General features: G+C 50.2%; 99 protein-coding genes (2 of these 99 only partly in view). 37 read left to right on the top strand and 62 right to left on the bottom strand.

What is annotated here, in order from left to right:
* From ACXX82_RS19960 to ACXX82_RS19935, 6 genes are all read right to left on the bottom strand, one after another.
* Nucleotides 1-300, bottom strand: partial view of a D-amino acid dehydrogenase gene (locus ACXX82_RS19960; protein ID WP_458563566.1) — the 5' end (the start) only. The gene continues 1014 nt to the left of window position 1, outside the view; only the first 300 of its 1314 coding nucleotides appear in the window; it begins with the start codon at nucleotides 298-300; its stop codon lies off the left edge, out of view.
* Nucleotides 301-367: 67 nt separating this feature from the next.
* Nucleotides 368-2101, bottom strand: coding sequence for a cobaltochelatase CobT-related protein (locus tag ACXX82_RS19955; RefSeq protein ID WP_458563565.1), 1734 nt, complete (start codon nucleotides 2099-2101; stop codon nucleotides 368-370).
* The gene (locus ACXX82_RS19950; RefSeq protein WP_458564031.1) at nucleotides 2098-3048 is read right to left on the bottom strand and encodes an AAA family ATPase; all 951 of its coding nucleotides are present in this window, start codon (nucleotides 3046-3048) and stop codon (nucleotides 2098-2100) included. The genes ACXX82_RS19955 and ACXX82_RS19950 overlap by 4 nt, the downstream gene beginning before the upstream one ends.
* A gap of 77 nt (nucleotides 3049-3125) precedes the next feature.
* Nucleotides 3126-3944 carry an IclR family transcriptional regulator gene (locus ACXX82_RS19945; protein WP_458563564.1) on the bottom strand — a complete coding sequence of 273 codons (819 nt, stop codon included), beginning with the start codon at nucleotides 3942-3944 and terminating at the stop codon, nucleotides 3126-3128.
* A gap of 342 nt (nucleotides 3945-4286) precedes the next feature.
* Nucleotides 4287-5099 carry a thiazole synthase gene (locus tag ACXX82_RS19940; RefSeq protein WP_458563563.1) on the bottom strand — a complete coding sequence of 271 codons (813 nt, stop codon included), beginning with the start codon at nucleotides 5097-5099 and terminating at the stop codon, nucleotides 4287-4289.
* 89 nt (nucleotides 5100-5188) lie between these two features.
* On the bottom strand, nucleotides 5189-6205 hold the full coding sequence (locus tag ACXX82_RS19935; protein ID WP_458563562.1) for a YeiH family protein: 1017 nt from the start codon (nucleotides 6203-6205) through the stop codon (nucleotides 5189-5191).
* Between the two features lie 140 nt (nucleotides 6206-6345).
* Between ACXX82_RS19935 and ACXX82_RS19930 the strand changes: the two genes are divergently transcribed.
* Both ACXX82_RS19930 and ACXX82_RS19925 read left to right on the top strand, forming a co-directional pair.
* A complete protein-coding gene (locus ACXX82_RS19930; RefSeq protein ID WP_458563561.1) occupies nucleotides 6346-7239 on the top strand; it encodes a LysR family transcriptional regulator in 894 nt (297 codons plus the stop codon).
* Between the two features lie 252 nt (nucleotides 7240-7491).
* Nucleotides 7492-8373, top strand: coding sequence for an NAD(P)-dependent oxidoreductase (locus ACXX82_RS19925; protein ID WP_458563560.1), 882 nt, complete (start codon nucleotides 7492-7494; stop codon nucleotides 8371-8373).
* Nucleotides 8374-8508: 135 nt separating this feature from the next.
* Here ACXX82_RS19925 and ACXX82_RS19920 read toward each other — a convergent pair whose 3' ends face one another.
* The 3 genes from ACXX82_RS19920 to ACXX82_RS19910 all read right to left on the bottom strand — a co-directional run bounded on the left by ACXX82_RS19920 (nucleotide 8509) and on the right by ACXX82_RS19910 (nucleotide 10135).
* Nucleotides 8509-8859: a type II toxin-antitoxin system ChpB family toxin gene (locus ACXX82_RS19920; protein WP_458563559.1), complete on the bottom strand. Its 351-nt coding sequence runs from the start codon at nucleotides 8857-8859 to the stop codon at nucleotides 8509-8511.
* On the bottom strand, nucleotides 8853-9104 hold the full coding sequence (locus tag ACXX82_RS19915) for an AbrB/MazE/SpoVT family DNA-binding domain-containing protein (RefSeq protein ID WP_323507485.1): 252 nt from the start codon (nucleotides 9102-9104) through the stop codon (nucleotides 8853-8855). Before ACXX82_RS19915 ends, ACXX82_RS19920 begins: the two co-directional genes overlap by 7 nt.
* A gap of 122 nt (nucleotides 9105-9226) precedes the next feature.
* The gene (locus ACXX82_RS19910; protein ID WP_458563558.1) at nucleotides 9227-10135 is read right to left on the bottom strand and encodes a LysR family transcriptional regulator; all 909 of its coding nucleotides are present in this window, start codon (nucleotides 10133-10135) and stop codon (nucleotides 9227-9229) included.
* Between the two features lie 390 nt (nucleotides 10136-10525).
* On the opposite strand from ACXX82_RS19910, the gene xsc (ACXX82_RS19905) reads away from it, so the two are divergent.
* From xsc (ACXX82_RS19905) to ACXX82_RS19880, 6 genes are all read left to right on the top strand, one after another.
* Nucleotides 10526-12346: a sulfoacetaldehyde acetyltransferase gene (xsc, locus tag ACXX82_RS19905; protein WP_458563557.1), complete on the top strand. Its 1821-nt coding sequence runs from the start codon at nucleotides 10526-10528 to the stop codon at nucleotides 12344-12346.
* A gap of 331 nt (nucleotides 12347-12677) precedes the next feature.
* Nucleotides 12678-13100 (top strand): nuclear transport factor 2 family protein, encoded by a 423-nt coding sequence (locus tag ACXX82_RS19900; RefSeq protein WP_323507647.1) that lies wholly within the window; start codon nucleotides 12678-12680, stop codon nucleotides 13098-13100.
* 51 nt (nucleotides 13101-13151) lie between these two features.
* On the top strand, nucleotides 13152-14588 hold the full coding sequence (locus ACXX82_RS19895; RefSeq protein ID WP_322237740.1) for an NAD(P)/FAD-dependent oxidoreductase: 1437 nt from the start codon (nucleotides 13152-13154) through the stop codon (nucleotides 14586-14588).
* Between the two features lie 436 nt (nucleotides 14589-15024).
* Entirely contained in the window at nucleotides 15025-16509 is a 1485-nt protein-coding gene (locus ACXX82_RS19890) for an amino acid permease (protein ID WP_323507649.1), read from the top strand.
* An 895-nt stretch (nucleotides 16510-17404) separates the two neighbouring features.
* Nucleotides 17405-18727, top strand: a complete 1323-nt coding sequence (locus tag ACXX82_RS19885; RefSeq protein WP_458563556.1) for a diguanylate cyclase — start codon at nucleotides 17405-17407, stop codon at nucleotides 18725-18727.
* A gap of 1415 nt (nucleotides 18728-20142) precedes the next feature.
* The gene (locus ACXX82_RS19880; RefSeq protein WP_458563555.1) at nucleotides 20143-21912 is read left to right on the top strand and encodes a PAS domain-containing sensor histidine kinase; all 1770 of its coding nucleotides are present in this window, start codon (nucleotides 20143-20145) and stop codon (nucleotides 21910-21912) included.
* Between the two features lie 272 nt (nucleotides 21913-22184).
* Here ACXX82_RS19880 and pta read toward each other — a convergent pair whose 3' ends face one another.
* The 3 genes from pta to ACXX82_RS19865 form a co-directional block, all read right to left on the bottom strand.
* Nucleotides 22185-23198, bottom strand: a complete 1014-nt coding sequence (gene pta, locus ACXX82_RS19875) for a phosphate acetyltransferase (protein WP_322237730.1) — start codon at nucleotides 23196-23198, stop codon at nucleotides 22185-22187.
* A 257-nt stretch (nucleotides 23199-23455) separates the two neighbouring features.
* Entirely contained in the window at nucleotides 23456-25276 is a 1821-nt protein-coding gene (gene xsc, locus ACXX82_RS19870; RefSeq protein ID WP_458563554.1) for a sulfoacetaldehyde acetyltransferase, read from the bottom strand.
* A gap of 385 nt (nucleotides 25277-25661) precedes the next feature.
* On the bottom strand, nucleotides 25662-25952 hold the full coding sequence (locus tag ACXX82_RS19865) for a hypothetical protein (protein WP_323507672.1): 291 nt from the start codon (nucleotides 25950-25952) through the stop codon (nucleotides 25662-25664).
* Between the two features lie 567 nt (nucleotides 25953-26519).
* Here ACXX82_RS19865 and ACXX82_RS19860 point away from each other — a divergent pair.
* The 7 genes from ACXX82_RS19860 (at nucleotide 26520) to ACXX82_RS19830 (ending at nucleotide 34805) form a co-directional block, all read left to right on the top strand.
* Entirely contained in the window at nucleotides 26520-28640 is a 2121-nt protein-coding gene (locus ACXX82_RS19860) for a 3-hydroxyacyl-CoA dehydrogenase NAD-binding domain-containing protein (protein ID WP_458563553.1), read from the top strand.
* 30 nt (nucleotides 28641-28670) lie between these two features.
* On the top strand, nucleotides 28671-29852 hold the full coding sequence (locus ACXX82_RS19855) for an acetyl-CoA C-acyltransferase (RefSeq protein ID WP_323507673.1): 1182 nt from the start codon (nucleotides 28671-28673) through the stop codon (nucleotides 29850-29852).
* 13 nt (nucleotides 29853-29865) lie between these two features.
* Nucleotides 29866-31062, top strand: a complete 1197-nt coding sequence (locus ACXX82_RS19850; RefSeq protein ID WP_323507671.1) for an acyl-CoA dehydrogenase family protein — start codon at nucleotides 29866-29868, stop codon at nucleotides 31060-31062.
* A gap of 8 nt (nucleotides 31063-31070) precedes the next feature.
* A complete protein-coding gene (locus ACXX82_RS19845) occupies nucleotides 31071-32213 on the top strand; it encodes an acyl-CoA dehydrogenase family protein (protein WP_322237712.1) in 1143 nt (380 codons plus the stop codon).
* A complete protein-coding gene (locus tag ACXX82_RS19840) occupies nucleotides 32210-33028 on the top strand; it encodes an oxepin-CoA hydrolase, alternative type (protein ID WP_458563552.1) in 819 nt (272 codons plus the stop codon). Before ACXX82_RS19845 ends, ACXX82_RS19840 begins: the two co-directional genes overlap by 4 nt.
* Before the next feature lie 151 nt (nucleotides 33029-33179).
* Complete coding sequence (locus tag ACXX82_RS19835; RefSeq protein ID WP_458563551.1) at nucleotides 33180-34058, top strand: acyl-CoA thioesterase; 879 nt, start codon at nucleotides 33180-33182, stop codon at nucleotides 34056-34058.
* Nucleotides 34059-34175: 117 nt separating this feature from the next.
* Nucleotides 34176-34805: a TetR/AcrR family transcriptional regulator gene (locus ACXX82_RS19830; protein WP_458563550.1), complete on the top strand. Its 630-nt coding sequence runs from the start codon at nucleotides 34176-34178 to the stop codon at nucleotides 34803-34805.
* Between the two features lie 305 nt (nucleotides 34806-35110).
* On the opposite strand, the gene ACXX82_RS19825 is transcribed toward ACXX82_RS19830, so the two are convergent.
* The 11 genes from ACXX82_RS19825 to ACXX82_RS19775 all read right to left on the bottom strand — a co-directional run bounded on the left by ACXX82_RS19825 (nucleotide 35111) and on the right by ACXX82_RS19775 (nucleotide 45168).
* Nucleotides 35111-35842, bottom strand: coding sequence for a hypothetical protein (locus ACXX82_RS19825; RefSeq protein ID WP_458563549.1), 732 nt, complete (start codon nucleotides 35840-35842; stop codon nucleotides 35111-35113).
* A 59-nt stretch (nucleotides 35843-35901) separates the two neighbouring features.
* Nucleotides 35902-36585: an SDR family oxidoreductase gene (locus tag ACXX82_RS19820; RefSeq protein ID WP_322237698.1), complete on the bottom strand. Its 684-nt coding sequence runs from the start codon at nucleotides 36583-36585 to the stop codon at nucleotides 35902-35904.
* A 71-nt stretch (nucleotides 36586-36656) separates the two neighbouring features.
* The gene (locus tag ACXX82_RS19815) at nucleotides 36657-37424 is read right to left on the bottom strand and encodes an SDR family NAD(P)-dependent oxidoreductase (RefSeq protein ID WP_322237696.1); all 768 of its coding nucleotides are present in this window, start codon (nucleotides 37422-37424) and stop codon (nucleotides 36657-36659) included.
* Between the two features lie 13 nt (nucleotides 37425-37437).
* Nucleotides 37438-39084, bottom strand: a complete 1647-nt coding sequence (locus ACXX82_RS19810) for an AMP-binding protein (protein ID WP_458563548.1) — start codon at nucleotides 39082-39084, stop codon at nucleotides 37438-37440.
* Between the two features lie 145 nt (nucleotides 39085-39229).
* Nucleotides 39230-40222, bottom strand: a complete 993-nt coding sequence (locus tag ACXX82_RS19805) for a branched-chain amino acid ABC transporter permease (RefSeq protein WP_458563547.1) — start codon at nucleotides 40220-40222, stop codon at nucleotides 39230-39232.
* Nucleotide 40223: 1 nt separating this feature from the next.
* Entirely contained in the window at nucleotides 40224-41111 is an 888-nt protein-coding gene (locus ACXX82_RS19800; RefSeq protein ID WP_458563546.1) for a branched-chain amino acid ABC transporter permease, read from the bottom strand.
* 21 nt (nucleotides 41112-41132) lie between these two features.
* Nucleotides 41133-41840, bottom strand: a complete 708-nt coding sequence (locus tag ACXX82_RS19795; RefSeq protein WP_322237684.1) for an ABC transporter ATP-binding protein — start codon at nucleotides 41838-41840, stop codon at nucleotides 41133-41135.
* Entirely contained in the window at nucleotides 41833-42585 is a 753-nt protein-coding gene (locus ACXX82_RS19790) for an ABC transporter ATP-binding protein (RefSeq protein ID WP_322237681.1), read from the bottom strand. Before ACXX82_RS19790 ends, ACXX82_RS19795 begins: the two co-directional genes overlap by 8 nt.
* A 1-nt stretch (nucleotide 42586) precedes the next feature.
* Nucleotides 42587-43369 (bottom strand): alpha/beta fold hydrolase, encoded by a 783-nt coding sequence (locus tag ACXX82_RS19785; protein ID WP_322237679.1) that lies wholly within the window; start codon nucleotides 43367-43369, stop codon nucleotides 42587-42589.
* A complete protein-coding gene (locus ACXX82_RS19780; protein ID WP_322237675.1) occupies nucleotides 43366-44622 on the bottom strand; it encodes an LLM class flavin-dependent oxidoreductase in 1257 nt (418 codons plus the stop codon). The genes ACXX82_RS19785 and ACXX82_RS19780 overlap by 4 nt, the downstream gene beginning before the upstream one ends.
* A 177-nt stretch (nucleotides 44623-44799) precedes the next feature.
* On the bottom strand, nucleotides 44800-45168 hold the full coding sequence (locus tag ACXX82_RS19775; RefSeq protein ID WP_458563545.1) for a hypothetical protein: 369 nt from the start codon (nucleotides 45166-45168) through the stop codon (nucleotides 44800-44802).
* 355 nt (nucleotides 45169-45523) lie between these two features.
* On the opposite strand from ACXX82_RS19775, the gene ACXX82_RS19770 reads away from it, so the two are divergent.
* Nucleotides 45524-46135 (top strand): NADPH-dependent FMN reductase, encoded by a 612-nt coding sequence (locus ACXX82_RS19770; protein ID WP_322237670.1) that lies wholly within the window; start codon nucleotides 45524-45526, stop codon nucleotides 46133-46135.
* A gap of 158 nt (nucleotides 46136-46293) precedes the next feature.
* On the opposite strand, the gene ACXX82_RS19765 is transcribed toward ACXX82_RS19770, so the two are convergent.
* Nucleotides 46294-46998 carry an SDR family NAD(P)-dependent oxidoreductase gene (locus ACXX82_RS19765; RefSeq protein WP_322237667.1) on the bottom strand — a complete coding sequence of 235 codons (705 nt, stop codon included), beginning with the start codon at nucleotides 46996-46998 and terminating at the stop codon, nucleotides 46294-46296.
* 147 nt (nucleotides 46999-47145) lie between these two features.
* Here ACXX82_RS19765 and ACXX82_RS19760 point away from each other — a divergent pair, with 147 nt between their 5' ends.
* Entirely contained in the window at nucleotides 47146-48075 is a 930-nt protein-coding gene (locus tag ACXX82_RS19760) for a LysR family transcriptional regulator (protein ID WP_322237664.1), read from the top strand.
* 100 nt (nucleotides 48076-48175) lie between these two features.
* On the opposite strand, the gene ACXX82_RS19755 is transcribed toward ACXX82_RS19760, so the two are convergent.
* Nucleotides 48176-49054 (bottom strand): LysR family transcriptional regulator, encoded by an 879-nt coding sequence (locus ACXX82_RS19755; protein WP_322237661.1) that lies wholly within the window; start codon nucleotides 49052-49054, stop codon nucleotides 48176-48178.
* Between the two features lie 207 nt (nucleotides 49055-49261).
* Between ACXX82_RS19755 and ACXX82_RS19750 the strand changes: the two genes are divergently transcribed.
* Together ACXX82_RS19750 and ACXX82_RS19745 are read left to right on the top strand one after the other, a co-directional pair.
* The gene (locus ACXX82_RS19750) at nucleotides 49262-50251 is read left to right on the top strand and encodes a quinone oxidoreductase family protein (RefSeq protein WP_322237659.1); all 990 of its coding nucleotides are present in this window, start codon (nucleotides 49262-49264) and stop codon (nucleotides 50249-50251) included.
* Nucleotides 50252-50357: 106 nt separating this feature from the next.
* Nucleotides 50358-51659: an MFS transporter gene (locus tag ACXX82_RS19745; protein WP_323506786.1), complete on the top strand. Its 1302-nt coding sequence runs from the start codon at nucleotides 50358-50360 to the stop codon at nucleotides 51657-51659.
* 274 nt (nucleotides 51660-51933) lie between these two features.
* Here ACXX82_RS19745 and ACXX82_RS19740 read toward each other — a convergent pair whose 3' ends face one another.
* From ACXX82_RS19740 to ACXX82_RS19725, 4 genes are all read right to left on the bottom strand, one after another.
* Nucleotides 51934-52827 (bottom strand): haloacid dehalogenase type II, encoded by an 894-nt coding sequence (locus ACXX82_RS19740; RefSeq protein WP_458563544.1) that lies wholly within the window; start codon nucleotides 52825-52827, stop codon nucleotides 51934-51936.
* A 173-nt stretch (nucleotides 52828-53000) separates the two neighbouring features.
* On the bottom strand, nucleotides 53001-54311 hold the full coding sequence (locus ACXX82_RS19735) for an MFS transporter (protein ID WP_322237650.1): 1311 nt from the start codon (nucleotides 54309-54311) through the stop codon (nucleotides 53001-53003).
* Between the two features lie 272 nt (nucleotides 54312-54583).
* Complete coding sequence (locus ACXX82_RS19730) at nucleotides 54584-54964, bottom strand: hypothetical protein (RefSeq protein WP_322237647.1); 381 nt, start codon at nucleotides 54962-54964, stop codon at nucleotides 54584-54586.
* A 162-nt stretch (nucleotides 54965-55126) separates the two neighbouring features.
* Nucleotides 55127-56224 (bottom strand): tartrate dehydrogenase, encoded by a 1098-nt coding sequence (locus ACXX82_RS19725; RefSeq protein WP_458563543.1) that lies wholly within the window; start codon nucleotides 56222-56224, stop codon nucleotides 55127-55129.
* A 110-nt stretch (nucleotides 56225-56334) separates the two neighbouring features.
* Between ACXX82_RS19725 and ACXX82_RS19720 the strand changes: the two genes are divergently transcribed.
* From ACXX82_RS19720 to ACXX82_RS19700, 5 genes are all read left to right on the top strand, one after another.
* Nucleotides 56335-57252 carry a LysR family transcriptional regulator gene (locus ACXX82_RS19720; protein WP_322237643.1) on the top strand — a complete coding sequence of 306 codons (918 nt, stop codon included), beginning with the start codon at nucleotides 56335-56337 and terminating at the stop codon, nucleotides 57250-57252.
* A 664-nt stretch (nucleotides 57253-57916) separates the two neighbouring features.
* A complete protein-coding gene (locus ACXX82_RS19715; RefSeq protein ID WP_458563542.1) occupies nucleotides 57917-59254 on the top strand; it encodes an MFS transporter in 1338 nt (445 codons plus the stop codon).
* A gap of 32 nt (nucleotides 59255-59286) precedes the next feature.
* The gene (locus tag ACXX82_RS19710) at nucleotides 59287-59991 is read left to right on the top strand and encodes a VOC family protein (RefSeq protein WP_322237636.1); all 705 of its coding nucleotides are present in this window, start codon (nucleotides 59287-59289) and stop codon (nucleotides 59989-59991) included.
* Nucleotides 59992-60101: 110 nt separating this feature from the next.
* The gene (locus ACXX82_RS19705) at nucleotides 60102-61283 is read left to right on the top strand and encodes a porin (protein ID WP_323506789.1); all 1182 of its coding nucleotides are present in this window, start codon (nucleotides 60102-60104) and stop codon (nucleotides 61281-61283) included.
* A 346-nt stretch (nucleotides 61284-61629) separates the two neighbouring features.
* Nucleotides 61630-62370: a TetR/AcrR family transcriptional regulator gene (locus tag ACXX82_RS19700; RefSeq protein WP_458563541.1), complete on the top strand. Its 741-nt coding sequence runs from the start codon at nucleotides 61630-61632 to the stop codon at nucleotides 62368-62370.
* A 161-nt stretch (nucleotides 62371-62531) separates the two neighbouring features.
* Here the strand turns inward: ACXX82_RS19700 and ACXX82_RS19695 are convergent, their stop codons facing one another.
* Nucleotides 62532-63683: an amidohydrolase family protein gene (locus tag ACXX82_RS19695; protein ID WP_323506790.1), complete on the bottom strand. Its 1152-nt coding sequence runs from the start codon at nucleotides 63681-63683 to the stop codon at nucleotides 62532-62534.
* A 745-nt stretch (nucleotides 63684-64428) separates the two neighbouring features.
* Between ACXX82_RS19695 and ACXX82_RS19690 the strand changes: the two genes are divergently transcribed.
* The 5 genes from ACXX82_RS19690 (at nucleotide 64429) to ACXX82_RS19670 (ending at nucleotide 69567) form a co-directional block, all read left to right on the top strand.
* On the top strand, nucleotides 64429-64581 hold the full coding sequence (locus ACXX82_RS19690; protein ID WP_322237626.1) for a hypothetical protein: 153 nt from the start codon (nucleotides 64429-64431) through the stop codon (nucleotides 64579-64581).
* A gap of 241 nt (nucleotides 64582-64822) precedes the next feature.
* Nucleotides 64823-65746 carry a 3,5-dioxohexanoate:acetyl-CoA acetone transferase gene (gene kce / locus ACXX82_RS19685; protein ID WP_322237623.1) on the top strand — a complete coding sequence of 308 codons (924 nt, stop codon included), beginning with the start codon at nucleotides 64823-64825 and terminating at the stop codon, nucleotides 65744-65746.
* A gap of 154 nt (nucleotides 65747-65900) precedes the next feature.
* Nucleotides 65901-66716 carry a cyclase family protein gene (locus tag ACXX82_RS19680; RefSeq protein WP_322237621.1) on the top strand — a complete coding sequence of 272 codons (816 nt, stop codon included), beginning with the start codon at nucleotides 65901-65903 and terminating at the stop codon, nucleotides 66714-66716.
* A gap of 215 nt (nucleotides 66717-66931) precedes the next feature.
* The gene (locus ACXX82_RS19675; RefSeq protein WP_458563540.1) at nucleotides 66932-67891 is read left to right on the top strand and encodes an amidohydrolase family protein; all 960 of its coding nucleotides are present in this window, start codon (nucleotides 66932-66934) and stop codon (nucleotides 67889-67891) included.
* Entirely contained in the window at nucleotides 67888-69567 is a 1680-nt protein-coding gene (locus ACXX82_RS19670; protein ID WP_458563539.1) for a carboxylesterase/lipase family protein, read from the top strand. Before ACXX82_RS19675 ends, ACXX82_RS19670 begins: the two co-directional genes overlap by 4 nt.
* Nucleotides 69568-69870: 303 nt before the next feature.
* Here ACXX82_RS19670 and ACXX82_RS19665 read toward each other — a convergent pair whose 3' ends face one another.
* Both ACXX82_RS19665 and ACXX82_RS19660 read right to left on the bottom strand, forming a co-directional pair.
* Entirely contained in the window at nucleotides 69871-70755 is an 885-nt protein-coding gene (locus ACXX82_RS19665; protein ID WP_458563538.1) for an IclR family transcriptional regulator, read from the bottom strand.
* Between the two features lie 259 nt (nucleotides 70756-71014).
* The gene (locus ACXX82_RS19660; protein WP_458563537.1) at nucleotides 71015-71782 is read right to left on the bottom strand and encodes an SDR family NAD(P)-dependent oxidoreductase; all 768 of its coding nucleotides are present in this window, start codon (nucleotides 71780-71782) and stop codon (nucleotides 71015-71017) included.
* A gap of 493 nt (nucleotides 71783-72275) precedes the next feature.
* On the opposite strand from ACXX82_RS19660, the gene ACXX82_RS19655 reads away from it, so the two are divergent.
* The gene (locus ACXX82_RS19655) at nucleotides 72276-73343 is read left to right on the top strand and encodes a porin (RefSeq protein WP_323506796.1); all 1068 of its coding nucleotides are present in this window, start codon (nucleotides 72276-72278) and stop codon (nucleotides 73341-73343) included.
* 531 nt (nucleotides 73344-73874) lie between these two features.
* Here the strand turns inward: ACXX82_RS19655 and ACXX82_RS19650 are convergent.
* The 4 genes from ACXX82_RS19650 to ACXX82_RS19635 all read right to left on the bottom strand — a co-directional run bounded on the left by ACXX82_RS19650 (nucleotide 73875) and on the right by ACXX82_RS19635 (nucleotide 78602).
* Nucleotides 73875-74642: an SDR family NAD(P)-dependent oxidoreductase gene (locus ACXX82_RS19650; RefSeq protein WP_458563536.1), complete on the bottom strand. Its 768-nt coding sequence runs from the start codon at nucleotides 74640-74642 to the stop codon at nucleotides 73875-73877.
* Nucleotides 74639-75538: an SMP-30/gluconolactonase/LRE family protein gene (locus ACXX82_RS19645; RefSeq protein WP_323506798.1), complete on the bottom strand. Its 900-nt coding sequence runs from the start codon at nucleotides 75536-75538 to the stop codon at nucleotides 74639-74641. The genes ACXX82_RS19650 and ACXX82_RS19645 overlap by 4 nt, the downstream gene beginning before the upstream one ends.
* A 67-nt stretch (nucleotides 75539-75605) precedes the next feature.
* Nucleotides 75606-76859 (bottom strand): ABC transporter substrate-binding protein, encoded by a 1254-nt coding sequence (locus ACXX82_RS19640; RefSeq protein ID WP_458563535.1) that lies wholly within the window; start codon nucleotides 76857-76859, stop codon nucleotides 75606-75608.
* A 93-nt stretch (nucleotides 76860-76952) separates the two neighbouring features.
* Nucleotides 76953-78602, bottom strand: a complete 1650-nt coding sequence (locus ACXX82_RS19635) for a long-chain-fatty-acid--CoA ligase (RefSeq protein WP_458563534.1) — start codon at nucleotides 78600-78602, stop codon at nucleotides 76953-76955.
* A gap of 801 nt (nucleotides 78603-79403) precedes the next feature.
* On the opposite strand from ACXX82_RS19635, the gene ACXX82_RS19630 reads away from it, so the two are divergent.
* On the top strand, nucleotides 79404-79877 hold the full coding sequence (locus ACXX82_RS19630) for a DUF3237 domain-containing protein (protein WP_322237613.1): 474 nt from the start codon (nucleotides 79404-79406) through the stop codon (nucleotides 79875-79877).
* 209 nt (nucleotides 79878-80086) lie between these two features.
* Here the strand turns inward: ACXX82_RS19630 and ACXX82_RS19625 are convergent, their stop codons facing one another.
* From ACXX82_RS19625 to ACXX82_RS19610, 4 genes are all read right to left on the bottom strand, one after another.
* Nucleotides 80087-80854, bottom strand: a complete 768-nt coding sequence (locus ACXX82_RS19625; RefSeq protein ID WP_322237610.1) for an enoyl-CoA hydratase/isomerase family protein — start codon at nucleotides 80852-80854, stop codon at nucleotides 80087-80089.
* An 87-nt stretch (nucleotides 80855-80941) separates the two neighbouring features.
* Nucleotides 80942-82561 (bottom strand): AMP-binding protein, encoded by a 1620-nt coding sequence (locus tag ACXX82_RS19620; protein WP_323506802.1) that lies wholly within the window; start codon nucleotides 82559-82561, stop codon nucleotides 80942-80944.
* 53 nt (nucleotides 82562-82614) lie between these two features.
* Nucleotides 82615-83763 (bottom strand): acyl-CoA dehydrogenase family protein, encoded by a 1149-nt coding sequence (locus ACXX82_RS19615; protein ID WP_458563533.1) that lies wholly within the window; start codon nucleotides 83761-83763, stop codon nucleotides 82615-82617.
* 10 nt (nucleotides 83764-83773) lie between these two features.
* Nucleotides 83774-84958: an acyl-CoA dehydrogenase family protein gene (locus ACXX82_RS19610; protein ID WP_458563532.1), complete on the bottom strand. Its 1185-nt coding sequence runs from the start codon at nucleotides 84956-84958 to the stop codon at nucleotides 83774-83776.
* Between the two features lie 389 nt (nucleotides 84959-85347).
* Between ACXX82_RS19610 and ACXX82_RS19605 the strand changes: the two genes are divergently transcribed.
* Nucleotides 85348-85917, top strand: a complete 570-nt coding sequence (locus ACXX82_RS19605; protein ID WP_458563531.1) for a nuclear transport factor 2 family protein — start codon at nucleotides 85348-85350, stop codon at nucleotides 85915-85917.
* 285 nt (nucleotides 85918-86202) lie between these two features.
* On the opposite strand, the gene ACXX82_RS19600 is transcribed toward ACXX82_RS19605, so the two are convergent.
* A complete protein-coding gene (locus tag ACXX82_RS19600; protein ID WP_322237597.1) occupies nucleotides 86203-86430 on the bottom strand; it encodes a DUF4148 domain-containing protein in 228 nt (75 codons plus the stop codon).
* A gap of 1214 nt (nucleotides 86431-87644) precedes the next feature.
* Nucleotides 87645-88724, bottom strand: a complete 1080-nt coding sequence (locus ACXX82_RS19595) for a S1 family peptidase (protein WP_458563530.1) — start codon at nucleotides 88722-88724, stop codon at nucleotides 87645-87647.
* Nucleotides 88725-89145: 421 nt separating this feature from the next.
* Between ACXX82_RS19595 and ACXX82_RS19590 the strand changes: the two genes are divergently transcribed.
* Entirely contained in the window at nucleotides 89146-90024 is an 879-nt protein-coding gene (locus ACXX82_RS19590) for an SHOCT domain-containing protein (protein ID WP_458563529.1), read from the top strand.
* Nucleotides 90025-90051: 27 nt separating this feature from the next.
* Here the strand turns inward: ACXX82_RS19590 and ACXX82_RS19585 are convergent, their stop codons facing one another.
* The 17 genes from ACXX82_RS19585 to ACXX82_RS19505 all read right to left on the bottom strand — a co-directional run bounded on the left by ACXX82_RS19585 (nucleotide 90052) and on the right by ACXX82_RS19505 (nucleotide 107325).
* The gene (locus ACXX82_RS19585) at nucleotides 90052-92025 is read right to left on the bottom strand and encodes a hypothetical protein (protein ID WP_458563528.1); all 1974 of its coding nucleotides are present in this window, start codon (nucleotides 92023-92025) and stop codon (nucleotides 90052-90054) included.
* A 57-nt stretch (nucleotides 92026-92082) separates the two neighbouring features.
* Nucleotides 92083-92325, bottom strand: coding sequence for a hypothetical protein (locus ACXX82_RS19580; RefSeq protein WP_458563527.1), 243 nt, complete (start codon nucleotides 92323-92325; stop codon nucleotides 92083-92085).
* Nucleotides 92326-92375: 50 nt separating this feature from the next.
* The gene (locus ACXX82_RS19575) at nucleotides 92376-93005 is read right to left on the bottom strand and encodes a helix-turn-helix domain-containing protein (RefSeq protein ID WP_458563526.1); all 630 of its coding nucleotides are present in this window, start codon (nucleotides 93003-93005) and stop codon (nucleotides 92376-92378) included.
* 76 nt (nucleotides 93006-93081) lie between these two features.
* Nucleotides 93082-93879, bottom strand: a complete 798-nt coding sequence (locus tag ACXX82_RS19570; protein ID WP_458563525.1) for a hypothetical protein — start codon at nucleotides 93877-93879, stop codon at nucleotides 93082-93084.
* Between the two features lie 5 nt (nucleotides 93880-93884).
* Complete coding sequence (locus ACXX82_RS19565; RefSeq protein WP_458563524.1) at nucleotides 93885-94598, bottom strand: hypothetical protein; 714 nt, start codon at nucleotides 94596-94598, stop codon at nucleotides 93885-93887.
* Nucleotides 94599-95506: 908 nt separating this feature from the next.
* Nucleotides 95507-96550, bottom strand: coding sequence for a terminase small subunit (locus tag ACXX82_RS19560; protein WP_458563523.1), 1044 nt, complete (start codon nucleotides 96548-96550; stop codon nucleotides 95507-95509).
* 351 nt (nucleotides 96551-96901) lie between these two features.
* A complete protein-coding gene (locus tag ACXX82_RS19555; protein WP_458563522.1) occupies nucleotides 96902-98110 on the bottom strand; it encodes a tyrosine-type recombinase/integrase in 1209 nt (402 codons plus the stop codon).
* Between the two features lie 393 nt (nucleotides 98111-98503).
* On the bottom strand, nucleotides 98504-99400 hold the full coding sequence (locus tag ACXX82_RS19550) for a hypothetical protein (RefSeq protein WP_458563521.1): 897 nt from the start codon (nucleotides 99398-99400) through the stop codon (nucleotides 98504-98506).
* Between the two features lie 295 nt (nucleotides 99401-99695).
* Nucleotides 99696-100199: a hypothetical protein gene (locus ACXX82_RS19545; RefSeq protein ID WP_458563520.1), complete on the bottom strand. Its 504-nt coding sequence runs from the start codon at nucleotides 100197-100199 to the stop codon at nucleotides 99696-99698.
* A 79-nt stretch (nucleotides 100200-100278) separates the two neighbouring features.
* Nucleotides 100279-100569, bottom strand: coding sequence for a hypothetical protein (locus ACXX82_RS19540; RefSeq protein WP_458563519.1), 291 nt, complete (start codon nucleotides 100567-100569; stop codon nucleotides 100279-100281).
* The gene (locus ACXX82_RS19535; protein ID WP_458563518.1) at nucleotides 100566-100766 is read right to left on the bottom strand and encodes a hypothetical protein; all 201 of its coding nucleotides are present in this window, start codon (nucleotides 100764-100766) and stop codon (nucleotides 100566-100568) included. The genes ACXX82_RS19540 and ACXX82_RS19535 overlap by 4 nt, the downstream gene beginning before the upstream one ends.
* A gap of 248 nt (nucleotides 100767-101014) precedes the next feature.
* A complete protein-coding gene (locus tag ACXX82_RS19530; protein WP_458563517.1) occupies nucleotides 101015-101305 on the bottom strand; it encodes a helix-turn-helix domain-containing protein in 291 nt (96 codons plus the stop codon).
* Nucleotides 101302-102030 (bottom strand): Rha family transcriptional regulator, encoded by a 729-nt coding sequence (locus ACXX82_RS19525; RefSeq protein WP_458563516.1) that lies wholly within the window; start codon nucleotides 102028-102030, stop codon nucleotides 101302-101304. Before ACXX82_RS19525 ends, ACXX82_RS19530 begins: the two co-directional genes overlap by 4 nt.
* A 511-nt stretch (nucleotides 102031-102541) precedes the next feature.
* Nucleotides 102542-103090, bottom strand: a complete 549-nt coding sequence (locus tag ACXX82_RS19520; protein WP_458563515.1) for a hypothetical protein — start codon at nucleotides 103088-103090, stop codon at nucleotides 102542-102544.
* An 80-nt stretch (nucleotides 103091-103170) separates the two neighbouring features.
* Nucleotides 103171-104403: a tyrosine-type recombinase/integrase gene (locus tag ACXX82_RS19515; RefSeq protein WP_458564030.1), complete on the bottom strand. Its 1233-nt coding sequence runs from the start codon at nucleotides 104401-104403 to the stop codon at nucleotides 103171-103173.
* A gap of 1375 nt (nucleotides 104404-105778) precedes the next feature.
* Nucleotides 105779-106930, bottom strand: a complete 1152-nt coding sequence (locus ACXX82_RS19510; RefSeq protein WP_458563514.1) for an ABC transporter substrate-binding protein — start codon at nucleotides 106928-106930, stop codon at nucleotides 105779-105781.
* A gap of 164 nt (nucleotides 106931-107094) precedes the next feature.
* Nucleotides 107095-107325, bottom strand: a complete 231-nt coding sequence (locus ACXX82_RS19505) for a hypothetical protein (protein WP_458563513.1) — start codon at nucleotides 107323-107325, stop codon at nucleotides 107095-107097.
* 694 nt (nucleotides 107326-108019) lie between these two features.
* On the opposite strand from ACXX82_RS19505, the gene ACXX82_RS19500 reads away from it, so the two are divergent.
* The 4 genes from ACXX82_RS19500 (at nucleotide 108020) to ACXX82_RS19485 (ending at nucleotide 111937) form a co-directional block, all read left to right on the top strand.
* Nucleotides 108020-109084, top strand: a complete 1065-nt coding sequence (locus ACXX82_RS19500; protein ID WP_458563512.1) for a sensor histidine kinase — start codon at nucleotides 108020-108022, stop codon at nucleotides 109082-109084.
* Entirely contained in the window at nucleotides 109081-110487 is a 1407-nt protein-coding gene (locus tag ACXX82_RS19495) for a sigma-54-dependent transcriptional regulator (RefSeq protein WP_322237589.1), read from the top strand. Before ACXX82_RS19500 ends, ACXX82_RS19495 begins: the two co-directional genes overlap by 4 nt.
* Nucleotides 110488-110710: 223 nt before the next feature.
* Entirely contained in the window at nucleotides 110711-111169 is a 459-nt protein-coding gene (locus tag ACXX82_RS19490) for a cyclic nucleotide-binding domain-containing protein (RefSeq protein ID WP_322237587.1), read from the top strand.
* Between the two features lie 15 nt (nucleotides 111170-111184).
* Complete coding sequence (locus ACXX82_RS19485; protein ID WP_322237585.1) at nucleotides 111185-111937, top strand: sulfite exporter TauE/SafE family protein; 753 nt, start codon at nucleotides 111185-111187, stop codon at nucleotides 111935-111937.
* Between the two features lie 5 nt (nucleotides 111938-111942).
* On the opposite strand, the gene ACXX82_RS19480 is transcribed toward ACXX82_RS19485, so the two are convergent.
* The 3 genes from ACXX82_RS19480 to ACXX82_RS19470 form a co-directional block, all read right to left on the bottom strand.
* Nucleotides 111943-112884, bottom strand: a complete 942-nt coding sequence (locus ACXX82_RS19480; RefSeq protein WP_322237583.1) for a dimethyl sulfoxide reductase anchor subunit family protein — start codon at nucleotides 112882-112884, stop codon at nucleotides 111943-111945.
* Between the two features lie 164 nt (nucleotides 112885-113048).
* Entirely contained in the window at nucleotides 113049-113780 is a 732-nt protein-coding gene (locus ACXX82_RS19475; protein ID WP_322237580.1) for a 4Fe-4S dicluster domain-containing protein, read from the bottom strand.
* Nucleotides 113781-113854: 74 nt separating this feature from the next.
* Nucleotides 113855-115343: the 3' portion of a molybdopterin oxidoreductase family protein gene (locus ACXX82_RS19470; protein ID WP_458563511.1), read on the bottom strand. 1421 nt of this gene lie beyond the right edge of the window; the window shows 1489 of its 2910 coding nt (coding positions 1422-2910); the start codon falls outside the window, past its right edge; the stop codon is at nucleotides 113855-113857.

The following is a 115343-nucleotide window of genomic DNA, read 5'->3' as shown; positions in this document are numbered from 1 at the left end:
GCGACCGGGCAAGCATTCACGCAAAAACTGTACACACCATTGCCATTGCAACAGCTCGGGACGCAGCCGAAACAATAACGGTGCGTCCTCTTTACCCAGCCACTTTATGACCTTGAGCAAGGTATGCGGATTTGCCCAAGGCTGCGCATGCGATACCGAAATTTGACAACCATTAGCAAAACTTGTCTCTTGCGCCGGACCGGGCCGACGATCAATGACGGTTACCTCATGCCCGGCCTTGTGCAGGAACCAGGCAGATGCCGTGCCTGCAATACCAGCGCCTAAGACAATGACTTTCATATTAATTCAACTTTCTGTTGGTCAAGCAATTTACTCTTTGTCACGCAGAAACCATCATTGAGGCCTGTCAGCGCCGCTGCCGCCCACCAATGAGCTGCGCGACTTCAGCGAGTAATGCATTATTAATGGGCTGCTGAAGATCAATTGCCAGGCTCCGTTTATAGTAAGGGCTGAGGTCAAGTCCCACGCCCAATCCGCAGATTTCCAGCTGACCAGGAAGCGCCTGGCGACCGACGACTTCTTTCAGATGATTGCCAAGATAGAAATCGTCATTGGCCAGATTGGTGGCGCTATCCATTGGACTTCCGTCGGAAATGACGACAAGAATACGCCTTTCCTCGTTGCGTTGCCGGATGCGGCTACACGCCCATTCCACAGCTTCGCCATCAATACCTTCACGATACAAGTCAGCCTTCAGCAGTGCCGTGATATCGGCACGCGCGCGACGCCATGGCGTATCAGCGTCTTTGTATACCATGTGCATCAGTTCATTGAGTCGACCCGGAGATGCCGGAGACTTGACACGTAGCCAATCTCGATGTGACCTGCCGCCGTTCCATGCGCCGGTAGTAAATCCCAGAACTTCGCTGGCAACGCCGACTTGTTCAAGCGCCCTTACCATCACATCGATCATCACGGTAAGTCGCTCGGAATGTGCCTTCATCGAGCCAGAACAATCGATCAGAAAGCAGACGACGCAATTGGCATTCGGCTTGAACTGCTCTTGCCGAAACAGACGTCGCTCTGAAGGTGAGCTGATTAATTGCGCCAGTCGACGGCCATCGATATAGCCTTCCTCTTCCCCGAAGGACCAATTATCACGTTGCGGAAAGGCGAGCAGCGCTCTTAATTGGCGCGACAATCGCGGGATATTAATACTTAGCGCAGCAATACGCTGATCAATCCGGTCACGATACTCTTTGAGCAATTCCTTTCGGACCAGCGAACTTGCCTCAACCTGCGTGTCGTAGGCAGTCGTAAAGATGGCGTAGCCGTGCGCCGCGTCGTCCAGTACCTTGCTGCGACCACTGGCGGCGACAGTGATTACATCGGTTTCATCATTGTCGAAGTTCAGTAGCAACCTGAGCGCATTTTTGCCTTGCTCTTCTTTGCCGTTTGCTTTTTTTGCGTCGTCCGACTCTTCGCTATCGCTACGGATCATCTCACCGACGATATCGGCAATGGCGCGTGCATGGTGCGCAAAAGTTACCTGATCATCACGATGTCGGCGCATGCCAAGCAAATCGACGCCTAATAGCGGCGCTATTGCCGCGCGAGTGCTCTCGATAATGCCTTCGGTCTTTTCCAAGACCGGTTGGCCGGTCAGCCGCGACCAGCAAATTTGAAATACCGTATAGAGCAAAATACCCGTCGCACTCTCGGTCAGACCAGCGAAATAGAAATCATGCGACCACGCCTCAAATCGATGGTGCAGATTTTTGCGCATGCCGGGCATGGTGTCGGGCACCATCGTTTCCACCCGCAACTGTTCCAGCAATTCAAAAATAAGGCGCTTTACCGGAAGGATGGGACAGTATTTTTGATGGATAACAGGATTGGTATATTGCAGACCCAAGGCAATACTATCCGCCGCGCCCCGAAACGACCGAAAGTCGTCGCGCTGATGAGCGGTTTGCAAGTGCGCGGCATGCGTCGGAAGAATTTTTTGCCCCTTGCGCAAACGACCCGCCTGCGTAGTGACGTCTGCTTCGCCGCTCAGTGAGCGAATAACGGCGACACATAACTCATCGACTTGTTGCTGCTGGCGCGTGCGGTGTGGAGCGGGATTCACTGCGTTCACATTGTGTTTTTGATCTGGTGCAGATGCGACTCTATCAGTTCGTCATCAAAGCAACGTTGAAAGTACTCTGCGACGATGGCGCGCTCGGCTTCTTCACATTTATTGAGAAAGGAGAGCCGAAAGGCCAATGCCGTATCTGAAAATATCTGGCAATTTTCTGCCCAGGTGATCACTGTGCGTGGCGACATAAGGCAAGATAAATCACCAACGGCAAATCCTTTACGTGTCAAGTCAGCCACCGCTACCATGGCTGCAACTAACCGGGTTCCCTTTTCATCTGCGTATGCTGGCACGCGTGCCTGTACAATCGCGACCTCCTCGTCAGGCTCAAGATAATTCAACGAGGCGACAATATTCCAGCGATCAATCTGTGCGTGATTCAACGCCTGAGTGCCATGATAAAGACCGTTCAGATTGCCAAGGCCAATCGTATTTGAGGTCGCAAACAGTCGGAAATGAGGATGCGCATGAATGACGCGATTTTGATCGAGCAAAGTGAATTTTCCATCCCGCTCAAGAATCCGCTGAATCACGAACATGACGTCTGGTCGACCAGCATCGTATTCATCGAAAATCAAGGCCATCGACCGCTGCAAAGCCCAAGGCACTATCCCTTCCTGAAATTCGGTGATCTGTTTTCCATCACGCAGGACGATGGTATCTTTGCCAACCAGATCAAGGCGACTAATATGACCGTCTAAATTGACGCGGATACAAGGCCAGTTAAGACGCGCCGCCACTTGCTCAATATGAGTCGACTTGCCAGTGCCATGTAAACCTTGCACCATCACGCGTCGATTCCAGGCAAAACCGGCCAAAATCGCCAAGGTCACATCAGCGTTAAAGCGATACGCGTCGTCGATATCCGGCACATGCGCACCACATTCACGGAATGCTGGCACCTTGAGATCGGAGTCAATGCCGAACAGGGTTCTTACCGACACCATGAGATCGGCTTTGGCCTCCGATGTTGCTGAAATCGTTGGTTGGGATGAGGCAGTCACGACGGCTTCCTTATATTAAATTAGTTGGCGACGTTCGTTGCCGAGGATGTCTCAGATTCAATAGCGGCCAGCGCTTTAGCTGCACGTTGCAAGGCTGGCAAAAAATGCAAAGCCTTTTCGTGCGTCAAGCGCATGATCGGCGCTTGTATAGCAACCGCCAGATTGGAGCGCCCTTCTGCGGCAGGAACGAGCACCGCGACACACAGTAATCCCGGCAGGAATTCTTCGTTATCGATGGCGTAGCCATTACGCCGCACCACTTCCAGTTCTTGCTCAAGTTTGACCGGATCGGTTTCTGTGTTGTTGGTGTATTTGATCATGGGCATATGGGCCAGCAAACGGCGACGTTGCATCGGCGTCATTTGCGCCAGAAATAATTTACCCGTCGACGAGCAATGCGCCGGGACCCGCGATCCCGGATGCAAATAGAAGCGCAACGGCGCAACGGTTTCCATCCGATCCAGATACACCACTTCGCTCCCTGTGAAGGCAGTCAGATTGCAGCTTTCTCCCACTTCCTCCATCAATTGACGCAGTACGTTATGGCGCGCGCCGTGATGGGTGTTGTTGATCAGCAGGTTTGATGCGAGGCGTCGCAGGCGAACTCCGGTGCTGTAGTGACGACCATCGCCTTCCCTCTGTAGCACACCCACACCCTCAAGCTGTTGCAACATTCGGTGCACGGTCGGCTTGGGTAGACCGATCTCTTCGACGATTCCCTGAAGCGAGAATGGTTGATCTTTCTCAGCAATAACTTCTAACAATGCGAACAAACGCATCGTTGGCGTATCACCGTCGATCTTCTCTTGCTCCATCTTTTCTACAGGATTGTTATTCATATGACTTGTTTATAAAGTTATTCGGATTTTAGTCACAAAACGTCTCGGAATTTGAAATATATAGTTTTACATGTCTATTTTTGTGTTCTACATTACTATAAATTTAAAATAATTGGAACAAATTGTACTACTTTCGATAGAAACACTTAAATAAGACAAAATTTAGCCGTATTTAAACGGGCGTCGATTTCCTCATTTGTTAAAAAAAAATCACGGCTATAAACCGTGATTTTTTACGCCTATTGAATACTTCCGGACACTTTCGAATACTTTCGAATATTCTCAGAATCGTGTTTTGATCGTCGGTACCGCCCGCATTCCACGCTCACATCATCCGTAAAATCAGGAAATACGCCCAGCCATCGGAGACGACGGCGACGCTGCAAAACGTTTCGGAATTCGTCCCGCCAGATAAGCCGCACGTCCCGCTTGCACCGCTAGTCGCATGGCCCGCGCCATTCCGATGGGATCACGCGCACCGGCAATCGCCGTGTTCATCAGCACACCGTCACAACCCAACTCCATCGCAATCGCCGCATCAGAAGCAGTGCCGACGCCGGCATCAACCAGCACAGGAACGTTGGCTTGCTCGATAATCAGGGATAAATTCCAGGGATTCAAAATGCCCATGCCGGAACCGATTAAGGAGGCCAGCGGCATGACAGCGACGCAACCGATTTGCTCTAACATCTTGGCCTGAATCGGATCATCGCTGCAATAGACCATGACATCGAAGCCGTCGCGCACCAATATTTCTGCGGCTTTCAGGGTTTCGGGCATGTTCGGAAACAAATTTTTCTCATCACCCAATACTTCAAGCTTGACCAGTTTATGACCGTTCAATAATTCGCGTGCAAGCTGCAAAGTATAGACCGCATCGTCGGCGTTATAGCAGCCGCCAGTATTAGGCAAAATCGTAAAGTCCGATGGCGGCACACTGTCCAGCAAACTAGGTGCATGCTCATCCTGACCTATGTTGACACGGCGGATCGTCACCGTCACGATCCCGGTTCCACTAGCATCGACCGCGGCACGCGTCTCTTCAAAGTCGCGATATTTTCCCGTGCCCACCAAGAGCCGCGACCGATAAGTTTTACCTGCGATAGTCAGGCAGTCATCCGGCGTTGGTAGTTGCTGGTGTTGATGCAGATTCATTTCTTTTTCCTTACAGAGAACGTCAATTGCGACGCGTTAAACTGTCGATCGTTTTGGTTGTTTCTGCTGCTGACGAATGATGGGGCAGTTCAGACGACACCTAATAATTTGATCAACACCAGACTGGCCGCCGACAATATCAGCAATGACAAGACCACCACTATCGTCACACGTCCGCCAGCCTTCAACACTGAACGCGCATCAACCCCAAGCCCGAGTGCTGCCATCGACATAATGGTCAGGAAATTGGCAGAAAAATGCGCTGGCTGGAGTGCAAACTGAGGAATAAAATGAAAGGACCGCAGCGCCATCAATAGGAGAAATCCGATGATGAACCATGGCACCATCTGTGAAAGTGGCGTGCGGTAGGCGCTGTCCTTGCGCCCCATTAACGACAAGACCAACACCACCGGTCCCAGCATCAAAACCCGCACCAGCTTCACCAGCGTGCCGATTTGCGCGCTGGTCTGCGAGACCGCTGCGGTTGCCGCCAGCACCTGTGGAACGGCATAAACCGTCATCCCTGCAAAAATACCGTACTGCACCAGCGACAGCGACAATACCGGCATCAGAAACGGCAGTATCAGTACAACCATGACACCGAACACGGCAGTAAAAGCAATTGAAGCTGCGACGTCTTTGCTGTTCGCATCGATAACCGGCGCCACGGCGGCGATAGCCGAGTTGCCGCATATGGAATTGCCGCAGGCAATCAGGATCGCCATTTTGGAAGGCAAGCCCGCCACACGACCTATGCAATAACTACCCAAAATCACCATTAACACGACGACCGCAATACCACCAATGAGGTCTGGCCCTTTTTCCAAAATAGCGCTGGCGCTGATCGAGGCACCAAGCAGTACGACGGCGATCTCAAGCACCGTCTTGGCACCAAAACGAATACCTGCCTCAAAGCGCTCATCCAGCTTGTAAAAAGTCCGCACGATGCTGCCGATCAGAATCGCCAGAACCAGACTTTCTAGCCAAGCGCGGCCAAATAAATGCTCTTCCACTGCTTCCAGAGCAAAAGCAGCCGCTGTGACCACCCCGCAAAGCACCAATCCGGGAAGGATGTTTCTTGTCGCTGTTATTATATTTTTATTCATTTGTCTCAACCTTTTTTAGCGCTTTAATGCCATGCGTTAATTATCGGGTGGACAAATAGTTCGGTCCATCTTATAGTTTTTCATGTTTCGTTAACTAAAATTGAACGATTAAATGGCTTTTGCACTTTGGACCGTCAACCATGACTCTTGAACAATTACGTATTTTTGTGGAAGTCGCTGAGCGCCAGCATTTGACGCAAGCAGCGAACGCCCTTTCGCTGACGCCATCTGCGGTCAGTTCCGCCATCCGGGTTCTGGAGAATCGCTATGGCATACCGCTCTTCAATCGTGTAGGACGACGCATTGAGATTAACGAGGCGGGGCGGATTTTTTTGACGGAAGCGCGGTCAACGCTGGCGAGTGCCAGAGCAGCGGAACTGACACTGTCGGAATTGGGTGGACTCAAGCGTGGGGCGCTGAGCATCCAGGCTAGTCAGACGATGGCAAGTTATTGGCTTCCCGAGTTGATGGTGCGCTTTCACCAAAAGTATCCCCAGATTGAGCTGAGTCTTACCGTCGGTAATACGCAGCAAGTAGCGCAAGCGGTCGTCGACGGGGCGGCGGATCTGGGATTCATCGAAGGAACCATCGACGAACCGGCATTGGTGGTGGAGACGGTTGATGAAGACCGGATCGTCGCTGTCGTAGGGCCAGGCCATCCTTGGGCCAACGGCGAGAGGCTAGAACCCGCAGATTTGCGCAGCGGCAAGTGGATCATGCGCGAACAAGGCTCGGGGACGCGCTCCGCCTTCGAGGAGATGCTTAAGGCAATCGGCGTTGACGTGAGTGGATTACACATCGCTCTCACGCTGCCGTCAAATGAAGCAGTACGCTCGGCAGTCATGTCCGGCCCCTTTGTGACGGTGGTATCGGAACTGGTGGTGGCGTCACATCTTCAGGCCGGGTTGCTGTGTAAGGCCAATATTGATCTGCCACTGCGCTCGTTTTATCTGTTGCATCACAAAGCACGCTACAAAACCAAAGCCTCGCTGGCGCTTCAGGAAATGATTCAGCGGAGGCATGATGGAATATAAACTTTATGCATGCTTTTGATCCGTAAGCATTGATAATGCGGCACACTAAAAGTTATAAGAAGATAAAAGCTTTTTAAGTTCTCACGTCCCCAAAGACGAAAAAAAGATCGGCATGTACGCCGAATAGTTCATCAAGGGAACTGTGTTCTTGGAAACTGCAAATGCGCCAACAACCTTGCCGATCAAAGTTGTGTAACAATTTCAACCAGCATCACTTATCCACACTATCCACCATCATCAAAAGGCGTAAAAATGGCAAAAGTCACATTTATCGGTTTAGGGGTCATGGGCTCTCCAATGGCAGGACATCTTGCCAGGCACGGTCATGAAGTGACGGTGTTCAATCGCACCCAGACACGGGCGGATTTATGGGTCACAAAAAACAAAGGGCAAGTCGCCACTACGCTGGCGGCCGCTTGCAAGGATGCCGAATATGTTTTTACCTGCGTCGGTAATGACAATGATCTGTATCAAATCACCTTGGGCGACGACGGAATACTAGCCAACATGACGGTCGGCAGTATTTTGATCGACAACTCAACCTGCTCGGCAGATGCAGCGCGGAAGTTAAGCGACGCTGCAAGTGCACTCGGCATTAGCTTTCTTGATGCGCCCGTTTCCGGCGGCCAAGCTGGCGCGGAAAATGGCGCATTGACAGTGATGGTCGGTGGCGATGAAGCAGCATTTAAACGCGCAGAACCAATCATTAACTCCTACGCCCGTGCGGTGGTATATATGGGTCCAGCGGGCTCGGGCCAACTGACCAAAATGGTCAATCAAATCTGCATCGCCGGGCTGGTTCAGGCATTAGCTGAAGGTCTCGCGTTTGCTGAGCGCGCAGGCCTGAACGGCGAGCGCGTGATCGATGCCATCTCAAAAGGAGCAGCACAATCCTGGCAAATGGAAAATAGAGGCAAAACAATGCTGGCGTCGAAATTCGACTTTGGATTCGCGGTTGATCTGATGCGCAAGGATTTAGGAATCTGTTTCGACGAAGCTGATCGTAACGGCAGCCAGCTTCCGGTCACCCGCCTGGTGGATCAGTTTTATACAGAAGTACAAAACCGCGGTGGCAATAGGCTGGATACTTCTAGTTTGATGATGGTCGCTCGGGTTGAAGAAAAAAAGCAATAAAGTAGATTGACGGTATTCCGGCTATTCCGGTATTCCGCTATATCACGTTCAAAAATGCCAATATTGAACGGTGATATTGTCAAGGTGCGACCAAGCGGAAGTTGATCCCCCATTCGCGCACCTTGCTTGATTTTGTTAATCCAAAATTGCTTGTAATCGGGCTAACGCATCGTCAATGACGATTTCAGGGGCAGTTTCGACTTTTTTAGCTCCTCTCGCCTCAAGATCCAACATGCGCACTTGATTGACCAACGCGACTCCCTGCGTTACGGTTCCAGAGCCGCTTAATGGAACTGCAAATCCAGCAAATCGGGCGAAGTCATCCCCTTGTGTGATGGGCGCCACCATCGCAACGCCCAAAGTGTTGAACAGCGCTGAAGACAAAATCAGCGCCGGACGACTTTCTCCCTGCAACTCACGGCCTTGGGTGGGATTCAGGCTCACCATCACAATATCGCCACGTTGAAACTTGACGCGCCTTACCATGCCTCGCGGCCCACCGAGGTAATGTCATTCCATGCTTTTAAATCTGCTGGAACCGGTGCTTTGGCATCACATTGCGCAATCAAGTCCGCCAACGCATAGGTCGGCCGCTTTGCCTTCAACATCACTCCTTCAGGGCGCACATCGACCGATAATTTATCACCTAAGGCAACTTTAAGCTGGCTAAGCAGTTCCGTCGGCAGCCGAACTGCCGCGCTATTGCCCCACTTTTGAATTGATAATTCCATTTACGCGCCTCCTGAATGTTTATACATTGTAGCTACAAATAAGTTTATCGCCAATCAGCCTTGTTTAAACATTGTATATACTTTTAACATTCAAATATTACAATGAATTATTTAATGGAACATCAACCTCCCGCATCGTCCGGATCTTTACAAATCGCCCTAATCAACTCCGAAAATTCAATCACGATATCGGTCAACAGCGATTCTTTTCTATAGACCAGACCGGCATGCATGACCGGCAATTCTTCTTTCAGATTCAAGGCCTTAAGCTTGCCTTTGAACGCCGACCACTCAAATGCTGGCTCGGTAATTACGCAGGCATAATCCTGCTGCGCGGCAAGTTGTGAGTACAGCACGGTTGAAGAACAGCGGATAATTTTTTTAGGCAACTTCACATTGCAGGCATTAAAAATTTCTGCAAACATGCTGCCCGGGCTTTCCAATTTATCCCACACCAGCCAGGTGTATCCCGTTAAGTCCATGATCGACGTCACATTCGGGAAGTCGTTACGCACCCTCAAGCACACCAAGAGTTTGATTTTATAGAGGGTATCCCAATGATAGCGCGGGGAATTTGGTATGCCTATCCGGGAAATAACGCCTAAATCAAGCGTTCCATCGAGCAAGCCTTCTGTGATTTGTGCAGGTCGCATCTCGTTGATATGAATATTTATATCCGGATACCGATGATTAAAAGCACTGATGGCTTTTGATATCGGCCCCAAGGCCACGACGGGCGTGACGCCAAGAAAAACATTCCCTTTTTTCAGCCCTGACAGGCTGGCGATATCTTCTTTTGCATGCCTGATTTCTTGATCCACAATGCGGGCGTGCTTCACCAGTATTTGTCCAAACATCGACAACTTCGCGCCTTGCGAAGACCGCACCACCAGACTTACCCCTAAATCAGTTTCCAATTCTTGAATGGCCTTCGTCACTGCGGGCTGCGTGATATGCAACGATTGTGCAGCCATGCTGAGGCTACCGTGTTCTGCTATCGCAATTAAAACTCTCAGTTGTTGTAGCTTCAAGATGGACCCCAAAATCCTGCGGCCAATTCACATTGACTGCTTATTCGTTCAGTGATCGATGGCAATGCAAGCCAGTTATTACGGCGACGCGCAAATCTATTCCCTGCATCAGCTATTTAAGGCTCTGTCCTGCAATTTTATGCAGCTTTACATGCAAAAATTCATTATAAAATAATTTCATTTTTAATGATAATTTGTATCGATTTTTAGATAAATGAGTTGACATTCAATTTGCGAGGTCTTAAAGTTCCATTAATGTTAAATATTGGAACTTCTAGTACCAATATATATAAAACATGCATTGCGCAACCCAACACGCGCGCAACGAGTCATTTGAACAATTTATGTTTTGTACAACTTATGAATAATCAACTCACAAGAGAGACTTTTATGACCGATCAAATATCCCTGGCTAACCGGAAGGTGACGGTTGGCTTACAGAAGATGACCCCGTCCGAAGCGATGGTGGAAACACTGGTTGCCAATGGCGTCACTGATATGTTCGGCATCATGGGCTCGGCCTTTATGGACGCGATGGACATATTTGCGCCTGCCGGTATTCGCCTCATTCCCGTGGTGCACGAGCAAGGTGGCGGTCATATGGCCGACGGGTATGCGCGTGTGTCCGGTCGTCACGGTGTGGTGATTGGTCAGAATGGTCCCGGCATCAGCAATTGCGTCACCGCCATTGCCGCGGCGTTCTGGGCGCATAGTCCGGTGGTCATCATCACGCCAGAGACCGGCACCATGGGCATGGGACTGGGCGGCTTTCAGGAAGCCAACCAGTTGCCGATGTTTGAAGAGTTCACCAAATATCAGGGACATGTGACCAATCCGGCCCGCATGGCCGAATTCACCGGACGCTGTTTTGACCGTGCCATGTCAGAGATGGGACCGACCCAACTGAATATTCCGCGTGACTATTTCTACGGTGAAATTCAGGCCGAGATTCCATTGCCAAGTCGCCTGGACCGTGGTCCTGGCGGCGAGAAGAGTCTTGACGAAGCCGTTGCATTGCTGGCGAACGCCAGATTTCCGGTCATCATTTCCGGCGGTGGCGTGGTCATGGCCGATGCCATTGAAGAATGCAAGGCGCTGGCTGAACGTCTGGGCGCACCGGTCGTCAATAGTTATCTCCATAACGACTCGTTCCCGGCCAGTCATCCATTGTGGACCGGACCGCTTGGCTATCAGGGTTCCAAGGCCGCCATGAAGTTGATGGCGCAAGCAGATGTGGTGATTGCACTCGGTACCCGGCTCGGGCCTTTCGGTACCTTGCCGCAGCACGGCATGGACTATTGGCCAAAAACTGCCAGGATCATCCAGATCGATGCCGACCATAAGATGCTGGGATTGGTCAAGAAGATCTCGGTCGGTATCTGCGGTGATGCCAAGGCAGCGGCAATTGCGCTGACCCAACGTCTGACTGGCAAAACGCTGGCGTGCGACGCGACGCTTGCCGCACGCGCTGCCACGATCAAGTCCGAGAAGGACGCCTGGGAAGCCGAACTCAGTGACTGGACCCATGAAAGAGATGCATTTAGTCTCGACATGATCGCAGAACAAAAGAAAGAAAAAACCCCGTTCGGCGGCACATATCTGCATCCCCGTCAGGTCTTGCGCGAACTGGAAAAAGCCATGCCCGAAGACGTCATGGTATCGACCGATATCGGCAACATCAATTCGGTGGCGAATAGCTATCTGCGTTTTGAGAAGCCGCGCAGTTTCTTTGCGGCGATGAGCTTTGGTAATTGCGGCTACGCCTTCCCAACCATCATCGGGGCCAAGGTCGCTGCACCCCATCGTCCGGCGGTGTCGTATGCCGGTGATGGCGCGTGGGGCATGAGCCTGATGGAGACCATGACCTGTGTGCGCCACAATATTCCGGTCACGGCGGTAGTGTTCCACAATCGTCAATGGGGCGCAGAGAAGAAAAATCAGGTCGACTTCTACAACCGTCGTTTTGTCGCCGGTGAACTGGAAAACCAAAGCTTTGCCGCCATCGCAATCGCGATGGGTGCCGAAGGGATCGTTGTCGACAATCTGGAAGACGTCGGACCGGCACTGAAAAAAGCCATTGCCATGCAAATGAACGAAGGCAAAACCACCATCATCGAGATCATGTGTACGCGTGAACTGGGCGACCCGTTCCGACGCGATGCATTGAGCAAGCCAGTGCGGTTGCTGGAAAAATATAAAGATTACGTCTGATTGATTATTAAAATCCCATCGTGACGGAAAAATAAAGAGTCTGGCAAAGGAAAATTTGCCTATTTCATTAGCCAGACGCTTTATTTTTTGCATTGTGATTTGATGATGGTCGATTTAACATTGCCTTTAAGCTACAGAATTTTATAAGGCAGCAGTTAGCAAAATTGGCGCTATTTTAAGATTTTATTATTCAATTGCGACTGAGGCATCGTTTCCAGCAAGGCGCTTGTCAAACCTGCCGATGAAGACAAAACACCAGCAAAGCTGGTAAGCGCAGCATCGCTGACGCGACTTTGCGGAAGTCCACTCAACATTAGATTGCGAAAAAAACATGAACGCTCAAGTACAAGCAACCAAGCAAGAAGTATCAGAAGAATTTTTGATGGCCTTCGGCCAGGCATGGAACCGTCACGACATCGATGCACTGATGGATTTTATGGCAGAAGACTGCACCTTCCATGCAGCAGCCGGACCTGAATTACAAGGCAAAACTTTTACGGGACGCGAAGCTATCCGTGCTGGCTTCCAACTTGCATGGCAGACGTTTCCGGATGCCGCATGGCTTGATGCGATCCACTTTGTCTCGGGCAATCGCGGCGTATCCGAAAGCACCTTCAGTGGCACCAAATCTGATGGCACCCGGATCGAAGCCCGGATGGTGGATGTCTTCACCTTCCACAACGGCAAAATCGCGGTGAAGAATGCCTTCCGTAAGGACCGTCCACCAGTTGTCGTTGCACACGTCAGCGCTTGAGGCGATATGTCATCCCCATCTACATCATTCTTACCGCATCAAGGAGCAACTTTGGACACCACAGTTGACACCCGATTTGCCGATACCGGCAGCAGCACTGCTCCCCTCAAACCGTACGATCCGGCCTACGATCCGCTGACAGCAACGGGTCCCGGACAAGGACGCGAATATGCGCCAACGTACTGGATCGGTACTGCTGGCGAACCACCGCCAGACGATGGTCCGATCACGCATGATATCGATGTCGATGTTGCGATCATCGGCTCTGGATTTACAGGCCTGACCTGCGCCATTTTTCTAGCGCAAGAACACGGCATCAAGGCGACCGTACTAGAAGCCAATCGCGTGAGCTGGGGATGCAGTACCCGCAACGGCGGCCAGGCTCAATGTAATTCCGGACGCCTGAAACGTTCACAGTGGATTCAGCGCTATGGCCTGGATACTGCGCTAAAGCTGCATGAAGAAATGTGCGACGCGATGGAAACTTTTAAAGGGCTCATAAAAGACATTGATTGCGATCCGCAACCCGGCGGTCATTTGTATATCGCGCATCGCGCCAAGGTGATGCCCGCCTTGGAGAAGGAAGCCAAGCTGCTGCGTGAAGTATTTCATTACGATGCCCGTATTTTTGATGCCGATACCGTCAAGCGCGAATATGTCGACGACAAAGAAGCAATGGGCGCTATGCATGAACCGGAAGGCATCGGCATTCATGCCGGTAAACTGGCATTCGGTTATCTCAAAAAAGCCCGTGCGCTAGGTGCTAAGGTGCATCCGTCAAGCCCTGTAACCAGCTGGCAAACCCGCGATGGCGTCCACTATCTGACAACTCCCGGCGGCATCGTACGGGCGCGGGCGGTGGCTGTTGCCACTGGCGGCTATACCTCGCAAGATTTACATCCAAAATTGAAGAATCGATTGTTGCCGATCCTGTCAAACTCGATCGTCACGCGGCCGCTGACTGCGGCCGAAATTGATGCCTGTAATTTTCGCACTACTCAAGTACTCACCGATACCCGAATCCTCAGACACTACTACCGTCTTATGCCTGATGGACGAGTACAGCTTGGCAGTCGCAGCGCCATCACCGGCTCTGACGCACCGCAAAGAAAATACCAGGATCTGCTGATCAGTGATCTTTATCGTAAATTTCCTGCATTGATGGGAATCGATATTGATTACTCATGGTGGGGATGGGTAGATATGAGTCACGATATGATGCCGCGTATCTTCCAGCCAGATCCAAAACAAACTATCTATTACGCGGTCGGATACGGAGGAAATGGCGTAATGTATTCAGCACAGGCAGGACGTCGAATGGCCGAACTGATCGCTGGCAAAAAAACGTCTTCACTACCAATTTTCAACTCCGCATTGCCCTTCCCCAACGTGATGGAAAAGGTCGAGTCACAAGCTTTCGCACCATTCCGTCGCTTTGGGCAGAGCATCCTCTATCGCTGGTATCACATGAAAGACGAAGTACTGTAAGACCAATAAGGTCGGGCCAATCGCAGCCCGACCAAAAAATAACAATAACAATAATACGGAGACTCAATGGGTTGTGCACCTAAACACGTTGCAAACGTGAGGTGACACTCCAAATATTGCAGTCGCGGCAGACAATTAATAAATAGAGCAGAAAGCGTGTCTGTCACACCTCGCGTCCATGACGCTTTTGTCAGTCGCACTAGAAATTCGTTTGACTATTTATAAAGAAGGCGCCCTACACATTTCTCTGTCGGTTTGACCAATTGCAGAGAATGATCTGCAGACGTCTGATGAGCAGTCACATAGCTACAAATAATAACGATTAGCCTTTTTGTATCGAACTGCATTTGGATTTTTTTGTAAAAATTGAAGTTTAAAAATTAGTGGGTAAAAAAAATAAAAATTAGCCCTTATAACTAACGGAGACGAGACTGAAATGATTACCGATTTGGATGGTTGTACTGGTTTACAGCACACACTCAAACAACGTCATATGACGATGATTGCGTTGGGTGGCGTGATTGGCGCCGGGTTATTTGTTGGCAGCGGTGTAGTCGCAAAATCTGCCGGACCCGCAGTGATCCTGTCATTTCTTTTGACAGGTGGTTTGATTATTCTGATTATGCGCATGCTGGGCGAGATGGCATCATCGTTGCCGACAGTTGGCTCGTTTTACGAATATGCCCGGCTCGCTTTTGAAGATCGGCCTAACATTTCCCAATTTTTGGGCTTTATGAGCGGATGGATGTACTGGTACTTTTGGGTGGTAGTCGTCGCGTTGGAGGCAATCGCGGGTGCCAAGCTGATCAATTTCTGGTTACCCGATATTGCTCCCTGGATCATCAGTCTGGTGTTGCTGGTGTCGATGACTTTATTAAATTTGATTTCGGTAAAATCATTCGGCGAGTTTGAATTTTGGTTCGCTTCCATTAAGGTCGTCGCGATCATCATTTTTTTAACCTTAGGCGGCTTGTTCCTAACTGGTATCTTGCACCACACCCCGGCAAGCCTGGGACATTTTCTAAGCCACGGCGGGTTCATGCCAAATGGTTGGGGACCGGTACTCAGCGGCGCTGTTGCCGCCACAGCATTTTATTCCGGCGCTGAAATCGTTACCATTGCCGCAGCAGAAACCGCTGATCCGGCAAAAGCTGTCGCACGCGCTACCAATTCGGTGATTTCACGCGTGCTGCTGTTTTATGTAGGCTCCTTGTTTTTGGTCGTATGTATTGTTCCCTGGGATTCACCTCAAATTGGCACCCCGTTTGTCAGTGCATTGGAAGGAATGGGCATTCCCTATGCCGCTGATATCATGAACGGCATTATTTTGACCGCTGTTCTATCGGCACTAAACTCCAGCCTGTACGCATCCTCACGTATGATTTTTGCATTAACGCGTCGTGGCGATGCACCAACGGCGTTGGTAAAACTAAGCAAAAACGGCGTGCCCGTCCGCGCCATTCTGTTCAGCACGCTGTTTGCTTATGCGGCAATTGGAGTGTCCTATATTTCCGCAGACCTAGTATTCCCATTTATCGTCAATTCTTACGGGACGTTCATTTTGTTTGTCTATCTGCTCATTGCTATCTCGCAACTACGCATTCGTGCGCGCCTGGATCGTGATCATCCAGAGCGGATCAAAGTACGCATGTGGTGCTTTCCTTACCTTACTTATTTTGCGATTTTCGGCATGTTGGTGATTTTGGGCTCGATGGGATTTTCACCTGATCCGGAACAACGCTTGTCGCTTTGGTTCGGTCTGGGTAGTTTGGCTTTGCTGGTGGTGATATACCTTGTTAAACAGCGGTTTGGTGGCGATAAAAAACCTCCGTTAGAGACTTCTAAGGTTATCAAAGAGGCCGGCCCGGCCCTTGAAATCGCAAGCGATTTATTAAAACCACCTTCATTTGCAGTCAGGTAATCGGGCATTGCCAGTATTGCCAATATCGTTCGATTAAGTGGGTAGCTGAGACGGCCGCTGCGCCGCGCATGCTGATCGGGGTGACCCGACAGGAAGTAACTTTTTTGCTTAAACTCTGCGCCCACGCGAAGAGACATTAACCAATAGATTCGTCACGTCAAATATAGCAACATCGTCGTGGAACAAGACAAACTTGCCATTAAGCGCGTGACGTTACCAATGCCCGACTTCAAATCTTTTCGCTCAGCTAAAACCGCCTAGTGGGGCATTGAACAGATGTACATGATGCATACAGTACAACCTATGATGGCGGGCTCAGATGAGATGTCAGGTTGTCAGATGGTGGAAATCCGGCCTAACCCTCAATATGGATGGTGTGCGTCTCAATGCCATTGGGAGAAAATGATATAGATGGTGTGCACACTACCTATAAAACTTTATATAGCTTTGCGTTAATTCTACGTTATTATCAAGATTGCAAAATAATTCCTTATTCTTCCTTGATCCAACACTTATAGCTACAACGGCATTTGGCGATCTCATCTGTGTTTCACGAACTCCTCACAGCGATGTGCGTAATGTCATTAACGTTACCCAGTCCTGGTGAGGCTAGCATTCAGTAAATTGGCAACAGTTTCATTCTGGCAACCACACTTTAATTGCATTTAAGCAGACATTTTCGCATTATTTTACGCGTGCTTACTTAAAACTGAGGAGGTTACATGCTTGAAATAAACGCCCTTAAATTTGATCTGGAAGCACTTATTTCCATGATTGCGAGGCCATTTAAGAAAAATGATGCACTCACTCTACGCATACGCCATGTTCTGATAAAACTACGGCTACACGCCCGTCCAGGCTTGAAAATGCGATTTATCCTCCTGCAGCGATCGTCATGAGCCCTCAAGACATGCAAGATCTTGCCGCAGAGCACGAGGCTCTGTTGCAGTTTTTTTACCTCGCTCCGGTCGGGTTAATTCAAATTAGCCTCGGGGGCGAAGTGGAGCTGATGAATCCCCTTTCCGCTCAACTTTTAATGCCGCTATCTCAAGACGGGGGCCTTTCCAATCTATTCCAGGTTCTGGAATCGGTTGCACCGGAACTCCGACGCATGACCGCGGATTTCCCCACCTCGCAAGGGACAATTTGCGATGGTTTGCGTGCTCAGCTGACCGCGGGTATTCGAGGTAAACAAGATCCGAAAATGCTGGGAATAAGCCTCATCAAAGTGGATCAGAAACGCATGATGGCGGTGCTTACCGATTTGACGTTAGCGATCGCGCAAGAGCGACAGTTGAAGTACAACACTGCCTGGTTGAACGCGATCACTGCAGGCGTGACAGATTATGCGTTGATGAGTTTGGATCAGAACGGAAACATACTGGAATGGAATCCAAGCATAGGACGGGTTCTAAAATATAAAAAAGCAGATATCGTTGGAAAATCGTTCTCTATGTTTTACAAAGAAGACGGAATTTCGCCAGAACGGATAATCGATTACTTGAAGGAGGCTGACGAGGACGGCTGGAGTCTGACTGAAGGCTGGCGCTTAAAAGCAGACGGCACCCAGTTCTGGAGCAGTAGTATGATTGTTCCCATCGATGACGTTGCGGCAGAGATTGACGGGACCAAGGTTTTATCGGAGAACCAAGGACTTAGCTACGCCTTAATCATGCGTGATATTACTAATCGCAATCGAGAAGCGGGGACGCGCTTGATGGCGATATCTAGCGACTATCTGACGGGTATAGCAAATAGACGTACGCTTTTCGAAGCAGCGGAACTGGAGTTCAGGCGCTGGCATCGGCATCCGCGGCCGCTATCATTTATGGTTATTGACGCAGACTTCTTCAAAAAAGTAAATGACACCTATGGACATGGGGTCGGAGACCTGGTGTTGTGTCATTTAGCCACAACGCTGAAGAACACAATGCGCGACATCGATACGGTGGCACGTATCGGCGGTGAGGAATTCGCCGTCCTGCTTCCTTCAACGGGTTTAGATGGTGCAACCCAATTGGCGGAGCGTTTTCGCAACAATGTTGAAGCTGCAACCGTGAATGCTGATGGCGTTGAAATAAAGTACACCATTAGCATCGGTATTAGTACGATGGAAGCCTCAGTTAGCGGATTCGATGCACTGCTTGATCGTGCCGACAAAGCGCTTTATGAGGCAAAACATTCTGGGCGCAATACGGTGAAAATCTGGAGATCCTGAGATTACCCTCGGGTTCCCCGTATTGATTGCGTCGCATTAGTCAAGGCCATCATAACAATCGAGTAGATTACTGCGCTTCCGATTGAGGTGATTTTGGTCTGGCCACGCTACATACGCCGACGCTATTACACTGTGGTGCACCAAATTACAGTGATACTGCATTGCCCGCTACGAGGCAACCCTTGCAAACGGCTTACTCATTTAGTGACATTGTGACCCGGCGATGCCATACCGGCTTCCACCATGCTCTCATTCAACAATAATCGCTGCTCCGACGAGATAATACTGAGCTAGCGGTATTGTATATTGACTTGGACGGCTTCTAACACGTCAACCAAAGTTATGGTCAAGCCTAAGAAGATGCGCTTTTACGTACCGTTTCAATACCAATCAAAAATGCGATTCGTGCCCAGATATTGCTGCGCGAATGGCTGATGACGGGTTCGCTATCGCATTGATTCATTCTCATTTAGAAAACGTCACTAACTTTGGCCGTAAGTTGATCGGGATCATCTCGACCCCGATTAGTTTGATACAAATAACGTCATGATTTCTGCAATTAGTTGGCATCGCCGGATACGCTTGGTCTGCAACCGAGGGAGACATTCTATTAAAAATGCAAACCATGCGGGGTAAACGCGACGACCTTACGAGCACGGCAGGTATGCGTGGACCAAATTGACTGATACTTAAGCCATCGACCAAAATAACTCAACCAAAATAGCACTCAACACCACTAATTACCGAAATTCGACATTTATTGCAGGCATAATGAAGCTCACCTGAATACCCAATTCACATAACGTATTCCCCTATCCGAGAATGCTTTAAGCGTTCAATTTAAAAATAAGACATAACAAATGAACGCTAAAGTGTACAGTTTTGAATTGGTAAGCAGCGGTGTTAAATGTAAAGCCCACAGGTATAGCGATGGACTTTTGACGAAGCAACGAAGATGTTCGCGTCTGGTGCAAATTCACTTGTTGCACCACCTCGCCCCCAACTGCGACTTACCATTCGCGTTGGTCCGGTTCGTGTAGTCCTAGCGTCACCCTGCGAATCTGTATCGGACCATAGTGCGGACGATGCGTTGTTATCGAGCCCTTCACATTACGATGTCTGTACAAGATTTGACTCCTTGAGACAACCGCCAAGGCCAGCTATATAGCCCTCAAGCGCTTGAGGCCGGTTGAACTACCGTAATCTTGAGCAGATCAGAGACCACGACATGCATTACAAAAATTCTTCGGTTGAGCAAACACAAACGCTCGCAATACGTCAACTTGGAATGAAGTATGAAAATTTGGCAACGCATCGGCACAGCCAAATACCGGTTTCGCGAAGAATCTTAGTTATTTTATCGGACCAGGTTTTATTCCACGCTTCTTGTATGTGTCGGCTCAGGAGCCCGGAAAATGGATATTAACTGGCGCTGGTTAAAAGTGCTTTGGCCTTTAATGGCTACGACGGCCTTGCTGGTTGGGTTGGGATATTTCAGTATGGATATCATGTCAGCAGTCCGCGCTTATGTAGGTGGGGAGGGGCTATATTCAAAAAACCAGAAAGAGGCGGTGTTATACCTGAATCAATATGTCATCTCACATAACGACGGTGACTATCAAAGGTTTCTGAGGGCCATCGCAGCGCCATTGGGTGATCGCGATGCCAGGCTAGCGTTGGAGCAACCGGTTCTCGATCTTGATGCGGCGCGTGCAGGATTTCTTGCAGGGCGCAACCATCCGGACGACATCGACGGCATGATCTGTCTTTTCCGCAATTTTCGGAAGGTCCACTACATCAGCGAGATAATTGCGATTTGGGCTGAAGGCGACCGTTACATCAATGCACTCAGCGTTGAAGCCACTCTGCTTCACGTTAAAATTACGTCGGGTAATAATGACGAGGATTCTTTGCGATCCAGTCTAGCGCGCATTCTGCATATCAACGCCCTTCTGAATCCACTAGAGGAGAAGTTTTCATCCAAATTTGGAGAGGCCTCACGCAAAATACAGCATATTTTGCTGCTAGCAACGTTGATTATTGCATCGTTCTTAATGAGTTGTGGCTGTTTTATTTCAATTTCCATTCTTAGAAAAAACGATGAATTTCAAAATGTACTCAGAATCAATGAAGAGCGCCTCCGACTTGCCATGCGTGGCACCAGCGATGGATTGTGGGACTGGGATATTCTCGGTAAGCGTGTCTACTATTCGCCTCGTTTGATGGAAATACTAGAAGAAGGCAGTGATGAAGCGGTACGCAGCGAAAAATATTTTTCCAGATATATCGAGCCAAAACATCGACCTCACGTACGTGCAGGCATGAAGAAAGCTTTGCATACCAATTCCATTTATGAGACCGAGTTCCGTGTCGTCACGATATCTGGAAAATTACGGTGGGTCAGATCCAGGGGACAATCGACGCTTGATGCTAACGGGAGACCGGTACGCATGGTGGGAGCACTCACGGATATCACCGAGCGTAAGGAGGCGGAGTTAGCATTGCAGGATTCACGGACGGAGCTACGGAATCTGGTTGATCATCAGGCAAGAGCAAAGGAAGATGAGCGCAAGCGCATCGCCCGCGAGATCCACGATGAACTGGGAAGTATGCTGACCGGTATCAAGGCTTATGTCTACGTGTCGATAGAGCGCGCCGTCAGCGCAGGGCACGCTCCCGAGCCGCTGCTGGTTCATGTCACTTGCATGGCTGATGCCGCGATGGAAACAGTGCGCCGGGTCATCGCCGACCTGCGACCAAGCGTAATAGACGACCTAGGTATTTGGGTAGCATTGGAATGGTACGCAGAGCAAATTCAGGAGCGCTCCGGACTGCAATGTAATTTTGCTATTAGCAAACGTGCAGCGATGGTCACACTTGATGCCGAGCGCAGCATCATGTTGTTTCGGATAGTGCAGGAAGCAATAACCAACGTGGTACGCCACGCGGAGGCGTCAAAGATAATGATTCGTATCTTACGCCACAAAAATATTATCGTGGTCGAAATCAAGGATGATGGCAAAGGCATTGAAACGGGACAGTTATTGAGCGGTGAAGCTTGGGGCATACTTGGCATGCACGAGCGTACCCGGTATTTCGGGGCGCAACTTAACGTTAGAGGAGTATCTGGAATGGGTACGACCGTGAGATTGCGCCTGCCCCTCGATCAGTCATTGCCAGAATAAAAAAACGTCAGCTTTGATTGACAGAAACCTTCATAACTTCCGACTCTGTTATTGCGCTCAAGCGTCTGATAGAAGTGCTGCAAGACGCTGGAACCCAGCTGCCGGTCGTCCCAGACTACTGTCTTACAATACCATTTTAGTATGGACCACAGGTCGACCGCATACATCATCGCCGCCTACTTGATTGCTTTGCTGATCTCGACCAATGCGACACAACCCTATCATTTATACGGAGTGCTAAAAAGTCATACTTCTAACGGGGTTTCTGGCGACTATTCTGCTTGATGCGTTTCCGTTTGTGCCTGCACCACCGTGACGACAATGACGTTAAAAATATCATCCATACTGCAACCGCGTGAAAGGTCATTCGCTGGTTTTTTCAACCCTTGTAGCAACGGGCCGATTGCGACCGCACCGCCAACGCGTTCGGCCATCTTGTAGCCAATGTTACCGGCGTCCAGATTGGGAAAAATCAGAACATTCGCCTTACCCTTGACTTCCGATCCCTTGACTTTGCGCTCGGAAATTTCAGCTACAAGCGCTGCGTCAAGTTGTACATCGCCATCAATTGCCAACCCTGGTCTAAGCTCCTTCACCCGTTTGGTCGCTGCGGTGACTTTATCGACCGAGATGTGGTGCGCGCTGCCACTGGTTGAGAACGACAGCATCGCTACTCGCGGTTCTTCCATCAATAGTTGACGTGCGCTGTCGGCTGCCGCCATCGCGATCTCCGACAATTCCTCCGCACTTGGGTCCACCACCAAAGCGCAATCGGAAAAGATGATACCTCCTTTAAATGAGTGAAATGGCTCACAAAGCATCATCAGGAAGAAACTCGACACCAGCTTAAACGGCTTTCGTATGCCGATAATCTGGATAGCATTGCGCACCACATCAGCGGTGGTACGAACGGCCCCGGCAACAGAACCGTCAGCATAGCCAAGCCGCACCATAAGGTTAGCGTAGCAGAGCGGGTCCAGTACATTGATCCTGGCTTGCTCCAAAGTCATGCCCTTACCTTTTCGTAAGGAAAATAATTCTTCGGCAAAAGTTTCACTATAGGCAGAATCTGCAGGATCAATTAAATTAATCTGGCTTAGATCAACGCCCTCAGCGTCAGCCAATGCATTGATCCTGGCCCGCTCTCCTACTATGATGATTTCTGCGACACCTTCGCTGCTGGCGCGCGCCGCTGCGTGTAGCACGCGTGGATCATCGCCTTCGCATAACACCATTTTTTTAGGGCAAATACCCGCCTGCTCGATGATGCGGTGTAGTGCTTTCATACGTATTTTCTCCGAAATGGATTGCTGGAAAATCGTTCAGGCTGTCCACCTGCTCTGGCAAAAAAAGAGATTAACCTTTGACTGAAAAAAATGCTGGGCCACTCAGTACAATCTGCACTTGGGCCCTGCAATCACATTTCCCGGAAGAGTTGTAGACCGACGATTACTACTTCAAATTTTTACTAATAATATTCGCTGATAATATTTACTAATAATACTTACCGACAATATCCGCTGATAAATTATGCGTAAAGCAATCAAACGTAATCTTTATATTTTTCCAGCAACCGCACTGGCTTGCTCAATGCATCGCGTCGGAACGGGTCGCCCAGTTCACGCGTACACATGATCTCGATGATGGTGGTTTTGCCTTCGTTCATTTGCATGGCAATGGCTTTTTTCAGTGCCGGTCCGACGTCTTCCAGATTGTCGACAACGATCCCTTCGGCACCCATCGCGATTGCGATGGCGGCAAAGCTTTGGTTCTCCAGTTCACCGGCGACAAAGCGACGGTTATAGAAGTCGACCTGATTTTTCTTCTCTGCGCCCCATTGACGATTGTGGAATACCACCGCCGTGACCGGAATATTGTGACGCACACAGGTCATGGTCTCCATCAGGCTCATGCCCCACGCGCCATCACCGGCATACGACACCGCCGGACGATGGGGTGCAGCGACCTTGGCCCCGATGATGGTTGGGAAGGCGTAGCCGCAATTACCAAAGCTCATCGCCGCAAAGAAACTGCGCGGTTTTTCGAAGCGCAGATAGCTATTCGCCACCGAATTGATGTTGCCGATGTCGGTCGATACCATGACGTCTTCCGGCATGGCTTTTTCCAGTTCGCGCAAGACCTGACGGGGATGCAGATACGTGCCACCGAACGGGGTTTTTTCTTTCTTTTGTTCTGCAATCATGTCGAGGCTGAACGCATCTCTTTCATGCGTCCAGTCACTGAGTTCGGCTTCCCAGGCATCCTTCTCGGACTTGATCGTGGCAGCGCGTGCGGCAAGCGTCGCATCACACGCCAGCGTTTTGCCAGTCAGACGTTGGGTCAGCGCAATTGCCGCTGCCTTGGCGTCACCGCAGATACCGACCGAGATCTTCTTGACCAATCCCAGCATTTTATGGTCGGCATCGATCTGGATGATCTTGGCCGTTTTTGGCCAATAGTCCATACCGTGCTGTGGCAAGGTACCGAAAGGCCCGAGCCGGGTACCGAGTGCAATCACCACATCTGCTTGCGCCATCAACTTCATGGCGGCCTTGGAACCCTGATAGCCGAGCGGTCCGGTCCACAATGGATGACTGGCCGGGAACGAGTCGTTATGGAGATAGCTATTGACGACCGGTGCGCCCAGACGTTCAGCCAGTGCCTTGAATTCTTCAATGGCATCGGCCATGACCACGCCGCCACCGGAAATGATGACCGGAAATCTGGCGTTCGCCAGCAATGCAACGGCTTCGTCAAGACTCTTCTCGCCGCCAGGACCACGATCCAGGCGACTTGGCAATGGAATCTCGGCCTGAATTTCACCGTAGAAATAGTCACGCGGAATATTCAGTTGGGTCGGTCCCATCTCTGACATGGCACGGTCAAAGCAGCGTCCGGTGAACTCGGCCATGCGGGCCGGATTGGTCACATGTCCCTGATATTTGGTGAACTCTTCAAACATCGGCAACTGGTTGGCTTCCTGAAAGCCGCCCAGTCCCATGCCCATAGTGCCGGTTTCTGGTGTGATGATGACCACCGGACTATGTGCCCAGAATGCCGCGGCAATGGCGGTGACGCAATTGCTGATGCCGGGACCATTTTGACCAATCACCACACCGTGACGACCGGACACACGCGCATAACCGTCGGCCATATGACCGCCACCTTGCTCGTGCACCACGGGAATGAGGCGAATACCGGCAGGCGCAAAGATGTCCATCGCGTCCATAAAGGCAGAGCCCATGATCCCGAACATATCAGTGACGCCATTGGCAACCAGTGTTTCCACCATCGCTTCGGACGGGGTCATCTTCTGTAAGCCAACCGTCACCTTCCGGTTAGCCAGGGATATTTGATCGGTCATAAAAGTCTCTCTTGTGAGTTGATGTGCGTTGCATTATCAGTTGATTATATAAATTGGTACTATAAGTTCCAATATTTAACATTAATGGAACTTTAAGACCTCGCAAATTGATTGTCAACTGATTTATCTAAAAATCGATACAAATTGTATTGTAAATTCGAATTAGCCTTGACCGAGCGCTTACTCAGCACGAGGAACGTCGACGCTTGCCACAAAGAAAAACGCCACCGACCTATTATTAAAATAGGTCGGTGGCGTTATGTGTTGCTCTATTGCTATGCTCTGGAGCGAGATTGACTCATTAAAACTTAAGTCTTTTTTTGACCAATTAACCGATTCGGCTGTCTCACCTTATTTCCACGCATAGGCGGCAAACATTACCGCGTCAATCGAGTCGATCAATCCGCGTCGCAGCTATTTCGGCCAACATGTGAGCTGACATCAGCGCTAGACGCAGCAAGCGCTCCGTGTCAACAATAGTTAACGTCGGTGCTGTATCCGTATTTCTATCTGAGTTGCTCAAATGGGCCAAATCAATACACGTCTTGATGCCGTGGCAGATATCTACCGTCATGGCATAAAACTGGGCGTGCTCATTCGTTTGATGATGGGATGGCAGCCATGAAAACGGCTGATGAAATGCGTCTATTGTTGGCGGTAGTGTTGGCTTGCTCATGACTTCCCCACCGCGTTAACTTGTAGTTCGGAGAGAATAGGCGCCATGAAACCGGGCGTAGTAATACGAGGCATGTTGTAACTTCCGTAGGTGGCGATTAAACCGCGCCCCGCTGTCAAACGGGGTGAGCGGCAAATAGCAGGGTTGACAGACCGATACCTACAGCAACCGGCAGGCCGAAGCCTCCCCACCACTGCCGCCCAAAGAATGCGCAACACGGGTGAACGTATGCAAAAAAACGGCATTGCGCCGTTTGTGCACTGTAGGTATGTCAGGCTGTCAAACCAGTTCCCCTCTTTATCAGGGACAGGTAAGAGTATAAAACAGGATGACGCCGTTTGTGAAGTCTTGATTGTGAAGTTGGAAGTTGAGTCTGCATGATAAAAAGCCAGATACCCAGACTGCTTCAGCTATTTGCCCCAGAGTTAAAAATTTTACTTGAATGTGATAAGTACCCTCCTCTTGCTCATTCACAGGAAAAACAAGGTAACGTTCAGTTTAATTTTTTATTACGAAGCAATGCTTTGCTGTGCGAAGCGTTATTCATTCCTCTGGAGATATTTCGCTATGCGCTTCGGCAAACCGACAGAAGTCGTCACCCGTCAATTACATGGCAACATCCTTCTGGTCACCATCGACAATCCTCCAGTCAATGCACTGGGCGTCGACGTGCGCCGTAGCCTTCTTGCAGCCATTGACGCCGCGGCCGAAGACGACGCGGTAAAAGCAGTGCTGATTATCGGCGCTGGCCGACATTTTATCGCCGGTGCAGATATCCGGGAATTTGGTGCGCCACCGTTGCCGCCAGCATTAACCGATGTCTGCAATCAGATCGAAACCAGTCATAAACTGGTGGTGGTAGCGATCCATGGTGCGGCACTGGGCGGAGGACTGGAAGTTGCACTATCCGCGCATTACCGACTTGCCATGCCGGGTGCCAAACTGGGGCTTCCCGAAGTATTGCTCGGCTTGCTGCCGGGTGCTGGCGGCACACAACGCATCCCTCGCCTGATAGGCGCGAAAGCAGCTTTGGATCTGATCCTTAGCGGACGCCATTTAGGCGTTGATGAAGCAGTTACGCTGGGCTTGATCGACCGCATCGGACGCACTAACGACGTGCTGGCCGAGGGCCTGGAATATGTGCAGTATCTGCTCACCCATTCTGCCCCTTTGCGCCGTACCCGCGATGCGGCAGCGCTGACAGATCAACCAGACAGTCAACAGGTAATCGACGCTGCACGCATTGCAATCACACATCAACCTCGTGGCCTTTTCTCTCCTCTTAAAATAGTCGACGCTGTTGATGCTGCACGCAATCTGCCATTTGAAGAAGGCCTGCGACGCGAGCGCGAACTATCCCGAGAATGCCACGCCAGTCCGCAGCGTGCTGGCCTGATCCATGCGTTCTTCGCTGATCGTGAAGTTCTCAAGTTACCAGAAATGCGGAATGCGACGCCGCGCACTCTCACGCATGTCGGCATCATAGGCGGCGGTACGATGGGCGCAGGTATTGCGGTGGCATTGCTCGACTCTGGGCTACCCGTGATCATGATAGAACGTGACGACGCAGCGCTGGAACGCGGTCGCCTGCATGTTCAAAAAGTCTACGACGGATTAGTCGCTAAGGGTCGTTTGACACCGGATGGTAAGGCAACATTGATGGCGCGCTGGTCTGGCAGCACTTCTTACGCCACATTAGCAGGCGTCGATCTGGTCATTGAGGCTGTGTTCGAGGACATGGCTGTTAAAAAAGTCGTATTTGCCGAACTTGACCGAGTATGTAAGGCGGGTGCGGTGCTGGCGACCAACACGTCCTATCTCGACATTGAAGAGATCGCCGCCAGCATCTCGCGTCCCTCCGATGTGATCGGATTGCATTTCTTCTCCCCTGCCAACATCATGAAGTTGCTTGAGATCGTGGTGCCAAAAAAGGTTTCTCCAGATGTTGTGGCGACCGCATTTGCACTTGCCAAAATACTCCGCAAGGTGCCGGTCCGCGCAGGCGTGTGCGACGGATTTATCGGTAACAGGATTCTGGCGGTCTATCGTCAAGCCGCTGACCATATGATGGAAGATGGCGCATCGCCTTACCAGATTGACAAAGCATTACGCGATTTCGGCTATCCGATGGGGCCATTTGAAGTATCCGATCTGGCTGGCGGGGACATTGGTTGGGCGACCCGACAACGCCGTGCCGCGACACGCAATCCAGAGGCACGTTACGTGCGCATCGCAGACCGATTGTGCGAAAACGGCTGGTTCGGACAAAAGACCGGACGGGGCTATTATCTCTATGCTGCCGGGACCCGCACAGGAAAACCTGACCACGAAGTTGAGGCGATTATTGACTCTGAACGTCAACGTGCCGGTATCACACCGCGTCGTTTCACTGACGATGAAATTATCCGACGTTACATGGCGGCAATGATCAACGAAGGCGCAAATGTTGTGCATCAGGGCATCGCGTTACGACCGCTTGATGTGGATGTTACCTTTCTTTACGGCTATGGTTTTCCGCGCTATCGCGGTGGTCCCATGCACTATGCCGACACGCTGGGATTGCCACAAGTGCTGGCCGATATCCGTGCGTTCGCCAAGGACGATCCATTGTTCTGGCAGCCGTCACCATTGCTGGTTGAGCTGGTTGAACGCGGCACCAATTTTGCCAGCTTGAATCTGTCCGAATAAGTACATTCACTTTCATTAAGAAAATATATGATGCGCGAAGCCGTTATTATTTCAACCGCCCGTACACCCCTGACCAAAGCCCATCGCGGTGAATTCAACATCACGTCAGGCCCGGCTCTCGCCGCCTTTGCAGTTCGCGCGGCGGTAGAGCGCGCTGGCATTGATCCAGCGTTGATTGAGGATGCGATTCTGGGTTGCGGCTATCCCGAAGGTACTACGGGCCGCAACGTAGCACGTCAAACGATCATCCGCGCAGGTTTGCCGATAACCATTGGCGGCACGACTGTGAACCGTTTCTGCGCCTCTGGTTTACAAGCAATCGCCATGGCGGCTGGACGTATTGTGGTTGATGGCGTTTCCGCCATGATTGCCGGTGGTGTTGAGAGTATTTCACAAATTCGTACGCGTGAGGATGGCGATAGTGGAATGGATCCTTGGATCACACAGCACAAACCTGACCTCTATATGGCAATGATTGACACAGCAGATATCGTAGCCGCACGCTATGGTATCAGCCGTGAGGCGCAAGACCGCTTTTCGGCAGAGAGTCAGCGCAAGACCGAAGAAGCCCAACTCGCCGGACGCTACCTTCACGAGATCATTGCCTGCACGACTACCATGGCTATCACTGATAAAGAGACGGGTGTTATCTCCAGGAAAGAAGTAACAGTCGGTAGCGACACCTGTAACCGGCGCGGCACAACCTATGCCGGACTGGCAAAGCTCGCGCCAGTGATGGGAGCCGACAAGTATGTCACCGCTGGCAATGCATCGCAATTATCGGATGGTGCGTCAGCCTGTGTGATGATGGATGCAAAAGAAGCAGAACGCGCCAATCTCCAGCCGCTAGGGGCTTTCCGTGGATTGGCAATTGCTGGTTGCGAACCTGACGAAATGGGCATTGGCCCCGTTTTTGCAATTCCAAAATTACTTGCGCGTTATGGTCTGAAGATTGATGATATCGATCTTTGGGAACTCAATGAGGCCTTTGCTTCGCAGTCGATCTATTGCCAGCAACGACTTGGCATTCCTGACGAGCGGCTTAACGTCAACGGCGGTGCCATCTCTATCGGCCATCCGTTTGGCATGACCGGTACGCGTCTGGCTGGGCATGTGTTAATTGAGGGCAAGCGACGTGGCGCAAAATACGCGGTCGTCACGATGTGTATCGCTGGCGGGATGGGCGCAGCCGGACTGTTCGAAATCTATTAAGAGGACAATCGATATGGATCTTAACTTTAGCGCTGAAGAAGAAACCTTCCGTAAAGAAGTACGCACATTTCTGGCAGACAAACTACCAGTCCGTCTATCCCACAAGGTTGCCGAGGGCAAGCATATCTCCAAAGCAGACATGCAGGAATGGCATGCCATCCTCAACGCACAAGGCTGGTTAGCGAATCATTGGCCCGCAGAATTTGGCGGTCCGGGTTGGAGCCCGATGGAGAAGTTCATCTTTGAGCATGCGTGCTGCCTCGCAAATGCACCACGTATTTTGCCCTTCGGCGTCAATATGTTGGGACCAGTATTGATCAAATATGGCAGCACGGCGCAAAAGCAGTATTGGCTGCCGCGCATCCTGAATGGGACCGACTGGTGGTGTCAGGGTTATTCGGAACCGGGAGCCGGTTCCGACCTTGCCGCGGTGAAAACAACGGCGGTGCGTGATGGCGAGCACTATGTCGTCAACGGTCAAAAAACCTGGACTACGCTCGCGCAACATGCCGATATGATCTTCTGTCTGGTACGCACCAATCGAGAAGCCAAGAAACAGGAAGGTATCAGTTTTCTGTTAATTGAGTTGAAAACACCGGGCGTCGAAGTGCGTCCCATTATGACGCTCGACGGCGAACATGAGGTCAACGAGGTGTTCTTCACCGACGTCCGTGTACCGATTGCTAATCTGGTCGGAGAAGAAAATAAGGGATGGACCTGCGCCAAGTATCTGTTGACCTATGAACGTACCAATATCGCTGGCGTAGGCTTTTCCGTTGCGGCATTGAACAGACTGAAAAGTATTGCAGCACAACAAACGCGCCATGGTAGACCGTTGGCCGAAGATCCTTTATTTGCCGCTCGTCTGGCACGCGTCGAGATAGATCTGGAAAACATGAAAACCACCAACTTGCGCGTGATCGCAGGGGTGGCTGGCGGTGGCGCACCGGGTGCAGAAAGTTCAATGCTAAAAATCCGCGGCACCGAAATTCGTCAAGAAATAGCTGCGTTAACACGTCGCGCAATGGGTCCTTATGCGCGACCGTTTATCAAGGAAGCGCTATACGATGATTTTGATCAGCAGCCAGTTGGACCGGACGGCGCATCAAGCGCCGCAGCGCAATATTTCAATAACCGGAAGCTCTCGATTTTTGGCGGCGCTAACGAGATCCAGAAAAATATTATCTCAAAGATGATTCTTGGACTGTGAGGGCACACATGCATTTCGAACACACTGAAGAACGGCGCATGCTCGCCGACAGCCTGCAGCGCTTCCTCGCTGCGGAATACACTTTTGAGACACGCGACCACATCACTACATCGCCGCATGGCTTTAGTCAAAAAGTATGGAAGCAACTGGCAGAAATAGGCGTCATTGGTGCCTTGTTTCATGAAAATGACGGCGGCTTCGGCGGCACAGGATATGACATTGCGGTGGTCTTTGAGGCGATTGGTCGCGGCTTGGTGATTGAACCGCTGCTGGGCTGCGCGATGCTTGCTGGTGACGCCATCGCCGCTGTTGGCACGCCAAAACAGAAAGCGGCGTTATCGGACATCATCAGTGGTGACGCCATCGTCGCGCTTGCGCATGAAGAACCCGATACGCACTATGAGATGGCGCGGGTACAAACACACGCAAAAAGAAACGCCGAAGGCTGGACACTAACCGGTACCAAAGCGGTGGTGTTGTACGGCGCACAGAGTGATTTATTTGTTGTGTCTGCACGTACGGCAGGAGCAGTCGATGATACGTCCGGAATCTCGCTCTTTTTGTTACCGGCAAAGACACCGGGACTCACTGTACGCGACTGCCCCACTATCGACGGTGGCCGCATCGCTGAGCTTTGCTTAAACGCGGTAACGCTCGATAACGATGCCTTGCTAGGCACAGAAAACCAGGCATACGCTACGCTGGAGCGTGTAATCGGACGCGGTGTATTGGCGTTGTGTGCCGAGGCGCTCGGTGCGATGGAAGCTGCCAAATCGGCCACACTCGACTACCTCCGCACACGCAAACAGTTCGGTGTCTTCATCGGTAGCTTTCAGGCGTTGCAACATCGCATGGCAGACTTGTTACTGGAGATTGAACAAGCGCGCTCGGCAGTGATCAATGCCGCGGCGGCACTTGATGCCGACCGGGTAACCCGTGAACGTGCGCTATCTGCCGCTAAAGTCAGTATTGGTCGCATTGGCACATTGGTGGCAGAAGAGAGTATCCAGATGCACGGCGGCATTGGGATGACCTGGGAATTACCGCTGGCCCATTATGCCAAACGGCTAGTGATGATTGATCACCAGTTAGGTGATGAGGATCATCATCTGCAACGCTTCATTGCATTTGGTCAGCAGGTGGCCGTATGAGTAGCCGTATAAATGAAGCTGTGTTAATTCGCCAGGAAGGTGCCGTCCGCATCCTGATCAATAATAATCCGACTGCCCGCAATGCCATCACGGCAGACTTATACACTGCATTGCCAGCGGCGCTGGCTGCGGCGGCAGTTGATCCGACAGTCGGTGCGATTGTGCTCACAGGTGCTGGAGATTTTTTCTGTTCCGGTGGTGACCTTAAACAGCTAGCGCAGCGACGTGCGCTGGCCCCAACGGTACGGCGCGAGTGGCTTGAGAAACTGAGTGGGTTGATCCTTGCGATTCGCCATTGCGACAAGCCGGTAATCGCCGCAGTGGAAGGCGGCGCAGCTGGCGCAGGCCTATCGATCGCCCTAGCCTGTGACATGCTGGTGACGACGCGTAACGCCGTCTTCTCGCTGGCTTACGTCAAGGTAGGACTGACACCGGATGGTGGTGCTACGGCCTTTTTGGCAGAGTTTGTGTCACGCCAGATACTGACCGAACTATGTCTGACGGGCGAGCGACTATCCGGCGAACGTCTGCATGCCATGGGTGCTGTCAACCGGCTTACCGAAAAAGGCGTCGCACTAACGGAAGCCATAGCGCTGGCCGCACGCGTTGCCGATGGTCCGATGCGTGCCAATGCGCGAATCAAGACTGCGTGCCTGAGCGCTCATAGCAATGATCTGGCATCGCAACTGTCGTTGGAGGCGCAACTGATGGTGGCGTCGCAAGGCGATGACGAGGCAACTGAAGGGATAGCTGCTTTCTTTGCCAAACGGTCGCCCGATTTTGTTACATTGCGCGGGAAACCGAATAAAGATTAACCCAGCACCACTTCCTGGCAGACACAAAATCGCGATGATCACCCACATAATCACGCAGGTCCACTCAGTATTCTGATAAACACAGAAGAAAAGGAAGACGCAAAGTCAGGATTTTGCCAATCAGCGCATGATGGATGGAGTGCTAATAAGCATGTTGAACGACGCTTTATATAATACTGATGAAGTCATTGATTTATTGCAGGTCAAGCGGATTGATGTTGACCGTTATCTTGGCAACAGTCACTTTAAAGGCAATCCGAGAACGTTTGGTAGTCAGATTTTAGCGCAGGGATTGCACGCTGCCGCCCACACCGTCGATCATCGCAGACCTGTTTCGCTGCATGCGATGTTTACATCCCCCGGGGACGCTCGCCTCACGATTGAATATCAGGTTGATCGGGTACGCGATGGCGGTAGCTTCAGCAGCCGGCGCGTAGTGGCCTTTCAGGGCAGCCGCGAGATATGCCACATTTCGCTTTCTTTTCAGAAAGAAGAGGACGGTATGTCACACCATCAACGCAACACGTCGCTCGCAATCCCGGAGCGGATGCAACCGCATTCTCCCCATTGGAGACATCATCCGAACGGCGATACCAGCACCGTCTTCCCTGCACCGGTGGATTTTCGGTGTGAGGACGATGACTGCTTTGGTGCGCCGTTTACCCATGCGCCGCATCAAAAAATATGGGCACGCACGCCCAATCGTTTGCCGCATACGCGTTTGACGCATGAAACTCTGCTAACCTATATTTCTGACTACGGCTTAATATGGACCGCACTGAAACCCCATGGTATTGCACCTTATGACGCCGACCTGCAAGCCGCCAGTCTGGATCATACAATCTGGTTCCATCGCCCTTTCCGTTTGGATGACTGGTTATTGTTTTCGATGGCAAGTCCGAACGCATCTGGTGGTCGGGGCCTGAATATTGCGCATGTTTATGATCATCAGGGTGGTATGGTTGCCACGGTGGCGCAGGAAGGGCTAATCCGTTTGAATCGACCTCACCAAGGGGTGAAGCCATCATAATATTGATCGGTTGATCGCTTACAACAAATAGGATAATTCGATCTTATTGTTTATCTACTTGTATGTTGTCAATGAATTGGCGATAATTTTTCTTTTCCAGATCGGAACTTACACTATATGGCCACGCAATCGGGCAGAACTACATCGAGCGCCATACAAGAGGGCCTGCCACAAACCCGCGCAGATCAGATCCTGGATATAGCACGTCGACTTTTCGGAGAGCATGGCTATGACCGCACCTCTTTACGTGATATTGCGGAGGCAGCGGGGATCACAAAAGCGGCACTTTATTATCACTTTCCGGATAAGGATGCGTTGTTTAAGAAGGTGGTGATTGAGGGTCTTCAACATTTGATCGCTGATGTTGGCGCGGCCATCGAAAAAGAATCGACCGCATTGAGTCGGATTAAAGCGTTTTTTTATGCTTCGATGGATTTTTATGAGGCGCATCCTTCTCACTTTATGGCTGGTTCTAACTCTTTTCGCGTTCAAACGGGTGATAAGCGTTTGATGGCGCTGGAGTTGCGTGACAAATATGAGGGTATTTTGCGCGAATGCCTTCGGGAGGCAATGGAGAATAAGGACTTGCGTCGTGTGGATGAGGCTTTATTGGCGCGCTATCTTTTGTCTAGTTTTAATCAGATTAATCGTTGGTATTCTCCTGAGGGGAAGATGACGTTGCGTGAGGTGACGGATAGTTATCTTGATTTTGCGTTTAATGGGATATTGGTGGGTGTTGATATTTGAATGTTGATTTAAATTTTTATTAGATGTTTTCGATATGGTTTGATTGGTTGATTGCTGGAATGGTTGCCGCTCTGTGGGTGCTTGTCGCGGCTGGTCCGACATTTAGTGAATACGGTCTTCGTTACTTAACATGGTTACTGCTCCGTGGGGGCTTGCCGGTGGTAGACCGGCAGCTAGTTACTTTTTTTTGCTTCGCCAAAATAAAGTAACCAAAAAAAAGGCGACCGCAGAGGCGCTGCCCTCCCGTTGGTCGGGTCCCCAACTATTTCCGCTGTCATTCGGGTGGAAAAACCAACTCGCTTCGCTCAAACATGTTTTCCCACAATTCCCGATTGACAGCGGAAATAATTGGCAACGCCAATGTCGGGGTAGGTCAAGTGCCACTTCAAAATCAACTGCAACGTCAACTGTGGCTGCGCCTGCAAGGTCAAAGGCAACGTCAACTGTGGCTGCGCCTGCAAGGTCAAAGGCAACGTCAACTGTGGCTGCGCCTGCAAGGTCAAAGGCAACGTCAACTGTGGCTGCGCCTGTAAGGTCAAAGGCAACGTCAACTGTGGCTGCGCCTGCAAGGTCAACTGCAACGTCAACTGTGGCTGCGCCTGCAAGGTCAACTGCAACGTCAACTGTGGCTGCGCCTGCAAGGTCAAAGGCAACGTCAACTGTGGCTGCGCCTGTAAGATCAAAGGCAACGTCAACTGTGGCTGCGCCTGTAAGGTCAAAGGCAACGTCAACTGTGGCTGCGCCTGTAAGGTCAAAGGCAACGTCAACTGTGGCTGCGCCTGCAAGGTCAAAGGCAACGTCAACTGTGGCTGCGCCTGTAAGGTCAAAGGCAACGTCAACTGTGGCTGCGCCTGCAAGGTCAAAGGCAACGTCAACTGTGGCTGCGCCTGTAAGGTCAAAGGCAACGTCAACTGTGGCTGCGCCTGCAAGGTCAAAGGCAACGTCAACTGTGGCTGCGCCTGTAAGGTCAAAGGCAACGTCAACTGTGGCTGCGCCTGCAAGGTCAAAGGCAACGTCAACTGTGGCTGCGCCTGCAACTACAATAGCCTTTATATTAGACGTAATTCAGTTTAAGTTTCTACGATACCGGAACCAATCAATACGGGGTTCGACGTCGACTTTCGGTCATCCTTAAACTTCGACCATCATCTACCAGCAATGTCTCACCACTGACGCCGTTGTTCGGGGCTGCAAAAAATGCTACTGCGTTGGCGACTTTGGTGCGTGCGTTGGTTTGATCCCATTTACTGCCGACGAAGTCCGGTGCGACTGTGTTGACTGTGATGTCGCGCTCGGTCAGTTCGAGTGATAGGGATCTGGTGTAGGCGACTAATGCGGCACTTGCAGCGATGGTGTGCGCGCCGCCCCATGCGCCTAAAAAGCCTTTTGACGATACATGGACGATACGGGCGCCATTCACCAAATAGGGATAGGCGATTTGATTGGCGGCTACTACGTCGAAGAAAAAATAGTGCATCGCGGCCGCAAACTGATCATCCGTTATATCAACGAAACGCGTGTCGGCAAGCGTTAGCGGAACGTTGATCACCAGTAGATCAATCTGTTTAAGTGCTGCAAAAAGTGCGGCTAATTTGGGCTGATCGGTTCTTTCTATGTTGATCAAATTAATGCACTTACCGGATGAAGTCAGTGAACTGGTATCTTTGTCCACTGCGCTGACGTTGTAGCCGTCTTCTGCCAGCCGGAGGATAATCTCCTGACCGAACGCGGCGGCGACTCCGATTACGATGGCATTTTTGGTCGGTGTTGCTGGCAACATGCTATCTCTCTGTTTATGGTGAACAACCTGGTTTGAATACACCGTAGTGAACAACCCCCTACCGAATCCTACTAAAGAGGTGGCATACCTAGCGATTTACCGCCGTCGACCATCAAGACCTGACCATTGATAAAACGCCCCTTTTCAGAAGCCAGAAATGCGACGGCTTGGGCGATTTCTGCGGGATTGGCTGGGCCGCCACTCGGCTCTCTGCTTTCTAGGGTGCGCCGTATTTCTGCGGTGTAGTCATCCATCATGCGGGTATCGACCATGCCTGGTGCAATGGCATTGACCGTTATATTTTCCCAGCGGAGTTCGATCGCCATAGCACGCGTCAGACCAACGACCGCTGCTTTACTGGCGACGTAATGCGATAAACCTGCGCCACCCAAATAGCCACGCGAGGCAATGTTGATGATTCTTCCGCCTGCCTTCATCCGCTTGGCACCTTCTTGCGCGACGATAAAACAGCCCTGAACGTTGATGCTGAAGATTGCCAAAAATGCTTGCATTTCGAGCGCGTGGTAGGGTTTCAGTTTGGCACTAATGGCGGCGTTGTTGACTACAACAGTTAACCCGTCAACGGTATCGAATAGGCGACTGACCGCCGCGCGATCGCGTACATCAAGAACATGCCCGGCCACGTCTAGTCCCATTTCCTGTAACTTTTGCGATGCCGCTTGTACTTCTTCATGGTCAATATCTGTGAGAATAGTTTTAAAGCCATCCTGCGCCAGTTGGGTCGCAATCGCCAAACCGATTCCGCGTGCCGCGCCGGTGACGAGCGCCGCTGGTTTTACGGCGTCGACAGGTATTTCCGTTCTGTAGATGGTTGGCATAGTCTGCGGTTGCCTAAAGTTGCTTCAGCTTTGGCAGCGATTGCGCCAAGCGTGCAGCCGCCAATTCACGTGCGACTTTATAGTTAGGCTTGCCAGCGGGACTACGCGGCATCTCGGTTACGTCAAACAACACTTTCGGTATTTTGTATCCCGCTAACTTTGTGGCCATTGCTTGGCGTACCTCGGTAAAGTCCGCTGTTTTGCCAAAGGTCATGCCAGGCTTAATGCATACCAGCGCCGCAACAATATTGCCCCATCGCTCATCCGGGATGCCGACTACCAACGCGTCGTCGATGCTAGGGTGTAACTTCAAAGCTTCTTCAACCTCTTCCACAAATACTTTTTCACCGCCGGTATTAATCACCAAATTCCCGCGCCCGATGACTTGCATAAATCCTTCTTCATCCAGTCGCGCCCAGTCGCCAGGAACCGCATAGCGCTTGCCGTCGATGATACGAAAAACCTCCGCTGTCTTTTTTGCATCGCCGAAATAGCCGAGCGGAAGTGGCTCTGAGCGGGCGATATATCCCTCGCCTACTTTTCCGGATGGAAGAAGGGCTCCGTGTTCGTCAATTAATACCGTCGTTGATGCAGGAACAAAACGGCCTGTCGGCACAGTCGCATTCACCGTTGTCACCGAATAGCCCAATCCGGACGCTTCCGAAGCGCCGAAGATATCCACCATAGAAACCAGAGGTAAATGATGCAATAGCCCTTGTTTGATCTCTTGACTCCAGATCAACCCAGCGGAGCTGATCACCCGAAGGCTGTCAAGATCAATTTTTTTGTGATTTGCGTCCAGCGCATCAAGCGCACGTAGCATCGGGCGAGCGAAAACATCGCCAACGATTAAAATTCTTGTTGCCTTATGACGGGCAACTGCTTGCCATAATTCATCAGTATCAAATCCACTTGCCGATAGCAAAATGACCGTCCCACCCGACAACAACTCTGCCAATGAACTACTCATGCCAGCGCCGTGCATCAAAGGACAGGCCGGTATGACGCGGCCCGGGCTGTCATTTGTTCGGACCAGTTCGATATGCTCGGCCAGATTACGTGGCCGATTTTTTATCAGAGGCGACTCAAGCTGGCATTCGCGATAATTACCGGAAGGCCAGATAACCCCTTTTGGCATGCCTGTTGTGCCGCCCGTGTACAGCAGAAATGCATCATCACTTGAGCGCTCAATCCCCAGCGGGGCAGGATCTCCCTGTTCGGCCAACTTCTCGAAATGTACGCCAGGCGTGACGTTGCTTTCGCCATCAATACAGATCCACAGCAAAACAGCAGGAAAACTGCTCCGCAGATCAGCGATCAAGTAGGCAAATTCTTTTTGATAAATCACCGCACGCACATTGCAATCAGTGAAGACATACGCTGTTTCGTCCGTGCGATAGCGGTAATTAATATTGACGTGTACTAGCCGCGCCTTTAAGCACGCTGCCAAGCCTTCCAGATAAGCTGGGTGATTACGGGAGATGAATGCTACCCGATCACCGGGTGCCAATCCAGCGTCGATCATCGCGCGTGCCATGCGATTGCTACGCTCATCAAATTCTTGCCACGAGATCGCCGTATCGCCTTGAATAATGGCAGGCCGATCTTTGGGAACAACTGCGGCCACCGCATCCAACATATCGCCCATATTCCAATTCATAGGTTCCTTAATTAACAGATCTGATATCAGTTATTTCTGGGGCCGCTTACACGCAGATCCAATATTTAAAAAAAGTGTCGCAGCATCGATGTCACAAGATGATGCGGACGCATTAAGGTGATGACGCCGCTCGTAACCTCACCTATCAGAGTGATATTTTTAGCTTCTTACCCAGCTCGCCAATCAGGCCACTACGAAACATCAACACGCATACGACGAAAATAACCCCTTGGGCGACGGTCACCCACGCGCCAAACGGTGACAGAAAATTCTCCATCGAGGCCACTATTGTTGCACCAACTACTGGTCCAAAAATAGTGCCAAGTCCACCGACCAAGGTCATCAGAAGCGCCTCGCCCGAGGTGCCAAACCCGACATCAGCCAGCGTTGCAATGCCGAAGACAATCGCCTTGCTACCGCCAGCGATACCCGCGATGGTGGTTGCCAGCATGGTGGTAATGAGCTTGTAATGCGCGGTTTCATAGCCAAGCGAGATGGCACGTGGTTCGTTATCGCGAATCGATTTCAACACCTGTCCAAACGGAGAATGCACCACACGATGCATCAATAAAAAGCCAGCCAGAAAGATTGCTGCAATGACCCAGTACAACACCAGGTTATTATCCAGAGGAAACAGTCCAAATAGTGCGCCGCGTGGCACTTTCTGGATACCATCTTCGCCATTGGTAAACGGTGCTTGCAAACAAAAGAAATACACCATTTGTCCGACTGCCAGCGTAATCATCGGAAAGAACATGCCGGGGCGACGAATCGCCACCCAGCCAAATAACGTGCCGACTCCTCCTGCGGTAAGACCGCCTAACAGAATTGCCACTTCGGGCGAGACACCCCAATTTTTGGCAACCCATGCAGTAATGTAAGCGCCAAGCCCGAAGTAAGCTGCGTGCCCAAATGAAATCAAACCGCCATAACCTCCCAGTAGATTAAATGAGCAGGCAAAGAGCACGAGGCATAAAACCTTCATCAAAAAGATTGGATATCCTACCGTCGGCGCTAACAGAATGACGGCTAGCATCAACACAAAGGCGATGCTCTGCGCAGGAGAAAAAGAGAGCAAGCGGAATTGTCGAGGCGCTTGCGCTGTTGCCGCAATCGATGGCGATGTGACGGAATCCATATTAGGTCTGCTTTCCGAAAAGGCCGGCTGGCCGGGTCAATAAAATGATAATCATGGCGACAAAAATAACAATCACGGACGCTTCCGGATAGAATACTTTGATCACGCCCTCCAGAATACCGAGGCCAATACTAGCGACGATCGAACCGAGAATCGATCCCATACCACCGATCACGACGATGGCGAATACCGTAATCATGAAGTTCTCGCCCATGTTTGGATTAACCGAATAGATGGGGGCCGCCAGCACACCGGCAAATGCAGCCAGCGCCGCGCCGCCCATATAAGTCAGGGTAATCATACGTGGCACATTGAGACCAAAAGATCGTACCAGCGATGCATTTTCGGTGGCGGCACGCAAGCGCGATCCCAGCGCTGTTTTTTCAATTAGATACCAAGTGGCAAAACAGGTAACCAGCGCAGCGATCACGACCCAAATCCGATAGAGCGGGATGAACATGAAGCCGACATCCATCGCTCCCTGCAAGGTGGTCGGCAAACTGTAAGGCAAACCGGTATCACCAAACGCATTGCGAAACAGGCCCTGAATGATCAACGATAGTCCGTAAGTCAAAATCAAGCCGTACATCGGATCAATCCCGTACAGGCGTCTGATAACCGACTTTTCGAGAAAATAAGCGAATATGGCAACCGTACCCGGTGCCAGTATCAACGCCCACCAATAACCGAGGCCCAACCATTCCAGCAAAAACCATGCAACAAAAGCGCCCATCATATACAGCGCGCCATGGGCAAAATTGATGATGTGCAGCATGCCGAATATAACGGCCAGACCAAGCGATAACAACGCGTAGAAAGCGCCATTGATCAGGCCAAGCAGCAGCTGACCGAGCAGCAACTGGCCCGGCATTCCAAACAGTGTGAACATGAATTCAGATCCTTTAGTTTGTCAGACGCCCAGATACCGGTGCAATTTATCCATATTTGAGGCCAGTGCAGCATTGGGGATCAAATCGATAATTTTTCCATGCTCCATGACGTAATGACGGTCTGCAACGGTTGATGCAAAATGAAAATTTTGTTCAACCAACAAAACAGTAAAACCAAGATTTTTTATTTTTTGGATCATATGCCCAATCTGCTGAACAATGACGGGCGCCAAACCTTCGGTCGGTTCATCCAGTAGCAGTAACCGTGCTCCGGTACGCAGAATACGCGCGATAGCCAGCATCTGCTGTTCACCTCCTGAGAGCATGGTGCCTTGACTGGAGCCGCGTTCCTTTAGGTTTGGAAACAGCGTATATAAGGCTTCCACGCTCATGCCACCCGGCGAAATGACTGGTGGCAAGAGCAAATTTTCGGTCACCGTTAGCGAAGCGAAGATACCACGCTCCTCAGGACAGAGTGCGATACCGGTGCGGGCGACCTGTTCTGGTAAGCAAGCAATCGTTTCCACGTCACGCATCCTGATACTGCCGGTGCGGTGCGCCATCAGGCCCATGATAGATTTCATTGTGGTGGTTTTACCCGCGCCATTGCGCCCCAATAACGTCACGACTTCACCCTCCTTCACGTCAAGATTGACGCCGTGAAGAATATGGCTTTCCCCGTACCATGCCTGGAGGTTTTCTATCTTTAGTAAAGTATTCTCACCCATGGGCTGTTCCCAGATAAGCGGCAATGACGTCGGGATGTTTGGACACACTGGCATAATCGCCTTCGGTCAGAATGCTGCCTCTGGTCAATACCGTCACCGCGTCGCACAATCCTTCCACCACAGAAAGGTTATGTTCCACGATCAGGAGCGTGCGACCCTTTCGGATGCGCCGAATCAGCGCAACAACACGATCCACATCTTCATGCGTCATACCGGCGGTCGGCTCATCAAGCAGCATGACTTTGGGATCAAGAGCCAGTGTGGTGGCGATTTCAAGGGCGCGCTTGTGTCCATACGGGAGTAGACCTGCCGCCGTGTCTTCATAGTCAGCAAGTCCTACATCCTCTAACAGGCCGCGTGCCTGCGCATTCATTTCACACAGTATTTTTTCACCACGCCAAAAATCGTAGCTTCCCCCGCGTTTACGCTGCAATGCCAGACGTACATTCTCCAGCACGGACATGCTGGAAAATGTCGCCGATATCTGAAAACTACGCACCATACCAAGGCGCGCGACAGCCGCTGGCTTCATGTTGGTAATATCCTGCCCCGCCAGATGAATACTGCCATCGGTCGGCTGCAGAAACTTACTCAGCAAATTAAAACATGTTGTTTTGCCCGCGCCATTGGGGCCAATCAAGGCGTGGATCGTTCCTTCGCGGACTTTAATATCCACGCCATTGACTGCGAAAAAGCCGCCAAAAACGCGGCTCAATCCAGATGTTTCCAGGATAACGTCGGACATCTCAGCCAACAAATCCGAATATGGCGTCTACCACCGCTGCCGGTTCATCCAGTTCGGCCAGATGCCCTGCATTTGGGATGAGCTTGATGGAAGCTGGCCCCGTGATACCTTCGGCAAATGTAGTTGCATAACTGGTCGGTATGACCTTGTCTTTTGCGCCCCATAGCAATAAGGTCGGTGCGCTAATGCGGTGCAGTCGTTTACTCAGACGCGTATCACCGAAGGGCCACAAGAAGCGTGCTGCAGACTCGTTGCCACGATTAACGACAATCGACCAGAGAACAGGTTCTGCATCTTTAGGCGTCGCAACCTGAGCGAGGAACCGTTCCGGATTTTCGCAAAACAGGGCTGGCGCATTTTTCGATGTCACCGCAAACATATCGGTACTTGGGGCATCGTCATCCCATAGCCCAAACGGCGCTATCAGGATAAGTTTGCCGATCAACTCTGGCCACAGCGCTGCCGCATCGGCTGCCAAAGCACCTGCCGTAGTCGATCCCATCAGCGTGTCGCCCGGCTGAAATCCAGCAGCCTGCAACAGGTCACGCGTGGCTAGGCACCAGTCAAGATGGCTGTCCAGAATGTCGTGCCCTTCGCTGCCAGGGAAGCCGGGTAAACCGCAGGTAACCAGTGTGACTCCCGCTGCCATGGCTTCATGAAACGCGGTCTGCCTCATCAGCATAGGACTGGAAGCTAACCAATACACTCTTGGGCCACTACCTTGCTCCCAGATGCGGCAGGAACGACCATTAACGTCTACGGTCCTGACGGTCAGCGCGCTCATACTTCCTCCTGCTTGCGTGGCAAAGCCCGTAGCGATTTATCGGCTGGTTCCGGCCACCAATGGTGATCCCATTCATCTTCAAACAAATCCTTCAGTTGCGGAATCACTTTTTCGGCAAACAGTTTGGTGTTGTACATGGTGGTTTCCCGACTCATGTTGCCAAACTGGAGCAGCGTCAATAAATTGCCGACGTTGAACTTGATCGCTACTTCACGTAGTTGCGCTGCCACTTCATCAGGGGAACCGATGATGACGTAGCCACTTTTTAATATCCCTGCAAAATCTTCGGACAACGAGCCCAATATTTCACTGCGATCTGCAGCAGCTTGTACCTGAGATGTCATCTTCATGCGCTGCGTGGCTTCGGTAACGTAACCTGGCGGCGATACCCAGCGCGGGTCCACATGCAAGCAGTTGGTATAGAAGAATTCGGCTGGTTCACGGTAAAGCTTTACCGCTTCTTCCATGTTCTCAGCGACACCGATAAATTGCAGGAATCCAACGCGGAACGGATTCCGGTCGACTTTCTGTCGGGCCATTTCAGCCCAATAGCCGTTCATCGTGGCTTCTGCGGCAACGTGGCCATAATAAGAAACGTATGAATAGACATAATCTTTTTCACCGCACCACTGCCATGTTTCTACCGAGCCGCCACCGGGAACCCATACCGGAGGATGCGGCCGCTGGATCGGACGGGGCCAGCAATTAACATAGCGCTGTTGATTGAAGCGTCCGTTGAAGCTGAACGGCTCGTCCCTTGTCCATGCCTGAATGACCAGGTCGTGTGCTTCGTAATACCGTTGGCGCAACGTGCTTGGGTTGGTGCCATAGACGTAGGTGGTATCCATCGGCGTTCCGACCGGAAACCCTGCAATCAGACGACCGCCCGAAATGGCGTCAATCATCGCAAATTCTTCAGCCACACGCGTTGGTGGATTGTAAAGCGCCAGCGATGCACCCATCACGCAGATAGCGGCATCAGTATGCTGGGTACGACGTGCCAGCGCGCTGGCGATCAAATTGGGTGAAGGCATCATGCCGTAAGCGTTGCCGTGATGCTCATTGACGCAGATGGCATCGAATCCGCACTCAGCAGCGAACTCAAGCTCGTCCATGTATTCGTTGTAGTTATCATGCATCTTCATCGGATCACCCAACTTCGGATCGACATCGACCCAAATGCTCTTATGATCTTCTTTAAAGTTCTCGGGTAAATCTTTGTAAGGCATCAAATGAAACCAGAGGAATCGCATGTTTATCTCCTGAGAAAAACTTATTTTAAATATTCCGGACTGTTGGAAGCAATCAACTTTTGATAGCCTGAGCGATCATTACAAGTGTGATAAATCGGGTGATGGATTGGGTATGTGTGGCTGGAAAGGCGGCGCTCTTTATAGATATTTACCGCTCCTTATCCCTTTTTAATCGCACTAATCCAGTAATAAGCTGCCACGCGTGGCTGCCGATTCCTCAGCCGTAATGCGCGCAGAAAGTGGTTCCAACTCTAAAAAAAGGCGATCTGGTGACGAGGAATCGGTGCGGGGCATCAGCGCTGTTCCGGCTCTGGCCGCAATGGCGGCATGCACATCGCTGATTTGTTCTGCTTCCATTTCATACAGAGACAAATAACGGAATCCCAACTTCGCGGAAATTTGATCGGAAAGTCGGAAGCGTTGCGCCGCTTTGATCCCCGGAACGGCTAATACATCGCCAATATGTTGATTGTTGCACCAGGCGTTGTAGTCATCATCGCGCCCCTCAGCGGCGTTTGTGAGCGATATGGAAATAAACTTGGTCATGTGTTGGTGCTTCCGTATGAATAGCTCCCACTGAGCTGACATGCCTAATTTACTATCAACTTATTGAAAGCCTTCGACGCTTCTTGTTTGCTTCTTGTTTATTACGTATGAAATAAAGCATCCATGAAAATGATGCGCCTCATGTCAGTGCATCAAGCATGAGTAGAAATGGCATGTTGTGGAGGATTGTAGAGCGATGCGATTTTATCAATTATCAGATGCAGGATATTAGCGTCGAAATACAGCCGCCGATTGATTCTGAGCCTGTTGTTCGGTGATGATGGTGTCGACCGTTCACCCTTGAACAGCCACGCGAAAACATTACGAGATTTTTATCTTAAGCAGGGGAATAGACATGAATGCAATAAATAGCAACCTCAGCCGCGAGCCTTTGCCGAACCGGCCTTTCATCGTGGGTCTGGGCGGAACGACACGCGCCAACTCCTCCACAGAAAAAGCGCTACGCATCGCGTTAGCCGCGGCCGAGGGATATGGGGCCGAGACGGTCATGCTGGGGGCGGAAGATCTGATTCTGCCGATGTATGCGCCAGATTTAGTGGAGCGGACGCCAAATGCGCAACGGCTGGTGGCCTTGCTGCGCCGCGCCGACGGGATCATTATTGCTTCACCGGGCTACCACGGCAGTATGTCCGGCCTGGTGAAGAATGCGCTTGATTACACGGAAGATATGCGAAGCGACCCAAAACCTTATTTTGAGGGACGCGCAGTGGGCTGTATTGTCACTGCCGCTGGATGGCAAGCGACCACCACATCGTTAATGGCGCTGCGCTCGGTCGTGCATGCATTGCGCGGATGGCCGACGCCACTCGGTGTGACGATCAATTCAGCTATGCCCGTATTCGGTCCTTCCGGTGAGTGTTTGCTTGAAAACGTTGCCCAGCAACTCGATATGGTGGGTCGTCAAGTGATCGATTTTTCTTTGCGATCAATGGCAATCACTGCTTAATTATCAACACTCCAAGACAGACCAAATCAATACGCTATGACGGTAGCCGTAGCGCATTGAACGGTCAATGGAGCGTTCAATACTATTAATGACGCAGCCATAAACGATGGTTCAATTCAGGCGTGCAGACTTGCCTATGATCGGCCATTCGCGGCTATTCACCAGGGAACTACTTTCCCGAGATAGTCGAGGTAATGTAGTCCTGAACGCCCTTCGTATGTCTCAATCGTGTTCAGCAGGTTCGGAATGCTTTCTTCTATGCTCAGGCGCGCTTCCGGACCGCCCATGTCCGTCCTTACCCAGCCAGGCGCCATCAGCAGCAAGGTTCTTGTGTCGTTTCGGTGGCGCGCAGCAAAACTACGCATGAACATATTGAGTGCCGCCTTGCTGCCCCGGTAGACCTCATAATTTCCGTTCGTGTTGTTGGTCAGACTGCCTTGCCCGGAAGACATGATTCCTATCGTTCCGGTTGGCGACACGAGCGTCTGAAACGTCTCGATTACTCTCATCGGGCACAAGGAGTTCGTCACCATCACGCGAATAAATTCCTCAATCGAAACATCCGCAATCGTTTCGCTATCGTCGTTTTTGACGCCAGCACAAACGAATAGCATATCAATACGTCGCACTTCAAGACGAACCCGTAACGCCGCGACCTGCGCGGGAATGGTGATATCGACTGATTCAACTTCGAGTGCCCCGTGGTGGGCGAGGGCGAGTTGACGCAGTTTGTTTGTTGAACCCTCTCGTCCTGTGGCGATAACTTGCCAGCCCCGCTTGAGGTATTCCTCCACCATGGCGAAGCCGAGGCCGCGCGATGCGCCGATGAGAAGGACGGTTTTCTGCTGATATACGTGGTGCATGGATGGCTCCTGGTTGATGAAATTCGAATGGAAAGCTGAGTCGCTTATTGCACTATAGCGACGCGGAAGATAAGGCGGAAGACGCAGCGTTTGCACTTATAAACTGCACCAAACGCCCTATCTGATCGGTTCGTGCTACGATCACACATGTCCGAACCCGACTTGAACCTACTCATTGCGCTCGATGTATTGCTTGCCGAAGGTAGCGTGGCTGGCGCTGCGCGTCGACTGGAGTTGAGCGCCTCGGCAATGAGTCGAACCTTGACCCGCTTACGCGAGACAATCGGCGACCCTTTATTGGTTCGTGCGGGACGCCGTATGGTGTTGACGCCTCACGCAGAGGCGCTCCGTCAACGCACGCAGGATGCGGTGCATGAGGCGCGTTCGGTACTGCACCCTTTAATAACGGAGTCGAATTTCGCGACATTACAGCGAACCTTTACGATCCGAGCCAACGACGGCTTTGTAGAAGCCTTTGGCGCGCCACTGATCACCGCAGTTACTGCCGCGGCACCGCTGGTGCGTTTGCGCTTTGCTCCCAAACCTGAGAAGACGGCAGCACATTTGCGAGATGGTTCGGCAGATCTTGAGATAGGCGTCTTGAGTGAAATGGGGCCGGAAGTGCGTGTGCAGGCGCTCTTTCGCGATAGCTTTGTTGGCGTTGTCAGGCGAGGCCATCCGCTTGAATCGGATCGCAAGGTAAGCGCAAAACGGTACACGGACTTCGGCCACGTTGTTGCTTCGCGCCACGGGCGCACCAATGGAAACGGACCTGTTGATGAAGCGTTGGCTGCTTTGGGATTGAAGCGAATGATCGTCGCCGTTGTACCCAGCTTTCCTGCTGCACTGGCGGTGGCGCGAGCCTCTGACTTAATAGCTCTCGTTCCGGAATCTTTTATGCGCAGTCAGTCTGTGCATCAAGAATTGTCGCTATCGAGCGCCCCCTTCATTTTCGCGCTTCCCGTACGGACTGAAAAAATTACTGTGTCGCAGATGTGGCATCCTCGGTTAGAAGTCGATCTTGCTCATCGTTGGCTACGCCAATTGGTGCTGACGGTATGTCGGCAGCTTGCATGATTTTAACCAGCCAGTTACAGGCATTTCCATAAAGGAAAAAAGATCGCCCACTCGGTCTTTAAAACATTTATCTGAAAAGAGCACGACGCCGGGGAAGCGTTCATTTCGGACGCACAGACATTGCTAGCCTGGGTTCACGCGCGATGCAATCCACCAGAAAATCCATCACCACTTCCACCAGCGGACTGCGCCGGACATCGGGATAAACAATGATCCAGATATCGCGTGCGGGGGCCGTCTCCGGGGTGGGCAGCGGCACCAGTTCCGGGTCGTCCTCGCCGACCATGGTGGGCAACACCACCGCCCCGACATGATCCCTGGCCGCCATTTGCTGCGACATCAAGTCGCTCGCGAAGAAGGCGATCGGACGCCCTGCCCTGACCTGATGTAGCCATATTTGCTGTGGCAGATGATCGAGTGACTCGTCGTAGGAAATGAACGTCCATTGCTCGGCCGGCCGCCGACTGAATTCGCGCGTGCCGTAAAGCCCAAAATGCACCTCGCCGACCTTTTTACGGACTAAATCACCATCCTCCGGGCGCACCGTGCGAATCGCGATATCGGCTTCTCCGCTGCCCAAGGCGGCCAAGGTAGTGGATGGTTGCAAGATCAGGCGGAGCTGGGGATGGCTGGCTCTCAGTGCCGCGATACGCGGAACAATGCAGGCGCGCGAAAGCGACGGCGGCGCGCTCACTCGCACCGAACCGGCCAACCCTATCAAGGCCGGGCGGGCGCGCTGTTCAATCAATCCGGCTACCTGCGTCATATTCTGCGCCAAGGTTGCGATGGCCCGCCCGTCCTGCGTAAGAGGACGACTGCGCGGCAGTTTGTCGACAAGCCGCAAGCCCAATGCCTTTTCCAGCGACTCCAGGCGTCGACCCACCGTCGCATGCTCAATGCCGAGCTCCCTTGCAGCAGCGGAAAGCGACTCCGTGCGCGCTAAAACCGTAAAAACATAAAGATCTTGCCAGTCGAACATCGGTAAATATATTCACAGAATAGGTTAGCAAATCGGGAATTTTCAAACAAACACGACTGTTTTATCATGCCTACAAGAAGAGTGAAACAGAAAAATTTTAGCGAGCACTCGCCGCCATTGCCAATCAGACAATTTAGCAGGTAGAACAACGTTCTTTTTGCTTCGCTGGCAACCCGATACCACATCATCTGAAGAGGAAACCATCCAATGAGAGCCATCACCATCGAACAATACGGTGGGCCTGAAGTATTGCAAAAACGTAATGATGTACCGATCCCCGACGTGCAAGCAGGCCATGTGCTGATCAAGGTGGCATGCGCCGGTATCAATTTTATGGATGTGCATACGCGCCAGGGGAAATACGTTAACTCGCAGACCTATAAGGTGCGGTTGCCTTGCACGCTAGGCATGGAGGGTAGCGGTCAAGTGGTGGCTTTTGGCGACGATATTAAGGATTTTTCTATCGGCGATCGCGTCGCCTGGTGCATCGCCTGGGGCAGCTACGCTGAATACATCTCCGTACCAGCGGCTCTGGTCGTCAAACTTCCCGACAATATCAGTTATGAACTGGCCGCAGCGTCGATCTTCCAAGGCTCCACGGCACATTACCTTATTGAAGACGTGGCGCGACTCAAACCCGGTAGCACGTGCTTGATCCATGCCGCGGCGGGCAGCATCGGTCAGTTGCTGGTGCAAATGGCAAAACTGCGGGGCGCAACGGTATTAGTCACCGCTGGCACGGCTGAAAAACGCGTAACAGCAATCAGGCGCGGTGCCGACCACGCCTTTGACTATTCGCAAGGCGGCGTCGCTGAACAAGTTCGCGAAGCTACCGGCGGCAACGGTGTAGACGTGGTGTTTGACTCGGTCGGCAAGGCAACCTTGCGCGATAGCTTCCGCGCCTGCAAAAAACACGGCTTGATCGTTAACTATGGCAATGTATCCGGCTCCCTCACCGACCTGGACCCCATCGAACTGGGTGAGGCCGGCTCACTTTTCCTGACCCGTCCGCGTCTCGCGGATCACATGGTAAATCGGCAAATGGTGCAGCGCCGAGCAGATGCTGTTTTCACTGCACTCATTAATGGTTCCCTGAAGATAGACATCGAAGGTGAGTACTCACTCGATAACGTAGAACAGGCACACGCTCGTATCGAAAGACGAGAGCAAGTCGGCAAGCCCATTCTGCACATCTAAACCCCATCCGCATTGGCACGACGCAGTGATTCGTCATCAGCCCGTTGGGTCGAATTAAAAGAGCCGGATACCGGCCTTAATAACAAATACACTTTTGGAGATAGATATGAAATCAACCCAAGGCAGGGGCAGAATGGTGTTCCGTGTGGTCAGCGGTAATTTTCTGGAAATGTTCGACTTCATGATTTACGGCTTCTATGCCTCGTCAATCGCTCATACATTTTTCCCGAGTAGTAATGCATTCGCATCCTTGATGTTGTCACTTGCCACCTTTGGCGCAGGTTTTTTGATGCGACCGATTGGCGCCATTGTTCTTGGCGCTTACATTGACCAACATGGGCGACGAAAAGGATTGATCATCACGCTGGGCCTCATGGCGGTAGGGACCGTCCTCATTGCCTTCGTGCCGGGTTACGCTCAAATTGGCGTTGCTGCGCCGATCATGGTTTTAGTAGGGCGCCTGTTGCAGGGCTTCTCCGCCGGTGCTGAACTTGGCGGGGTGTCGGTCTATCTTTCCGAAATTGCCCCGGCAAATCGCAAAGGTTTCTTTGTAAGCTGGCAATCCGCAAGTCAGCAAGTCGCCGTCATCGTGGCAGGAGCAATGGGCATTGGGCTGTCGACGCTGCTTGACAATGAGGCGTTGCACCAATGGGGATGGCGCTTGCCCTTCCTGTTCGGCTGCCTGATCGTGCCGGCGATTTTTTTCATTCGCCGCTCTCTCACGGAAACACCTGAATTTGCAGCGCGTACGCACCACCCCGATATCAAAGAAGTATTGCATTCCATATGGGGTAATATGCGGGTCGTGGTCGCGGGTGCTGGCCTGGTCGTCATGACCACAGTATCTTTTTATCTTATCACCGCCTACACGCCGACGTTCGCCAAGACCGAGCTGCATCTATCCAATTTCGACAGCTTCCTTGTGACGATGCTGGTCGGTATTTCAAACTTCATCTGGCTTCCAGTTATGGGGGCGCTCTCTGATCGTATCGGGCGCAAGCCGTTGCTCATTTTCTCGACGGTACTGGCCATTGCGACGGCCTATCCATCCCTGGCGTGGCTGGCATCTCATCCGAGTTTTGAGCGGCTACTTGAGGTCGAGCTATGGTTATCTTTCTTGTACGGCACATACAACGGTGCCATGGTCGTGGCATTGACGGAGGTGATGCCAGTCGCCGTTCGTACTACCGGGTTTTCACTCGCCTATAGTTTGGCGACGGCCACATTTGGCGGCTTTACGCCAGTAGTCTGCACTTACTTGATCCACGCTCTCGATAACCGCGCAGCCCCCGGCATCTGGTTGAGCGTTGCAGCCCTTGTGGGATTGGTAGCGACATTTGCCTTGTACCGAAACCACCCAATGTCAGCCCAAACAGAAAGTGGACCGCGCGTTCCCCAGGCTCACTAAAGCTGCACTCGGGAAGTAATGACCGTTATCGGCGGAGGCTGTTTAAAGACGTAGAAATCGTTAAGCAAATTGCCGCGCACACCCATGCGCGGCAATTCCCTGTCACCCGTTTGGCAATTCAAAAAGCAGTGTGATATCGGCGTAGACTGCCGACCAAGTAACGGAACGCCAATCAGCTGCAGGAGAAGTTCTTCGCGCAAATTTTTCCCACATCACAAACGAACATCTGGCCTGGTTGCCTCCGGTTTTGACCGCTCTCCAATTTTGCAATCAATCAAGCAGCAAGTAATTTTGCAAGCTGTACAAGGTCAGGCGCCATCACGTCGAAATAGCTTTCTTCTGCTGTATCTACTTTGCCATTGGGACCGAACTCCAACGGACGAGGGATAAATGCGACGTGAAAACCGGCTTTCTTCGCTGCCGCAAGATCGTACTTATGACAAGCGACCATGAGTATCTCCTCTGGCCGTAAGCCCAACGAGTTCTGGGCAAGCGCATAGACCTTCGGGTCAGGTTTCGACGACTTTACTAATTCTGCGGTAAGCACGCAATCAAATGGCAAATCATAGCGCTTCACTATATTGACGACGGAAGCCATCGAACCGTTAGACAAGGTCGCCAGCTTATATTTCTTACGCAATCGTTCGAGGCCCGGACGGGTATCGGCCCATGGTCTTAGTCTGGACCAAACCGAGCTCAAATCGTCGCGGTCGTTGGTTGACAGCAAGCGGCCCCAATCATAGCCCGCAAGCACATTATCAAGCGCATTACGATAGATGAGATCCGTCGAACGCCAGCTAATTGATCCAGCAATGACTTGATCAAGCTGCTTGCGATAGTCGCTGCGCCACTGGTCTGAGATTGTCGTCCAGTCCGCCATGATGCCGCGCGAGTCTGTGAATCGCTTTCCTTCCTCTGCAATCGTGGAATAGAAGTCGAGTAAGGAACCTTGCATATCGAAAGTCAAGGCTTTGATTTTCGAAGAATCAAGCTTCGAATAAGCTACGAAGTCAGTGCGCACGGTAGCCACTGGACCAGGCGTATGATTGGCAGCCTGTGACAGCGATATCCCTGTCATTTGCAAGATCGCTGCGGCACTCGCACCAGTCAAGAATCTTCGGCGCTCTGCGAGTACCAAACCAGTATTTGGAAAGTGGTTAAAATCCAAGATGTTTCCCTATCAATTTAAATTTTTGTCAGCCTCGTTGATCGGTCGATCTTTATGCAAAGTGGCTACGACGATCCTGAGCTAGTAACGCGCACGATCCGATGAAGCCGCTCAGGTTTCAGATCGGATTGACCACCATCATACCGGCCGCAGCTTCAATCGGGCTTTTCCATTTAATGCCCGTGACGCGGATTGCCAATTGCAGCGGTTCGCCTTGCCTGCCGGCTTAACAGCAAAGTCACGACTGCCGACACCAACAACGTTGCAGCAACCACGTAAAGGCCAGCAGCATATCCGCCGGTCACACTCTTCAACCAGCCGATCGCAAACGGGCCGACAAAACCGCCAAGATTGCCGACGGAATTGATCATTGCTATGCCAGCGGCTGCGCCTGCTCCCGACAGGAAAGAGCTTGGCATGGCCCACAACGGTGCTTTAGCCGAGCTGATACCGACATTCACTGCGACAAGTGCCAAAACCACCCACAATGCTGTGCTCGCCAGGCCGGCAAAGACAAGGCCTATGCATGCCAGTATGCAAGGAATCACGACGTGCCAGGTGCGCTCTGCGGTACGATCGGAATGCTTAGCCCACAGGATCATGGCGACCACGGCGACAACACTCGGCACACCGGTCAGTAAGCCGGTTTCCAAGGGAGTGAAGCCAAACTCACGAATAATCAGCGGCGCCCACAAGCCCAGCGTATAAAGGCCAGCGGAGGTGCCGAAATAGATGAGAGCGAGAGCCAGGACACGCGGATCTTTCAGTGCGCTAAAAGCGCCTGTGGTGTGCCCGGCATTAGTTTGCTTTGCATCGGCCTCAGCCTTCAGCTTGGCTATCAACCATTCACGTTCATCGGTCGCCAGCCATTCTGCTTTGGCAGGGATATCGGTCAGGTATTTCAATACGAAGAAGCCAAGAATCACAGCTGGGATTGCTTCAACGATATACAGAAACTGCCAATCTGCCAGGCCGAAAATAGTTGGCAATTGCATGATGGCGCCCGACAAGGGAGAACCGATCGCTACAGAAATCGGTGCAGCGGCCATGAACCAGGCTGCCGCGACTGCGCGTTGCTTCACCGGGAACCACAGGCTAAGATAAAGAATGATCCCGGGGAAGAAGCCAGCTTCTGCAACACCCAGCAAGAAACGTAATGCATAGAAGCTGTTCGGTCCGACAGCAAAGGCCGATAGCGCAGAGACGATACCCCATGTAACCATCACTCGTGCGATCCAGATACGCGCGCCGACACGATGAAGTATCAGATTGGACGGGACTTCAAATAAGAAGTAGCCGATGAAAAACAGGCCGCCACCCAAGCCAAATGCCGTGGGCGAGAGGCCGATGGCCTTATTCATCGTCATGGCAGCAAAGCCGACGTTGACACGGTCGAGGAAGCTGACAAAATAAAGCGCCATGACAAACGGAATAATGCGCCACATGAGCTTGCGGGAAACGCGTGATTCGAGATCAGATTTCATTGTCTCCTCCTTAGAGGTTATAGCATTACATTGTAAAAAAATAAACAGTGCCGCCGAGGATACTACCGCTTATACCGGTTCTTTTTGGACCTCGGAACAAGTAGAATGCGAGGAATTTTCTTTTGCCGTTTTAATTCGGCCAATCAAAACCCGGCAAAACTTGACGTCTTGCGACGCAACCTGAGTTGATTTGTGTACTGCGCAGAATAGTGGCAGTGCCAGGCGCACCCAAACGTATACCAGCCGCAATCACCGCTGTCTGCCCAAAAATTCTACATCTTCCTCTCGGCCCATTCTGGCTGCGGCGACGCTACGTTGGCGCTGTCGCTTGGGATGATGGCATTCCGATCCAAACGGAAAGCGAAGGCTTGCTCAAGCTTCAGCGGACCGTTCGCAAACGCCCCGAGGTAAAGCTTGAAGCCTTTCAGTGGCCCGCTCCAGTTATCCTCGGTGGCTTTGTCCATTGCCACAGACGGCACACCGGCGCCAATAACAATCAAACGTTCACACGGAGGAGACGGCAAGAATTCTGGAACGCGCGCAGTTAGCTGCGCGATCACACTGGCTGCGCCAAACGCGTCTTTCCATAAGCGATTGATGCCCCTCACTAATCCGGCGTCGAGACTGCCGGAAAGCGCGTCGGAAGTGCTCATCTTGTGAGCCAAGTCGCAAGCCAGCCGCAAGTAGTCAAAGCAATACACATGATGTCTCCAGCTTTATTTTTTTAAGGGGTAGCGAAACCTCGGCTCAGTGCAAACCAGATTGCTCCCCATATTTTTATATTTTCCGATGCTGACTTGCAGGGGAATTGATGGCTACGCAGCGGCTTTTTCTAGCGTAAGCGCGCCCTTTTCAATGAACGCACAAACAGCGGCAGTCACTTGTGCCGTTGTGGCATTGCCACCCAGATCGCGGGTATGCAATGACGTGTCGGCGGTCACCGCTTCGACGGCCTGCATGACACGTTTTGCGGCGTCGTATTCACCCAGATGTTCGAGCATCATCACAAGCGACCAGAAAGTACCGACCGGGTTGGCCAAGCCCTGTCCCATGATGTCGAATGCCGAACCATGGATCGGTTCAAACATCGATGGATAGCGGCGCTCCGGATCGATATTGCCGGTTGGTGCAATACCCAGGCTGCCCGCCAGTGCCGCTGCCAGATCGCTCAGAATGTCTGCGTGAAGATTGGTAGCGACGATCGTGTCGAGCGTTGCGGGACGATTGACCATACGCGCCGTTGCAGCGTCGACCAGTTCTTTGTCCCAGCTCACATCAGGGAACTCTTTTGCAATTTGAACAGCGATTTCATCCCACATCACCATAGCGTGACGTTGCGCATTACTCTTGGTGACGACGGTCAGCAATTTGCGCGGGCGGGCTTGGGCCAGACGAAATGCGAAGCGCATGATGCGTTCCACACCGGCACGCGTCATTATCGAAACGTCGGTAGCTGCTTCGATCGGATGGCCTTGATGGACACGACCACCGACGCCGGAGTATTCGCCTTCGGAGTTTTCGCGGACGATTACCCAGTTCAGATCGTCTTGCTTGCAACGCTTCAGCGGTGCATCAATGCCTGGCAGGATTCGGGTCGGGCGCACGTTGGCGTATTGATCGAAACCCTGGCAAATTTTCAGGCGCAAACCCCATAAAGTGATGTGATCGGGAATATCCGGATCGCCTGCTGAACCAAACAGGATTGCGTCCTTGTCACGCAGCGCATCCAGGCCGTCGGCCGGCATCATCGCACCGGTCTTGCGATAGTAGTCACCACCCCAATCGAAATCTTGAAATTCGAATGCAAAAGTGTTGTTTGTTTTGGCCAGCGCTTCCAGAACCTGCTGACCCGCGGGGACGACTTCTTTGCCAATACCGTCACCTGGAATAGTTGCGATGCGATAAGTTTTCATGTCTCCTGCCTTTAAAAATGATGAATATGCCCGTACTTTACCTACGTTTTTTGGCAAAAACCGGTGCTAAACTTAAAGCATTCTTAACTATTATTTACAAATGAGACGCCATGAATGATACTGTTTTGCCATCAGATTTGGGATTTTTTTCAACCCTGGCAGCTTCTGGAAGCCTCAGCGCTACCGCCCGCGAGCTAGGCCTTACGGCTGCTGCGGTAAGCAAGCATTTGTCACAAATGGAGACCCGGGCTGGCGTACCGCTGGTGAATCGGACGACACGGCGCATGATGCTGACACCGGAGGGTGAGCTTTACCTAGAGCATGCGCGGAGAATTCTGGATCAAATCAACGAACTTTCGGAGTTGCTGGGCAGCGCCAAGAAGCGACCGGAAGGTCTGCTGCGGGTCAACGCAACACTTGGATTTGGGCGAAGCCATGTAGCGCCGGCGATCTCTCAATTTGTCGCCGCCTATCCGCAAGTCTCGGTACAACTACAACTTTCGGTCATGCCACCACCGCTCACTGACGACACTTTTGACGTCTGCATCCGATTCGGGGAACCGCCGGATACCCGCGTCGTCGCGCGACGTTTAGCACCCAATCGCCGCGTGTTATGCGCGACGCCTGCTTACCTGGCGCGACGTGGTACGCCAATCACTCCGCACGATCTGACGAAGCACAATTGCATCGGTATCAGGCAAGGAGATGAAGCGTATGGCGTATGGCGTCTGACGACGGGAAGTGGGACCGCCAGGAAGACCCAGACCGTGAAGATTCGCGGCAATCTGACCACCAACGATGGTGAAATCGCAGTGAAATGGGCGCTCGATGACCATGGAATTTTGTTGCGTGCCGAATGGGATGTCAAACAATACCTGCAGGACGGCAAGCTGGTCCAGGTGCTGTCCAATTGTGATACGCCAAATGCAGATATTTTTGCAGTCTATTTACAGCGTCATCAGATGTCGAACCGCATTCGTACGTTCGTGGATTTTATTGCGCAAGAGCTGGCACCGGCGGCGGAATAAAAAAAATCTGTTAATTAGGAAACGATATTCTCATCCGCTTTTGCGGCATATACAGACCCTGCTCAACATACTTTGTAAAAATAAATGTTGCGTGGCTTCGCTGCCTGGCGCGCACGTGCCCGTAGCGTATTGACCTTTTCAAACTCTTCTCGGCTTATTTCGCTTGTGTATTTATTTACACGTTAATTTAACCATTTTTAGCATCCTTGAAAAAGAGTTTGAATAGCCTCTAAGCCGCCCTGCATGGGCTTCCGCACCAGAATGGTGATCTTTCAGATCGCTACGATCACTCCCGTGCACTGGTCTGGACACGTGACTTCGATCGCTTTTATTTAGCGTTCAATGGCCCCAAAAAACCACATGTGCGCATTAAAGAAAAAAAACTTGACTACCAAAAAAACACAAACTATTATTACTCAATCGTGTAATACACAATTGTGTAATTAGATTAGTATAAATGATATTTTTTTATATATTAATCAATCACCACGTCATCGTATCCGTAAGAAATCAGATGGAAAACCGCTAGATACGTTATTGCCGCTGTCCTAAAAAATCTGTCGAGTTCGACGTCATTTTAGGCTGAAATAAAATTAAAAATATGTTCTAAGTTAGAGGCGCTTTTGCTGGACCTCTCTTATCCGATCGCATAAGAAAGTTACATATGACTATGGCGTCCTACGACCCCGAAAACGAGTTCCAAAGAGCGACGCTGCGTAAGGTAATGTGGCGTGTTATTCCGCTGCTCACCCTTATGTATACCGCCGCGTATCTAGACCGAATCAACATCGGTACGGCAGCACTCACCATGAATAAGGATTTGGGTATAAGTCAAGCTGTCTTCGGCTTGGCGGCAAGCCTATTTTTATTGGGCTATTTTTTCCTTGAAATACCAAGTAATCTCGCATTCGTCAAATACGGGGCGCGTGTGTGGCTCACCCGAATAATGATTACCTGGGGGATTATTTCCTCCCTTACTGCATTTGTGCAGACACCAAATCAGCTCATTGCGGTAAGGATTGCGCTTGGCATCGCTGAGGCCGGATTTTTTCCTGGTCTCATTCTCTATTTGGCTTTGTGGTTTCCGAAGGAAGTTCGGGCACGTATGTTTTTCTTCACAACGTTGCCGCTTGCAGTGATACTTGGTGCCCCAGCTTCGACTGCAATCATTCAATACACTGACGGTTGGTTTGGCATGGCCGGATGGCGCATCATGTTTCTATTTGAAGGAGCGCTACCTATCCTTCTTGGCTGTTTTTCTGCACGCTATCTCACCTCACTTCCGGCTGATGCCACATGGTTGAATCCCGAACAAAAGGCTTGGCTGGCATCAATCGCCGAGGTATCGGGAGGTGTGAAGCATTCAGTGGGTGAAAGCCTTCGAATACTATTCAAAAATCGCAGCCTCCTGATTTACGCCCTTGCCTATGGTTTCCTTCAAATGGGGTTCTATGCACAACTCATTTTTACCCCTCAAATAATCTCGTCGTTCAGTCGAACGGTCGGTGTGACCCTTTCGGCTTCGCAGATAGGGTTGCTGACCTCAGTGCCGAGCATATTTGCAGCGCTTGTATCGTATTTCTGGGTGCGACATTCGGATAAAACGAATGAGCGCGTTTGGCACGCTGCTATCGGCGCTTTATTCGGTGCAGCGGGCATAGCAATTTGCCTGACTTCAAGCGGTGTTTTTGGCCTTATGGGTGGCTTGACCTTGCTTCAATCTGGTCTGCTTTGCGGTCTTATACCACTTTGGCAATTACCAACACGCGGACTGTCTTCAAGTGCTGCGGCGATCGCTATCGCGTCAGTCAATTCGGTCGGTATTCTCGGCTCATTCACAAGTCCAATCATTATCGGATGGTTGAAGGAACGAACCGGCTCGTATGACGCGGGCCTGGGTTTCATTGCTGTGATGCTTATTCTCGCAGCCGCACTAATCATTTTTGCTGGCGCGGTAATTGAGCGAAAAACGCATGCTCGGCAACGCGTTACAGCCAGGTAAATATTCTCTCCCTCCCATAAAGGACTTACAAAATGATTCACTTTGACCATGTATGTTTGGCGGCACAAAACGTTTATGAAGCGACCTTTCGACTCAGTCGGGAGACCGGACTGGGCAATTATGATGGCGGATTTTTTCCACTATATGGACTTGGTCATAAAGTAGTCCCACTCTCAGATGACATATACATCGAGATTGAGAGCATCGTCGATCATACGATCCTAAAGAAGGAGAATTCGACCGCCCAATTCTTTGAGCAACAAACCATGGATGGAGATTGCTTTATCGGATGGTGCCTGCGAGCAGACACCATGGAGGAAATGGAAATGTTTGCTGCCCACCACAATACCATCGTGGATGCAAACCTGACCGGAAAAGAGGCCGGCCGCCAAATGATGAACGGTAGCCGGGGCTTTTCACTGCAAACCCCCAGTGCAATGACCGCATGGCCAATGGGGAAACCCAACCTTTACTTCAAACCGGGCTCACCTCCTCCTCCTCACGTAGCCAGTTTGCCTGTGGAGCCTGGGACAGGAAGCGCAAAGGGCCAAGGGCTGCTCTGGATTGAAATTGGCGAAACGGAGTCCGCCTTCGCGGAATGGCTGGGCGACGTTGTTCGACCATCACAGTTTCCTTTTGAAATTCGTTACAACGGAAAGTCTGCCGGCCTATATGCACTTGGCGTCAAAACTACCGAGGGAATAAAAGAAATCCGAAGGGCGCCAGTAAAGCTTTAATGCCGACGTTGAGTCATTACAAGAGTCTACATACATAGGTGCAAATCGCCGTAGTGCGTCCATCCGGGACAAAATACGGCGACCTCAAAATGGTTACTAGGGGAAATCAAATGAAAAAATCAATCATTGCACTGGCGATACTCGGAACAATCGGAGGTTCAGCACAAGCGCAAAGCGCGGTCACCATCTACGGGATTCTTGATACTGGTATCGCTTATGAAAACAAAGCCGCGACTCCTGCTGGCTCTGCATCAAAAACAGGCAGCAAATTGCAATTAAGTGCGGGCAGCGTGACAGGCCCGCGTATCGGCTTTAAAGGCTCAGAGGATCTAGGCGGCGGATTGAGAGCTATATTTCAACTGGAAGCCGGTTTCGCCGTCGACACCGGTGCACTGACTTTACAAGACCGCACTGGTACCCAGTTGTTCCGTCGTCAATCGTTAGTCGGCTTGGCCGGGGACTTCGGTACCGTTAAATTAGGTCGCCAAACTGATTTTATGTTTGACACATGCCGGTGGAATGCGTGCGGTAGTTTCGGTGCTCTGGTTGGAAGTGTAGGCCACTATATGAACCGTACCGAAGGTGCTCTCACCATCAATTCGATCCGTTACGATACAGTCAACCTGGCTGGTTTCACTGCCAGCGCCATTTATGGTTTCGGCGAAACGGCAGGTAGTAACTCTTCCGGCCAGTCGCTCGGCCTCGGCGGTCAATATGTTAACGGTCCACTCGCCTTATACACTGCTTACTACCAATCGAAACTCGGTGGCACAACCGCAGCAAACGTCGCAACCGGAACCCCTAGCGATACTACCATTGAAGGAAGCGGTGGAATATTCGCTCCTGCGTTCATAGGCAAACCGGGCCAGATAGCATTGAAGGTATACAGTCTTGGCGCTAGCTACGAAGTTAGTTCAGCAGTACGCGTGTACGGTTATTTCTCAAGCTCCGGGCAACCGTTGGCAAGCGCTTCAACTACCAATGTCGTTAGCGGTCTGAGCAACAGGAAGGCTAACCTTTACGAACTCGGCGTGAATTACTTTCTGACTCCTACTTTGCGCCTGCAGGCAAGCGTTATACATAACCGACTTAATTTCGCAGGTGTCTCCAGTATCGGCACCTTGAACGAGTTCAATCTGGGTGCCGACTATTTCCTGTCGAAACGGACAGATGTGTATGCCGTTGTGCAGAACATACGTGCTTCAAACACTAACAATCCCGGCATTTTTGATGGAACCGGTTCTGCCGGTAACCAAACAGCAATCACTACTGGTGTCCGTCACACGTTTTAATTTTGGTTAAACAGGCCCGTCGCTGTATGGGTGATCATATGATAAGACAGCGTGCGGGCGCTCGAAAATCTTCTTATCAGAAATCTTCGCGAGCAGCTAACCCAGTGTTATTAAATCGGGTACGCAAGAAATTGGGCCAGATCGCGACGGGCCAACTGCAGTTTTCAAAGGCTATTTTTTAGTGATGGGTGTTAATGTCCTCAAGTTTTTTTTCATTTCAGGGGAAATACGCGACATCCATTCTGAGTATTGAAAGAACCTTTTTTAGGTAAAAGGAGAAAATGAACTTGACGGTTCTGTCTTGACTGCTTAAATTGCTCACTTGTGTAACGCATGGGCCAACGAAATGAAAAAAGACGATATCAATCAAGCTCCAGTGTTGAAATTCATCAAGCAAGATCGAAAAAAAGACATCTTGCTGAGTGCGGAGAAGTTATTCGCGATGCGAAGCTATGATGGCGTGTCTATCCGTGATATTGCGGATGACGCCGGGGTTCCATCCAGATTGGTCGGCTACTATTTTGATAAAAAAGACAATTTGTTCGAAGCCATTTTCGAGCATCGGAAACCCAATATCGACGAACGCCTGAATCTTTTAAAGGAAGCAAAGGCGCATATCGATGCGCCGGATGCGCTCGAAAAGATCGTGCATGCGTGGTGCGCGCCAGTAGTGCAAATGCGAGCACACCCCGACGGGGAAAATTTTCTGATTTTGGTGGCCAGGACAGTGTGGGAACAATCAGAAATTGCTGTGCGTGTCATCCAACGCTATTACGATCCTCTTGCGAGAGACTTTATCGATGCACTGCAAGTGCTATTCCCTGATCGTGACGAATCATCGCTTTACTGGGCCTATGAGTGGGCTTTGGGGGCGCTCTTAATGCACATTGCAGACAAGCGTGTCGAGAGACTGTCGAAAGGCGTCTGTAAGGCGGGTGGGGTTGATAGGGGGCCGGACCTGGTTGCCTTTATTTGCGGTGGTATACGCGCTATGCCAGCGCAACCCAAAAAGAAATCTGCCAAATCGAGCGTTGCCTCGCGCGTGGCCGTCAACCCGCGTCAGGTCAGTAAGAAGAAAACTTCGTGAAAGCATCCACTGTTATGTTTTAGCTGTTAACTGCGACATGGTGTTGATGTCAGCACATATGCCAGGATCGTCTACGATTATTGACTATCAAGGATGTTCCTTCAGTTGGGGCGCTACCTGACTCGCATGGCATCCATGCGACCAGGCGCCGCTCATACCGCTTAGGCCAGCAGACCAAACAATCTCGCGGCGTTACCTCCCAGAATCGCCTTTTGTTCTGCTTCGTCCAGGCCGGGAACAGCCATCACATAGGGACTTACGTCGTAATGACCCATATCGAAGGGGTAGTCGGTGCCGATGACTATGCGTTCCAGTCCAACCTTATCGATCAGATAACGTAATGCTGCAGGTTCATAAACGAGCGAGTCATAATGAATGCGTCTGAGATAGTCGGAAGGCGAATATTTCATGCCCTGCGCTTCGGGCCGTACCTTGTAACCGTGGTCGAAGCGCCCAGCGTAAAAAGGCAAAAATCCGCCGCCGTGCGCCGCGAGTAGCTTCAGGTCAGGATATCGGTCCATCACGCCGCTGAACATCAGCAAAGCCAGGGCGGTTGCTGTTTCAACCGGTTGTCCGATCATATTGGATAGGTAAAAGTGTCCAATACGCTGCCCTAACGAACAACCCAGCGGATGGAGGAACACCACCGCTCCGAGGCGTTCCGCTGCGGCCCAAAAGCATTCGAACGCCGGATCGGACAATTCGAGGCCATTGACCTGGGTGGAGATCTCGACACCTTTCAAGCCGAGCACGCGCATCGCGTATTCGAGCTGCGCTACCGCAAGCTCTGGATGTTGCAAGGACACGGTACCGAGTCCGGCAAATCGTTCCGGATGAAGTCGGCAGAGATTCGCCACCGTCTCGTTTTGCATGCGAACGATCTTTTCTGCCAGCGATGGAGCCGCCCAGTAGTAGTACTGGGTTGGTGAAGGACTCAATATCTGCACATCGACACCCATGCTGTCCATATCTTTTAAGCGCACTTCCGGCAACGTCATCTTCGGCTCCAGTTCGCGGAACATGCGTTGGTTGTATTCCGTAGATGGCCTTCCCTGGCCCTCCAGCAATGCCATGGCTGCCGCCTGCTTCTCGACCGGCGCTTCGATATCCAGTATGAGTTCCACCTGTGGCACCATCACGTGGCAATGCACGTCGATCGTAGGGGACTTGCCGCGACCAGCAGCAAGGATGGTTTCGGGGGCTGAATGTTGATGCCGTCCCGGCTGCGCGCGCGCAGGCGTGCCGGACGATGCTTGATGCCCGGCATGTGAATGAGACGCCACCATGCAGGCGCAGGTACGCATTTGATGCATTCCAGACTCTCCTTTTATACCAGGGGCAGCACGTTTTTTAGAGCTGCCCATTGCAAAATCTCGCCTTCGCCCGCGGGGAACTCGAGAGACTTGATAAATCCACAATCGTTTAGGGCCTGTTCTATTTGCGTGATTGCCAAAGACATGGGTAATCCTAACGTAGCAATGAGTGTTACACAAGTGTATATTACACATATGTATAATAAAAATGGATTTTGATTGAGTCAAGTTTTTGTATTTCGGAGGCAAAGCGGGACAAGTGTTCTGAGAATTGAAAGTATTTCATTTTAGAGAAAAGAAAAAAAATGAACTTGACGGTTCAATTTGTATGGCGTAACTTACACAGTTGTGTAGTATTTGGGTTGCAGCAATGAAGAAAGTCAGTATCAATCAAGCTCTGGTGTCGAAATTTTTCAAGCAGGATCGAAAAAAGACCATCTGGCTAAGCATGGAGAAATTGTTCGCGATGCGAAGTTACGATGGCGTTTCTATCCTTGATATTGCGAATGACAGCGGGGTTCAATCCAGATTGGCCGGCCATTCTTTCGCCAAAAAGGACGGTTTATTCGAGACAACTTTGGCGCATCGAAAGCCCAATATCGACGCGCTTCTGAATCTTCTAATAGAGGCAAAGGACTAAATAAGTGTCCCGGATATGCTCGAAAAAATCGTGCCTGCCCGGTGAGACATCTAGTGTAAATCCGATCACATCGGGACGGAGAATGTTTATTTTAGTGGCTAGGATATGCGGAAACACGCAGAAATTGCAGTGTGTCCAATGCAACGCTACAACGACATTATTGCCAAGGATTTTATCGCAACACCGCAAGTGCTATTCCCGGAACGGGACGAGTTATCGCTGTACATGGCCGATGATCAGGCTTGGGTGCGCTCTTAATGGACATTACAGACAAGCGCGTCGAGAGATTAACGAAAGTTGCCTGCGGACCCGGCGCGGGCAATGGGGCCGAAACTTAATTGCCTTTGTCTACGCAGGTATACACGCTATGCAAGGGTGTTAATAAAGAAATCTATCTAATTTTGCAATTTCTCTAGCGTGCCACAAATACGCATCAGTGAAGTAAGGAAGCGGCATTTCCACCATTATATGTTTTGAATATTCGAGATAGGTCATAACAATGAAAAAAGTGATAATCACGTGTGCGGTAACTGGTTCGGTCCACACACCGTCAATGTCCCGGTATCTGCCCTACAAGCCGAAAGATATTGCCGAGCAGGCTATCGCGGCTGCCGAAGCCGGTGCAGCTATTCTGCACTTGCATGCCAGGGATCCAAACGACGGTCGGCCAACTGCAGATCCCGAAGTCTTCCTGCAGTTTCTACCTGAAATAAAGCAGGCCACAAATGCGATCATCAATATCACGACTGGTGGCAGTACGAAGATGACGGTTGACGAACGTATAGCAGCCGCGTTGCGGTTGAAGCCGGAAATGGCTTCGTTGAACATGGGCACAATGAATTTCTCATTTCACCCGCTTGCGAATAAATTTGATTGGAAACACGATTGGGAAAAGCCTTATGTCGAAGCTTCGGAAGAGGGCATTTTTCGCAATACCTTTAAGGACATCCGCCGGATCTTGCTCGAGGTAGGCGAAGGGTGTGCCACGAGATTTGAGTTCGAGTGCTATGACGTATCGCATCTCTACAATCTCGCCTATTTTGTCGACGCAGGCCTGATCAAAGCACCGTTTTTAATTCAAACCGTTTTCGGCATCATGGGTGGTATTGGTGCTGATCCGGAGAACGTCGCTTTTATGCGCCAAACGGCGAATCGCTTGTTTGGCCGTGACTATCACTGGTCAGTCCTAGGCGCAGGACGCAGCCAAATGTCTTTGCTCACCTATGGCGCGATCATGGGCGGCAACGTGCGGGTCGGCCTTGAGGACAGTCTTTTCCTCGGTCGCGGAAAACTCGCGGTATCCAATGCCGAACAGGTACTTAAAATCCGCCGAATTCTCGAAGAGTTGTCCTATGAGATCGCGACACCCGACGAGGCGCGGGAAATGCTGCAGTTGAAGGGAAGTGAGAACGTCGCATTTTAGCCAGCAAAAACGATAGAGCCAGAGGACAGGCGACAAGATATGAAGCGACTACCGATGGCCACGCCAGATATTCCGGTCGTCGTCCGCGAGATGGTCATTGCGCACTATTGAACATCCCGCTTCATTTGAAAAACACTTTAGTAATTGGACCACTATGACGCGCAAACTGATTGATATTTCTGTATTTTTGGAAAACGATGTTATATCGGATCCACCGGGCTACGGTCCCCATATCGAGTATTTGACCCACAAAGGCACGGCTAAAGATATCGCTAAATTCTTTCCTGGTCTAAAACCAGAGGATCTTCCTCAGGAGGAAGGTTGGGCTATTGAATGGATAAATCTGATGACGCATAACGGTACCCACCTTGATGCACCGTATCACTTTCATTCGACAATGAATCGCGGCGAGCGAGCGATTACGATTGACGAGGTCCAGCTCGACTGGTGCTTGCAATCAGGAATCAAACTTGATTTCAGGCACTTTCCTGATGGATATCTGGTCACCGCAAGAGACGTCGAGGCAGAATTGAGCCGCATCGCTCATACCCTGCAACCGCTCGATATCGTTCTCGTGAATACCCGCGCTGGCTTAGCCTATGGCGACCCGGATTACACCTCAGCCGGATGTGGCATGGGGCGCGAGGCAACACTTTATTTGCTCGAGCGTGGAGTGCGTCTGACAGGAACGGACGCGTGGAGTTGGGACGCCCCGTTCGTTCATACGCAAACCAAGTATGCGGAAACGCAAGATGCAAGTCTGATCTGGGAGGGGCATAAAGCGGGGCGCGAAATAGGTTATTGCCACCTTGAGAAATTGCACAACCTTGAGAGCCTTCCCTCAAAGGGTTTTACCGTGTCCTGCTTTCCCGTAAAGATAAGAGGCGCCTCTGCAGGATGGACCCGTGCCGTGGCAATTCTTGATGAAAAGCCTTTAACGGAAGGAGATCAAATGCCGCAATCGGTATAAAATTTTCACAGAGTATTCTGCTTTTTATCCTCGTACTTTATGCGCTCAGCGCTCTGGCGTAGGCAAAATTTTGCTCGGATCCACGGACGTCCCGGACTTCAATTGCCACCATTTTTGGAGTCTGGCAAAAATGTCCTATATCGCCGCAGAGAACACGGGCACAACATAACTCGGCCTGGTTAAACACCGAGCCCACTAATTGAAAGATTACGATCATGGTTTCTAACTGGATTGATGTACACGCACATTTCACTCCGCCTATCACTGATGAGGAGCGACAGACGCGCTGGAAGGCTATGCGAGCGGAATGTTTCCTTGCCCCCGAGCCTTACCAGTGGAGCCCCGAAGGTACGCTGGAATACATGGACCGCGCGGGTATGGCGATGCAGATGCTCAGCAACATTCCGAAGACCTTGGACGCCCTCGTTGCCTCCAACGACTACGGCGCTTCACTCGTGTCGCAGTATCCATCAAGGTTCGGCCTCCTTGCAGCGCTGCCAACCGACAACCCCAGCGCCGCCCTCGCCGAGATTGAACGTGCAACAAACGATTTGCACGCGGACGGCTTCGCGGTAACCTGCCAGTACAACGGCGTCTATCTTGGAGATCCCAGCCTTGAGCCGGTCTGGGCCGAACTGGATCGCCTGCGCGCGGTCGTGTTCGTCCACCCGAATGCCTATGCTCCCGCGTCATTAGGTCGCCCGAGCCCGCTTCTAGAAGTCGCGTTCGAAACAGCCCGCACCATCGTTGACATGTTGTACGCTGGCACGTTTCGTAAATTTCCCAAAATGAAACTCGTCATCGCCCACTGCGGAGGAGCCCTGCCCGCACTCTCCGGCAGGCTGATCGCTCTCGGCACAGAGGCTTGGGTACCGAATCCAAACCAGATCACTCAAGCAGAAATGCGGGAACACCTCAGTCAGCTCTATCTCGACACTGCTGCCACGGGCACAGTTCACACGCTCGCACCGGCGTTGGCCATGACCACATGCGATCACATTGTTTACGGTTCGGACTGCGGCGTGCCTTGCTCCACGGAAGCGACTTTGGCGGCTAACATTGACGCACTATTACGTTTCTGCGGACTTACGCGTGACCAAATCGAAGAAATCGGCCACAACGCCTTGCGTCTGTTTCCTGCAGCCGCGGCACGACTTGAAAAGGTAAAATTATGAGTAAATTAACTAATCCAAATATAGTCACGACCCCATTGGGAGCGCTTGAAGGTAGTGCCGAAGATGGTATTCGGGTTTTTCGTGGAGTAGCTTTTGCACGTCCACCTGTTGGTGAACTCCGCTTCAAATCACCGCGGCCGCTAGCGCCGTGGGAGGGAGTGCGCCAGGCAAAAGTTGCAGGTCTTGCGTCCTACCAGATGAACTTGGCTAATGCGGAACAAATATTCGATGAGGTCAAGACAATTGACCCGGGAGTGCCCGGCATTCCGGCGTGGCCTGGATATGTTGGTAAAACGTATAATCAGGAGAACGTCGGCGAAGATTGTCTCTATCTCGACATGTGGGTGCCAGAAGCAAAGCCGAATTCAAAACTTCCCGTGTATGTTTACTATCATGGTGGTGCAAACGCGGTAAGCTCAGGATCTTTCGAGGTCGAACGTGGCGAAAACCTCGCGAAACAAGAAGACATCATTATTGTGCGGCCAAATTATCGAATGGGCGCGTTGGGGTGGGTTCACTTTGGCCTGATCAGCGATGAATTTCCAGAAGCGATTAATTTGGGCATTCAAGATCAGATCGCCTCGCTAAAGTGGGTCTACGATAATATTGAATCTTTCGGCGGTGACAAGGACAACATTACTATTGGTGGTGAGTCAGCGGGCGCGACAGCGGTTTCGCATTTGATGACGAATCCTGACTCGCGGCGCTACTTCAAACGGGCGATTTTGCAGTCGCTGTCGCCATTCAACGTATGGTGTACACAGCAAAAAGAAGAAGCCGTCGTTGTAGCGGAGAAATATATCGAATTACTGGGCATCAAGAATCTTTCAGATCTGAACGACCTTGATCCAACTAAATTCCTCGCCGCTCAAAACGTTCTTACGCGATTTTGTGATCCGGACGATAATGTCGCCTGGCGTCCGTTGGGAGGGGTCATTGATGGAAACTGGATCCCGGAAGCGCCAGCTCAATACCTATCCCAGCGCAACCTCGGAGAGTCGCAGCAAGCCTTGATGATTGGCTTCGCAAAAGACGAGTGGCAGTTCTTCCGTGGCCATTCCGAAACAATCAAAAATGGAACCGAGACGCAGGCGATCGCGGTCCTCGCGCAAATTTTTGGTGATGCCCGAGCGAAGGAATTATTTGATGGATATTCGCAGCTTTATCCGGATCATAAAAGGCCAGGGCACGTGCTTTCTGACATCATGTCTTTCGAGTTCTTCAAGTTCTCATCGTTGGCGATTGCGAAAAATTTCGCATCGCAAGGCGTTCCAATTCATGTATTTGAATTCGCTTACGATCTCCCGGGGTGGGATGGGGATCTGCGTGCGGTGCACACCGGCGATATGCCATTCCTGTGGCGCAACCTTACCGAAAAAGACTTACAGCAATGGCCTGGCTTCGACGGTACCGACAGAGAAGAACTTAAGCGTGTTTCAGATGACATGGGCAAACTCTATGCAGCATTTATCCGAAACGGCGAGCCTGGCTTGACGTGGAAACGTTTCGACGAAGATACCCAAACGGTGCTTTGGTTCGGAACACAGGTCCACACGAAGGAACGGTTGCTGACGGCGGAATGGAACCTCTTCGTTCGCCACGGGGCAGAAAACGTGCCGGCGCTCGAAGATCTTCTTGTTAAAAATCTTCGCGAGAAGCTAAAACTACGTAAATAAATCAGGTACTCACCACTGGTTTTAACGAAGACGCGGACGGAAGGTCCGCCAATTCGTTTGATCGCGCCCAAGGTGCGATCAAACGACCGCCAACCGTCACGGCTGCGCCCTATTCGCTTGTCAAATCTCAACAGCAAACTTGCGCATATTGTTAAGCAACCGCTGCACGTAAAGCACTCAAAGTGCATACAAAAAAATCTTTGGCGAGACTCCTATCGCTGCATAAATCAACAGCTCAGCCTCCGAATTCGTCCGTTCCATTCAGTTGTTGTAGTTCGATTGCAGTAGTTCAATTGCAGTAGTTCAGTGATGGGCAACATCCTCTTCAATCTGCCCCAAGGAATCAAACCAATTTCGACGTACCGGCGAAATACAATCCGAGCGCCAGTTTGGCGTTGAGTTAGGCATCGCCACTTCTTTACCTAGTTCCTCGATGGGACGATCTGTAATTAACAATTGCATCGCCCGCAACAACAACTCTGCCAATTCTTTCTTGCGTGGTCGTATTTGATCGGTTAATCCACCGATACCGAGTGTAGCTGACTGTCCCTTCAACGTAATCGGCAGTGGAACGCATAGCGTCGCGGAATCAGCGAAAGGAACATTCTCAGAATACGCATAGCCGTTACGCTTGACCTCTGCAATCCGCTCCATGAATTGATCGACCTGCACCCGCTCCTCCGGATGCTCGGCGGTGAGGTTGGCACGGCGTACGGTGTAATCGACCTTGCGGAGCGGTTGTGCCGCCAGCAACATCCAGCCACCAGCTGATTGCGTCAGCAACCGCATGTTTCCTTCCGGGACGAAATAGGGAAGACTGTGCTTTGGCTGGATGATTTTGAGGTATTGCAGATTAACGTCGTTCTGAATACCAACACCAACCAATTCACCGGTCAATCTGTGTATTTCATTCATGACGCTCAAAATTCGTCCTTCCCCAAAAAGCGATTCCGAGACCCAATCTCCCAATCGTCCCAGACGCGGTGTCGGGAAATATTTCCGAAGCTGGCAATCGTAGCTAAGATAACCAAGGCTCACGAGATTTTTTAGCAATACGGTGGAACTTGACTGAGGATACTGCAGGTGACTGATGATCTCCTTCAGAGAGCGCGGTTCACGCGAACTCTCAAAAAATTCGAAAATCTCGATAACTCTAATTGCCGATTTAACGGCCGCTGTGACTGCCATATTTGTCTCCATTCATGTATGAATGCTATATGAACCTTTTCGGCACGCTACGCCACGCGGGTTCTTTATATATGCACTATGCGGTCTGAACAACACGATTCTAACGATCGTTTAGATTGACCATTATGCCCTGCAACAAGCCCGATATCAGACCCAATATCAAGTCCACCATTAAATCCAATTCAAGTCCGTTCTTGTAGTGCTGGAATCGTCGCATTTGATCCCGTCCTGTCGGCCGCTCCGAACACCATCATTTCAACTAAGCCGCCAGAAAACCACCATCTACAGGGAGCGTGACGCCGGTCACGTAAGTCGCCAATTCAGATGCTAAAAATATAATTGGCCCCGCCAACTCACGCGGCTGGCCTAGTCGTCGCATCGGTATACGTCGCATAAAGTTTTCTAGATTTTCTTTGCTGGAACGGGTAACTTCCGTCATCGGCGTTTCGATGACGCCGGGCGCAATCGCATTGACCCTTATCCCATCTGCCGCAAGATCGTTCGCCATCGACTGGTTGAGCATCTTAAGACCACCCTTGGAAGGAGAATAGCCGAGCGTACCCGGTATGCCGACAAATGCCGCGCCAGAAGCAATATTAATGATATTTCCCCGCGTAGCGCGCAGCGCAGGCAACCAGGCGTGGATCATATTGAAGGGACCGATCAAATTAACATCCAGCACACGCCGCAAATTTTGATGCGCATTGGGACTATCGATCCCTTCACGGATGAGAATACCTGCGTTGTTGATCAGGCAATCGATGTTGCCAATCTCGCGCAACACTTTTTCTGCCAATTCGCCACAGGCCTCGACGTCGGTAACATCCAGTTCGAAGTGCCATGCAGAACCACCGTCCGCGGAGATTTGTTCCGCAGTGGCTTTGCATCCAGCCGTACCAATATCCGTGAGAATAACCTTAGCGCCTACTTGGGCCATCTCGTAGGCGATCTCCCGACCAATACCCTGTCCGGCACCGGTAATGAGCACTAATTTCCCGTCAAGTAATCCTGCATTCTTAGATTCCACTCCGGCTATCTCCGTTTTTTTATTAGTTGATTTTTTTGATTTTTGATTTTTTTTGTTTCTTCTATGCCAATACTTAGCGAAAATTTATATGCTTCATTTTTACTAACCTGTCGGCAGGTAATGAAGAAGATACCCCCTGACAAAGAGACTGTCAAGACACATGTTGTTACCGGAATTGCGTCTACAAAATACCCCAATCATGGACCAGTGTTTGCCTGCCGATTCCCTGATCCTGCCCTGTCATTCGCACCGAGAACCTGATACGGATCATAAGAACAACTACATTATTCCCTCCTAAACGTCTGGCACGCGCAAAAAAAGACATCTGAAAATTACGTACGTGATATCGCGACGCCAACTGCTATTTGGCTTGATGGGAACAATCAGCCGCAACATTATTTAGCCTGCTCTCAAGAAAGAGCGCCAGTTCAAAGACATCTGAAACTGCATTTCATTACAAGCATAAAAAAATATGAATGGAGGAGACATTAGCATGAGAAAGACACTTGTTTCATTGGCGGTATTAAGCATTTTTTGCAATCCAGCCAAAGCGCAATCATCCGTGACTATTTACGGCATATTAGATGTCAACGTTGCGGCGATTTCAACCGGTGCTGCAACCAATTCACACGTCACACAAATGACGTCAAGTTCAGCGACCACGTCATTTATTGGTTTTAGGGGAACCGAAGACCTTGGCGACGGACTATCGGCAATATTCGTTCTAGAGAGTCAGCTTGCACTCGATACCGGCGTCGGTGGCGGCACTGCTTTCACAGGAACCAACCCTGGCGTCGCATCCCTCTATAACTTGTCTAACTACGTCGGTTTGAAAGGCAACTTCGGCAAAGTAACCTTTGGCCGTCACCTGACCTCTGGCGCTGTCGCGCTACTCAATGGCGTTGCGATCATTGATGGTGCAAATACTGGCATGGTGACGGCAACGTTGCCCCAAGGGCTCGCCAATGATTATTGGAATAGTAATCAGGCCAAGTTTGAAAGTTTAGAATACGGCGGCTTTTCGCTTCAGACCAATTATGCATTCGGTGAGGTCTCTGGGGACAACAAAGCTGGTACCAATTTTGGCGGTACGGTGACCTATTTAAACGGCGGCTTCAAGACTGTTGCAGGCATGCAGAGAGACAATGACCGTCTGGGTCATCATGTTGATTGGAGCGTACTCAGTGCATCCTACAAAACGGGGAAATTCAAGGTCACGGGAACATTCACAAACGTGAATAATTCCAATCCGCCGGTCCTGTCGAGCGGGCTTCCCTGGCGCGATTCAAAGATGTGGAGTGTAGGGGGAAATTATTTGATCACTACCCAACTTAGCGTAGCGGCACAATTCTTTAATCTCAAAGAAAACATCACTAATACGACTAGCAAACAGCTGGTATTGAATGCAGATTACGCACTATCGAAACGCACTTCTCTCTATACGCTCATCACCAGAAATCATAACGGCAAGGTACCCATCAGTGCGATTTCCGGTGCACCCGCGAGCGCAGTCAATGCGCAGTCAGGCGCGGTTGCATTGGGCATAAAGCATTTGTTCTAATGTGAATGTTGGTTGCGGCATACGCATATGCCGCAACCAAAGACATGCGATAAAGGTGCGATATCGACGATCAATCGACGATCAATCGATAACCAAGCGATAGCCAATCGATCATCAGCCATGCCGATATGTTGCACCATTTTTACATTGCACAAATTTTAGTCGAGCGGGTACCAGCAAAGCAGCGAGGTAGTCCACGTGCTAAGTACATCGGAGCGCATGTGAGAGGATGAGACTATTTACCTTATAGGGAAGGCATGCTCCACTTTTTTTACATCGTCACCAGCCGTTTTCACTCCACAAAAGCGTGCTTTAATACAGGCTTTACAGTGCGGTGATAATGTATTCCGATTCACATTTTTTACTTCGAAAAATTCCGGATCCGCAGGCCAGAATTCTCCGCAAGTCAGGTACCGTTTTCTTTAGCTGGTTCGGTGAATATTTTAAGCGAATGACGTATGACCATTTTGTGTTCAAGCCTCATCCGTTCAAAACAGGTCAATGCGGCAATCAGTCGTGCCGGTCAACAGATCATAGAAATGCGCGAGCGATACCACCATCCACGGTCAATATTTCACCTGTTATGAAACTACTCTCATCCGAGGCCAGAAAACATGCGGCAGAAGCAATATCGTCTACCGTTCCCAAGCGTCGTAATGGTGTCTTGCTGATGCGTTGCTGCATTTTCTGCTCATCGACATTGATCATCGCGCCATCGGTTGGAATAGCGCCAGGTGCAATAGCATTGACCCGAATGCCCGACGGACCAAAATCCGTGGCTGCGGCACGCGTCAACCCCATTACACCAGCTTTAATACCGCAATAGGCTGCCGCGTTAGACATGCCGAGATAACCCGCGACCGATGCAATATTAATGATGGAACCACCACACCCTTCCATCGCCGCGCCTGCCGCCTGCATTCCCCAAATGACTGAATTGAAACCACTACCGACCATACGATCCAGCATCTCGGGAGTGATGGAACTAATGGCGCCGTAACGTACCCAAATCGCGTTATTGACAAGACCATCAAAGCGCCCAAATTGCTTTTGTAAAGCGTCAATCGTTCTAATGAAACTATCCCGCTGCGAAACATCGCCGGTAAATCCGACACTACTACCGCCTTCAGCGCGAATCGCCTGCGCGGCCTCTTCTGCAATCTCACCCTTTATGTCCAATATGCCGACATGCGCGCCTTCTCTGGCAAAAGCGTTACTGATCGCACGTCCGATTCCACGTCCACCGCCGGTGACCAGCATTACTTTTCCTTCGAGCCGCCTTGTTGTGTTCGTTGTCATACTCGTTCCATTTCAAGATTTTTTCTCGCCCCGCCAAAGCGTACTTCCTCGATACCGGATATGCCAAGTCCAGTAATTTCGTACACATACCCTGCGCCCTCATCCGTTGCCACCAGCAGGTTGCCCGAATTGCTGATGGTCGTGACATAGAGAATGTCAAGGTCAGCCCCTCCGAAACAGGGACATGACACAAAAGTGGTTGGAAACATAATTTGTCGCTCCAGCGCCCCATCGGGACTAAAACGTGCAAGCTTTCCACTTTGTACCAACGCAACCCACAAGTAGCCTTCAGCGTCGACTGTTGCACCATCCGGAGCGGAACCGAGTGCGAGAGTATGAACAAAATCTTCACGTGGCCCAACTTCTCCACTGACCGTATCGTAGGTGCGGGTGTAGATGGTATGTGCCAGGCTGTCGGAATAGTACAAGCGGTCACCTTTCGGGCTGAAGCAAATCGAATTCGATATTGCAATACCGTTATCGAGGATTTCAACACTACCGTCAAGATTCAGGCGATAGAGCGCGCCTTCCCTGTCATGCCTGCCAACCACCATCGAACCGGACAAAAAACGTCCTTGCCGATCAGTGCGGCCGTCGTTTAACCGCATTTTTTCCGCTGGATGCTGCAGCGATGCGATCAGTTCTATTGCGTCCGAGCCCGTATCGAGCCTATAAAATCCATCTTCGAGCGCCAGAATAATGCATCCATCCTGCGCTAAAGCAATGGATCCTATGACAGATGGTACTGACCAGCTGTCACGATTTCCACTTGATGGTTCATAGCGATGTACCAACCGTCCAACCGCATCGACCCAATATAACGACTGCTTTTGCGCATCCCAAATCGGGCATTCGCCGAGCAAATCTTTCCTGCCAATCAAAGGTGTTATGTTCACGTCAACCTCACTTTTTTAAGTTAATTGCATGGTGTGCCGCTGACCTTCAAGAAGGCCAGCGATGCGCTTATGATTTTTTCCCAACAAACGGACACTCCCCTTCACTTAAAGGGCGCCAGACTTGTTCTGGCGGAATAATGCCTTTTATCGTGTAAAGGTCGTACTTGGATGTTGACTCGGCAGGCGTTTTAACCTGGACCAGGTACATCGGGCGCATGGTTTGGCCATCCTCGCGAATATGGACATTTTTCATCGCAAAATCATTAATGGGTGTCAATTTCATTTTCGCCACGACGGTCCGTCCATCATCACTCTTACTGGCTTCTACCGCTTTTAAATAATGCAAAACGGCGCTATAAGTCCCCGCTTGTTGAAAGGTCGGTGCCTGACCGTTAAAGCGCTCCATGAATCGCTTTGACCAGGTGCGCCCCTCAGCGGTCGCGTCCCAATAAAACGGATCAGCAAATTGCATACCTTGCGCTGAAGCCAGCCCGACTCCCAACACCATATTGGTTGTGACGCCGAACGAGGTCAAGATGCGACCGTTTTTATTCAAACCGTATTCCCTTGCTTGTTTGATGCCATTCACAAAATCTGCACCTGCATTCACGAATGCAATGGCCTGCGCCCCGCTCGCTTGTGCTTGCAAAATGTAGGACGAAAAATCACTGGTACCAAGCGGATGCCTCACGGAGCCAATCACTTTGCCGCCGCTCTGTTCAATAAAATGCGTTGCTTCGGCCTGCATTGTTTTTCCGAACGAGTAATCGACTGTGATGAAAAACCAGGTCTTCACGCCCTGTTTCGACAATGATCCTACGACTGCTTTCGGGAAAGAATAACTATCGTAGACGAATTGAATGCTGGTCGGCGAACATGCTTTGCCGGTTAAATCAGCAGAACCGCTGCCCGCTATGAGAAGTGGCTTTTTCTTCTCGCGCAAAAAATCCTGAACCGCTAATGCAACAGAGGATGCCGAGCCGCCGATAATGGCATCGACACCGTCGGACTCAATCCATTTGCGGGCAATGTTTAAACCGACATCGGGCTTGTTCTGATCATTTCCTACGACCAGTTCAATCGGTTTTCCGGCGACTTTTCCACCAAAATCCTCAATCGCCATTTTGGCGGCAACGACCGCTCCGGGGCCTAATTCGCCAGCATAAGGACCAGATTGGTCATTCAATACGCCGATGCGTACAACATTATCGGATATTTGCGCTAACGCATTAGCCGATATACCTCCGACCAGCAGAGCAAAAAAAACTGTCCGGCCCAATCCTGACAAATAGTGTCGCGGATGTTTACTCGTTTTTTTCATTTTGTCTCCTCTATGATTACTTTTATAAACTGCTTCGGCCTACCACTTGTTATCCAATTTTCGGAACTACGGCAAGATTGCCGCAATCAAACATCATCCTGCCGGGTCACTCGCCAAACGATGATCGCGGAACTGCGCGCGCAACGCCGTCTTTAATAGTTTTCCAGTCGCAGTATGGGGTAATGTCTCTACGAATACGACCTCGTCGGGCAACCACCATTTCGCCACTTTGTCGGAAAGAAATGACAGCATTTCCGAAGAGGCTAGCGCCATGTTTGGCTTTCTAATAACGATGAGAAGCGGTCGCTCCTGCCATTTGCTATGACTAACACCGATCACAGCGGCTTCCTGAACTGCAGGGTGACTCAACGCCGCATTTTCAAGGTCAATCGAAGAAATCCACTCCCCGCCTGACTTAATGACATCCTTTGATCGATCGGTAATCTGGATATAGCCATCGCCATCAATCGTCGCGACGTCACCGGTTGTTAGCCACCCATCTGCATCGAGTTGGGTTGTTTCTTCCGACTTGTAGTAATTGGCAATGACCCACGGGCCACGGACTTTCAGCTCACCAAACGCCTTGCCATCATGTGGCAGAGAATCGCCCTTTTCATCGACGATCTTGATACCCACGCCATAGATTGCCCGGCCCTGTTTATACTGCAAGTCGTAGCGCTTTTCTAGTGACAAATCGCGATGCTTCGCTAGCAAATTGCCAATCGATGCAAGTGGACTCGTTTCGGTCATGCCCCATGCTTGTATGAGGAAAGCACCAAATAGCGTGTCGAATTTTTCGATAATGGCGCGTGGTGCGGCCGAACCGCCGATCACTACGCGTGCAAGCCTAATCTCTTCAAGGTCTAGCGCTGCTCGCTGGCTTTCAACATAATCAAGGAAACTAGGCCAGACCGTGGGCACGCCTAGTGAGAAATTACATTTTTCATCACGTAATAAGCCGTAGATGCTAGCCCCATCAAGCGTTGGTCCTGGCAATACCAGTTTTGCACCACACATGGCTGCTGCGTAGGGAACTCCCCATGCATTGACATGGAATAAGGGCACTATCAACAAAACGGCATCACTTGCGGAGAGGCCCAGACCATCTTTTGCGCAGACGATAAACGAGTGTAAAACTGTCGAACGATGACTATACAAAACACCCTTCGGGCGACCGGTGGTTCCTGATGTGTAGCAAAGTGAGGATGCGGTATTTTCATCGAATTGCGGCCAATCGTAGCGATCAATCTGCGCCGCCAGCAAGTCTTCGTAACACAGTAGATTCTTGACGTCGATATCGGGCATGTTTTGGCGATCAGTCATCGCAATAAAGCCACGCACAGTGGGGCATTGGGGTGCAATTTTTTCAACGAGTGCGGCAAATGAAATATCAAAAAACAGATATTCATCCTCAGCATGATTGACGATATATTCGATCTGCTCCTGGAATAATCTGGGATTAACCGTATGTAGAACCGCGCCAATACCGGATACACCGAAATATAATTCCAGGTGGCGGTGGGTATTGCATGCGAGGGTTCCTACACGTGCGCAGTGCCCGACGCCCAACGCTTTCAAACAATTGGCAAGTTGCTTTGAGCGTCCATGAATGCCGCGCCAATTGGTACGGTGCTGCCCTCCTTCGGGCATATTGGAGACAATCTCTGTATCGCCGTGAAATGCTACTGCGTGTTCAATCAGGGAGGAGATTAAGAGTTCTTGCTGTTGCATTAGCCCGTGCATAGGGGACTCCGGTTGAAATTGTTGGTCGTCGTTTTTTATACTTTTGATGATTGGTTCAATGCGTGGCATTCACGAATACGGTTATGCTGGACGGCGGCAACGATGGTGTTGGTACAGTCTTATTTCATTTTTCCATTTGAATGGGAATTGGGCAATCTAACCTGTCAATTTCTGATGAATATCACATCCGTAATTGGGATCACAGTGTAGGTGTCAGGTATTTTTTAATGGTATTTTTTGTCTATTACAATTGAATGTTGATATTGGTTGATTGGTTGGTTGGTTGGTTGGTTGCTGAGGCGGTTGGTGCTCCTTGGATGCTGGTCTAAGGTGGCCCGACAGTTGGCAAATACGGTCTTCGTTACTTGACACGGTTAATGCTTCGTGGGTGCTGGTCGGGGGTAGCCCGACAGCTAGTTACTTTTTCTTGCTTCGCCAAGAAAAGAGTAACCAAAAAGAAGGCGACCGCAGAGACGCTGCCCTTCGGGTTCCCAAATTTTTCGGCCGTCAGTCGGGTTGAAAGACCAACTCGCCTTCGGCTCAAACATGTCTTCCAACAATTCCCGACTAACGGCCGAAAAACTTGGCAGCGCCAATGTCGGAGTAGGTCAAGTGCCACTTCAAAATCAACTGCAACGTCAAAGGTGGCTGCGCCTGTAACAGCAACCGCAACCGCAACCGCAACCGCAATAGCTTTGATGGTGGATGAGTTCAGTGGTCACTCACCCCATCTTTAACCGTTACATGTCAACAAGCCGTAGTAACAAAACCGTAATACCCAATCATCTTTATGAGGTTTCCATGCAATCGATTAAAACTTTGCAATCCAGACATTTGTTCACCATGTATTTAGAGGTGGCGTATGACCGTATTTATTCTATCGGCAACGTACCAACTGGTCGTCGTATCATTGCGCCAGTTGATGGCGGCCGATTTGAGGGAGATAGATTACGCGGCGAGGTGTTGCCGGACGGTGCCGACTGGGTGCGTTTTCGTAGCGATGGCGTCATGGAAATCGACGTACGGACGACATTGAAGACGAGTGATGATGCGCTGATTTTTCTGCGATATAGAGGGTTGGCGCATGCATCTCCAGAAAACATGCAACGCTTCATTCAGAGAGAAACTCAACCGTATGAAAATGTCTACGCTCGCACTAGTCTGACCTTCGAAACCGAAGCACCGCAATATGCATGGCTAAATAAAGTCATTGCGGTCGCCAACGGTACGCGAACGGACACGGGTCCAATGTATGAGGTATTTGAAATTACCTGATGTAGAAATACCGTAACTGGTATTAGCAGGCGCCTGATCGCAGAGGATCAGGTACCTTCTTAATTTCGTCGTAAAAAAACGACTATCTCCGGTAATATACTGATGAAAGAATAGTCTTCAGCATGTGCGGGAACGACCTGAATCCAGCTATTTTTTTACGATCGATCTGTCTTGATAAGTTAGCCGTGAAGCGAGGTGTAATACGGTACTTATCTTCCGACAAATACAGGTGTTCTTTTTTCAGAGAAGGCGCGCATGGCTTCCTTTGCATCTTCGCTTCGACCCAGTTCTGCGGTCATATTTTGTTCAAAGCGATAGCCATCGCGCAAGGTCATGTTCTCGATCGTCGCCGCCGAATTTTTTGCGGTACGGCTGGCAATCGGGCTCTTGGATGCGATGATTCGGGCCATGTCCATCGCTGCGGGCATTAACTGATCCAGTGGCACGCAGGTTTCCACAATACCAAGTCGGTAAAGCTCCGCCGCGGGTACCCGATATCCGGTGAACATCATACGGCGCGACAACGAGTGACCAAACAAACGCATGGCGTGCTTTCCACCACCCATTAATCCAACATCTACCTCGGGCAAGCCGAAACACGCATTCTCTGAACATAGCAAGATATCGCATGATGCCGCAATCCCTAACCCAGCGCCTAACGCGGGACCATTCACGGCAGCAATGACAGGTTTCTTGCACTCAAGGATTGAATAACTCATTTCGCGTGCGAGACGCGCACTGGTCCAACGATCACCTGGTTGTACGACAAGTGTGGCACGCGCCTTAATATCTGCACCGGCGGAAAAAATCTTGCCCGCTCCAGTGAGCACTACAACACGGATATCGTCCAAATCGTTAATCATGTCAAAGGCCGTAATCATTTCTGTCATGAATGCCGGGGACACCGCATTGACCGGTGGCGCATCCATCGTAATAACGGCAATGTGATCGACAATCTCGGTTGTAATAAAAGTCATTGTGTTCTCCATGAGTAATTTTTTGCAGTGCGTTGCTGAATACGTGACATACGTATCAAACGTAAGCCAACGTCATAACGATCCGCCTCAGCCTTGCTGATGTAAGGTCTCGCGCTCTGCCATGCATCTCGTAGCAATTTTTCGTGCGGTCTGATAATCGCCTTTGCCAGCGTCGCTACGTGGCAAAATATCCAGGCTAAAAATGGCTTTGGGTAACTTGTAGCCAGCAAGGGACGACGAAAGCTGATGTGCCAGGGTTTTATCTAACTCGCCCCCGCTGCGCGATTTGACAAGCGCCACGATAACGCTGCCCCACTTTTCATCTGGCAACCCGACTACAAGTGCATCATCGATATCGGGCAATAATTTCAAAGCCTCTTCCACTTCTTCGACAAATACTTTTTCACCGCCGGTATTAATCACCAGGCTGCCGCGACCAATCAGTTGCATAAAGCCCTGCTCGTCACGGCGCGCCCAGTCACCCGGAGCCGCATATCGCGCGCCATCAATGTAACGAAATACTGAAGCAGTTTTTTCGGGATCGCCGAAATACCCCAATGGCAATGGTTCGCCACGCGCAATCATGCCTTCACCCGGCTGATCGGGCCCAAGAATACGGTCATCATCGGTAATCAACACGGTTCTTGCACCAGCGTGGAAACTGCCGGTGGTAATCGATTGTTGGACGGTGGTGATGGAAAATCCGAGACCTGAAGCTTCAGACGCGCCAAAATTATCTGCCAGCGCAAGTTGTGGCAAGTGACGCAACAATCCCCGCTTGATGTCATGACTCCAGATCAGCCCTGCTGAACTGATCACTTGCAGAGCGTCCAAGGCATATGGTTCAGATGCCTCATCAAGCGCGCGCAACATCGGTCTTGCGAATACGTCACCAACAATCAAGACCTTATTCACCTTCTCGCGCGCCGCAACCTGCCATAACTCAACAGGATTAAAAGACGGCGACGGCAACAACACAACCGTTCCACCCCAAAACAATTCAGCCAGCGACGCATTCAATCCTGTGCCGTGCATAATTGGACAAACAGGAATCAAGCGGCTCGGAGAAGTGATGGCCCGCAACATAGCGATATGTTCATCAAGATTGTTGGGGCGGCTTTTTAGTAGTGGCGACTCTAACTGACACTCTCGATATTTTGCGCCTGGCCAGATGACACCTTTCGGCATGCCGGTGGTTCCACCGGTATAGAGCAACAAAAAATCGTCGCCGGAGCGCTTGATGGATAACGGCGTCCCATTCCCTTGCGTTGCCATTTCTTCAAATGATAAACTGTCGGGTTGATCATCACTATCAATGCAGATCCATTGCTGGATATCAGGAAATTGACTCCGCAAGGCCACCATTTGCGGTTGAAATTCTTTTTGAAAAAAAACTGCACGCACACCCGCGTCCTTGAACACATAACCAATTTCTTCAGCGCGGTAGCGGTAGTTGATATTGACATGGGCCAGACGGGCTTTAAGACAAGCAGACAATCCCTCCAGGTAGCCGGGATGATTACGCGACACAAACGCTACACGGTCACCTGGATTCAGCCCGCCCGCTATCATTGCACGTGCGACCCGATTACTGCGTTGATCAAACTCGCGCCACGTAATAATACGATCGCCTTGCACCAGCGCCGCGCGCTCGCCATCTATATTGGCTGCGACAGCATCCAGAATGTCTCCTAAGTTCCAATCCATTCGTCAATCTCCTCTCTATTGTTTTAATATGCCTTTGTGACCTTTTACCTGGTTTATTTTTGGTCGCTGCAAGCAGTGCCTAATGAGGCGTAACGCTGTCGATGAAAATCGATATTACCGAAACTGAGCTCAAACATCACCAGTCGTTTCAAATAATGGCTGACGATATGTTCATCGCTGGTGCCAATCCCACCGTGCAGTTGTATTGCTTGCTGTCCAACGAATAGTGCATTCTGTCCTACCCGCGTTTTTGCTGCCGAGATCGCCCGCGTGCGTACGTGTGCGGGACTAGATAAATTCTCGGTGGCGTAATAGGTCATTGAACGGGCTTCTTCACAGGCAATCACCATATCCACCATACGGTGTTGCAATACCTGAAATGATCCAATCGTGACCCCAAATTGCTGACGTGTCTTAAGATAGTCGAGCGTCACGCTGCAAGCTGCTTCCATGATGCCAAGTGCCTCAGCCAGACTCGCTGCGATAGCATGATCAACAGCCATTTCCAGTAATGCAAGACCGCCGCCAATGGTGCCGATTACGGCAGTGTCTGACACTGCAACATTATGTAATACCAGACTACTGACATGACGTTGATCCGGACTACGAAAATTCTTCCGGACTAAACCAGGTGCATTGGCCGATACTAAAAACAAGGTGATGCCATCGGGATCATCAACCGCACCCGAGGTCCGGGCCGGCAAAATAAACCAGTCCGCTGTACTGCCGTCGGGAACATGACTTTTCTCTCCTGATAGTTGATAGCCACCGGACTGAGCCGTGGCGGTCATCTCAATATATTCCAGGTTGAAGTGGCCCAGCGGTTCGCCCAATCCTAGCGCTACGCGACACTCTCCCATCATGATCGCGTTCAGTCGCTGTTCTTTGATCTCACTGCAAGCATGTTGCAACAACGTGCTGCCGATGATGCAGGTACTGACATAAGGCTCACGTGCCAGCCCTTTACCAAATTGCTCCATCAGTACCATGGTGTCAATCGCCGAGCCACCTAATCCTCCCTGGTCTTCTGGCACGCTGATCGCTAACCAGCCGAGCTCGGCCATTTTCTGCCAATTTTCTTTGATATATGCGCGCTTGTCGACGCAGGCTTTCTGCCAGTCTTCAAAACGGCCATGCTCCCGCACAAAACGGGCGGCGCTGTCCTGCAATAATTGCTGTTCATGCGATAACGTAAAATTCATGCATTTGCTCCTACAAGCCAAGAGATCGGCGGGCGATGATATTGCGTTGGATCTCGTTTGATCCGCCGTAAATTGTCGTCACGCGGCTGTATAAATAGCCCATCATCGGCCCCGACGACGCGTAAATATCTTCTGCGCCAACAGAGTCGAGCGCTTCAAAACGCGCCGCATCGTAACCCAGCGTTTCAATCCATAGCTCGGTGATTTTTTGTAAAAGTTCAGACCAGCGAACCTTCATCATCGACCCGCGTGGACCAGAATCAATCCCTGCAACAACGTCGGCCAGCGTGCGCAAGCCTAAATATTCCAACGCAATGACTTCAATCTCCAACTGCGCCAACTTTGTTTTAAAGTCGGCATTCTGTATTAGCGGAGTCTGTCCTTGCATCGCTGTACCAGCGCGCTCGCGCACGTATTCCAACTGTCTTGCAAGACGCGCACTCAAGGTCGCGGTTGCACCACGCTCCCGGTCGAGCAGGACTTTTCCATAACTCCAGCCTTTTCCTTCTTCGCCTAATAAATCCGCCACTGGCACTCTGACATCATCGAAAAACACCTCATTGACATGATGCTCTTCATCCAGCGTCAGAATAGGTCTGACTTTGATACCAGGCGTTTTCATGTCAATCAGAAGAAGAGAGATGCCTGCCTGCTTTTTGGCTGCGCTATCCGTCCGGACCAGACAAAACATCATGGTCGCGGCCTGCGCATAACTGGTCCAGAGTTTTTGTCCGTTAACGATGTATTCGGAGTCTTCCAGTATCGCTTTAGTCCGTATCGCGGCAAGGTCCGATCCCGCACCAGGTTCAGAATACCCCTGACACCACCAATCTTCACCCGACAAAATACGCGGCAAATAGCGTGCTTTCTGCTCTGTCGTCCCAAACGTAAAAATGATCGGCCCGATCAACTCAAGACCTTGATGAAATTGCGGAGGCGCATCGGCGCGTGCGGCTTCCTGCTCAAATATATGGAGTTGTGTCGGCGACCAACCAGTCCCACCCCACTCCTTTGGCCACGACGGCGCGCCCCAACCGTGACGGAAGAGAGTTTGTTGCCATTGTCGCCATTCCGGTATGCTTGGACGCATACCTGATCTGACGCGTGCTCGCATGGTATCTGGCACATTATTTAAACAAAACGCCCGCACTTCTGCACGGAACGCGCGATCTTCATCCAACTCTTCTCGATTCATGCATGCTCCCTGATGGTAATAACAGCTTAAGAATCCGTCTGCATGCGCGATGCAGGGCGGATCCTGCTGAACGCATCTGCGTACGACTGCCCTCTACAGATTTTTTAATAGAAGATAATTCGTCACAATCGCGCTTTTTTTAGATTACCTGTCGACAGGTTAGCAATCAATCGAGCGCTTGATTATCGCGGATGTGATTTAACCTGGCCCCGCAAGATCACCGCATACCCAGTCGTATATTGCAGGTGCGACGGTACTTTTGCGGTCCGGCCTGGACTCACTTGCATAAAGCGCTTAGAACTGCTGATGCACTTTAAAAAGTGCGTATCCGCACCGCGCTGAGATGCCAACAGATCTCCCTATTCAATTTCCACCCAGGAGGTGTTTTTATGACTTCACAAATTGATTTACATGCATTACAGGGATTACAAGGATTACAAGGATTACTGGATCGTGAAGCCATCCGGGAATGTCTCTTTCGCTATTGTCGTGGAATTGATCGGGTGGACGAGGAGGCCTTGCGCTCGGCTTATTGGCATGATGCGACAGATCGTCACGGCCCCTATCAGGGAAGTGCAAACGGGTTTATTGATTGGGCGCTCGAGAAGTTGAAGGGCGGTGGTCGAATGGTGCACATGCTGGGCAATATTTCTATCCAATTACACGACGATGTAGCGGCAGTAGAAAGCTATTTTCAGGCGCTGCAAGAAGACAGAAATGCCGAGGGTCAAAAGCGTGAAATGCTTTTATGCGGTCGCTATGCAGACCGATTTGAAAAGCGCGATGGCAATTGGCGGATTGCAGCACGCACCGTTGTTTATGATTGGATCAATCAGGCTGTCGTTCCCGAGCTGACTGAAGCGCAACGCTTTGGTGAAACCAGACAGCCACGCGGAGGAAGCAAGCCCGACGATCCCTACTATGCGCTGCTGGCAGATGCGCCGTTCAATTCGCTTTAATTATTACTAGATTTTTTCGGCCACTATCTAGTATTGCACTTAGGTCGATGGTGTTGATTCGTTTTTTTTGATTTTTGATCGGTGTCGTTAACACGCTTATCGACGCAGCAAGATTAGCGGATTCCTGGCGACACTCTCATAACCACGCACGTCTCGTGCGACTTCTTTGTTCCACAATGACAAAAAGAGGCCTCGCTAGGCGCGGCCTCTTCGCATTTATTTACAAGCGACATTCTTAAATCGAAATGAATACAGTTTTAAAGTCATGTCAATTTCGAGACAAACTTACTGTTCAGCGCTCGTCGTCTTCTTATCAAACTCAAGAATCGGATAAGTCGTATAGCTTTGATCCATCAATCCTTGCGCACGTGCCGTTGCCAACTCAGCAATGACTTGCGCACGGGTTTTAGTTGAAGAAGAATGATCATTTGCTGGATATGGTGCCTCAGCAAAAGCGCTCCCAGCAGCGGCAGCAAAAATAATCAAACCAGCGATCAATGGTTTGGCGTTCATGTTATTTCTCCATAAAGTTATGGGTATCACAAAATTCGGTGAAAGCAGATAAGTACACCGTTCGGGTCCTAAATCAATGAACGAGCGTCATTATCGCTTCCATACACTGCACACCAAAATGCGATGCCCTTGTGTGATTCGTCCACCAACAGTAGTAAGTGTAAAGCCTCTCCGATCAACAATAAATAGCGTATTTTATAATTAATTATTCCATTATTAGAAATAATAAAAAATAGCAATCGTGTTGATTCCAAGCACATTAGACAATCGAGTAATCCATTTTCTGATTGAAATCATTTAATACTATTTTCCCCCGAGCACTCCGCTTGAATACTGTCCGCGATCAGTTATGTTAAACAAATGCGCTGGCAAGACCCTCGTGCCACGTCCGACGAAAGCCTTGCACTACAGACGGCGCAGCTTCAGTGATGTCGAATGTTAACTCGCTCTGAAGATATGAACTGAACCAAATTGATAGTGACTATCAGCCGATCTAGATTGGCACCAGGACGGACACTCACAAAGGAGATTAATATGCATGCGGTAATAAGAACCTTTTCGGGACCCGGCGCAAAACAGCTTTTCGATGGTTTAGAAGAACACAAAGCTGACGTCGAAGCCAGCTTAAGGAAAGTGTCTGGTCTCGTGAGCTACACACTTCTACGCCATGGTGATGGCGGAGCGGCAGGACTGTTTGCAAGGATAAGACCGGTGCCGAAGAGAGCTTGAAAGTTGCGCGCGACTGGATTCAGAAAAATGCTTCGAATAGCCACGCGAAGCCGCCGATCGTGGGAGAAGGCCCGGTCATCGTTCACATCCAATAGCGCGATTCCGCCTGAGATCACGCCAATATCACTGCCACAGTACTTTTCGGGTCCCGGGCACTGGATGATTAGGTTTCAGCAGATCTGAAATGTAGGACGCTCATTTCGTACGACTATGATCTTCCGCTAAACGTAAGAGTCGATGGAGAAAATATGGGGAGTTGGACCCTGTAAGTTAGGTATTTTTACTGGTATTCAACAGATTCAGATACAAAGCAAAAACGCCGCAAAACCAAGCTGGGCTTAGGTTTGCGGCGTTATATGCTGATCTACTGCTAGTGTCTTGGTGCCGAGACCGGAACCGCTGAAACAACACAGGCCCATATGCGCTATAGCTCTATTGATTTTTAATTTCTTATATGGATGCAAACATGGATGCAAAATATTTTCTTAACTTTTATTGTGATGAATGCAAAAACCGTCACTGCCCATCGCGTGCGATCCCGGCGTGACTTTATAATTTTCACCTAACGAAGTAGCGAACTGGACTGCTTCCTTTTCAGTTTTAAATACTCCAGCAAGATGCCAAGGGTCTCGCTGGAGTGCGGCAAATCCTAACCGACATCCAGGTGACGACGGATCCAGTGTGGATATAAGACCATTCGTTGATAGTCGATCAAGAGAAGCGGCATATCCAACTCCAGCTAACTCGCCATCAGGCGCTAATGAGCGGCTGACGATACCGATTACCTCACCTCGTTGGTTAAAAACGGGGCCGCCACTCATCCCTGGCCTCCAGTCAGCCTCCACCTCGAAGCCTGGAGTAAGATTGCTGGACTCTCGTCCTATAGGGAATACCTTCGTAATACGTCCGTACGCACCATACATTTCATCCTCAACCAATGCCCGAAGCTCGTTGTCATCAACTTCATTATTGGGTTTCAACCCCGAGTAACCAACAGCAAGTACGTTCTCGCCAATAGTCGGCTGCCACCCATTTAACCTAACTGGTAACGAATGGGGCGGGTTTCCGTCTGGCGATAGCAAGGCTTGCATAAAAGAAATGTCGGTAGCAATCTGAAAGCTTTTATTCCCCTTGATAAATTCCAAAGGATCCTCTTTTTCATAAACAGCGGTTAAAAATCCCGTAATCGGAGCAAGTGCCCAAGTTGGAATAGTAAGCTGCCCATAAATGAGCCCAATTCCTAAGAGAAGGACTGCATGAGGCTCTTTCATTATATTTATGCTAGCACTTAACCGAGGTGTTAAATCGCTTCCCCTAATGGCAGCGATAACATGGTCGGCCGTTAGAAATCCTCCCCAGCCGTCAACATGGAAGGCAGTTCCCATTCCCTCAATCCGACCATCGGGATACCTATGAAATACAGGAACCACAGCTTTACGAAGTCGAAAAGGATCTGAAATCTTAAAAGGCGCGAGAGGTGATTCTGTTTGGCGGTCAAACGGAAGCTCGCATTTATGTTTAATGAACTCCCCAAAAGTATCGATATAAAACGGTGAAAAAGACATGTGGTAGTTCCTTTTCTGATCAAACAGGCATAGCAATCTGAGACTGTACGGCGGCAACGAATACTTATCATTTCAATAAAATACACTAAGGATTACTATCTGACAATATTATTCAAACTATTGTCCATCGATAATCGTCCTTGCCTCTATGTTCAAAACGAACGTATATGAACTGTCAAAAAAACACAACATTTTGCCGTTTAAATATCAGTCATTTACTTTTTTGAACATGTTCGTCGATATTCATGCCGTTAATAAAGATTAAAAATAACTAAATCAACCGTTAATATTTTTTCTACAGCAGGTGTAGCGATAAGGACTACATCTAAAATTTTCGACAAATGTTTCTATTGCGCAATTACTCATTTATAAATAGTATTCATTTATTGCAAATTAATCAACCATGGTCAGGATTAAATAAATGAGCACTTCGGATGAGTTGGAGAAACTGGCTGATTTAAAAAACAGGGGCATCGTTACCGAAGCAGAATTTGAAGTACAGAAAAAAAGCCTCCTTTCTAATAACTCCCCAAAAAAAAGAAGATGGCCAATTTGGAATTGGATGTTGGCATTCGCACTGGTCACCATTTACCTTGGATATCAATACGGAGGTTCTGTATTAACACCGGCGTGTGATAGTAGTGACGCAAAGAAAAAAGTAGTCGAAATTTTAAATAAACAAGTTGGTGCCTTGTTTTCTTTAGTTGGTGCAAATGGATTGGCCCCTAAAGTACTTGGTCTCGACGGTGCCAAAGCACTTTCTTATGATCAGGAAAGTGGTTTCCGTGCTTGCTTAGCAAATACGAGAATAGACGGTGCAGGCGGATCAACTGGCTACACAATTGAATGGAGCGACAAACAAAAAGGTGAATATCAGATTCAGATCGTAAGTGCCGAGGCATTAATCGCTCAATATTCAAAACCAAAAAATACCGACCAAAAAAATGACGCCGCTCCTGATGAGCACAACCTAATAGCGACGGCTGTAGAAAAAATAGAACCTGAATCAACGAAAATTCCGCAAAGAAGCGAGGATATATCCGCCCCTTTATTCACGAAAAATGAAGGGTATGCAAGTGTTCGTATGAAGATGATCGAAGCAGGATGGGAGCCATTCCACTCTGAAAATGCAGACACCTGCTTAGAACATAATGAGCGATGCCATGACAGACCAGAAATGGAAGCATGTACAGGAACAGGAGAGGCAAACTGCAAATTTTTATGGAAAAAATTAAATAAAATAACTGCGGTTTGCACTATCGGAGAAGATGCTACGTTTGATAACATTTGCTCAGATTAGCTGCGAATACTTTCGAGTCCTCTAGGACTATTTGTACCCGAAGGTACCCGAACCACTCAGTCCAGCAGTCGCTATATGGGCGATTCGACGGTCGCTTAAATCCTGCCCAACGTCACGTTTAGCCGATTCAACCTGAATGACTGGCGGCTTATTGGTATTGATTTGCGTAACGCTTGATGTTGGGGCCAAATCTGGTATGGATGGGACTGGGTTAACTCCAGAAATGGATGGCATTGCAGGGATCGCACTTACTGACGGAATTGAAATAGATGCCGCAGATAGGGCATATGCCATCGCCTTCTTACCATCCATCCCATTAGAAATCCCATTTTGGTAAGTTAAGCGAGCGCTGATCAGTTCATCACTGATTGCCTTCGCTGAAGTGGCCGCTTTGTTATTGCCAACTTTATCATAGTAGCTCTTGCCTGTTAAAGGGTCTTCTATCGAGGCCCATTCTTTCGATGCGGCTAGTGTAGCTTTATTGACGTCATCATGTTTTCCGGAAATGTAGCCGCTGATTTCAGGGCGCTTCTTATCTGCCAAATACTCTGAAAAAATTCTCTCCTGAAGCTCTGGCGTGAAATTTTCGTTACCAGATAGTTTCATAGAGGCCACAGCGCCCTTCATGGTGCTTGGGATTATCTGGTACTTTCCAACCGCAAATAATCGATCTGAGTCACCTCTTGGCTTTGCTTGTTGAGCCATGATGTCATCGATAGTCATGCTAGAAAAATCTAGCTTCTTGCCCTTTGCATCGCCAGACATGCCACGATTATAAGAGCCGTAATCACCCTCATGACTTGCAATCAAATTACCCAATCCAACTGTGTTTAGTATTGGTGATGCCATCTTTGCTGCGCGATCTTTGCCATAATTAATGACAGCGCCAACACCGGACTTTGCTGCGTCATATCCTGCGGCAGTAGCGCTAGAAACAACTTCCGTCGCTTTAGCGGCCCCAGCCTTAACATCAATACCAGTAGCACCTTTTACCGCATCATTAGCCCTATTAGCAAGGGCGGCAGTGCCATCAAATAGAGCTATTCCTTTGCCCTTTAACCAGCCAGCAACACCATCGAGAATCATTTTTGCAACATCGGCGATAGGCTTGATAGTGTCAGTTACAGACTTCCATGCTGACGTGAACATGGCAACGCCAGAGTTCCATGTAACAATGATCTGATCGCCAACCTTGCTCCAATCAAATTTAGATAGCCAGCCTCCCACTAACTCGCCGACCTTATCTCCAATTATCCCGCCAATGACTATTCCTACTGGCCCACCTAATGCGCCAAGGCCACCTCCGATAAGCGCACCGATTCCAGATCCACCACCAGTAAAACGAGATTTACGATTTTCTTCTGGCGTCTTATCAGCATCATCGCCTCCAAAAATACTAGCTAATGCTGATCCTCCAGCGAAGAGCGCTCCTAAAAGAGGGATTCGCCTCATAAAACCTTTTCCAAGGCTTAATGCGCCACTCGCTAGTCCTCCTATGCCACCAAGACTAGGTAACTTACTCATCAGTCCGCCAAACATTCCTCCGACGCCTCCTGCTGCATTTTTCCCCTCAACGTTTGGGCGTTTATCAAGGGCTGCGAGTCTTCTTAGTTCTACCTTACGAAATGCACTATCGTCTTCACTCGATCCGCGCAAAGTTTGCCAAATTCTCTTTAGCCAAGTAGCATCTTTTTTATCGTCATCGCCCTTTCCAAGCAACTTTCCAAAGCCTCGGCCTAGCGGTGCAACAATAGAGCCAAATTCTTTTGTGGCTGCGATGCTTGGATCAACGTCAGGAGTTTCGCCAATTGCTCGGGCTGCGCTAGATGCTAGTGCTCCAACTTTAGATGCGGGTGATCGCCATGCTGGGCTAGGCATTTGCTCATCAACAGTAACAAAACCACGTGCGGATTTATTGCTACCGCTAGTCTTAAAGCGACCGTTGTGGCTTCGCTCTACCTTTACCGCCTCGCGCTCCGTAGTCTTCAGCATACGATTCAATGCGGCATTAACGGCAATCGAAGCAGCAGCGGATGCATTATTCGTTGCAGCCGTGAATCAGCCTCTCTCATCGCGCATTCGAGGTGTAGCATCAACCGATACACGGCGCGGTGTTGGTGCAACGTTCGGAGTTCTCCCGCCGCTATTCGATGTCATACGCTTAGCTTGCGCCGCACTTCCAGACAGTGATTGTCTAAGAGCGTGAACCTCATCACGGATTTCGCACCATAACTTAATGGCACGTCCCCATCCAACCGGTTCACCTTGGAGAAATCCTAATGCATCAGATTTAAGTGCCATTTTTTATTGCCTTGTATTTTTATTGACGGGTTGCTTAGTACCGCTCATTGCTATTCAAACAGTGGATATGATTGACTATCTGCCAGAGCTTCAGTCCGTGCCACCGCCAAGTCAGCACGGTGCTCCATGAATTTCTTAGCTTGGGTGAAAGCGACTTGAATCTCATCAATGGCACGTTGCAGGGCGGCACCACCTAATACGTCATCTTGGAATTGCTTATTTTTACGGCAATCCCTCTCGAAGGCTTCGATACAGCGCCTCACTGGTGCGAGTAGCGTGAATAGATGGCCTTCCATCGGAATCATATCGCTGGCGTTCTTGAGCAGGATTGAGGCGAGGGCGTGATTCTGCTGACTGATCGTTGCGTCGAGGCCGCGCATAATCGCCATGTGATCTGCCATCCTTGGATCGCGCTCTGGCTCACTCGATAGGCCAAGCAAGTAGTCAGAACTTACGCCGTAGGCAACGGCGGCGCGGATAATGAAGTCTTTCGGGATCTTCGCCATGCCGCTCTCGATTTTTGAAAGTCCCGAAGAGTTGAAATAACCCAACCGCTTTGCTGCGTCCTTCTGGTCCAGGCGACTTAATAAGCGAGCGGTAACTATGCGTTTCCGGATTGTTTCGTTGAGCATTTGGGCGGGCGAGCATCCGGTCTTGGTGCTTGGGCCTTGATTTGTCATTTTTAATGTTCAAAAGTCGTTGCGTTGGGACACCGTTAAACTGCGAGGAACAGTCGATTTCAATAGCTTGCGATAATTAACTTCGAGTTCGAATTCGGTGCATGTCATCGCGGTCAAGTGCGGTCAGTGAGCACAACGTCATCGGAATGACGAGTTCGGTATAAAAACCATTTTTATCAATTGGTGACGATAATGGCTCGCCGATGCTCTCGATAACTAGGGGGCCATAAGTACATCTTTTGTATTGAAAACCGATCATCGTTGGTGCCAAACTAGGTAATAGCGCTGAGACATAATCAGCGATACCGTTTTTCTGGCTTATGACACGCGCTACGATGCCGTCGTTACTTAATTTTTGCGGTAACGCCCACCCCCAAAGTTGCTGCAACGGCGCTTCGACTTCGGTGGCAGGATCGAAAATCGCCCGAAATAAAAGGCTCACCGTGAATTTTAGCGGCGGCATCCCACTAAAAATCTGCGTACTATTAAGTTTTGTGATGCCAGTTCGTCCTTGAGCGCTCTGCAGCGCTGATTGGAGCGCGCCCTTGTCGGACGAGCTAGTCGGGCCATTAGAACTCTTGGAGCCGCCGCTCAGGGCGTTTAAGACAGGGAGTAATACGCCAGACTGAAGCATCGCGGTTAAAGCCGGTGCCTTTGTATCGGGGTTGCTATGCTCAAATGGTGATTGCCAGCCAAACACGGCCTCTAAGTTTGAGTCGATCAACGGTGCCCAGACCTCGGTTTGGTCTTGCCCGACTCGCGATCCGTTGGAGTCGACCGCATAAAATTTTGCAATGAGGTTCTCGTTTAACCCGGTCCACTCCGACTTTAGAATCGATTTCGCGCTCGTAGATACGCTTGAACTAGTCGCCATGATGTTTATCTGGACCGTTCAAGGTTGGCCTGGTGATAGCCAAGATTGGGTAGTTCAATGCCATGTAATTTTTCTACTTGGTAATGCGGCGCATCGTTTATGAAATCGGAAAGATGCTGAATTTTATTCTTTAATTCTTCTATTCCTAGCGTCATTAATTCAGCGCTCGGGACGGGAGAACGTGTACCAATGCGACTAATTTCATCATCGGTTAGTCCGGCTTCGCGATAGCGGTCGGCAACACTAGTCTGTCGGCCTTCGTTGACAAATCGGATTGAGCCTTGCAGCCAGTAAATTTTCCTTTCGAGATATTCCTTCAAATCTCCAGCGGCAAAAATGAACGGGATCTTTTCGTTAAAGCGAAGTTTCGTGCCTTCTGCCCATCGACCTAAATCTATCGTCGCTTTATCGAGTTCAGCGGAGACTTCTGCGTTTAACGCATTAAGCGTGTCGACAATTGGAGTTCCATCTGCCAACTCCTGTTGGTACGCAACCTGTAAAAAGTGCGTGAAGCCCACTTTATCAAACAATTTTTTGAAAGTATGTTGCAGTTGAAAGATCGCGGTACTAATGCCAGAATCTCCACCATTTGCAGAGAACGCAAGCGACTCCATTCGCAAGGTTAGCTCCATGTCGGCATCGGGTTGCGCAGGCCAAACCTCGGTAAAAATGCTTGTACACAAAAGTGGGAATGGACGGGCTTTAGTTTGGTCGGTCATGAATGGCTCCTGTTGAAAGAGTCTTATTGTCATGTCCGACAATCATGGTCCGGACCCTCGTTTCCCATAAAACGGGGTATTTGGACGGTTTCCGAGAATTTTCTGTAGAATAAAATCAAGCTTGGGTGAACGTCGGAAATTCGCTAACCGCGTGAGTCTCTTTTTGGGACAAATTAGGATGCTGTGATTGTGAGCGTGCAGCCAGCCAAGCCCTTCGTTCCCCTTTTTAGGGGGAGCAAACAAAGTCTGTCCAGACGCAAGCATCTTAATGCCTGGAATAGATGGCCTAAAATTTAAGGGCATTGCCTATCCTCGCGCACGCCTGTCAGTGTAAGAAAATTGCTCCAGATATTTTTAAGTTGCTTAAACCGGTACGGCATAGGCCAAAGCGATCTGCTTGTGAGCGAATGTTCCACCGCCGATACCGCGAGTAGTTTTGTAAATACGGGATGCGTCCGTATTTAGATTCGATGCAACAAAATCAATAAAATCACGGCCTGCCTCGTCCTTCCAGTTGCGGGGATCGCGCTTGCCAGGATTTGTAGATACGAGTTGCGTCCATATGTAGGTCCGTACATACCCAGTTTGCGGGTATGTAGATTTATCGCCACAAAGTCGGTGTAGCACTTCCCGCCACTGCCCATCCAATCATTAGGTGTCAGTACCGTTCTAGTTCGCTGACCTCTCCGCTCTCGCGCACGTACAAGCGTAACTTAATTCGCTTTATGAGCAATTCAAAACTCTCTTTGACATTAACATTTAATAACAGGCGAGTTAGTCACGACGTTAGATAAAGATCGCTCTGATCAATGCTTGGCGATACCCGATGTACATATCAGCGAACCGAAGCGGATAGAAATACTGGCGTCCGAAAATCAAAGAATCGATGGTCATCTGGAAGGCTATTTTTAGCCACCAGTACTTATTTCACGCTCGTCACTGATCTCCTGCTGGCGCTCCTGCGCCCTAAGCATTGCATCGGCGAATTTCTCTTCCAGAGCCTCTTTGGTATAGCTTCCTGCAACCGCTTCAGCCAACTTGTCTCGGTACAAGCCAAAATGACGCGCCAACTTATCCAGACTATCGGCCTGGCTATGCGTCAGGATCTCAAGCCCGTCTTTCGTTTGCTTTACACCGGCAAACAGTGGAAGATTCTCGGGGCTAAGTTTTCGGGTATCTGCAAAGAATAGGCTTCCGACACCTTCGCCCCAACACTCGGGACAATCAGGATGTGGGTCGAGCGTACCGTTGAAGCCAAGTCCACCTTTATTGTCCCAATCCAATGCATCCAACTTCTTTGCAATGCGGCTCCAGTTCTCATCATCATGAATGACCTTTGCGTCCTCCATCTCAGCGGGGGTGTACTGGTATCGATGGTTTGCGCCATGGCAGTAGCGGCAAGCAACTCGACGGTGTTGTGTCAAGCTGTTTGGATCGATCTGCGATATCGTGACCCAATTCTGAATGATCTTGTCACCGTCAAAAATACCTTGTTCGATGCGGTCGTTCATGATCGCGTCGAAAGCATGTTTTACACTAACATTTGCTAACAGGCGTACCGACTGCTCATTGGCAGTTTTCACGCTATATCCAGATCGAATCGCTGCCTGAGTCCCGTTTAAATCCTTGGAATATTCCACGACAAAAAGCTTTATGCGGGGCGTCAGGTTAAATCCATTAACTATTTCTTGTGCGCGAGTCAGGCGAACTTGCAAGGGGTTCGGCTCAGTCTTTAATGGTTGCACAAGTGGTTGCTGTTGCAGGAGTTCACCAACCTTCTTAGGTGGTTTTTTCGGTTGCCCGCCCTTAGTCCAACCCTGCTTTAATGCGGTTTTATTGATAGCCTGGCGACTCACGCCCATTTCGTTAGCGAGCCTTATAAACTTTAGCGAAGGATCACCTTCCCATCGAGTGCGTGCGTCAATCCATTGTTGTTTGGTTAAGCGTTCCATACCATCTCCCATATCTGATACGGTTATTATTCATCACTCACGGCCTATCCAAATAAGCGGTTTGCCAATCGTTCCGGTCGTCCGATAATTAAGCGCGGCTCTGAAGAGGCAAAAGATAGACGAGTAAAAGATCAAAGCAGTTTTGCTGACATCTTTTTAGATGGTTATGGATGGCAACCATCAGGCGACCTATCGGCCTGACCTCAGTATGGTCAGAATGAGGGGGTCACCTTTTCTTTATAGCGGCGCAATATCCCGCCCTCATTGAGGGACGGGACAAAGCTGGCAATGCTAAGCCTTTGCCATTAACGTTGATGACGATATCGTAATCTCATGGCCATGAAGTTTGACTTAATCCATTTTCAACGCAAGATCGCTAGCTCGAAGGTTGGTATATCGCTTCAGCATATTGATACTGCTCCATCCGCCAATCTTCATTATTTCTAGGTCGGATAATTTATTTCGCTCGTAAAGACGACTTGTTGCCTCGTGCCTAATGTCATGGAACGAAAAGTCTGTGCAGCCTGCTGCTTCAAAAATACGCCCGAATTGAGCAGATAATTTAGCGGTTACCTTCCTCAATGTTGCTGGCAATTTATCACCATCCCACCACGGAAAAAGGAAACCATTATCAAAGGAGAATTCGCTCATCCCTCGTTCGCCGGATTCGACCTGAGCCATATATCGCTTTAATGCAGTTATTACTGGCGCTGACATGGGTACTTGCCGCCTAGAACCATTTTTTGTTTTTTCAAGCAAGAACCTAAAGTTCGGAATGTCGACTTGTTCGATTGTTAAAGTATACATTTCACGCATACGCATTAAAGAACCCAAACCGATATCGAAAATTGCCTCGAATGCGCCTTGATATCTTAAAGCTAGAGGGCGCTCTCGGCTATGAAGCTTGGCACCCCGCATGATCCATCTTATGTTTACCTCTTCTACATGGGACAGACGACGGTCACGGGACTCATCGTGAAACCGTGCGTTTGGATTCTTAGCTTTCGCAAAATTTTTATCAGTTTCGCTATAGGTCGAATAGCTCTTAGGAAGTTGTCGAATAGGGTTTTCGGCGAGTTGCTTGCGGTTGACCACCCAATCCAGGCAGCGGGCTAATGCGCCGACATAGTGGCGAATAGTGCTTGGTTTTAAATTTTCTTCCCGCTTCATTTTCGCCACCCAAGTAACACCATAATCATAGGTGACATCGCCAAGCCGATCTCTGCCCCTTCGCTTCACGATTACCGCAAGTATGAGACTGTCCGATATAGGCACCGCGTTATCGATTTCGTACTGCTCGACTGCGCCGGCTATTGTCACCATGCGCGGACGTTGATGTTTCAAAGGTACATTGCCAGCACGTATATTTGCTTCCAGTTCAGCCACATAGGCATCGCCTTCAGCCTCATCTACAAAAGAAAGAGAAATTGTCCTAGGTAGCAATTTATTTCTTACAATAAATTCCCAAGTACCAGATGCGCGTCTACGTTTCGATGCCATGTTCACTCCCTCAAATTTAAGAAAACTGAGAGAATAATAACCGTTATTTTCTTTAGTCATTTATGGCTATTTTCGCTCATGTATGACTATTTATAAAATCCCTAAATGATTCATATATATATATAAATATTGCACCATATAAGGAATATCGGTAATATTTAATTCTTTAAGAACGGAAGGTAGAAGTTCATGACATCTGAAGACTTTAAAGTAGCCTTAACTGACCTCGAATGGAGTTCAGCGGATTTTTGCCGTATGGCGGGAGTTGGGCGGACAACCCCAAGTCGTTGGCTGCACGGGATTGTCCCTATTCCGACGTGGGTGGGGAAATTTCTGGGGCTAACCATTGAATTAAAGCGGTTGCATGACATGTATGTCCTTCCTAAAAAAGGGAAGTAATTCAGAATCAGTGACTACGTTCACGGTCACGCGTACGATTGCCGTATGCAATAATCACCCAATCAAGTTCAGAAGTATGCCGTTAATCTCGTCTTGGTCCATTCGGTCAGATACAGATATATAGCGGAACACGGCGATTGCTTCGTCTTTTGTTTTGGCACGAATGCGCGCAAGGCAACGGAATACAAAATCGTCACGTGACGATGCTTCGGGGATTAGGTCGCCATAACCGCCAACAGCATGGCGCAATCTGTACAGACGTTCCCAATAGGTTAGCTCATGTAGGCAGTCGCTCAGTGTGCGTGGTACCAGGTCAATGCGCGCCGCAAATCTCTTGTCTGCATCTTCCTTATCGAAGATCCATATAGTTCCGCGATTTAGTCCATAGAGGGCCTCAATACAAAACAGTTCTGCTGGCGTGTTCGCGTACACGTCATCGCCGAAGCGAGCGCGGGCCTCCTGCTGATTGCTCAGCTTTACGATAGACCGCTTGGCCAGATCATCAAGATCAGCAAAGCCGAACGATGCAAATGCTGCAATAAAGGCTCCGGGATGCTGAGTGACCAAGTGCTTGGTGTAGCGCTTCTCTAATTCGGCAAGCGGCGTTTTGATGCGACTGGCACCAAGCATAGCCTTTTCGATCAATGCAGGCTGTCCGGTGCTAATGACCGAGCGCAGCCACAGCAACGCGTCAACTTCCTTATCGCCGGTAACATCCTCCTGTGGCGGCAATTCTGGGATGGTCAGATCGGTACTGGCGCTGACCTGGATCGGCGGCAGCGTAAACAACTCTCGGTGCTTCGGATTGTCGCGAAACTCTCCAGACCGGGAGCATATTGTTTTCACGGTCCCCAACGGCAAAGCGGTCATTTCAGCCACCTGGCGCAGGGAATGGATACGGCGCATGTCGAGGACTTTACGGCGCAAGTGGTCGGGTAGTTGAATAGCCATATAGTTCTTAGTAAAACAGGAGGTTTCATGGATGCTGTGATGAATCCCCCTGTTTCAATATCCTTTGTTATTTCATGCAGATCAAGTTGCGCCGATGTCATTAAGAGCCTTAACTTTCAAGTATCTCTTGGACCGCTCGCACTTCCTTACACCTTGAAATCATTAGATTCAAGAGCAAACACCGAAGAGAAAAACACCTACAGATGGCAACCTCTAGAACAGGTGCAGTTTCTGCACCACAGATCAAAAACCGGTTTGTCTATGAGCAGAGGTGCAAAAACTGCACCGATGGACCTCATGAAAACATCCCTTGTGGTGCAGTTTCTGCACCTCCTGACGCCTTTTTTTGGTGTTCGAGGTGCAGTTTCTGCACCACAGAATGTAATTTCTGATCCTTGCCTATATTGGCATGGCCCATCTTTACGAAATTTAGGTAAGGAAATTTTGCAGGATCAATATCCATCGATTTTTCAAAATCAAGCTTCCACCAGGTAAAGGCAATCCAATCAGCAGTTCGAGGTGCATGGCCGAGCCGCGCCAACACCACGAACGAGCAGTCGAGCAATGCCCGCTTTGCGGCAATAAGGGTATGCTTCGAGGTCCATCCCGACTTTTCCATGGCGACGAACGATGGACACAACCGTCCGTTATTCTTACCTGTGTATTGACCCATCAAGTCAATGGCAAGTTTTACCGCACTCGGTGGCAGCGCTTGCCACTCAGGTGATTGGATAATGTCCTTCGGGAGCGGAACGAAGCCATACGAAATAGATCCCTTCGTATAGTCACGCTTAGCCATTAATTGCCGCCATTACCCAAATCGTGCTGACAACCGACGACCAAGGCCAAAGAAAATGTTGCAATGAATTTGCGATTGATCATGCTGGACCTCGCGCTAACCCACAAATGACGTCAAGGGATTCAGCAGCCATTTTATTGATTGCATCGGTTGAGGTTCTGGCGCACGAAACAAAACATTCGATAGCAGCGATAGTGTGCATTTCCTCATCGCTCATTCCAAAGCCCGATAAATCAATTCTGTCGACAATTGCCCGCAATAGAATATTGATCTTCAACGCTGCTGCATCTATGTTTTCAGTGAGCGCTTGAACGGTTTCGAGGGAGTCCTGACGGGCTTTGATAATCGATTGTTTGGATTTGGCGCTCATGATGTACTCCCGATCAATGCGGACAGATCAATAGAAACATCGGTAGCAAGCTCATGGCAGTGCGCCAGGGCGTTTCTTTGACTATCGGAGGTTAGCATGTCAAACGCCGATAGAATCGCAGCCATGGCGCTGGATTGCCGTGTCAGACGTTGAATTGTTTGTAAGCGGGATTGGGCGGACGTGGATATGCTGAACATGTTGTGACTTCCTTGGATAGTATTAAATCCGCTCCCCGTTGCAAAGCGGGGTGGGCGACAAAGACAGGTTTGCAAACCGGTATCCAAAGCAACCGGCAGGCCGAAGCCTCCCATCAGTGCCGCCCAATGAAGGGGCAACAAGGGTGTACAGACGTAAAAAAACCGCATTGCGCGGTCTGTCCGCTTTGGATAATTCGGGTTGCAAAGCCCGTTCCCCTTTTTCTCAGGGACACAATTAGTATAGGCCATCATGTTGCCTTTTGTGAAGTATTATTTTCCAAGAGATATACGCCAACACTATGAAATACCCCACTCTCGGTTTGCTCTGGCCGCATGATGGTTTTGATCGCTATCCCAGACTTACGCAGTTGATGAATCCGCGCTCGGGGATCATAACAATCCAGAAAGCGAGAACCTTCGAAAGTCGTCACACTGCCTAATTTCTGCATGGCAGTCATCACTCCGGTGCACTGTGTGCCGCTGGAATTACCGGGTATTGTGCGTAGGATCTCGGTCAGCGTATCGTTACGGGCGGTCATGAGGAAATCCTTACACGGTTGGCGCGTAGTGAGTCAAGATAGGCCGGAAGCGCTGCCTTGCGCTCCGGGTAAGTCCGGCCTCTGGCAATCCATATAGCATTGCGCGCCTCGACCTTTTCCATGCAGTCGAGATCCATTTTTTCCATCTGGTTACGATCAACACACTCAAAGCGTCCGAACATTACCCAGTTCACCAGTTTGGCTTCGTTTGCATAGTGGAAGGCACTTGTTTGCTTTCCGTCGTCCTCTCGAGTTTCCTGCAAAGCCATACTCATCATCTGATAGCCGGTTGAGACCTTATGCCGCGCCTGTGACCAATCGCCGGACTGATTAGCCAACTCGTCCCGCATAGTCAAAAATGCATTAACGAGTCGGACCTGTCCAATGCGAGAGTTCTTGCCGCCGATGAACGGCATTGCGATTAATGCGCCGCGTTCGGTCAACTCGATCATGCGTTGTTTCTTTCCGCGCTCGTCGGTCCATTCTCGCGGCTTAAATTCTAGCCGCGAGATTATGCCTTCCTTGATAAGGCCATCTAGTGATTGAAGTACATTTTTATGGGGACGTCCGAACTCGCGGGAGATTGCTCGCGAGTCAGTTACCGGCTTGCCTTTGGATAGGTGGACGATTGCACTGTGAACTCGCTTACTCACAAAATCTGAACAGGCATTCAAATTTGGTGCGTTAGTCACTTTTGGAAGCTTAGCAATACGGGCAGCCATCATTTGACCTCCACTCTATAGTTAAGCGGGTCAGCAAAGAAGCGGTGAAGATCCTTGTTACTATAGGCCGTGCAGCGAAGGGAAAATTTGATTCCTTGCGGTGCCTTGCCTAAGTTCACGAGTTGGCGGAATTTTTCGCGACTGAAAGGACAGAACTGCTCTATCTGGTTCCATCTGCTCATCCCATGCTCTGGAAGTGTTTTGCCGAGTATTACGGATTGCTCTGCGCGCTGTACCATTGTTTGCCCAATCTTGACAATTGCCGCCTAAGTACAGCGGGTTGGTGCAAGATTAGCTACCAGGAGAAGGCATGTCACCCCACCTACTAGCAGAGTGGCCACTCTGCTAGTACAGTTACTTAATAGATTTCTATGGTAGCCAAGTAACGCGATAAATTTTACGTACGGCGGCGTGCGCTTGCAATTCCAAATGAATATAAATTTAATAGTATTGGGAGATCACGTAAGTACAAAAATATCACTGGTCAGCCACCTTATGCTTTAGTCATATTTTGTTAGTTGCTGCCTTTTATTTCTTTATTCCATTTGCCGATCCAATTTTTTGTAATTGTGCCGTGTGCTACGAGAGGGTTACCGTTTTCGTCCTGATGGTTACTCATCGAGAGTACATCCTCAGCAAAATCATCTGATCCTCCGTAGCGGGTTTTATCGGCCTGCCAGTTGAGCCAATTACAGTAAATCGATTCCTTGACTTTAGCTTGTGCGATTGCTTTCGGTTTTTGTTTACTGATCTTTTTACCTTCGTAGCCATTATTTGCTTTACCAAGAATAATTCCGATATCAAGCACCTTCAGAAGACGTTCTTTTTCTTTTGCAGGAAGATCGTTTATGCGCATTGCGTCAAGACGAACCTTTGCGTTTTTGAGAAGCTCTTTATTTTCATCCATAAGGAAAGAAAGTACATTTTCCTGCTCAGTGGCGAGCGCCATATTTAGAGCAAGTTTATCTTCAAGATCATCCCTCGTGAAGTTGCTTGGCTTAATTTCATTGGCCAGGAGATGGCTCTTAATCTTCGCCACATTGCTCCAAAATGCGTCTGTCATTCTTTTACTTTCTTATGAGGTTTGCTTAAATTTGATACGGTAGCGATTAAGCGATATTCCAGAACTTTAACCTCGGCTAATCACGCCACTTTGAACTGAATAACATTAGCGCTATCCCTCAGTCCATCTAAGTAGTCGGACCATCGTTGCATCATATTTTTACGCGCTGGCAGGTGGGCAGTACGGTTGTACGCACGACCGTTCGGGTCTTTTACTGCGTGTGCTAGCTGGTGTTCAATCAGATCCACGCGTTCGCCCATGACTTCATCCATAATCGTGCGCGCCATTGCCCGGAAACCGTGTGCGGTCATCACCTCTTTGCTGTATCCCATGCTACGCAGCGCTGCGGTTATCGTGTTTTCACTCATGCACCTGGCGCTGGTACGAATGCTTGGAAAAACGAATTTTCTCCCGCCTGTCATTGAATGAACTCCGCGCAAAATCTCCACGGCCTGTACAGATAACGGCACTAGGTGATCTACCCTCATTTTCATTTTTCTGGCAGGGATACGCCACTCTGCCGCGTCAAGATCGATCTCGATCCACTCAGCTGATCTCAGTTCGCCTGGTCGCACGAACAAAAGCGGGGAAAGTTTCAACGCAGCGACGGCGTAAGGGTGGCCGCTATAGGCCTGAATTGAACGCATCAATTCACCGGCCTGCTTCGGCTCAGTAATAGCGGCATAGGGGACTTTGGGTACAACCGACAATGCCCCCCTCAGGTCTGCGGTGACGTCTCGCTCAATGATCCCGACCGCCACGGCGTAACGTAAAATCTGACCACATATTTGTTTTACCCTGTGCGCAGAATCAATAGACCCGCGAGCCTCCATCTTTTGCACTGTTGTCAGAACATTAATAGCCTTGATACTCGATACTGGCATTTCCCCAATAAATGGGAAGACGTCCTTTTTTAACCAGGTCGCTATCTTGCCTTGGGTTGACTCTGCTCTGGTTGGGGCCGTCTTTCCAAGCCAGCTCCAACCCACAAGTTCAAACGTATTTGCCATCGACACAGCTCTTGCTTGCTTGTCATCACGCCTTAGTTGGGCAGGATCTGTTCCAGATGCTCGCAACGCCCTCGCCTCTTCGCGTTTTTTACGCGCTTCCAGCAGGGAGATAGCCGGATATGTTCCAAATGTGAGTCTTGTGTTTTTACCATTGGGCTGGCGATATGCCATACGCCAAGTCTTCGCGCCAGTCGGAGCTACTTCCAGATACATGGCTCCCCCATCGGCAAGCGTATAGGTTTTGTCTCTAGGCTTGGCGTTTCTTATTTGAATGTCAGTAAGCGGCAGGGAAAGTTTAGGCATTTTTTGCATCCACTGGTTTTTTAAAAAAAGTCCATGGAAGCAAGGATGGATGTAAAAAAGGCGGGTGTCAATGGGCAAACTTGGGCGCAATGGGCGTTAAAAAACCCTTAAGTGTTTGATTTCTTAAGGGTTTTTAGGCAAACTTAGTCAAAGTTTGCAATGTACTTGGTGCCCGAGACCGGAATTGAACCGGTACGACGATTAAGTCGAGGGATTTTCTTACCACTTCGGCTTTAGCCGCCAGCGCAAGCGCTGTTCGTGGTCTGGAGCACGCCTTCACCATGGTCTTGCGACTTTAGGTGCTCGCCGTCTGCTCTCTACACCTTCCCTCAAACTTTCGTCGGAGGGCTTGGCTCGGTATTAGCTCGGACTTCCGTCCAGGGCCTTCGCCGAGTTTGACGAGTTTCACCTCAAGAATTTCTTCAAGAGGGCTCAAATTAGTTTAAGTCCCTTGTGTCTACCAATTTCACCACTCGGGCATTGTTAGGACCCGTTTTCTGGATCCTTTCGATGCTTTGCTTTTTTACGTTTCAGCTTAACGTTTGAGCGTGAGTAACGCTTTTTATGCCTAGCGCTTGACTTGCTTCTTAAACAACTGCATTTGATGCGGCTGCTTAACCAGTTTCAGAAAAACACGAAGTCCGCATTTTACCTAACGTTACAGCGATGAGTCAAATTTTCAGAAAACCAAGCCTTTCATCTTCTGATAATGGCAGTTTGCAATTTCATGCAAGCTTGCCTCTAAAAGAGAATCAAAAATGTTAATACATACCCACTCAAGACAGGGCCGAATTCTATCAGGTTCTGGCGATAACGACCATCATGTTGTTACGGAATTCTTATGAATTAGTGGATTGAGCGTAAAGCCAAGGTCAAATTCATCAAAAATGTTTAAAACGCGCTGCATTAAAAACATTTAGGCAAAAAAAAACCCACCAAAATAATTTAGTGGGTTAAATCCAAACCTATGAGGTGTTGGAGGAGACAGATGCACTATATCGCAGTGCAACAAAAATCGTCTGCTTTATTGTGGTGATATCTCATATTCATGTTGCATATAACAAACTTTAATTTGTACTATCATTCACAAGTAGAAGCCTGCAATTCGTCGGCTTCTGGAGTAGAACCAACGCCAGAATCACAACCGTGCATTGTCGTTAGCCGCTTTTACATGAACAGGTTTCCCAATAAGCGACGCCAAAAATCAGCGCTTATCGGCATCCTTTGCAAACGACTACTCCAAGCCAGTGTTCCAAGCATCGGCCCGGCTTGAGCATTGGCGTTCATACCCGTTATTCTCAACGCCACTGGCATTACCTTCACATGAAAGCAAATTCAATGATTGCACTAATGAGCTCACTAAAAAATGATGCGTTCACTTAGGTGCATTGGCAATATCTTGGGCTTTGATACTCCCCAATGGCAGTGAGGTACCGGCTTCATTCGCCACTGCTCGCGCGACAGAGTCATCTAGCGACCCTGCTGGTGCCTCGCCCACATTAATCACTTTGCTTTGGTGAAGGAATGTATAGATGCTATTCAACTGTTTGTGTACGCGCTCGTCGAACACAAATGGTTTTTCATCTCTGATAGGGCTGCCTCCGGCTGCAACAGGAATCGCGCCATAAATTGAAAACCACGCCATCCGTAACGTAATACCCGTCGTTTGCCCTTTGACTATTTCAGCTACCTTTAACTGGTTTTTCGGGTCCAGAATGAAGCGTTGCGCCTCCATTTCCATTTTGACCCAGGCCTTCACGACATCAGGTCGCTGCGTCATGAAATCGTCTCGCATGGCGATATATCCTGAATCAGGAATATCAAACGGATAGCCGGTGATAGCGTATTTTGCGATGCCCTCCCCCACCAGATTACCAATTCTTGAGGCAGTTGGCTCCCACAGTGCAACCGCATCAAGCTTCTTGGCGCGCAGATTGGTACTCAATACCTCAAGCGATTGATTCATTATTGCGTCAGGCTTGATGTGGGTCCTGTCGATCACATTACCCAAAAAACGGTCGGCGCAACTACCCTTTGGGGTGGCAATCGTCTTGCCATCTAACCATTTGATCGCGTCTTGCGATGTCTTGAAATCCGGTGCGTCGGCACGTACCATAATGACGTTGCATCGCTGGCCAGCGGAAAAACCGGTATTGACGACGAGCTTGACCTTCGCTTGTTCAGTTTTGGTAGTCACCAACACCGCTGGCACATCGCCCAAATAGCCAATCTGCTGTTTACCAGCCAACATTTGGTTGACGATAATTGAGCCTTGAAGTCCTGCCTGAAATTCGACCTCACTTCCGGCTGGCAGGAATTTTTTCCACAGCGCTAAGCCTCGGATGACAGCGGCGGAGTAAGAAACAGTGTCATACGGTTGATAGCCCACAACCAGATGCACTGGCTGACCTACCTTGCCGTACCCCTGATCACCGGCGCGCGCGAAGTGTTCGCCCTGCAATAACAAGAGTGACGCCAATAGCGTTTTTTGAGCTGCTCGTGCCCACCATTTTTTTGTGTAAGTCATGACAGTCTCTTTCTAGGATACGATCTTGGAACAACAGGATTAATCAGATTAATGTGGGTTTTTCGTCGTTTTTATATTAGCTCCGCGCAGGTCAACGCGACTTTCACTGGCGATACCTTAAGTACAGCTTTTTCCCCTGTTCAAAACAGATAGTTTAATCAACGCTATTCCGCCCTGATCTGGATTGGTAAATGTCCGAATCGTTGCTTTATAAGTCGATAAAAAGTATCTCCCATCAGCATATTTCGTGCCAGACCACACAAATTGCCGTCCAATACATTGGCCGCAGCGCTGATTGCCGAAAGTATTGTGGACACGGGGCGCACCATTTTTCTACCGCGATAGATAGAGAGAATAGAAAGAATAGGGCGAATTTTTTCTTCGATTTGTTTCATTTCGATACCGCCCCCCGTTTCATTTCGAAACACCGAAACTGTCGCACGCCGCGATTAGATGATCTCCGAACGCGTGATAGCCAATATGCGCTTTGCGGTTGACGCGGGGGATTGTGCTAACGCTACACATGATGATCTCTTGCTTAACCCGCCGTTCATTAAGCGCTCAAACTTCGCGTATCCCTTTGCAATTCAAACATTTCAAATTCAGGAAGGGTCGTCTAACAAATATATGGCAAAGCATCGATCTTTTTAGAATACGTTTTAACTGGATGCAAAAATATCAATATGGTAGGCTGGTACTACACATAAAATAGCCTTTTAGGCAAGATTGATGAGTGAGTCGAATTGCGCGGTGCTGCCGAGCAATTTAACAAAGTCCGACGTGAATCATTTCTATGGTGCTCGGCTTGGTCGCGCAATCGGCAATACGAGGTCCCGGCGGCTTTCATCATTCCTTCCCAGTTCGCCACAAGAGCGAGCATAGTGACGGACAGCAAGGCAGTACGCCTCGTTGTAATACAACAGAATTATAAAAGGGGGACAAATTGACATCTTTAAATCGACAGCGATGGTGGCATTGCAAGATGGTAACAATGGCGCTTCGCCTATCTGCATATGTAATGGTCCAGGTTATACATTTCCCTTTCCCCCCTCATCCCAGCAACCGTCATCGTTTCATCATTGCAACCAGATGAAAGATTATTCACCTGACGTTCTTGCATTATTTTCAACTGATGAATCCAATTTTTTCAGTTTCGCAGAGAGTTTACCTTGGCCAGTCATTATCATTCGTAGCGATGGTGAAGTGGCAGGATTAACTAAACAGATTATGGGGCTTGACGTGGCTTCGGGGCTGAATGATCTGGGTTATTTTCCGACCTTATTTCCTGCATACGCTACGTCGTTACAGGGTCCTGTGTGCTGGCAAATTCCGCAGGAAGTAAAATTGATCAGAACCGCAGAAAGCGATCAGTTGGTACATGAACGTCTCATCATGCGGCGGGCTTCGACCGGCTCTTACCTAATGATTGTTGACGAAACAAAGTTACGCACGTTAGAGGTTGCCGACATACAAACGGCGCGCCTGGCAGCGATAGGCTTCATGGTTGCCGGCGTGTGCCATGAATTGAGCAATCCCTTGGCTGCAATCCGTTCAATGGTGCAGATACTGGGATCGGATCAAGAGAAGAAGTCTGCCCTTCTTGGAAAAGGACTGGCAAACATAGCCGACAATGTTCAGAGACTTCTCGGCATTTCTGATCGTCTACTTAATTTCGGCAGGGTCGGCGATGCCACCAGAACCGGATTTCAAGTGGATGAAGCGATTGGACAGGCATTCTCGGTGATGTTTGAAAATGGCTGGTCGGCGCAGATTAAAGTTGAATTTGTGCGTGATCGCACCGCCTTGGTTTTTGGCAATCTAAGCCAATTGCAGGAGGTATTCGTGAACCTATTCGAAAACGCCATAGGCGCAATGAATGGGGTCGGAATACTCAGCGTAAGAACCAAAATTCAAAGTAATAATTCAGTCGTTGTACTGGTGAGTGACACTGGCCCTGGCATTCCAGATAATATATTGCCGAGGATCTTCGAACCGTTCTTTACCACCAAGACGTTAAATAGGGGAACCGGACTAGGGCTGGCGATCAGCAGCGAGATTCTGCTTGAACATCGCGGCCTTATTACCGCTGCAAATAATGCCCATGGCGGGGCCTGCTTCCAGGTCGAACTGCCGCTTTTGGGGCCAGAGTTATGAAAACTTCTAAAGTAGTGCCATGCGAGACCAAGCCCCACGCCGAACGTGTGCTGATCGTCGATGATGACCGCGGCATCGTAGAGTGTGTGAAATGGATATTGGAAGCAAAAGGCTATGACTGTGCAGTGACGTACACCGGTGCGGATGGAATGTCTATGCTGCAAAGCCGAGGATTCGACCTGGTGATAACCGATCTGAAGTTACCGGACATGACCGGTCTCGAAATTATCGGGGCGGTAAAAAATATGGAACTGGATTTGCCCGTCATTCTGATGACGAGCTTTTCATCCGTTGAAAGCGCTATCGAAGCGTTACGGAAAGGTGCCGTCGATTACATTATCAAGCCGTTTCATAATGACGACTTCGGATTCGCTGTAGATCGCGCGATGAACGAGCGGCGGGACCGGCGCGAAAACGTGGTGTTGAAGCGGCAGTTGCGCAAGGTTTATACCAAGAACCAAATCATTGGCGAAAGCGAAAATGTTCGCAAGCTCCAAGCGATGATTCAGCGTATCGCACCGACCGAGGCCAACGTCCTGATTCAAGGCGAAAGCGGCACTGGAAAAGAACTTGTGGCGCAGGCGTTGCATTACGGTGGTCCACGCGCCGAGCGCCCATTTGTACCAGTCAACTGCGGCGCGATTCCATCTGAATTACTGGAGTCGGAACTTTTCGGTCATACGAAAGGGGCATTTACTGGTGCAGTTACGGCCAACGAGGGATTAATCCGGCAAGCTAGCGGCGGGACTTTGTTTCTCGACGAGATTTCAGAAATGCCGTTAAACGTGCAGGTCAAACTTCTCCGTGTAATTCAGGAGCGGCAAGTGCGCCCGGTCGGCTCGACCCAAACCTATGTAACGGATACCCGTTTCGTCGCCGCTAGTAACCGCAATCTAAAAATAGAGGCGGAAAAAGGCAATTTTCGCGCTGATTTGTTTTACCGGCTTAACGTGATCGCCATTCAAGTTCCACCATTACGCGACCGGGCCGACGACATCGAAATTCTGGCCCAACATTTTCTAGAATATCACTGTCAAAAATTGGGTGGCAGAAAGTGTCAAATGAGCCAGGAATTTATTCATTTTCTTAATAACTACGAATGGCCTGGGAATGTTCGAGAGCTTGAAAACCTCATTGAGCGGGTTGTCATTCTTGCTGACTCAGATGTTTTGACCTCAGTCGATCTGGTCGATATGCTTTCCATTCCGTCGTCAGAAGAGAAAGTCAACGCACCACCACATCATTCTGGAGTGCCGTTGTCTATCGAAGAATACACCAAAGAAACGATTCTATTGCATCAGGACACGCATACAGAAGCCGAACTTGCCGCTATTCTCGGCATCGGCAGGAAAGCTTTATGGATACGAAGACGAGAATGGGGTCTTTTAAAAGAGAGTAAATAACGGGCACGGGTACTAATTTTGCAGCCGCGCCGATTGGAAAAAGCGGATGTCAGGTCTATCGATTGTGTGTTATTTTAGTCGACAGTCATAGGTATGCTTTTTGCTTTAGTTTGAGGGGTGCACCTCATTCCCACAATCGCTGGGTTCGTTTAGTTTTACGCAGCTGGCATGAATGCGCGCCGTTCGCCGTTCAATGCTGAGAATTATTTACGGGAGTACCCATATGCCCGATGCTATTATCCAACAGGCTTCCCTGCCGGGAATCTTGACTCAAACGAAGTTTTTCTCAGGCCTGTCCGAATCCCAACTTGCGTTAGTCGCCTCGGTCAGTCGCGTAGAAGAATGGCCTTCCGGGCACTCTATCTATAAAATCGGCGAGAATGCCAATACGCTATACGTTCTTATGGACGGGATGGTACGTTTTGCTATCAGCCTCGGCAGTCGCGAGACATCTGCGGGCGACATTCTGCATCGGGGTCAGGTTTTTGGCTGGTCCTCGCTGACACCAACCTCCAACATCCGATTGGCCACGGCCTCCTGCATGACCACTTGTAAGATTCTTGCCATTGATGGCAAGGGCCTTTCGTCGATCATGGAACAAGATCACACAATTGGTTATCGTGTACTTACTCAGGTCACTGCCCTGATCACTGGCACGCTGGTGGCGTTTGCCTGTGGCTAACCAGCCCTTCATCCAATGAGTTTATGGCTGATTCTGGTTGCGCTCGTCGTTGGGGTAATGATAGGCGCAGTCGGGATCGGTGGATTACTGCTGGTTCCGGCAATTGCATTACTGGCCTATCTGCCGGTTCAGACGGCGATGGCGACCGCACTCCTGACCTTTATTTTTACCGGTTTTCTGGGAACGTTTCTGTTTCATCGGCGCGGCAGTATCGACTGGAACATCGCTAGGCCAGTCTGCGCAGGTGCGGCAATCTCAGGATTTTTTGGCGCATGGGCCAATTCACGCATAGACCCGCATACCCTCATCTTTCTGCTGGCGAGCGTGGTCGCGGTAGCTGGACTCAACACGGGGTTGACCCGCGTCGGACAACGTCCACCGGTATTTTCTGGAAATCCTGGACGGCAACAGATTGTCTTATTTTGGATTGGCGCAGTGTGCGGATTCGGATCCGGCCTGACCGGGGTCGGTGGTCCCGCATTATCAGTACCAATATTGCTGCTGTTTGGATTTTCGCCGTTAAGCGCGATTGGAGCGAGCCAAGTGATCCAGATTCTGGCGGCAATCTCTGGAACGCTGGGAAACCTCCGGTATGGCACGATCGATTTCCAGCTTGCTGCGGTACTGACAATCGTAGAATTGATCGGCGTTCAACTGGGTGTACACATCGTGCATTCACTAAACCCACGCACGTTACGCAGCGCTGTGGCCATTTTTTGTATCCTGGTCAGCGCTGGCCTGATCCTGCGTTCGCTTGATATCGTCTAATCTGCTTAAGAGATAGTCTGGTAATAAAGATTCTGTGGATGGTTTGCCTGCGCAAAAAAGAACCACCGTTCAGCCAGTAATCCAGCGTATTGAATGACGAAAATAGTGCAGAATAAGGCCGCTGAAGCAGTGCTTTGGCCGAAAAGAAGTAAGAACAGCGGAAGAATAAACGCAAACACCAGAAAAAACCATTTGACTGAACGCAAAATGCGCGGGGTCTTGCCATGAAAGAATTCACGGGTATTGAATGATCCACCCATAAACCCCTGCGATTTCTGCACGATGCGCGGATGGTGTATTCCCAACGCGGTTTGTAACGATGACTTCAGTTTCAGTCTTTTATTTCGAACCAGTGAGGCGGAACGGACCCCTAGCCCGCTTGCTGTCAGTAAGATTGCAGCGACAGCAAAGGTTCTGGTCAGGTCAGGCTCAACGAACGCGGCCAGTGCGGTTGCCAGCGAGCATCCTGATGCGCATCCAAGAATAAAATAATTCAGCAACGTCAATGGACTGGCCCATTCTTGCAGGAAGCGGATACATGCGTAAATCATGCCGGTACAAATATACAGCGCAACGCAGATAACCGCGGTAACCGCGCCTACCGCCAGCGACATTTCCCACTGCGCATAGTGCGCGTAGCCATAGACGACCAACAACACCATGAAAATCGGTAACACGATGACTTCACGTGACAACCAGGAGGTGCGCCACATTGCGGCGGCGCGCCACGCACGTTCAGGATGACCAAGGTGGAAGAACGACGCAATCAGACCCAGAGCGCTCAATAACAGCGCGATCAGACTGCCACAGACAAATAGCACAACGCTGTTTTCAATTCGAAGAAGTTGTAGTCTGCTGGCAAGCTCGACTACGTAAAGCGCCAGAAACAGACCCTGTCCAGCACCAATTAGAGTCGTGAGAAAGATGACGGAAGCAGCGGGATTCATCAGAAATACTCCTGAAAACCCCGGCCTTTCGGCCGGGAGCGAAAGACATCAAGCGCGCAGCAATCGATGCCTTCCAGGTGAAAGAAGATTGTTAACTACTTTGTGGTTGTGCCAGCAAAACAAAAAATTTGGAACTTGCTGTCATTCACCGATCAATCACCTCATTACCAGCTCACTGTATCGTCTAGCGAGGGCAAGGTGGTCGATGACTTCGGTAATCTCTCGTCAATTCTGATGGGATTATCGACCCGCATAATTTGATCCTCGCGCAGGTTTGACTCGGTCCGACGTCGCGGCAAGTAATGATTTGATGGCTTGGTTCCCCATTCCGGCATGAGTGCATAGCCACCGCGCTCGCGTATCGCGATTGACACTGTGGAATCAGGATCATGAATGTCACCAAATAAGCGGGCGCTGGTGGGACATGCCATCACGCATGCAGGTTGGCGGTCTGCTTCTGGGAGCGCCGGATTATCGATCCTATCTGCGCACAGTGTGCATTTGGTCATCTCCTGCCGTTTTTCGTCGAGTTCACGCACGCCGTACGGACAGGCCCACGCGCAATAGCCGCAGCCGATACACTTGTCATAATCAACCAGCACGATTCCATCGGACTTACGTTTATAGCTTGCCCCGGTTGGACATACCGGAACGCATGGCGGCTCTTCGCAATGCAGGCACGACTTGGGAAAATGGACGGTCTCGGTATTCGGAAACTCGCCTACTTCAAAGGTCTGCACACGGTTAAAAAACGTGCCCGTGGGGTTCTCATCGTAGGGCCGTTCGTCGGCTAGGTACCCCGCACTGCCGGAGGTGTTCCAGGACTTGCAGCTTGTCACGCAGGCTTGGCAGCCAACGCAGACGTTCAGGTCAATTACAAGGGCCAACTGGGTCACGATTGTTCTCCATCTCATGGTTGAATGGGTCGTCGTCTCTATGGTCGATCGACCGTGTCGATATGCGCTTGGTACTATTTCGGCGGCACGTCCCGTCCAGCCACATACGCCTGCCAGACACGACGCAACGTTTTGGTTCCTGGCAGTGGCGCTACGATCGGAAATTGTGGTGATGTTTCCTTTGGCTCTTCCGGTCCTGCCTTGTAAATACGTACCTTGACGTCATACCAGCCCGCTTGTCCGGTGACCGGGTCAGAATTGGAAAACACATGTCCGCCCTGATCCGGTGGGAGCTCCTCTGACAGCAGATGGTTGAGCAAAAAACCTTTGCGTGACTCATTCGCATTCGGACCAAGATGCCATGAACCGGCAGCCTTTCCAATCGCGTTCCAGGTCCATACCGTACCCGGTTCCACAGCCTCGCTGAAACGGCACATGCAGCGCACTTTGCCCCAAGTCGATTCGACCCACATCCAGTCGCCATCCGCGATACCTTCTGCTTGCGCTACCAACGGATTAACGTATAGGTAGTTGTGCGTGTGAATCTGCCGCAGCCACGCATTCTGCGAATCCCATGAGTGATACATCGCCATCGGTCGTTGGGTCACCGCATTGAGGGGAAATTTGGTAGCGTCGGAGGCCTGCCCTTCGAGCGGTTCAAAATAAAAAGGTAGAGGATCGAAATGCGTTTCGATGCGCTTGCGCAAATGGTCCGGCGGTTGTTTTCCCGGACGTTTCCCTTGCGCTGCCAGTCGAAACTTTTGTAACACTTCGGAGTAAATATGAATCAGGATCGGATCCGCATCACGGCGCATGCGTACGCTCTTTGACCAATCCATGTATCCCTTATTCCAGTTGCGCATGTATTGATAGGACGCTGGTAACTCATGGTGGAAAAAACAGTTATTTTTGGCATACATTTCCCACTGCTTTGGGTTAGGTTCTCCGCAAATCGATTTTTCACCATCTTTGCCACGCCAACCGGCCAGGAATCCAATCCCGGATCCTGGCGCTGTCTCATAATTCACCACAAAATCAGGATAGTTTTTGAACTTGCGAGACCCGTCCGGATGAACAAACGCGGGCAGTTTGAGGCGGCCTCCCAGCTCTATGATGACTTCCTGAAAAGGTCTACATTCGCCCAGCGGCGCTACCACAGGAATCCGGACGGCATCAACCGGCCCGTCAAACTCTGAAATCGGCCGATCAAGAATCGACATAACGTCGTGCCGCTCAAGATAAGTTGTATCAGGCAGAATCAAGTCAGCAAACGCTGTCATTTCGGACTGAAATGCGTCGCAGACGACGAGAAACGGAATCTTGAATTCGCCATCTTCGGATCTGTCATTCAACATCTTCCGTACTTCACCCGTATTCATGCTGGAATTCCACGCCATGTTGGCCATGAAAATGAGCAATGTGTCGATCTTGTAAGGGTCGCCGCGCCAGGCATTGGTAATGACGTTATGCATCAATCCATGCACTGAGAGCGGATGCTCCCATGAAAATGCTTTGTCAATACGCACCGGTTTTCCGTCAGCATCGACAGCAAGGTCGTTTGGA

It is taken from the genome of Glaciimonas sp. GNP009 (assembly GCF_054343755.1).
The sequence above is the reverse complement of the archived record's forward strand: the minus strand, read 5'-3'. Positions and strand labels throughout refer to the sequence as shown.

Bases quoted from the DNA above. Each gene is read 5' to 3' on its own strand.
- ACXX82_RS19510 (WP_458563514.1), bottom strand. From the start codon at position 106,930: ATGACTTACACAAAAAAATGGTGGGCACGAGCAGCTCAAAAAACGCTA.
- ACXX82_RS19705 (WP_323506789.1), top strand. From the start codon at position 60,102: ATGAAAAAATCAATCATTGCACTGGCGATACTCGGAACAATCGGAGGT.
- ACXX82_RS19765 (WP_322237667.1), bottom strand. From the start codon at position 46,998: ATGCACCACGTATATCAGCAGAAAACCGTCCTTCTCATCGGCGCATCG.
- ACXX82_RS19710 (WP_322237636.1), top strand. From the start codon at position 59,287: ATGATTCACTTTGACCATGTATGTTTGGCGGCACAAAACGTTTATGAA.
- ACXX82_RS19515 (WP_458564030.1), bottom strand. From the start codon at position 104,403: ATGCCTAAACTTTCCCTGCCGCTTACTGACATTCAAATAAGAAACGCC.
- ACXX82_RS19770 (WP_322237670.1), top strand. From the start codon at position 45,524: ATGAATGCAATAAATAGCAACCTCAGCCGCGAGCCTTTGCCGAACCGG.
- ACXX82_RS19935 (WP_458563562.1), bottom strand. From the start codon at position 6,205: ATGAATAAAAATATAATAACAGCGACAAGAAACATCCTTCCCGGATTG.
- ACXX82_RS19495 (WP_322237589.1), top strand. From the start codon at position 109,081: ATGAAAACTTCTAAAGTAGTGCCATGCGAGACCAAGCCCCACGCCGAA.
- ACXX82_RS19575 (WP_458563526.1), bottom strand. From the start codon at position 93,005: ATGACAAATCAAGGCCCAAGCACCAAGACCGGATGCTCGCCCGCCCAA.
- ACXX82_RS19785 (WP_322237679.1), bottom strand. From the start codon at position 43,369: ATGAGCGCGCTGACCGTCAGGACCGTAGACGTTAATGGTCGTTCCTGC.
- ACXX82_RS19665 (WP_458563538.1), bottom strand. From the start codon at position 70,755: ATGGCAGTCACAGCGGCCGTTAAATCGGCAATTAGAGTTATCGAGATT.
- xsc (WP_458563554.1), bottom strand. From the start codon at position 25,276: ATGACCGATCAAATATCCCTGGCTAACCGGAAGGTGACGGTTGGCTTA.
- ACXX82_RS19530 (WP_458563517.1), bottom strand. From the start codon at position 101,305: ATGACCGCCCGTAACGATACGCTGACCGAGATCCTACGCACAATACCC.
- ACXX82_RS19650 (WP_458563536.1), bottom strand. From the start codon at position 74,642: ATGACAACGAACACAACAAGGCGGCTCGAAGGAAAAGTAATGCTGGTC.
- ACXX82_RS19885 (WP_458563556.1), top strand. From the start codon at position 17,405: ATGAGCCCTCAAGACATGCAAGATCTTGCCGCAGAGCACGAGGCTCTG.
- ACXX82_RS19695 (WP_323506790.1), bottom strand. From the start codon at position 63,683: ATGCATCAAATGCGTACCTGCGCCTGCATGGTGGCGTCTCATTCACAT.
- ACXX82_RS19700 (WP_458563541.1), top strand. From the start codon at position 61,630: ATGAAAAAAGACGATATCAATCAAGCTCCAGTGTTGAAATTCATCAAG.
- ACXX82_RS19610 (WP_458563532.1), bottom strand. From the start codon at position 84,958: ATGAATCGAGAAGAGTTGGATGAAGATCGCGCGTTCCGTGCAGAAGTG.
- ACXX82_RS19625 (WP_322237610.1), bottom strand. From the start codon at position 80,854: ATGACTTTTATTACAACCGAGATTGTCGATCACATTGCCGTTATTACG.
- ACXX82_RS19535 (WP_458563518.1), bottom strand. From the start codon at position 100,766: ATGTTCAGCATATCCACGTCCGCCCAATCCCGCTTACAAACAATTCAA.
- ACXX82_RS19845 (WP_322237712.1), top strand. From the start codon at position 31,071: ATGCATTTCGAACACACTGAAGAACGGCGCATGCTCGCCGACAGCCTG.
- ACXX82_RS19570 (WP_458563525.1), bottom strand. From the start codon at position 93,879: ATGGCGACTAGTTCAAGCGTATCTACGAGCGCGAAATCGATTCTAAAG.
- ACXX82_RS19800 (WP_458563546.1), bottom strand. From the start codon at position 41,111: ATGTTCACACTGTTTGGAATGCCGGGCCAGTTGCTGCTCGGTCAGCTG.
- ACXX82_RS19900 (WP_323507647.1), top strand. From the start codon at position 12,678: ATGAACGCTCAAGTACAAGCAACCAAGCAAGAAGTATCAGAAGAATTT.
- ACXX82_RS19820 (WP_322237698.1), bottom strand. From the start codon at position 36,585: ATGTTGCCAGCAACACCGACCAAAAATGCCATCGTAATCGGAGTCGCC.
- ACXX82_RS19635 (WP_458563534.1), bottom strand. From the start codon at position 78,602: ATGCACGGGCTAATGCAACAGCAAGAACTCTTAATCTCCTCCCTGATT.
- ACXX82_RS19550 (WP_458563521.1), bottom strand. From the start codon at position 99,400: ATGGCTATTCAACTACCCGACCACTTGCGCCGTAAAGTCCTCGACATG.
- ACXX82_RS19565 (WP_458563524.1), bottom strand. From the start codon at position 94,598: ATGACCGACCAAACTAAAGCCCGTCCATTCCCACTTTTGTGTACAAGC.
- ACXX82_RS19580 (WP_458563527.1), bottom strand. From the start codon at position 92,325: ATGGCACTTAAATCTGATGCATTAGGATTTCTCCAAGGTGAACCGGTT.
- ACXX82_RS19680 (WP_322237621.1), top strand. From the start codon at position 65,901: ATGACGCGCAAACTGATTGATATTTCTGTATTTTTGGAAAACGATGTT.
- ACXX82_RS19600 (WP_322237597.1), bottom strand. From the start codon at position 86,430: ATGAACGCCAAACCATTGATCGCTGGTTTGATTATTTTTGCTGCCGCT.
- ACXX82_RS19850 (WP_323507671.1), top strand. From the start codon at position 29,866: ATGGATCTTAACTTTAGCGCTGAAGAAGAAACCTTCCGTAAAGAAGTA.
- ACXX82_RS19655 (WP_323506796.1), top strand. From the start codon at position 72,276: ATGAGAAAGACACTTGTTTCATTGGCGGTATTAAGCATTTTTTGCAAT.
- ACXX82_RS19795 (WP_322237684.1), bottom strand. From the start codon at position 41,840: ATGGGTGAGAATACTTTACTAAAGATAGAAAACCTCCAGGCATGGTAC.
- ACXX82_RS19860 (WP_458563553.1), top strand. From the start codon at position 26,520: ATGCGCTTCGGCAAACCGACAGAAGTCGTCACCCGTCAATTACATGGC.
- ACXX82_RS19780 (WP_322237675.1), bottom strand. From the start codon at position 44,622: ATGCGATTCCTCTGGTTTCATTTGATGCCTTACAAAGATTTACCCGAG.
- ACXX82_RS19555 (WP_458563522.1), bottom strand. From the start codon at position 98,110: ATGACTAAAGAAAATAACGGTTATTATTCTCTCAGTTTTCTTAAATTT.
- ACXX82_RS19830 (WP_458563550.1), top strand. From the start codon at position 34,176: ATGGCCACGCAATCGGGCAGAACTACATCGAGCGCCATACAAGAGGGC.
- ACXX82_RS19715 (WP_458563542.1), top strand. From the start codon at position 57,917: ATGACTATGGCGTCCTACGACCCCGAAAACGAGTTCCAAAGAGCGACG.
- ACXX82_RS19505 (WP_458563513.1), bottom strand. From the start codon at position 107,325: ATGAAACAAATCGAAGAAAAAATTCGCCCTATTCTTTCTATTCTCTCT.
- kce (WP_322237623.1), top strand. From the start codon at position 64,823: ATGAAAAAAGTGATAATCACGTGTGCGGTAACTGGTTCGGTCCACACA.
- ACXX82_RS19720 (WP_322237643.1), top strand. From the start codon at position 56,335: ATGAATGATACTGTTTTGCCATCAGATTTGGGATTTTTTTCAACCCTG.
- ACXX82_RS19735 (WP_322237650.1), bottom strand. From the start codon at position 54,311: ATGAAATCTGATCTCGAATCACGCGTTTCCCGCAAGCTCATGTGGCGC.
- ACXX82_RS19835 (WP_458563551.1), top strand. From the start codon at position 33,180: ATGTTGAACGACGCTTTATATAATACTGATGAAGTCATTGATTTATTG.
- ACXX82_RS19880 (WP_458563555.1), top strand. From the start codon at position 20,143: ATGGATATTAACTGGCGCTGGTTAAAAGTGCTTTGGCCTTTAATGGCT.
- ACXX82_RS19840 (WP_458563552.1), top strand. From the start codon at position 32,210: ATGAGTAGCCGTATAAATGAAGCTGTGTTAATTCGCCAGGAAGGTGCC.
- ACXX82_RS19755 (WP_322237661.1), bottom strand. From the start codon at position 49,054: ATGTTCGACTGGCAAGATCTTTATGTTTTTACGGTTTTAGCGCGCACG.
- xsc (WP_458563557.1), top strand. From the start codon at position 10,526: ATGACCGATCAAATATCCCTGGCTAACCGGAAGGTGACGGTTGGCTTA.
- ACXX82_RS19790 (WP_322237681.1), bottom strand. From the start codon at position 42,585: ATGTCCGACGTTATCCTGGAAACATCTGGATTGAGCCGCGTTTTTGGC.
- ACXX82_RS19640 (WP_458563535.1), bottom strand. From the start codon at position 76,859: ATGAAAAAAACGAGTAAACATCCGCGACACTATTTGTCAGGATTGGGC.
- pta (WP_322237730.1), bottom strand. From the start codon at position 23,198: ATGAAAGCACTACACCGCATCATCGAGCAGGCGGGTATTTGCCCTAAA.
- ACXX82_RS19940 (WP_458563563.1), bottom strand. From the start codon at position 5,099: ATGAATCTGCATCAACACCAGCAACTACCAACGCCGGATGACTGCCTG.
- ACXX82_RS19595 (WP_458563530.1), bottom strand. From the start codon at position 88,724: ATGTCTTTTTCACCGTTTTATATCGATACTTTTGGGGAGTTCATTAAA.
- ACXX82_RS19925 (WP_458563560.1), top strand. From the start codon at position 7,492: ATGGCAAAAGTCACATTTATCGGTTTAGGGGTCATGGGCTCTCCAATG.
- ACXX82_RS19760 (WP_322237664.1), top strand. From the start codon at position 47,146: ATGTCCGAACCCGACTTGAACCTACTCATTGCGCTCGATGTATTGCTT.
- ACXX82_RS19520 (WP_458563515.1), bottom strand. From the start codon at position 103,090: ATGACAGACGCATTTTGGAGCAATGTGGCGAAGATTAAGAGCCATCTC.
- ACXX82_RS19805 (WP_458563547.1), bottom strand. From the start codon at position 40,222: ATGGATTCCGTCACATCGCCATCGATTGCGGCAACAGCGCAAGCGCCT.
- ACXX82_RS19480 (WP_322237583.1), bottom strand. From the start codon at position 112,884: ATGAATCCCGCTGCTTCCGTCATCTTTCTCACGACTCTAATTGGTGCT.
- ACXX82_RS19615 (WP_458563533.1), bottom strand. From the start codon at position 83,763: ATGAATTTTACGTTATCGCATGAACAGCAATTATTGCAGGACAGCGCC.
- ACXX82_RS19690 (WP_322237626.1), top strand. From the start codon at position 64,429: ATGCGGAAACACGCAGAAATTGCAGTGTGTCCAATGCAACGCTACAAC.
- ACXX82_RS19890 (WP_323507649.1), top strand. From the start codon at position 15,025: ATGATTACCGATTTGGATGGTTGTACTGGTTTACAGCACACACTCAAA.
- ACXX82_RS19750 (WP_322237659.1), top strand. From the start codon at position 49,262: ATGAGAGCCATCACCATCGAACAATACGGTGGGCCTGAAGTATTGCAA.
- ACXX82_RS19675 (WP_458563540.1), top strand. From the start codon at position 66,932: ATGGTTTCTAACTGGATTGATGTACACGCACATTTCACTCCGCCTATC.
- ACXX82_RS19540 (WP_458563519.1), bottom strand. From the start codon at position 100,569: ATGAGCGCCAAATCCAAACAATCGATTATCAAAGCCCGTCAGGACTCC.
- ACXX82_RS19545 (WP_458563520.1), bottom strand. From the start codon at position 100,199: ATGGCTAAGCGTGACTATACGAAGGGATCTATTTCGTATGGCTTCGTT.
- ACXX82_RS19525 (WP_458563516.1), bottom strand. From the start codon at position 102,030: ATGATGGCTGCCCGTATTGCTAAGCTTCCAAAAGTGACTAACGCACCA.
- ACXX82_RS19920 (WP_458563559.1), bottom strand. From the start codon at position 8,859: ATGGTAAGGCGCGTCAAGTTTCAACGTGGCGATATTGTGATGGTGAGC.
- ACXX82_RS19590 (WP_458563529.1), top strand. From the start codon at position 89,146: ATGAGCACTTCGGATGAGTTGGAGAAACTGGCTGATTTAAAAAACAGG.
- ACXX82_RS19630 (WP_322237613.1), top strand. From the start codon at position 79,404: ATGCAATCGATTAAAACTTTGCAATCCAGACATTTGTTCACCATGTAT.
- ACXX82_RS19560 (WP_458563523.1), bottom strand. From the start codon at position 96,550: ATGGAACGCTTAACCAAACAACAATGGATTGACGCACGCACTCGATGG.
- ACXX82_RS19855 (WP_323507673.1), top strand. From the start codon at position 28,671: ATGCGCGAAGCCGTTATTATTTCAACCGCCCGTACACCCCTGACCAAA.
- ACXX82_RS19810 (WP_458563548.1), bottom strand. From the start codon at position 39,084: ATGAATTGGAATATGGGCGATATGTTGGATGCGGTGGCCGCAGTTGTT.
- ACXX82_RS19670 (WP_458563539.1), top strand. From the start codon at position 67,888: ATGAGTAAATTAACTAATCCAAATATAGTCACGACCCCATTGGGAGCG.
- ACXX82_RS19930 (WP_458563561.1), top strand. From the start codon at position 6,346: ATGACTCTTGAACAATTACGTATTTTTGTGGAAGTCGCTGAGCGCCAG.
- ACXX82_RS19775 (WP_458563545.1), bottom strand. From the start codon at position 45,168: ATGACCAAGTTTATTTCCATATCGCTCACAAACGCCGCTGAGGGGCGC.
- ACXX82_RS19485 (WP_322237585.1), top strand. From the start codon at position 111,185: ATGAGTTTATGGCTGATTCTGGTTGCGCTCGTCGTTGGGGTAATGATA.
- ACXX82_RS19605 (WP_458563531.1), top strand. From the start codon at position 85,348: ATGACTTCACAAATTGATTTACATGCATTACAGGGATTACAAGGATTA.
- ACXX82_RS19745 (WP_323506786.1), top strand. From the start codon at position 50,358: ATGAAATCAACCCAAGGCAGGGGCAGAATGGTGTTCCGTGTGGTCAGC.
- ACXX82_RS19500 (WP_458563512.1), top strand. From the start codon at position 108,020: ATGAAAGATTATTCACCTGACGTTCTTGCATTATTTTCAACTGATGAA.
- ACXX82_RS19725 (WP_458563543.1), bottom strand. From the start codon at position 56,224: ATGAAAACTTATCGCATCGCAACTATTCCAGGTGACGGTATTGGCAAA.
- ACXX82_RS19490 (WP_322237587.1), top strand. From the start codon at position 110,711: ATGCCCGATGCTATTATCCAACAGGCTTCCCTGCCGGGAATCTTGACT.
- ACXX82_RS19620 (WP_323506802.1), bottom strand. From the start codon at position 82,561: ATGGATTGGAACTTAGGAGACATTCTGGATGCTGTCGCAGCCAATATA.
- ACXX82_RS19950 (WP_458564031.1), bottom strand. From the start codon at position 3,048: ATGGTGTCGGTAAGAACCCTGTTCGGCATTGACTCCGATCTCAAGGTG.
- ACXX82_RS19730 (WP_322237647.1), bottom strand. From the start codon at position 54,964: ATGAGCACTTCCGACGCGCTTTCCGGCAGTCTCGACGCCGGATTAGTG.
- ACXX82_RS19865 (WP_323507672.1), bottom strand. From the start codon at position 25,952: ATGAGCAAGCCAACACTACCGCCAACAATAGACGCATTTCATCAGCCG.
- ACXX82_RS19945 (WP_458563564.1), bottom strand. From the start codon at position 3,944: ATGAATAACAATCCTGTAGAAAAGATGGAGCAAGAGAAGATCGACGGT.
- ACXX82_RS19915 (WP_323507485.1), bottom strand. From the start codon at position 9,104: ATGGAATTATCAATTCAAAAGTGGGGCAATAGCGCGGCAGTTCGGCTG.
- ACXX82_RS19815 (WP_322237696.1), bottom strand. From the start codon at position 37,424: ATGCCAACCATCTACAGAACGGAAATACCTGTCGACGCCGTAAAACCA.